Origin of the sequence: Dactylosporangium siamense (genome assembly GCF_016862795.1) — a bacterium.
Classification (GTDB): domain Bacteria; phylum Actinomycetota; class Actinomycetes; order Mycobacteriales; family Micromonosporaceae; genus Dactylosporangium; species Dactylosporangium siamense.
Map to the genome: position 1 here is coordinate 1 of NZ_BONQ01000038.1, position 89,791 is coordinate 89,791.

General features: G+C 71.7%; 68 protein-coding genes. 33 read left to right on the forward strand and 35 right to left on the reverse strand.

Annotated elements, in window-relative coordinates; genetic code table 11:
- Nucleotides 1-239: 239 nt before the first annotated feature.
- Genes ligA through Dsi01nite_RS12895 form a run of 6 tightly spaced genes read right to left on the reverse strand, consistent with a single transcriptional unit; the run spans nt 240 to nt 7,117 of the window.
- On the reverse strand, nt 240-2,357 hold the full coding sequence (gene ligA / locus Dsi01nite_RS12870) for an NAD-dependent DNA ligase LigA (protein WP_203846346.1): 2,118 nt from the start codon (nt 2,355-2,357) through the stop codon (nt 240-242).
- Nucleotides 2,358-2,393: 36 nt separating this feature from the next.
- Nucleotides 2,394-3,344: a uroporphyrinogen decarboxylase/cobalamine-independent methonine synthase family protein gene (locus Dsi01nite_RS12875; RefSeq protein ID WP_203846347.1), complete on the reverse strand. Its 951-nt coding sequence runs from the start codon at nt 3,342-3,344 to the stop codon at nt 2,394-2,396.
- On the reverse strand, nt 3,341-4,411 hold the full coding sequence (mnmA, locus tag Dsi01nite_RS12880; protein ID WP_203846348.1) for a tRNA 2-thiouridine(34) synthase MnmA: 1,071 nt from the start codon (nt 4,409-4,411) through the stop codon (nt 3,341-3,343). Before mnmA ends, Dsi01nite_RS12875 begins: the two co-directional genes overlap by 4 nt.
- A 20-nt stretch (nt 4,412-4,431) precedes the next feature.
- On the reverse strand, nt 4,432-5,598 hold the full coding sequence (locus Dsi01nite_RS12885) for a cysteine desulfurase family protein (RefSeq protein WP_203846349.1): 1,167 nt from the start codon (nt 5,596-5,598) through the stop codon (nt 4,432-4,434).
- Between the two features lie 29 nt (nt 5,599-5,627).
- Entirely contained in the window at nt 5,628-6,299 is a 672-nt protein-coding gene (locus Dsi01nite_RS12890; RefSeq protein WP_239135862.1) for a class F sortase, read from the reverse strand.
- A complete protein-coding gene (locus Dsi01nite_RS12895) occupies nt 6,299-7,117 on the reverse strand; it encodes a DUF4397 domain-containing protein (protein WP_203846350.1) in 819 nt (272 codons plus the stop codon). The genes Dsi01nite_RS12890 and Dsi01nite_RS12895 overlap by 1 nt, the downstream gene beginning before the upstream one ends.
- A 172-nt stretch (nt 7,118-7,289) precedes the next feature.
- Here Dsi01nite_RS12895 and Dsi01nite_RS12900 point away from each other — a divergent pair, with 172 nt between their 5' ends.
- The gene (locus tag Dsi01nite_RS12900; RefSeq protein WP_203846351.1) at nt 7,290-7,910 is read left to right on the forward strand and encodes an RNA polymerase sigma factor; all 621 of its coding nucleotides are present in this window, start codon (nt 7,290-7,292) and stop codon (nt 7,908-7,910) included.
- Entirely contained in the window at nt 7,864-8,820 is a 957-nt protein-coding gene (locus tag Dsi01nite_RS12905) for an anti-sigma factor (protein ID WP_203846352.1), read from the forward strand. The genes Dsi01nite_RS12900 and Dsi01nite_RS12905 overlap by 47 nt, the downstream gene beginning before the upstream one ends.
- Nucleotides 8,821-8,888: 68 nt before the next feature.
- Here the strand turns inward: Dsi01nite_RS12905 and Dsi01nite_RS12910 are convergent, their stop codons facing one another.
- From Dsi01nite_RS12910 to Dsi01nite_RS12920, 3 genes are all read right to left on the reverse strand, one after another.
- On the reverse strand, nt 8,889-9,839 hold the full coding sequence (locus tag Dsi01nite_RS12910) for an electron transfer flavoprotein subunit alpha/FixB family protein (protein WP_203846353.1): 951 nt from the start codon (nt 9,837-9,839) through the stop codon (nt 8,889-8,891).
- Nucleotides 9,840-9,853: 14 nt separating this feature from the next.
- Nucleotides 9,854-10,633, reverse strand: a complete 780-nt coding sequence (locus Dsi01nite_RS12915; RefSeq protein WP_203846354.1) for an electron transfer flavoprotein subunit beta/FixA family protein — start codon at nt 10,631-10,633, stop codon at nt 9,854-9,856.
- Between the two features lie 361 nt (nt 10,634-10,994).
- Nucleotides 10,995-13,520, reverse strand: coding sequence for an ABC transporter permease (locus Dsi01nite_RS12920; RefSeq protein ID WP_203846355.1), 2,526 nt, complete (start codon nt 13,518-13,520; stop codon nt 10,995-10,997).
- A 39-nt stretch (nt 13,521-13,559) separates the two neighbouring features.
- Between Dsi01nite_RS12920 and Dsi01nite_RS12925 the strand changes: the two genes are divergently transcribed.
- From Dsi01nite_RS12925 to Dsi01nite_RS12935, 3 genes are read left to right on the forward strand one after another with little or no spacing between them, the layout of a single operon-like run.
- Nucleotides 13,560-13,925, forward strand: coding sequence for a YidH family protein (locus Dsi01nite_RS12925; RefSeq protein WP_203846356.1), 366 nt, complete (start codon nt 13,560-13,562; stop codon nt 13,923-13,925).
- Nucleotides 13,922-14,230 (forward strand): DUF202 domain-containing protein, encoded by a 309-nt coding sequence (locus Dsi01nite_RS12930; protein ID WP_203846357.1) that lies wholly within the window; start codon nt 13,922-13,924, stop codon nt 14,228-14,230. The genes Dsi01nite_RS12925 and Dsi01nite_RS12930 overlap by 4 nt, the downstream gene beginning before the upstream one ends.
- Before the next feature lie 27 nt (nt 14,231-14,257).
- Complete coding sequence (locus Dsi01nite_RS12935) at nt 14,258-14,620, forward strand: PLD nuclease N-terminal domain-containing protein (RefSeq protein ID WP_203846358.1); 363 nt, start codon at nt 14,258-14,260, stop codon at nt 14,618-14,620.
- Here Dsi01nite_RS12935 and Dsi01nite_RS12940 read toward each other — a convergent pair.
- A complete protein-coding gene (locus tag Dsi01nite_RS12940) occupies nt 14,617-15,522 on the reverse strand; it encodes a diacylglycerol/lipid kinase family protein (RefSeq protein ID WP_203846359.1) in 906 nt (301 codons plus the stop codon). The genes Dsi01nite_RS12935 and Dsi01nite_RS12940 overlap by 4 nt on opposite strands.
- Nucleotides 15,519-16,334, reverse strand: coding sequence for a DUF1206 domain-containing protein (locus tag Dsi01nite_RS12945; RefSeq protein ID WP_203846360.1), 816 nt, complete (start codon nt 16,332-16,334; stop codon nt 15,519-15,521). Before Dsi01nite_RS12945 ends, Dsi01nite_RS12940 begins: the two co-directional genes overlap by 4 nt.
- A gap of 37 nt (nt 16,335-16,371) precedes the next feature.
- On the opposite strand from Dsi01nite_RS12945, the gene Dsi01nite_RS12950 reads away from it, so the two are divergent.
- From Dsi01nite_RS12950 to Dsi01nite_RS12965, 4 genes are all read left to right on the forward strand, one after another.
- The gene (locus Dsi01nite_RS12950) at nt 16,372-17,802 is read left to right on the forward strand and encodes a phosphatase PAP2 family protein (RefSeq protein ID WP_203846361.1); all 1,431 of its coding nucleotides are present in this window, start codon (nt 16,372-16,374) and stop codon (nt 17,800-17,802) included.
- On the forward strand, nt 17,799-19,310 hold the full coding sequence (locus Dsi01nite_RS12955) for a phospholipase D family protein (protein WP_203846362.1): 1,512 nt from the start codon (nt 17,799-17,801) through the stop codon (nt 19,308-19,310). The genes Dsi01nite_RS12950 and Dsi01nite_RS12955 overlap by 4 nt, the downstream gene beginning before the upstream one ends.
- Before the next feature lie 51 nt (nt 19,311-19,361).
- Nucleotides 19,362-20,042 (forward strand): phosphonatase-like hydrolase, encoded by a 681-nt coding sequence (locus Dsi01nite_RS12960; protein WP_203846363.1) that lies wholly within the window; start codon nt 19,362-19,364, stop codon nt 20,040-20,042.
- Nucleotides 20,043-20,391: 349 nt separating this feature from the next.
- Nucleotides 20,392-20,538 (forward strand): hypothetical protein, encoded by a 147-nt coding sequence (locus tag Dsi01nite_RS12965; RefSeq protein WP_203846364.1) that lies wholly within the window; start codon nt 20,392-20,394, stop codon nt 20,536-20,538.
- On the opposite strand, the gene Dsi01nite_RS12970 is transcribed toward Dsi01nite_RS12965, so the two are convergent.
- The 4 genes from Dsi01nite_RS12970 to Dsi01nite_RS12985 form a co-directional block, all read right to left on the reverse strand.
- Complete coding sequence (locus Dsi01nite_RS12970; protein ID WP_203846365.1) at nt 20,511-22,133, reverse strand: acetolactate synthase; 1,623 nt, start codon at nt 22,131-22,133, stop codon at nt 20,511-20,513. The two genes, Dsi01nite_RS12965 and Dsi01nite_RS12970, sit on opposite strands and share 28 nt — an antisense overlap.
- Before the next feature lie 65 nt (nt 22,134-22,198).
- Complete coding sequence (locus Dsi01nite_RS12975; protein WP_203846366.1) at nt 22,199-24,430, reverse strand: Hsp70 family protein; 2,232 nt, start codon at nt 24,428-24,430, stop codon at nt 22,199-22,201.
- A gap of 33 nt (nt 24,431-24,463) precedes the next feature.
- Complete coding sequence (locus Dsi01nite_RS12980; RefSeq protein WP_203846367.1) at nt 24,464-26,440, reverse strand: Hsp70 family protein; 1,977 nt, start codon at nt 26,438-26,440, stop codon at nt 24,464-24,466.
- A gap of 17 nt (nt 26,441-26,457) precedes the next feature.
- The gene (locus Dsi01nite_RS12985) at nt 26,458-26,928 is read right to left on the reverse strand and encodes a DUF6232 family protein (protein WP_203846368.1); all 471 of its coding nucleotides are present in this window, start codon (nt 26,926-26,928) and stop codon (nt 26,458-26,460) included.
- Between the two features lie 62 nt (nt 26,929-26,990).
- Here Dsi01nite_RS12985 and Dsi01nite_RS12990 point away from each other — a divergent pair, with 62 nt between their 5' ends.
- On the forward strand, nt 26,991-27,764 hold the full coding sequence (locus Dsi01nite_RS12990) for an enoyl-CoA hydratase/isomerase family protein (protein WP_239135863.1): 774 nt from the start codon (nt 26,991-26,993) through the stop codon (nt 27,762-27,764).
- 15 nt (nt 27,765-27,779) lie between these two features.
- Here Dsi01nite_RS12990 and Dsi01nite_RS12995 read toward each other — a convergent pair whose 3' ends face one another.
- Entirely contained in the window at nt 27,780-28,610 is an 831-nt protein-coding gene (locus tag Dsi01nite_RS12995; protein WP_203846369.1) for an ABC transporter ATP-binding protein, read from the reverse strand.
- Nucleotides 28,611-28,641: 31 nt separating this feature from the next.
- On the opposite strand from Dsi01nite_RS12995, the gene Dsi01nite_RS13000 reads away from it, so the two are divergent.
- On the forward strand, nt 28,642-29,703 hold the full coding sequence (locus Dsi01nite_RS13000) for an ATP-binding cassette domain-containing protein (protein WP_203846370.1): 1,062 nt from the start codon (nt 28,642-28,644) through the stop codon (nt 29,701-29,703).
- A complete protein-coding gene (locus Dsi01nite_RS13005; RefSeq protein ID WP_203846371.1) occupies nt 29,700-30,698 on the forward strand; it encodes an ABC transporter permease subunit in 999 nt (332 codons plus the stop codon). The genes Dsi01nite_RS13000 and Dsi01nite_RS13005 overlap by 4 nt, the downstream gene beginning before the upstream one ends.
- A 72-nt stretch (nt 30,699-30,770) precedes the next feature.
- On the opposite strand, the gene Dsi01nite_RS13010 is transcribed toward Dsi01nite_RS13005, so the two are convergent.
- Nucleotides 30,771-31,943, reverse strand: a complete 1,173-nt coding sequence (locus Dsi01nite_RS13010) for an ROK family transcriptional regulator (protein ID WP_203846372.1) — start codon at nt 31,941-31,943, stop codon at nt 30,771-30,773.
- A gap of 175 nt (nt 31,944-32,118) precedes the next feature.
- On the opposite strand from Dsi01nite_RS13010, the gene Dsi01nite_RS13015 reads away from it, so the two are divergent.
- A complete protein-coding gene (locus tag Dsi01nite_RS13015; RefSeq protein WP_203846373.1) occupies nt 32,119-33,582 on the forward strand; it encodes a glycoside hydrolase family 3 protein in 1,464 nt (487 codons plus the stop codon).
- Nucleotides 33,583-33,656: 74 nt separating this feature from the next.
- Here the strand turns inward: Dsi01nite_RS13015 and Dsi01nite_RS13020 are convergent, their stop codons facing one another.
- A complete protein-coding gene (locus tag Dsi01nite_RS13020) occupies nt 33,657-38,516 on the reverse strand; it encodes an NAD-glutamate dehydrogenase (RefSeq protein ID WP_203846374.1) in 4,860 nt (1,619 codons plus the stop codon).
- Nucleotides 38,517-38,743: 227 nt separating this feature from the next.
- Here Dsi01nite_RS13020 and Dsi01nite_RS13025 point away from each other — a divergent pair, with 227 nt between their 5' ends.
- Nucleotides 38,744-40,612, forward strand: a complete 1,869-nt coding sequence (locus Dsi01nite_RS13025) for a penicillin-binding transpeptidase domain-containing protein (protein WP_239135864.1) — start codon at nt 38,744-38,746, stop codon at nt 40,610-40,612.
- Nucleotides 40,613-40,657: 45 nt separating this feature from the next.
- Here Dsi01nite_RS13025 and Dsi01nite_RS58880 read toward each other — a convergent pair whose 3' ends face one another.
- From Dsi01nite_RS58880 to Dsi01nite_RS13085, 12 genes are all read right to left on the reverse strand, one after another.
- Nucleotides 40,658-42,973 (reverse strand): arginase family protein, encoded by a 2,316-nt coding sequence (locus Dsi01nite_RS58880; protein ID WP_203846376.1) that lies wholly within the window; start codon nt 42,971-42,973, stop codon nt 40,658-40,660.
- A gap of 11 nt (nt 42,974-42,984) precedes the next feature.
- A complete protein-coding gene (locus Dsi01nite_RS13035) occupies nt 42,985-43,866 on the reverse strand; it encodes a tetratricopeptide repeat protein (RefSeq protein WP_203846377.1) in 882 nt (293 codons plus the stop codon).
- 4 nt (nt 43,867-43,870) lie between these two features.
- A complete protein-coding gene (locus Dsi01nite_RS13040; protein WP_203846378.1) occupies nt 43,871-44,743 on the reverse strand; it encodes an ABC transporter ATP-binding protein in 873 nt (290 codons plus the stop codon).
- Between the two features lie 13 nt (nt 44,744-44,756).
- Nucleotides 44,757-47,771, reverse strand: a complete 3,015-nt coding sequence (locus Dsi01nite_RS13045) for an FtsX-like permease family protein (protein WP_203846379.1) — start codon at nt 47,769-47,771, stop codon at nt 44,757-44,759.
- Entirely contained in the window at nt 47,768-50,734 is a 2,967-nt protein-coding gene (locus Dsi01nite_RS13050; protein WP_203846380.1) for an FtsX-like permease family protein, read from the reverse strand. The genes Dsi01nite_RS13045 and Dsi01nite_RS13050 overlap by 4 nt, the downstream gene beginning before the upstream one ends.
- 84 nt (nt 50,735-50,818) lie before the next feature.
- Nucleotides 50,819-52,492 (reverse strand): coenzyme B12-dependent isobutyryl-CoA mutase large subunit, encoded by a 1,674-nt coding sequence (icmA, locus tag Dsi01nite_RS13055; RefSeq protein WP_203846381.1) that lies wholly within the window; start codon nt 52,490-52,492, stop codon nt 50,819-50,821.
- 122 nt (nt 52,493-52,614) lie between these two features.
- Entirely contained in the window at nt 52,615-53,295 is a 681-nt protein-coding gene (locus Dsi01nite_RS13060) for an Asp23/Gls24 family envelope stress response protein (RefSeq protein ID WP_239135865.1), read from the reverse strand.
- A gap of 66 nt (nt 53,296-53,361) precedes the next feature.
- The gene (locus Dsi01nite_RS13065) at nt 53,362-54,012 is read right to left on the reverse strand and encodes an ATP-binding cassette domain-containing protein (protein WP_203846382.1); all 651 of its coding nucleotides are present in this window, start codon (nt 54,010-54,012) and stop codon (nt 53,362-53,364) included.
- Nucleotides 54,009-54,878, reverse strand: coding sequence for an ABC transporter ATP-binding protein (locus Dsi01nite_RS13070; protein ID WP_203846383.1), 870 nt, complete (start codon nt 54,876-54,878; stop codon nt 54,009-54,011). Before Dsi01nite_RS13070 ends, Dsi01nite_RS13065 begins: the two co-directional genes overlap by 4 nt.
- Nucleotides 54,875-57,904, reverse strand: coding sequence for an FtsX-like permease family protein (locus Dsi01nite_RS13075; protein WP_203846384.1), 3,030 nt, complete (start codon nt 57,902-57,904; stop codon nt 54,875-54,877). Before Dsi01nite_RS13075 ends, Dsi01nite_RS13070 begins: the two co-directional genes overlap by 4 nt.
- Before the next feature lie 45 nt (nt 57,905-57,949).
- Entirely contained in the window at nt 57,950-58,930 is a 981-nt protein-coding gene (gene meaB, locus Dsi01nite_RS13080) for a methylmalonyl Co-A mutase-associated GTPase MeaB (protein ID WP_203846385.1), read from the reverse strand.
- Between the two features lie 19 nt (nt 58,931-58,949).
- Nucleotides 58,950-60,137: an acetyl-CoA C-acetyltransferase gene (locus Dsi01nite_RS13085; protein WP_203846386.1), complete on the reverse strand. Its 1,188-nt coding sequence runs from the start codon at nt 60,135-60,137 to the stop codon at nt 58,950-58,952.
- Between the two features lie 73 nt (nt 60,138-60,210).
- On the opposite strand from Dsi01nite_RS13085, the gene mce reads away from it, so the two are divergent.
- From mce to Dsi01nite_RS13110, 5 genes are all read left to right on the forward strand, one after another.
- Entirely contained in the window at nt 60,211-60,687 is a 477-nt protein-coding gene (gene mce / locus Dsi01nite_RS13090) for a methylmalonyl-CoA epimerase (protein WP_203846387.1), read from the forward strand.
- A gap of 157 nt (nt 60,688-60,844) precedes the next feature.
- Nucleotides 60,845-62,194 (forward strand): crotonyl-CoA carboxylase/reductase, encoded by a 1,350-nt coding sequence (ccrA, locus tag Dsi01nite_RS13095; protein ID WP_203846388.1) that lies wholly within the window; start codon nt 60,845-60,847, stop codon nt 62,192-62,194.
- Between the two features lie 286 nt (nt 62,195-62,480).
- A complete protein-coding gene (locus tag Dsi01nite_RS13100; RefSeq protein ID WP_203846389.1) occupies nt 62,481-63,728 on the forward strand; it encodes a coiled-coil domain-containing protein in 1,248 nt (415 codons plus the stop codon).
- Nucleotides 63,729-63,849: 121 nt separating this feature from the next.
- The gene (locus tag Dsi01nite_RS13105) at nt 63,850-65,961 is read left to right on the forward strand and encodes a hypothetical protein (RefSeq protein ID WP_203846390.1); all 2,112 of its coding nucleotides are present in this window, start codon (nt 63,850-63,852) and stop codon (nt 65,959-65,961) included.
- Between the two features lie 113 nt (nt 65,962-66,074).
- Nucleotides 66,075-67,430, forward strand: a complete 1,356-nt coding sequence (locus Dsi01nite_RS13110) for a right-handed parallel beta-helix repeat-containing protein (RefSeq protein WP_203846391.1) — start codon at nt 66,075-66,077, stop codon at nt 67,428-67,430.
- Here Dsi01nite_RS13110 and Dsi01nite_RS13115 read toward each other — a convergent pair.
- The 3 genes from Dsi01nite_RS13115 to Dsi01nite_RS13125 are packed head-to-tail and all read right to left on the reverse strand — an operon-like array spanning nt 67,427 to nt 70,104.
- Entirely contained in the window at nt 67,427-68,056 is a 630-nt protein-coding gene (locus Dsi01nite_RS13115; RefSeq protein ID WP_203846392.1) for a PIG-L deacetylase family protein, read from the reverse strand. The genes Dsi01nite_RS13110 and Dsi01nite_RS13115 overlap by 4 nt on opposite strands.
- Complete coding sequence (locus Dsi01nite_RS13120; RefSeq protein WP_203846393.1) at nt 68,053-68,865, reverse strand: sugar phosphate nucleotidyltransferase; 813 nt, start codon at nt 68,863-68,865, stop codon at nt 68,053-68,055. Before Dsi01nite_RS13120 ends, Dsi01nite_RS13115 begins: the two co-directional genes overlap by 4 nt.
- A gap of 6 nt (nt 68,866-68,871) precedes the next feature.
- Nucleotides 68,872-70,104, reverse strand: a complete 1,233-nt coding sequence (locus Dsi01nite_RS13125; protein WP_203846394.1) for a class I SAM-dependent methyltransferase — start codon at nt 70,102-70,104, stop codon at nt 68,872-68,874.
- A gap of 216 nt (nt 70,105-70,320) precedes the next feature.
- On the opposite strand from Dsi01nite_RS13125, the gene Dsi01nite_RS13130 reads away from it, so the two are divergent.
- From Dsi01nite_RS13130 to Dsi01nite_RS13195, 14 genes are all read left to right on the forward strand, one after another.
- A complete protein-coding gene (locus tag Dsi01nite_RS13130) occupies nt 70,321-71,349 on the forward strand; it encodes an NAD-dependent epimerase/dehydratase family protein (RefSeq protein ID WP_203846395.1) in 1,029 nt (342 codons plus the stop codon).
- Nucleotides 71,346-72,530: a class I SAM-dependent methyltransferase gene (locus tag Dsi01nite_RS13135; protein WP_203846396.1), complete on the forward strand. Its 1,185-nt coding sequence runs from the start codon at nt 71,346-71,348 to the stop codon at nt 72,528-72,530. Before Dsi01nite_RS13130 ends, Dsi01nite_RS13135 begins: the two co-directional genes overlap by 4 nt.
- Nucleotides 72,531-73,493 (forward strand): glycosyltransferase family 2 protein, encoded by a 963-nt coding sequence (locus Dsi01nite_RS13140; protein WP_275423359.1) that lies wholly within the window; start codon nt 72,531-72,533, stop codon nt 73,491-73,493. It begins immediately after the preceding gene.
- Between the two features lie 8 nt (nt 73,494-73,501).
- A complete protein-coding gene (locus Dsi01nite_RS13145) occupies nt 73,502-75,130 on the forward strand; it encodes a lipopolysaccharide biosynthesis protein (protein ID WP_203846398.1) in 1,629 nt (542 codons plus the stop codon).
- 8 nt (nt 75,131-75,138) lie between these two features.
- Nucleotides 75,139-76,449, forward strand: coding sequence for a glutamate-1-semialdehyde 2,1-aminomutase (locus Dsi01nite_RS13150; RefSeq protein WP_203846399.1), 1,311 nt, complete (start codon nt 75,139-75,141; stop codon nt 76,447-76,449).
- Between the two features lie 11 nt (nt 76,450-76,460).
- Nucleotides 76,461-77,723 carry a hypothetical protein gene (locus Dsi01nite_RS13155; protein WP_203846400.1) on the forward strand — a complete coding sequence of 421 codons (1,263 nt, stop codon included), beginning with the start codon at nt 76,461-76,463 and terminating at the stop codon, nt 77,721-77,723.
- A 417-nt stretch (nt 77,724-78,140) separates the two neighbouring features.
- The gene (locus Dsi01nite_RS13160) at nt 78,141-79,148 is read left to right on the forward strand and encodes a Gfo/Idh/MocA family protein (RefSeq protein ID WP_203846401.1); all 1,008 of its coding nucleotides are present in this window, start codon (nt 78,141-78,143) and stop codon (nt 79,146-79,148) included.
- A 45-nt stretch (nt 79,149-79,193) separates the two neighbouring features.
- Nucleotides 79,194-80,333, forward strand: a complete 1,140-nt coding sequence (locus Dsi01nite_RS13165) for a DegT/DnrJ/EryC1/StrS family aminotransferase (protein WP_203846402.1) — start codon at nt 79,194-79,196, stop codon at nt 80,331-80,333.
- Between the two features lie 57 nt (nt 80,334-80,390).
- Complete coding sequence (locus tag Dsi01nite_RS13170) at nt 80,391-81,269, forward strand: sugar transferase (RefSeq protein ID WP_203846403.1); 879 nt, start codon at nt 80,391-80,393, stop codon at nt 81,267-81,269.
- Nucleotides 81,270-81,309: 40 nt separating this feature from the next.
- Nucleotides 81,310-82,581 carry a glycosyltransferase family 4 protein gene (locus Dsi01nite_RS13175; RefSeq protein WP_203846404.1) on the forward strand — a complete coding sequence of 424 codons (1,272 nt, stop codon included), beginning with the start codon at nt 81,310-81,312 and terminating at the stop codon, nt 82,579-82,581.
- A 54-nt stretch (nt 82,582-82,635) separates the two neighbouring features.
- Nucleotides 82,636-83,631, forward strand: a complete 996-nt coding sequence (locus tag Dsi01nite_RS13180; protein ID WP_203846405.1) for a hypothetical protein — start codon at nt 82,636-82,638, stop codon at nt 83,629-83,631.
- Nucleotides 83,628-85,115, forward strand: coding sequence for an O-antigen ligase family protein (locus tag Dsi01nite_RS13185; RefSeq protein WP_203846406.1), 1,488 nt, complete (start codon nt 83,628-83,630; stop codon nt 85,113-85,115). Before Dsi01nite_RS13180 ends, Dsi01nite_RS13185 begins: the two co-directional genes overlap by 4 nt.
- Nucleotides 85,116-85,129: 14 nt before the next feature.
- Nucleotides 85,130-85,951 (forward strand): glycosyltransferase family 2 protein, encoded by an 822-nt coding sequence (locus Dsi01nite_RS13190; protein WP_203846407.1) that lies wholly within the window; start codon nt 85,130-85,132, stop codon nt 85,949-85,951.
- Nucleotides 85,948-86,919, forward strand: coding sequence for a glycosyltransferase family 2 protein (locus Dsi01nite_RS13195; RefSeq protein ID WP_203846408.1), 972 nt, complete (start codon nt 85,948-85,950; stop codon nt 86,917-86,919). Before Dsi01nite_RS13190 ends, Dsi01nite_RS13195 begins: the two co-directional genes overlap by 4 nt.
- 30 nt (nt 86,920-86,949) lie before the next feature.
- Here Dsi01nite_RS13195 and Dsi01nite_RS13200 read toward each other — a convergent pair whose 3' ends face one another.
- Nucleotides 86,950-87,279, reverse strand: a complete 330-nt coding sequence (locus tag Dsi01nite_RS13200) for an Rv1322 family protein (protein ID WP_203846409.1) — start codon at nt 87,277-87,279, stop codon at nt 86,950-86,952.
- A gap of 19 nt (nt 87,280-87,298) precedes the next feature.
- Nucleotides 87,299-89,083: a 3-hydroxyacyl-CoA dehydrogenase family protein gene (locus tag Dsi01nite_RS13205; RefSeq protein ID WP_203846410.1), complete on the reverse strand. Its 1,785-nt coding sequence runs from the start codon at nt 89,081-89,083 to the stop codon at nt 87,299-87,301.
- Nucleotides 89,084-89,791 lie beyond the last annotated feature (708 nt).

Here is an 89,791-nt window from a genome sequence, read left to right on the forward strand (position 1 = left end):
CGAGGGCACGGACCGGAACCACGCCACCCTGTCGCGCGGCCCGCCAGGGCCGTGCGGAACCACCGAGGCCCCGAGGACCGACACCAGCGAGGCTCCAAGCGAATGACCCTCACCAGGACCTCAACAGGCAGCTACCAACAGGTTCTTCGGGAAGAACGCACCACAGCACCGGAAAGCAGCGAGCCATCCGGACATGCAACCCCCCCCCAGGCCTGACGACCCAGCGGACCAGGAAACAGCTACACGGGCAGCTCGGCGTCGGAGGCCTGGTCAGCCGGCTGGTCTGTGGGCTGGGCAAGGGCACGGGCCGCGTCCGGTCCCTCGGTGAGCAGCACCTCGAAGGCGGACTCGTCGAGGATCGGGACCTTCAAGGTGGCGGCCTTGTCGGCCTTGGAGCCCGGGGACTCGCCGACGACCACGAAGTGGGTCTTCTTCGACACGGAGCCGGAGACCTTGCCGCCGCGGGAGGTGACGGCCTCGGCGGCCTGGTCGCGGGAGAAGCGGTCGAGGGAGCCGGTGACCACGACGGTGATGCCGTCGAGGAGGCGGGGGCCGGAGGCGATCTGGTCCTCGACCATGCGGACGCCGGCGGCGGTCCAGCGCTCGACGATCTCGCGGTGCCAGTCGACGGTGAACCAGTCGTGGGCGGCGCGGGCGATGGTGGGGCCGACGCCCTCGACGGCGGCGAGCTCCTCGGGGGTGGCGGTGGAGATGGTGGCCATCGAGCCGATGGAGTTGGCCAGGGCCTGGGCAGCGGTCGGCCCGACGTGGCGGATGGAGAGGGCGACGATGACCCGCCAGAGGGGGCGCTCCTTGACCTCCTGGAGGTTGGCGAGCAGCTGGTGGGCGGTGCTGCTGAGCGAGCCGTCCTTGTTGACGAAGAAGGGGGCCTTGGCGAGCTTGTCGGCGTCGATGTCGAAGAGGTCGGCCTCGTTGACGATGACGGACTCGAGCAGGGCGGCGGCGGACTTCCAGCCGAGGGCCTCGATGTCCAGGGCGTTGCGGCCGGCGAGGGCGAACAGCCGCTCGCGGAGCTGGGCCGGGCAGGCGCGGGCATTGGGGCAGCGGATGTCCTTGTCGCTCTCCTTCTCCGGGGCGAGCGGCGTGCCGCAGGACGGGCATTGCGTCGGCATGACGAAGGCGACCTCGGTGCCGTCGCGGCGGTCCACGACCGGGCCGAGCACCTCGGGGATGACGTCGCCGGCGCGGCGGATGACGACGGTGTCGCCGATGAGGACGCCCTTGCGGACCACCTCGTGCGCGTTGTGGAGCGTGGCGTTCGCGACGCTGACGCCGCCGACGAAGACCGGCTCCATCACGGCGAAGGGGGTGACGCGGCCGGTGCGGCCCACGTTGACCTCGATGCCGATGAGCTTGGTCATCGCCTCCTCGGGCGGATACTTGAAGGCGATCGCCCAGCGGGGTGCCTTGCTGGTGGAGCCGAGGCGGCGCTGGATGGACATCTGGTCGACCTTGACGACGACGCCGTCGATCTCGTGCTCGATGGTGTGGCGGCGCTTGCCGTAGTCGGCGATGTAGGAGCGCACGCCGGCGAGGTCGTCGAAGACCTGCCAGCGGGGTGAGGTCGGCAGCCCCCAGGCATGCATCAGCTCATAGGCCTCGGACTGGCTCGCGGGGTTGAAGCCCTCGCGGGCGCCGAAGCCGTGCACGAGCATGCGCATCGGGCGGGACGCGGTGACGCGCGGGTCCTTCTGGCGCAGGCTGCCGCTGGCCGCGTTGCGCGGATTGGCGAACGGGCTCTCGCCGGCGGCGACCTGGGCGGCGTTGACCTCGGCGAAGCCCTCGAGGGTGAAGAACACCTCGCCGCGGACCTCGAGCAGGTCCGGCACCTCGGTGCCGGCGAGACGATTCGGGATGTCGGCGATGGTGCGCACGTTGAGCGTGACGTCCTCGCCGGTGCGGCCGTCGCCGCGGGTGGCCGCGCGCACGAGGTGGCCACGCTCATAGGTGAGGTTGATGGCGAGGCCGTCGATCTTCAGCTCGCACAGGTAGCGCGGCTGGCTGCCGGCGTCGCGCTCGGTGCGCTGGATCCAGGCGTCGAGCTCGTCGTCGTCGAGGGCGTTGTCGAGGCTCTGCATGCGCTCGGCGTGCTGCACGGCCGCGAAGTCGGTGGAGAACGTGCCGCCCACGCGCTGGCTCGGCGAGTCCGGGGTGACGAGCGCCGGGAACTCGGCCTCGATCGCCTCCAGCTCGCGCATCAGCCGGTCGTAGACCGAGTCGTCGACGGCGGGCGACTGCAGGATGTAATACCGATACTGATGCTCGTCCAGCTCGCGGGACAGCTCCGTGTGCCGCTCACGCGCTTCGAGGGTGGGCTCGGTCCCTGCGTCGCTCATGCCACGAACTTACCGCCCGGGTACGACAAAAAATCCCTACAGATGGTCCGTGAGCCGGCGCCCGGCGTCGCGCACGGACCGCAGGACGGCAAGAGGCGGCACCGAGATGCCGCACGGCGGCGTGACGACCACCTGCACCGGCAGCGCGCTGAGCGGGAACCCGAGCTTGCGCCACAGACCCCGGACGGCATCCGCCGGAGACGGCCCGGACACCCCGGCGAACAGACCCGCACCCTCATCGAGGAACTCGCCCAAAGCGTCCAAGTCTGAAATGAGCGACAGATCCAAGGCAACCGCCATGGCGCCCGCCGTGCGCAGCAGAGAAAGCGGCACGTCAGCCGCGCAGCAGTGCACCACCACCGGCACATCAGCCGCCGAGATCACCGACGCCAGCGACGAGCGGGCCAACGACGGATCCACGGAACGCAGCGTGGCGTACCCACTCTCCGACGGCACCCGCCCCGCCAGCACCGCGGGCAGTGACGGCTCGTCGATCTGGAGCAGGATCGTCGCCTGCGGCAGCCGCGCCCGCACCGACGCGACGTGCAGGGCCACCCCATCGGCGAGGGAAGCGGCAAGATCGCGGGTTGCCCCGGGATCACGCAGGACGGCCCCGCCGATCGGCAGTTGCAGCGACGCGGCAAGCGTCCACGGCCCCGGCACCTGGATCTTGAACAGGCCGCCGAACTCCGACGCCTGCGCCGTCATCGTGTCGAGGTCGCGCTCCAGGTAGTCGAGCCCCACCCGCAGGTCGTGTCCGGGGCGGGAGGCGACGCGCCAGCGGCCCGCGTAAAGCTCGACGGGCAGCTCGGTCAGCAGCGCGCCGCCCCGGCCGATCATGTCGGCGCCGGGTCCCCGGTCCGGCAGCTCCGGCAGGTGCGGCAGGTCGGGCAGCTCGCCGAGCACGATCCGCTGGGCTTCGGCGATGTCGGTGCCGGGCATGGACCCGATCCCGGTGGCGGACCCCGCCGGCCAGGGAAATGTCATGAAGTTTCCGAAATGGTGGCAGAACCGAGCACGATGTCCCCGTCAGGTGAGGGCTGATAGCAGACCATGGCCTGCCCGGTCGCGACCCCGCGCGCCGGCGACGCCAGCGAGGCCACCAACGACGAACCGTCGAACGCCACCGACGCCGGGAACACGGAGCCGTGGGCCCGCAGCTGGACGGAACACTCGACCGAAAAGTCCGAAGAATGCCAGATAGGCCGTGTCCCGACGACCGTGGACACCTCCAGCGCCGAGGCAGGCCCGACCGTCACCGTGTTCGTCGAAGGAGTGATCGACAGCACGTAGCGAGGGTTGCGATCCGGCGCCGAGATCCGCAGGTCCAGTCCTCGCCGCTGGCCCACGGTGTAGGCATATGCCCCCGCGTGCTGCCCGACGACCGCCCCCGTGGTCGCCTCGACGATGTCGCCGGGCTGGGAGCCCAGCCGATCGGCGAGGAACTTGCGGGTGTCGCCGTCGGCGATGAAGCAGATGTCGTGGCTGTCCGGCTTGTCCGCCACCGCGAGCCCACGCGAGGCAGCCTCCGCGCGCACAAGCGCCTTCGTCGAGTCACCCAGCGGGAACATCGCCCGGGACAGCTGCGCGGCGGTCAGGACCGCCAGGACGTAGGACTGGTCCTTGCCGTAGTCGACGCTGCGGCGCAGCAGCCCGTCGGCGCCGAGCCGGGCGTGGTGGCCGGTGACGACGGCGTCGAAGCCGAGGGCGACGGCGCGGTCCAGCACCGCCTCGAACTTGATCTTCTCGTTGCACCGCAGGCACGGGTTCGGCGTGCGGCCGGCCGCGTACTCGGCGACGAAGTCGTCGACCACCGACTCGTGGAACTGCTCGGCCATGTCCCACACGTAGAACGGGATGCCGATCACGTCGGCGGCGCGCCGCGCGTCGCGGGCGTCCTCCAGGGTGCAGCAGCCCCGGGCGCCGCTGCGATACGTCTGCGGGTTGCGGGCCAGGGCGAGGTGGACCCCGGTCACGTCGTGACCGGCCTCCGCCGCCCGGGCGGCCGCCACCGCCGAGTCGACCCCTCCGGACATCGCCGCCAGCACTCTCACACCAGAAGCCTAGCCAAGCGTCAACGCGATTTGACCGCGCCCGCCCGCCGCGCCCGCTCCACGGCGCCGGGCAGCGCCGCCACGAGCGCGTCGACATCGGAGACGGTCGACGTGTGCCCGAGCGTGAAACGCAGCGACGAGCGCGCCTCGGCGTCGCCGGCACCCATCGCGATCAGCACGTGCGAGGGCTGCGCCACCCCCGCCGAACAGGCCGAACCGGTCGAGCAGGCGATGCCCTGCGCGTCGAGCAGGAGCAGCAGCGCGTCACCCTCGCAGCCGGGGAACGAGAAGTGCGCGTTGCCGGGCAGCCGGCCCGTGGGATCGCCGTTGAGGATCGCGCCGGGCACCGCGGCGTGGACCCGGGCGACCAGGTCGTCGCGCAGCCGGCCGATCCGCTCGGCGGTCTCGCGCTGGGTCTTGACCGACAGCTCGACCGCCACGGCGAGGGCCACGATGCCGGGCACGTCGAGGGTCCCGGACCGCACGTCGCGCTCCTGGCCACCGCCGTGCAGCAGCGGCGTGCACTCGACCTCCCGGCCGAGCAGGAGGGCGCCGACGCCGATCGGGCCGCCGATCTTGTGCCCGCTGACGGTGAGCGCGGCGGCGCCGCTGGCCGCGAAGTCGACCGGGACCTGCCCGACGGCCTGCACCGCGTCGGTGTGGAACGGCACCCCCGCCGAGGCCGCGAGCGCCGCCAGCTCGGGCACCGGCTGCAGCGTGCCGACCTCGTTGTTGGCCCACATCACGGTGGCGACCGCCACATCGTCGCCGGACACGGCCTCCGCGAAGTCGGCGGCGGAGACCCGGCCCGACCGGGAGACCGGCAGCCACGTCACCGCCGCGCCCTCGTGCCGCTCCAGCCAGGTGACCGCGTCGAGCACCGCATGGTGCTCGACGGAGCTGGCCACGACCCGGTTGCGCCGCGGGTCGGCGGCCCGCCGGGCCCAGAAGATGCCCTTGGTGGCGAGGTTGTCGCTCTCGGTGCCACCGCCGGTGAAGATGACCTCGGACGGTCGGGCGGTGAGGGCATCGGCGATCTGCTCGCGCGACTCCTCCACCCGGCGGCGGGCCTGGCGGCCGGGAGCGTGCAGCGACGAGGCGTTGCCGACTGCACGGGCCGCGGCGACGAAGGCGTCGAGCGCCTCCGGGAGCATCGGCGTGGTGGCGGCATGGTCGAGGTACGACATCGGGCCCAAGCCTAACGGCCGCCCGCTCCTTACCGCGCTGCCGGTTGCGCGGTGATCACCACGTTGTCACGGTAGTGGCGGGTGCGCGCGTCGAATGGGCCACCGCACGTGATCAGTGTCAGCCGCACCACGCCGTCCCGGGCGAAGTACCGCTCCAGCGGAACAGCGGTTTTGGCGAACACCTCCCTGGCCACGACGGTGAACACGCGCACCGAACCGTCACTGCCCGTCACCTTCAGCACATCCCCGGGCGCCAATTCGCGCAGTCTGAAAAATGCCCCCTTGCCCTGCTCCGCGCTGTCGACATGCCCGGCGATCACGATCGAGCCCGCGGTCGCCTCCAGGCCGGGGCCGAAGCGATACCAGCCGACCTCGTCGACGCTCGGCGGGACCGCGAAGTCACCCGTCGCGGCGTCGATGCCGACCGCGTCGACCCGTGCGGCCAGCTTCAGCTTGCCGATCTCCAGCCGCGCCGGCGCGACGACGGCGGCCCCGCTCGGCAACGCCCCGCCCTGCACCGGCACCCCGCCGCTCGCCGGTGCGGCAGGGCTCGCGAGCGCCGACACGGTCGCACCGCCGACGCTCGGCGCCGGCTCACCGGAGCACCCCGGAAGGGCAAGAAGCAGCAGGGCCGCCATCGGTACGGCCTCGGCCAGGCGCGCCCCGGTACGGAGCGCGCCTTCCCCGGTGGGACGGTGCATCAGGCGCGGACCCTGCGCCGCAGGACCACGCCGGCTCCGACGGCGGCGATCAGCGCGGCCGTCGCCAGGGCGTACCAGCCCCACGGAGTGCGCTGCTCGAGCAGGCCTCCGGTGCCACTGGGCACGCCACCCGGCGTCGAGTGCAGTCCTTCGATCTTCTGTGCCACGACCCCCAGCGTCTTGCCCTCGGCCGAGCCGACCGCGTAGACGATGGTCGAGGTGCCCTCGGCGAGGGTCAGGCTCGCCGCGGGGATCGCCACGGTGGTGGTGCCGGCCAGGACGACGTCGGCGCTGACGGTGCCGGCGGCGATGTCGGCCTTCGCCTCGTTGGGGTTGGTGAGGTTCTTGAACACGGGCTGTCCGCCGGCCCGCACGTCGACCGCGGGCGCCGCCGCCGTGTGCCGGACGACCAGGCGGGCCTTGCCGGCGGCGACCTTGCTCACGTCGTTGACGAACGGGGTGAGGGTCGGCTTGCCGTCGGCGGTCAGGTGGGCGACCAGCGTGATGTTCGCGTCCGCCGGGACCGCGGCCTGGTCGACCTTGATGATCGGGCTGCTCACCGGGTCACCCGGCTTCACGATCACGATGTCGTACTTGCCGGCCGGCAGGTCCAGCGGGCCGGCGACGGTGGAGGGCTGGAAGTTGTTCAGCGTCTTGGCGCCGTTGACGTAGACGTCGACCGGCTGGCCGGGGATGCCGTGCACGACCGAGACCTTCGAGGGCCCGGCCGCGTGCGCGGGGGCCGTGGCCAGGGCACCGGCGCCGACCGTGGCGGCGGCCACGACGGCGAGCCCGGCGAGCGTCCTGCGAATGCGCATCTGGGGTGCTCCTTGTCTGGATGGAGTGACGGCCAGGGTTTCGCGGTGCGCCGCCGGGCCGGATGCGGTGAGTGGAAATGGCCACGAAGTGCATCCAGCGGACCCGTCCGCGCCGAACACGTATGCGGAAGTCCTCCCTTGAGATGCGATAGCTTCAGGACGTGCCTGTGCGATGGCGGCAACCACGGTGAGCTCGGCGAGCGTCGATGACACCACCGACGGCGACGACGGCTTCACGAGCCTGTTCCGGGCCGGTGACGAGCGTGCGCTGCGGCAGGCGTACGAGCGCTACGGGCCGGCCGTGTTCCATCTCGCCGCCCGGGGCCTGGCGAGCACGACCGACGCCGAGGACGTCACCCAGGCCACCTTCGTCGCGGCCTGGCTCGGCCGGGAGGGCTTCGACCCCGCCCGCGGCTCGATGCTCGGCTGGCTGCTCGGGATCGCCCGGCGCAAGGTCGTCGACCAGATCCGCGCCACCGCCCGCGACGACCGGATCGCCGACTCGGTGCGGCGGCTCGCGCCCGTGGGCGAGGTCGAGGCGCCACCGGACCGGGTGGTCGACCGGCTCGTCGTCGCCGACGAGATGGCCCAGCTGCCCGGCGAGCAGCGGCGGGTGCTGGAGCTGGCGTTCTACGACGACCTGACCCATCCGCAGATCGCGGCGGTGACGGGCCTGCCCCTGGGCACGGTGAAGAGTCACCTGCGGCGCGGCATGGCGAGACTACGCAGTCGATGGGAGGTGGACGGTGTCACATTTGGAGCCCGAGCGGCTGGTGCTTCTGGCGCTCGGTGAGGGGACCCTCGACCAGCACGAGACCGGCCACCTCGACACGTGCGGGCAGTGCCGCACCGAGATGGACGAGCTGCGCGGCGTGGCCGGCCTGGGCCGGCAGACGCAGCGGCTGCGGGAGCTGCCGCCACCACCGGAGCACGTGTGGCAGCGGATCCGCGCGGAGCTGGCGGCCAGCGACCGTGCCACGCCCCCGCCCGCGGTGACCCTGCACACCGACCCACCGCCGGCGATCCCGACCGGCGGGCAGCCGCGGTCCGGCGTGCCCGGAGCGCTGTCCGACGGCAGGACCGAACACCACGCGCTGATCAATGCGGCCCCGGTCGGCGGATCGGGCGCTCCGGGCCCGGCCAACGGCCAGGCCGGTCCGGTGCCCGGCGGCGACGAGGTCGGGCGGCTGCGGGCCGCCCGGCGTTCGGCCGGGCGGCGGGCGCCCGGCTGGCGCGCCACCGCCGGCATCGCCGCGGCCGCCGCGATCGTGGCGGCGGTCGTCGCCGCGGCCGGCACGGCCCTGGCCCTGCGGGACGAGCCGGCGGCCGCCCCGGTCGCGGCCTGCCCCGCCGGCGCGCCGAGGGTGTCCCTCGAGGCGCTGCCGGGCGCGCCCGCGGGCGCCGGCGGGTTCGCCTGCCTGGTGACCGTGGACGGCGAGCGGAAGCTGGTCGTGCACGCGGAGGGCATGCCGGCCCAGGCCGACGGGGACTACGAGGCCTGGCTGCTGGACTCGACCAGCCTGCAGGGTCCCGGCCTGCGGATGCAGGCGCTCGGCCCGATGGGCGCCAAGGCTGACCAGCAGCTGAACGTGCCCGGCAACCTGGACCTGCACAAGTTCAACATCGTCGACATCTCCGCGGAGCCGCACGACGGCGACGCGACCCACTCCGGCAAGAGCCTGCTGCGCGGCACGCTGCCGTAGACAGCAATGATCCGGAAGACCTTGCACACAGGGGTACACAAGGTCTTCCGGATCATGAGCAGGGCGCGCTACTTGCGCTTGCGGATCTCCTCGGCGGCCTGCGGGACGACCTTGAACAGGTCGCCGACCACGCCGAAGTCGGCCAGTTCGAAGATCGGCGCCTCGGCGTCCTTGTTGACCGCGATGATCGTCTTCGACGTCTGCATGCCGGCCCGGTGCTGGATGGCGCCGGAGATGCCGAGCGCCACGTACAGCTGCGGGGACACCGTCTTGCCGGTCTGCCCGACCTGGAACTGGTGCGGGTAGAAGCCCGAGTCGACGGCCGCGCGGGACGCGCCGACGGCACCGCCGAGCAGGTCGGCCAGCTCCTCGACCAGCTTGAAGTTGTCGGCGCTGCCGACGCCGCGTCCGCCGGAGACGACGATCGAGGCCTCCGCCAGCTCGGGCCGGGCACCCTTCGCCTCGACCTTGCGCTCGACGACCTTGGCCAGCTTGTCCTTGTCGGTCAGGGCGACCTCGACCTGCTCGACCGACGGGGTGGCCGGCGCCGGGGTGGGCGTGAGCGAGTTGGGCCGGACCGTGACGATCGGCAGGCCCTTGCTGACCTTCGACTTCACGATGGTCGAGCCGGCGAAGACGACCTGCGTGCCGACCCCGTCGGCGTCCAGGGCGACGACGTCGGTGAGCAGCCCGTTGTCGAGCTTGACGGCGACCCGGCCGGCGATCTCCTTGCCCTCCTGGCTCGAGGCGAGGAGGACCGCGGCGGGCGACACGCGCTGGATCAGCGCCGCCAGGACGGTGGCCTTGCCGGCCACCAGGTAGCCGTCGAGGTCCTCGCCCTCGGCGGCGTAGATCTTCGAGGCGCCGAACTCACCGAGCTTGTCGGCGAGCGCCGCAGCCGACCCACCGAGCACGACGGCGGAGACGTCGCCGAGCGTCCGGGCCAGGGTCAGCATCTCGAGGGTGACCTTCTTGGCGACACCCTGGGAGGCCTCGACGACGACCAGTACTTCAGCCATGGTTTCGAACTCCCTTAGACGAACTTCTCGGAGGCCAGGTATTCGACGAGCTTGCTGCCGCCGTCGTCACCCGCGTCGATCTTGTTGCCGGCCTGGCGCGGCGGGCGCTTGCTGTGCTCGACCACGGTGCTGGTCGCGCCGTCGAAGCCGACCTCGCCCGCGGCGATGCCCAGGTCGCCCAGCGACAGGGTCTGCAGCGGCTTCTTCTTGGCGGCCATGATGCCCTTGAACGACGGGTAGCGCGGGTCGTTGATCGTGTCCCAGACGCTGACCAGGGCCGGGGTCGAGGCGGTGACGACCTCGTAGCCCTCGTCGGTCTGCCGCTCGATGGTCAGCGAGGTGCCGTCGACGGTGAGCTTGCGGGCGCCGGTGAGCGCCGCGATGCCGAGCCGCTCGGCGATCATGTGCGGCAGCACCTGCACCCGGCCGTCGGTCGACTCCGCACCGCAGATGACGAGGTCGGCGCCCTGCTGGGCGATGGCGGCCGCGAGGACCTTCGAGGTGGCGACGGCGCACGAGCCGTGCAGCGCGTCGTCGACCACGTGGACGGCGGAGTCCGGGCCCATGGAGAGGGCCTTGCGGATCGACTCGGTGGCGCGGTCGGGGCCGACGGTCAGGATGACCACCTCGCCGCCGTGCGCCTCCTGGAGGCGGAGCGCCTCCTCGATCGCGTATTCGTCCATCTCGTTGATCACATTGCTGGCCGACGCGCGGTCGACGGTGTTGTCGTCACTGCGCAGGTTGCGGTCCGCGCCGGAGTCCGGCACCTGCTTGACGAGTACGACGATTTTCATCGCGGTCCGAGGTCCTCCTGCTTGACAGTCGCCGCGTCATCGCGGCCCACTTGCGCCCCACGTTACGGCTCAACTCCGGCGGTAACAGGTTTGCCTCCCGGATGTTACTCGACAGTAGGTTGAGAAGAGCGGTGAAAACTGTCACCCGACGGCTCACCCTGAACCCGGGGGTGGGGGAAATGTCACAGAACACCGGACTCATCGAGCCCGCGCGACCGCTCTCGGCGGCGGTTGCCCAGCACGCTGCGGAAAAGGTCACACACCGCCGCTGCGAGGAACCGGACGGGCACCTGTGCACCTGTGGCCGCCCGCGCGAGCACTGCGTCACCGAGACCATCCGCGAGCTCTGGCAGATGCCCGTCTAGTCGTCGGCCATGACGGCCGCGACCTCGGTGCGGGCGGCGCGGCGGGCCGGCAGCACGGCGGCGACCGCACCGGCGACGGCGGCGATGACGACGTAGAGCAGCAGCTGGCCGTACGGGACGACCGGGTGCCCGTGGCCGAACTGGCGGATCAGGCCGACCGAGGCGGACACGCCGACGAGCACGCCGAAGCCGACGCCGACCACGGCGCCGACGAAGGCCATCAGCATCGCCTCGAGGATCAGCATGCCGCGCAGCTGGCCGCGCGACAGCCCGAGGGCCCGCAGCAGCGCCGACTCCCGGGTGCGCTCCAGCACCGACAGGGCCAGGGTGTTGGCGATGCCGGTCAGGCCGATCACGATCGACATGCCCAGCAGCGCGGAGAACACGCCGAGCTGCTCGTCGAGGGAGCCGGTGATCCGGGCCCGCCACTCCGCCTGGCTGCTGATCTGGGTGAGCGGGGCCTGGACCAGCGCCGCGTCGACCGCGGCCCGGGAGTCCGCCGGCGCCACCCCCTCCGCCGCCTTGACCAGCACCTGGTCGGGGTCGCCGGGGCCGAACACGGTGGCGTAGTCGGCCCAGTCCAGCAGCGCCTGGCCGTCGGTCGGGGCGTCGTCGTAGAGCGCGGCGACGGTCAGCGTCAGCGTGCGCACCCGCACCTCGGAGCCGACCCGGGCGCCGATCTCGTCGGCGAAGAACCGGTTGAGCGCGACCGCGCCGGGCTTGAGCGCGCCCGCGGAGCCCGCGGTGATCTCGGGGCGCAGCACGGTGTCGAGCGCGCCCGGCTCCATCGACCAGATCTCCGCCTGCCGGCCGTCGACCTCGCCGCCGCGGCTGCGGGCGGCCGCGACCGCGGCCAGCTCGCGGTGGGAGCGCAGGGTCGCGGTCACGGCCAGGGGCACCTTCCGGCTCTGCCCACCGGGGGTGTAGACGCCGCTGATGATGTAGTCGACCGCGAAGTTCTCGTCGAGCTCCTGCTCGGCCTGGGCCCGCGCGGTCGCCAGCAGGACGCTGAAGACGCTCATCAGCGCCAGGCCGACCATGAGGGCGCTGGTGGTGGCCGCGACCCGCTTGGGGTTGCGCAGCGCGTTGGTGACCGCGAGCCGGCCGGCGGCGCCGAACAGCCTCGCCGGCAGCCAGCCCGCCCAGGCGGTCAGCCGCGACACGATCAGCGGCGCCCCGATCACGATGCCGGTGAAGACCGCGATCGCGCCGAGGAAGACGATCGGCACGCCGGTGAACCCGGGCACCGTGGTCCCGTACAGCATGAGCAGCCCACCGGCCGCGGCCGGCACCGCCGCGAGGGCGACCCGCAGCAGCCGGCGCCCGGGTGCGACCTCGGACAGTGCGGTCGTGCGCAGCGCGGCGATCGGCGGGATCCGGCTCGCGGTGGCCGCCGGCAGCAGCGACGCGATCACCGTGAACAGGGTGCCGGCGAAGACGCCGACCAGGATCGTGGTGGGCGTGACGATCAGCCGGTCGACCCGGACACCGCTGCCGACGGTGTTGCGGCCGATCAGCAGGCCCTCGCCGACGACGGTGCTGACCAGCAGGCCGCCGAGGGAGGCGACGACGCCGACGACGACCGCCTCCAGGATCACCGAGCCGAACAGCTGGCCCTTGGACGCCCCGACGCAGCGCAGCAGCGCCAGCTCCCGGATCCGCTGGGCGACCAGGATCGCGAACGTGTTGTAGATGACGAAGACCGACACCGCGAGCGCGATCAGCCCGAAGCCGAAGATCACGATCAGGAAGCCGTCGACGTACTTGGCGGCGGCCTGTGCGTACTCCTCGCGCAGCTGCGCACCCGTGGTCACCCAGGCGCGGCTGCCGAGGGCCGACTCGATGCGGCCGGCCAGCTCCTGCTGCGACACGCCCGGCTGCCCGGACACGACGACCTGGGCGTAGCCGTCGGCGCCGGTGAGCGTCCGCATGTCCCCGGGCGTGAGCGCGGCCACGGTGAAGCCCGCGAAGCGCTTGTTGGCGCCCAGGTCCATGATGCCGACGAGGGTCAGCGCGACCGGCTTCTGGTCGAGGCCGACCACCGAGACCTGCTGGCCGACGGTGAAGCCGTAGATCTCGGCGGTGGTGTCGTCGACCGCGATCTCGCCGGCCCGCTGCGGCTGACGGCCGGTGCCGATGTCGTACATCGACAGGTGATCGTCGCCCGGCGTGGACAGCGCCCAGCCGATCCGGCCCAGGTAGGAGATCAGCCGGCCCTTGCCGTCGAGCATGGGCAGCCGCTCGGCCATCCGGCCGTCGGCGTGCGTCACGCCGGGCACGGCCTTGATCTCCTCGACGATGCCGGGGTCGAACCGCTGCCCGGACTCGCTGAAGCCGGACGATCCGACGGAGACGTCGACGTTCTTCGCGGCCCGGGCAAGGTCGTCGTAGAAGGCGGCCTTGGCCGTATCGCCATAGACCAGGGTGCCGGCAAGGAAACCGACACCGATCATGATGGCAGTCGCGGTCAGCAGCAACCGGAGTTTGTGAGCACGCAGCCCGGCGAGAGTTGTTCGCAGCATCGGCCGCGACTGTACCTAGGGAGTCTGACAATGGTGTCGATGTGGGCAATCATCCGACGCTGGTTCGACCCGCGGGAGGTGCGGTCCGTCGGGACGACCCCCGACTACCGCTTCTCCCTGGCCAACGAACGCACGTTCCTGGCCTGGCTGCGCACCGCCCTGGCGCTGGTCGGCGGCGGGCTCGCGATCGCGCAGTTCCTGCCCGGGCACCGGCTGCGGGTCGTGATCGCGGTGTCGTTGTTCGCCCTCGGCGGCCTGGTCGCGATCCGCGCGATCGACCACTGGGCCCGCAGCGAACGGGCGATGCGGCTGGGTGAGGCGCTGCCGCCGTCGCGCTTCCCCGGCATCCTGGCCCTGATCGTCGCGGCCGGCGCGGTGGCCCTGCTGGTGGCGACGTTCCTGTGAGCCCACCGGCTACCGATGACGGTCCACCGGGCGCGCAGCTGGAGCGCACCATGCTGTCGTGGCGGCGCACGACCGTGTCGTTCACCGCGGTGGCGCTGCTGCTGGCGAGGCTCGCCGTGATCGAGGCGCCCCGGCCGCTCGCCCTTGTCGCCGTCGCGGCCGTCGGTCTCACCTGGGCCGGAGCAATTCACCTGATCAGGATGAGAATCCGCGGCCTCACCCTGCCGGTGGGCCGCACGCTGCCGCTCGTCGTCACTCTCACCCTGCTGTACTGCGCGACGGGCACCCTGTTGCTGGTGTCATAGGGCGCTTCGCTGCGTCATGATGGCGCCATGGGACGTGCACTGCCCTTTCTCATCGTGCTGGTCGCGACGCTGGTGGCGTTGATCGACTGCCTGTCCACGGACCGCGACGACGTCCGGGGGCTACCGAAGGCCGTCTGGTGTCTCGTCATCCTGCTGCTGCCCGTCGTCGGCGTCATCGCCTGGTTCTTCGCGGGCCGTCCGCTCGCGACCGAGGAGCCCGCCGGGGTCGCCTCGGCCGGCGGCACGCGCCGCCGGCAGACCAAGCCGGTCGCCCCCGACGACGACCCCGACTTCCTGCGTGGCATCGACACAAGCCGCTCCCGCGACGACGCCGAGCTGCTGCGCCGCTGGGAGGAGGACCTCAAGCGGCGGGAGGACGAGGGCCCCTAGGGTCGCGGCACGCAGAGCAGGAGGGCCCCGGGGGAGATCCGGGCCACGAGCATCCGGGCCGGCGCGACGACGTCGCCGTCGAGCTCGCGGGCCTGTTCGCGGTCGCTGTGCACCTCGACCCTCCTCGCCCGGAAGGTCTCCAGCTGCCGGCTGCCGCCGCGGCGCATGATCACGCCCCAGCCGAGCCGCACCCAGTCGGTGAGGTCGCGGGGCGTCAGGACCGCCACGTCCAGCCAGCCGTCGTCGGGTTCGGCGCCCGGCAGCAGCGGGATCCCGCCCTGCAGGCGGCCCACGTTGGCGACGAGCACGCTGCGGGCGCGGCGGCGCAGCCAGCGGCCGCCGTCCAGGCGGATCCGCATCGGGACGCGCTTGCGGCGCAACCGGCGGGCGCCCGCCGCGACGTAGGCCAGCCAGCCGAACCGGCGCTTCGCGGTGTCCGGGGTGGCGTCGAGCATCTCCGCGTCGAATCCCATCCCGGCCATGACGGTGAACGTGCCCGGATGCCCTGTGGCGGTGTCGGCGCCGTCGACGATGCCGACGTCGATGCGGCGCCGGTCGCCCCGGACCGCCACGTCGACGGCCGCCCGCACGTCGCGGGTGACCCCGAGGTTGGTCGCCAGGAGGTTGCCGGTGCCGGACGGGACCAGGGCGAGCGCGACGTCGGTGCCGGCAAGCACGGAAGCGACGGCCATGACCGTGCCGTCGCCGCCGCAGGTGAACACCACGTCCACCCCCGCCTCGACCGCCTGGACCGCCATGCCGCAGCCGGGATCCTCGGGGGTGGTCGTCAACCAGAGCGGCTCGGGCCAGCCGGCCTCGGCGAGCAGCCCGCAGAGCTCCTCGCGCCGCTCGTCGAGGTCGACGACCTTGGCCGGATTGACGATGACGGCACTGGTGGTCATGTGCCGACCTTGCGGTACTTGGCCTGGAAGAAGCAGTAGACGCCGAACGCGGCCACCCCGAGTGCCACCGCGAGCAGCAGGAACTTGCCGAACGGCTGGGCGACCAGCGTGTGCAGCGCCGCGTCCAGGCCACGGGACTTGCCGGGGTCGTTGGTGACGGCCGCCTGCAGCAGCAGGATCCCGACGATGCCGAAGGCGACCCCCTTGGCGATGTAGCCGACCTGCCCGGCGCGGATCGCGGACTTGCGGGTCTTGGGCGTTGCCGTGCCGAAGTTCAGCTTGCGTTCGAACTTGCGCTTCCAGCCGTACCACAGCATCCCGACGCCGAACGCGATGACACCCAGTCCGGTCAGCCCGATGAGCCACTCGCCGGCGGGCTTGGACATGAGATCGGCGGTGAACTGCTGCTGCTGGTCGGCGCTGGAGGACGGCGCGCCGGTGACGACCTTGCCGGCGGTCCAGGCGAGCGCGGCGTAGATCACCACGCGGGCGGCGGAGGCGACCCGCTCCCAGATCCGCTCCTTGCCCCGCACGTCGCGGTGCCCCCAGATCGCGAGCGCCAGCTGCCACACGGCGAGCGCGACCAGGCAGATCAGCACGAACCAGAGCAGCACCTTGCCGAAGGGCTGCTCCGCGAGCTTCTGGAAGGCACCGGACTGGTCGCCCTCCTGGCCGCCCTCGCCGAAGGCGATCTGCGCCGCCACCCAGGCGAGCGCGAGGTGCAGCAGCCCGTATCCGATGAACCCGACCTTGGTGAGATTCTTGAACAACTCGCTCTGCGTGGCACGGCGTGCGGTATTGGCGGCGGTCATGTTTCTCGTTTTCCCCCGACTGGGCATGCTGGCAAACGTGAGGACCTCCAGAAGCGCCCTTTGGCGCATGGCCGGCTTCGGCGGCACCGCGCTGCTGTTCACCCTCTTGATCATTGCGGTACGGGTGCGCTGGGTGCCGATGGAATCCGTGGACCACGGCATCGCCGAGTGGCTCAACCAGGCCGTCGCGCCGAGTGACTTCCTGGTGACGCTGATGGGTGGCATCAGCCGGCTCGGCAGCTTCGGCGTCATGGCCTGGCTGGTCGTGATCGGCGCCACGCTGGTGCTGATCCGCAAGCAGTACCGGCTCGCCGGGTTCCTGGTCGCGACCACCGTGGGCGGGCTCATCCTGGACCCCACCCTCAAGCTGGCCGTCGGCCGGCTGCGCCCGGTCGTCGACCAGCCCGTCGCGCAGGGCGGCGGCAACAGCTTCCCCAGCGGCCACTCCCTCAACTCGCTCATCTGCTACACCGCGCTGCTGCTGGTGTTCCTGCCGGCACTGCGGCCCCGCTGGCGCAGGGTGGCGGTGATCGTGGTCGGCGCGCTGGTCGCGCTGATCGGGTTCAGCCGGCTGGCGCTGGGCGTGCACTTCCTGTCCGACGTGATCGGCGGCTGGTCGCTCGGCGTCGCCTGGATCGGACTGTGCGCGACCGCGTTCGAGCTGCTGCGGTATCACGAGGGCCGGCGCGTGACCGAACCCCTCGAGGAGGGCCTGGAGCCCGAGGCCGCCGAGGACCTGCGTCCCACGGAGCCGCACGAGCACCGCACCGGCGTCGGCTGGGCGGTGGCGGGCGGGGTGATCGCCTGGGTATTCACGTTCGGCGCGCTCGTCGTGATCGGGTTGCCGCTCGCCCGGTACCACGACGGCAACGGCAACGTCCTGTGGGACTCCACGGTCCCGCACTGGTTCGCCGCCCACCGCAGCGACGCGCTCGGCCACCTGAGCATCGTCGGCAGCGAGGTCGGCAACACCCACGCGATCCTCGCGATCGGCCTCGTCATCGGCGCCGTCTCCCTCGCCGCCGTGCGCCGCTGGCGCCCGGTGATCTTCCTGCTCGTGGTCATGTTCGGCGAGCTGACCCTGTTTCTGGCCAGCGCCGCGATCGTCGACCGGGCCCGCCCCGACGTGGAGAACATGGACGGGCCGATGCCGACGTCGAGCTTCCCCTCCGGCCACGTCGCCGCCACGATCCTCATCTGGGCGACCGCCGCCGTGCTGGTCTGGCCGCGGACCCGGGCCTGGTGGCGGTGGGTGCTGCCGGTCCTCGCGGTCGCGATGCCGCTGTGGGTGGCGGTGTCGCGGATGTACCGCGGGATGCACCATCCCACCGACATCCTCGGCAGCGTGGTGCTGTCGGCCCTGTGGCTGTACGCGGTGTACTGGCTGGTCAAACCCAACGCCGACGTATCTCTTGAGGAACTTCCCCCGCCCGCCGGTGAGCTTCAGGACATGGGTGTCGCACGATGAGACAGGACTGGTTCCTCACGGAGGAGGAGCGGGGCAACCCGCACACCAGGATCACGGCGTGGACCGACGGCAACGCCGTGCGGCCGCTGGTCGACGGCAAGGAGTACTTCGCCGAGCTGTACACCGCGATCGAGCGGATGGAACGCGGTGACCTGCTGCTGTTCACCGACTGGCGCGGCGACGCGAGCCAGCGGGTCAGCAAGAACGGCCCGTCGATCGGGGACGTGCTGTGCGACGCGGCTCGCCGCGGGGTCCGCGTCAAGGGCCTCATCTGGCGCTCGCACTGGAACGCGCTGCAGTTCAGCGCGGCCGAGAACCGGCGCTTCGCCAGGAAGATCGAGGCCGCCGGCGGCGAGTGCCTGCGCGACATGCGGGTCCGCGTCGGCGGGTCGCACCACCAGAAGCTGGTCGTGCTGCGCCACCCCGGCCGCCCAACGCTGGACCGGGCGTATGTCGGCGGCATCGACCTCTGCCACGGCCGCCGCGACACCACCGCACACGAGGGCGACCCGCAGGCGGTGGAGATCACGCCGAAGTACGGCAAGCGGCCACCCTGGCACGACGTGCAGCTGGAGCTGCGCGGGCCGGTGGTCGGCCAGGTCGAGGCCACGTTCCGGGAGCGCTGGGAGGACCCGTCGGTGCTGTCCCGAAACCCGCTGCACTGGTTTCAGGGCAAGGTCGAGGACGAGAACCTGGACCCCGACCGGCTCCCGCCGCAGCAGCCCGACCCCGCTCCGGCCGGCGAGCTGAGCGTGCAGCTGCTGCGGACGTACCCCTACCGCCGTGGCGGCTACCCGTTCGCCCCGGACGGCGAGTTCAGCGTCGCGCGCGGCTACGGCAAGGCGGTCCGCCGGGCCCGGCGGCTGATCTACCTGGAGGACCAGTACCTCTGGTCGCCGAAGGTCGCCAGCTGCTTCGCCGACGCGCTGCGGGAGCACCCCGACGTGCACCTGGTCGCCGTCGTGCCACGCCATCCCGACCGGCCCGGCACGTTCGGCAGCATGCCGCAGCTGTACGGCCGGTCCCGCGCACTCGCCATGCTCCGCGAGGCGGGCGGCGACCGGCTGCACGTCTTCAGCCCGGAGAACGCTCTTGGCACTCCCATCTACGTGCACGCCAAGGTCTGCGTCGTCGACGACACCTGGGCCACGACCGGCTCCGACAACGTGTCGCTGCGCTCGTGGACCCACGACTCGGAGCTCACCTGCGCGATCCTCGACCCCTCGGGCGCCTACCCCCGCGCCCTGCGCGAACGGCTCTGCCGGGAGCACCTCGAGCTCGACGAACTGCCCGAGGGCCCGATCGAGGAGATCTTCGACGCGTCCGCCAAGGCGCTGCAGGCCTGGCACGACAGCGGCCGGATCGGCCCCCGCCCGCCCGGCCGGCTCCTGCCCTACCGCCCGCCCCGGGTACCCCGCCGCACCGCGACCTGGGCCCGTGTGGTCTACAACACCATTCACGACCCCGACGGCAGGCCACGGCGGCTGCGCCGGGCGGGTGCCTTCTGAGTGTTTTGTGCCGTTCACCAACCCGCCTTGTCGGCGTGGTCGGATAGGGCGATGACAGCGTGGCAGCTCGCCTGCATCGACATGGCGGGGACGACGGTGCGGGACGACGGCCTGGTCGAGCAGGCCTTCACGGTCGCCTTCGCGGGCGAGGGCGTGGCGCCCGGCACCCCGCAGCACGACCGGATGCTCGCCGTCGTGCGCAAGACGATGGGACAGAGCCGCATCGAGGTCTTCCGGCTGCTGCTCGACGGCGATGAGCGCCGCGCCCAGGCCGCCAACGACACCTTCGAGGAGGCGTACGGCCTGCTCGTCGACGAGGGCGCGGTGCTGCCCATCCCGGGCGCCCTGGAGGCGATCAAGACGCTGCGGACCGCCGGCATCAAGGTGGCCCTGACGACCGGGTTCGCCCGCGCCACCCAGGAGGCGATCATGGACGCCCTCGGCTGGTGGGGCCAGGTCGACCTGGTCCTCTCCCCCGCCGACGCCGGCCGTGGCCGCCCCTTCCCGGACTTCATGCTGGTCGCCGCGCTGAAACTCGGCGTCGAGGACGTGCGCCGCATGGTCGTCGTCGGTGACACGCCGCTGGACCTGATCGCCGGCCAGCGCGCCGGGGCCGGCCTCCTCGTCGGCGTCCTCACCGGCGCGGGCGACCGCCAGGCCCTCCAGGCGTCGGGCGCCCACGAGGTGATCGGCTCGATCGGCTCGCTCCCCCGCCTCCTGGGCCTGGAGTAGCCACCCCCTGCCGCCGTTGCGTCCGCCGCGTCGACGACCAAGCGACCGCCCGGTGCCTTCGATCCAGCCGGCGCCTTCGATCCAGCCGGCGCCTTCGATCAAGCGGCCTAGATCGTGAGGGCCGGGTGCGAACCCGGCCCGCGCCCTGATGCGGGTGATGTGTTCGACGTGCTTGGCGCCGGCGACGGTGTGACGCCACCGGACCACGCCCTCGACGGCACTGGGACCGTGCGGGATCGGACGGAGCGAGCCACGCATGGACAGCGTGCGATCGTCCTGCGGGTGGATCGCCCGCTGTCCATTTCCCGAAGCGCACCAACCTGGCATTGACCAACGCGCGTGCGGTCCGGTGGCGTCGGGGAGCGGCGGCACGCGGGGTCAGGAGCGCATGGTCGCCGGGGTGGTGGCGCACGACCTGCTCAACCCGCTGACCACCATCGACGGCTGGCGGTGCCGACGCGGGTGCGGCTACGCCAGGTTCGACGAGCGCGGGTAGGCGTCCTCGGGGTCGGTGAGCACGTTGACCAGGTAGGGCACGCCCGAGGCGAACGCCCGGTCGAACGCGCCCGCGAGGTCGCCCGGCTTCTCGACCGTCTCGCCGGCGCCGCCGAGTGCCTTGACGACGTCGTCGTAGCGCAGGCCCGGCTGGAGGTCGGCGGCGACGTCGTAGCCGTAGATGTTGCGCATCGGGTGCTTCTCCAGGCCCCAGATGCCGTTGTTGCCGACCACGATCACGACCGGCAGCTGCTGGCGGACCAGCGACTCGACGTCCATCAGCGAGAAGCCGGCGGCGCCGTCGCCCATCAGGACGCAGATCTGGCGGTCCGGATACGTCACCCGCGCGCCCATCGCATAGCCCATGCCGGTGCCGAGGCAGCCATACGGGCCCGGGTCCAGCCACGTCCCGGGCTGCGACGGCTCGAGGTACTTGCCGGCATAGGAGACGAAGTCGCCACCGTCGCCGATGGTGACGGCGTCCTCGGCGAGGACCTTGCGCAGCTCGCCATAGACACGGCTCGGCTTGATCGGGTCGGTGTCGGCCTCCAGGGCCTGCTGCTCCCGGGCCCGGCCGGCGTCCTCCGCGGCCCGCAGCGCCTCGATCCACTCCTCGTGGTCGGCGACGAGGCCGGTGTACGACGCGAACGCCGCCAGGATCGCCCGCAGGTCACCCGACGGCGCGGCGGCCGGTGTGACGTGCCCGGCCCGCTGCGACGGGGCGTCGGTGACGTGCACGACCTGGGCGCCGCCGAAGTCGCCGAAGCCGAGCCGGAAGTCCAGCGGGGTGCCGACGACGGCGATCACGTCCGCGCCGCCGAACGCCGCCTTGCGGGCCCGGGAGAACGCGAGCGCGTGCGACGGCGGCAGCGTGCCGCGGCCCATGCCGTTGGCGAACACCGGCACCCGCAGCGCCTCGGCCGCCTCCCGCAGCGCGGCGGTGGCGTGCCCGGCCCACACGTCGGAGCCGGCGACGATCACGGGCCGCTGGGCGGCGGCGAGCAGCCGGACCGCCCGCGCGACCTCGTCCGGGTCCGCCTCCTCGTGCGGCACTGCCGGCGCCGGTGCCGCGTCGACGCCGTCGGCCTGCGAGAACACCACTTCCAGCGGCAGGTCGACGAAGACCGGGCCGCGGTGCGGGGTGAGCGCGGCGAGGGCCGCCGCCTGCATCCTGGAATACACCTCGTCGGTGGCGAAGATGGTCTCCGCGTGCTTGGTGACCGCGCGGACGATCGGCAGGTGGTCCATCTCCTGCAGGCTGCCCGAGCCCCAGCGGAACTGCGGCGCCCGCCCGCCGATCACGACCACCGGAGCGCCGTTGAACGAGGCGCTGGTCAGGCCGGACACGCCGTTGGTGACGCCGGGGCCGGCGGTCAGGACAGCCAGTCCGGGACGGCGCTGCAGCTTGGCGACGGCCTCCGCGGCGAAGACCGCGGACTGCTCGTGCCGCACGTCGACGATCCGCACGCCGTTCTTGTGGGCGGCGTCATACAGCGGGAAGACATGGGCCCCGGAGAGCGTGAACAGCTCCTCGACCCCGAACCCCCGCAGCGCCGCGAGCGCCAGGTCCCCGCCGTGCCCGTCGATCTGCGTCATGCACCCTCCTCGATCAGCTCCGACCGACGCGAATGTTACTCACTTTCACCCACTCGCGGCGCCTTTCACCGCGGTTTCGAGTCGAACCACGTGCTGGGCGCCGGAGGCCAATGATCGGCGGTGAGATAGAAGGAGACATATCCGGCGGCGACCGGGGTCGCGATCAGCAGCACGAGCACCAGCAGGGTGAGCATCACGCGGGCGAACGGCCCCCGCCGCCTGGTCCCGCCACCCGGCCGCCGCTCGTCGCCCCGCTGCGTGGGACGGCCCTGCCCGGGACCACCCTGCGCGGGCTGCTGATACGTGGGGCGCTGCTGGGCGCCGCCCTGGCGGACCGGGCTGCCGAACTCGTCATAGCGGGTCGCCGGCTCCACGGGCGGCGCCGGGCTGACCGGCACCCCACCGCTCGACCTGAAGATCTGCCCGGCCGCCCGGTTCGGCGGCGCGGAGACCGGCGGCCCCCCGTAGTTCGCCGGCGGACCCGACATCGGCTGGTTGTAGTTGGCCGGCGGCCCGGACATCGGCTGGTTGTAGTTCGGCGGCGCCGACGACGGCTGGCTGTAGTTCGCCGGCGGGGCCGACGAAGGCTGGTTGTAGTTCGGCGGCGCCGACGACGGCTGGTTGAAGTTCGCCGGCGGCACCGACACCGGCGGGCCGTAGTTCACCGGCTGACCGGTGGCCGGCACGCCATAGCCACCCTGCTGGCTCGTCGCCTGGCTCCCGGCGTAGTTCCCCGGCGGCGCCGACGCCGGATAGGCCGGATATCCACCGCCGACAGGAGGCGACGAGACCGGCGGCGCCGACATCGGCACCCCCGACATCGGCGCGGCACTCGCGGCCGACTCCGTGGCGAACGTCCCCGCCTCCGGCCACAACGGCGCGTCCGCCCCGCCCTGCCCCGCCCCGGGCTGCTGCCCCACCCCAGGCCGCCCGACCCCAGGCTGTTGCCCCACGACAGGCTGCGCCGCTCCGCCCTGCTGCCCCACTCCGCCCTGTTGCCCCACGACAGGCTGCTGCGCCACTCCGCCCTGCTGTCCCACGACAGGCTGCTGCGCCATTCCGCCCTGCTGCGCCGCGGCGGGCTGCTGCGCCGCGCCGAACTGCCCGGCACCGGGCTGCGGGCCGCCCGACGTCGGCGCCGGTGGCTGCCAGTCGAAGCCCGGCACCCGCGGGATCACCCCCGTCGCCGGCCCGGGAGCAGGAGCCGCCGTCGCCGGGATCTCCGTCGACCCGGTCAGCATGCTGCCCTCGGCGACCACCAGCTCGGGCTGCTCGATCACCACCGGGGCGGTGCCCAGCGCACGGTGCAGCAGCGTGCCGACCAGCGGCATCCGGCTGGACCCGCCGACCAGGAACACGCCGGCGATGCTGCCCTCGCTCAGCTGCGCCCACCGCATGACGCCCTGCGTGACGCGGACCGTCTGCTCCAGCAGCGGCCGCGCGAGCCGCTCCAGCTCGTCGCGGGTGAGGTGCACGTCGATGTTGAGCAGCGGCACCGTCAGGTCCGACGCCGGCTGGCGGGACAGGCGCTCCTTGGCCACCCGGGCGTCGTCGAACAGCAGCCGCCGGGCCCGCCGGTCCTCGATCGTCTGCGGGCTCATCAGCCGCTGCCACTCCTGCGGTGCCTGCGGCTCGCAGATCGCGCCGATGTGCGCCACGATCGCGTTGTCGAGGTCGACGCCGCCGATGTCGTCGCGGCCGTCGACGGCCAGGACCTCGAAACCGTCCCTGGTGCGGGCGACCACGCTGGCGTCGAAGGTGCCGGCACCGAAGTCGTGGACCACCACGACGGAGCCGACCGGCACGTCCTTGCCCAGCACCTGGGTGAAGTAGGCGGCGGCCGCGACGGGCTCCGGCACCAGCCGGACCCGGCCCAGGCCGGCGGCGGCCGCGGCGTCGGCGACGGAGAGCCGCCGGGTCGCGCCCCACGACGCCGGGAACGTCACGGTCACCTCGGACGCCACGTCGCCGACGGTGCGGGTCCACTCGTCGCGGACCCGCCGCAGGACGGTGGCGACCAGGTCGTTGACCGGGATCTCCCGGTCGCCGAGCAGGACCGTGCCGTCGTCGATGCGGCGCTTCGGGTTGGGCTCGAAGCGGGCCGGCTCCAGCCGGGCGCTGTGCACGGCGTCCCGGCCGACGATGACGGTGCCGCCGGGCTCGGCATAGACGGCGGATGGCAGCAGCGGAGAGCCGTCGAACAGCAGCGCGCGGGACCGTCCGTCCGGCCACCGCACCACGGCGACGGTGTTGGAGGTGCCGAAGTCGACACCGAGCCGAATCCCTGGCGTTGGCATGCCCCGAAGTCTAGGCGCCGGGTACGACCATTCTCACGCCTCGACGCCTCCGGTCGCGTTGCCGACTGACGGGGACGCCGGCGGCCGGCCCAGCGGCCGGACCCAGGCCCGCGCGCTGGGCAGCAGGAGCAGCAGCGCGGCCCCGAGGTAGACCACCGTGACCGCGAACCAGGCCGGCTGCCCCGAGTCCGAGACGGCGAACACCCCACCGGCGGCGAGGAGTCCGCACAGCGCCATCGGATACCACAGGTGGCCGTTGCTGCCCCGCCGCAGCCGCCGGGCGCCGTGCGTGAACAGCACCGTGAGCGCGATGGCGGCGATCGTGACGTAGAGCCCGATATTCCAGTTCGCGTCCGACATCCGCAGTTCGGACTGCGGCAGCTTGGAGACCACGAGCACCACCGCGGCGATGGCGGCGTAGATGGCGGAGAGCACGCCGAACAGTTTCAGGAAGCCCGCCGGCCAGCGGATCGCACCGGGCGCGAACCGGCGCATCGGCGGCGGCACGGGTGGCATGACGTATTGCGGCACGTAGACGACCGCCGGGGGAGGCGGCTGGTAGAAGACCGGCCGTGGTGGCGGATACGCCCTCGGCGGTGGCTGCATCGGTGGCGGCATCCGGCGAACCGGCGGCGCGGGGCTGAACGGCACCGGGCTGACCGGCACCGCCCCCGGCGACACCGGCGCCTGCCCACCGGAAACCGGCGCGATCCCACCGGAAACAGGTGTAATTCCACCGGAAACAGGCGCGACCCCGCCCGAAACAGGTGCGATCCCATCGGCGAGCGAAACCGGCGAACCCGGCTCCGCGGACACCGGAATCACGGCGCTCCCGGCGGTGACCGGCCAGCCACCACTCACCGCCACACCAGCGGGTGGGACGCCGGGCCGTGCGCTGCCCCGTACACCACCCGGAGGCTGACGGGACGCGGGCACGACCGCGCCCGACGGTTTGTCGACCCGTGCGCCGACGAGCACGCTGCCCTCGGCGACCACCATCTCCGGCTGCTCGATCGTCACCGGCGCCTTGCCGAACGCGCGGTGCAACTCGGTCGCGACGAGCGGGATCTGGCTCGCCCCGCCGACCAGGAAGATCCCGGCGACCTGCTCGGCCGTGACCCGCGACAACCGGACCGTCTCGGTCAGCACCCGCACGGAGCGCTCCACCAGCGGGCGGGCCGCCGCGTCGAACTCCTCCCGGGTGAGCTGCACGTCGACGTCCAGCAGCGGGACCAGGACGGTGACGGCGGAGGTGCGGGAGAGCCGCTCCTTGGCCTCGCGGACCTCGTCCCGCAGCGCCCGGGCGGCGCGCGCCTCCTCGACCGTCGAGGGGGCGATCAGCCGCTGCCAGCGCTCCGGCGGCAGGGTCCGGCCGATCATCGCCAGGACGACCTCGTCGAAGTCGAGGCCGCCGAGATCGTCCCGGCCGTCGACGGCGAGGACCTCGAAACCCTCCCTGGTGCGGGCCACGACGCTGCCGTCGAACGTGCCGGCGCCCAGGTCGTACACCACCACGGCGGAGCCGACCGGCACCAGGTGGCGCAGCACCCGCACGAAGTAGGTCGCGGCCGCCACCGGCTCCGGCACCAGGGTCGCGTCGGGGAGCTCGGCCGCCCGCACCGCCGCCGCGAGGGCCTTGCGCCGGGTCGAGGCCCAGTTGGCCGGGTGGGTGACGGTGATCGTGGCGGGTGGTCCGCCGGCGGTCCGGACGAACTCGGCGCGCACCCGCTGGAAGACGGCGACGAGCAGGTCGTGGACCGGCACCTCCTGATCGCCGAGGAACACCTGCCCGTCGTCGATGCGGCGCTTCGGGTTGGGCTCGAAGCTGGCCGGCGCGCGGCGGGCGCTGTGCACGGCGTCGCGGCCGACGACGACCTCGCCGCCCTCGAAGAACGTCGCGGACGGCAGCAGCGGCGTGCCGTCGAAGAGCAGGGGGCGGGCCCGGCCGTCGGGCCACCGCGCCACGGCGACGGTGTGCGACGTGCCGAAGTCCACGCCCAGGGCCACCATGCCCGGAATCCTAAGGGTTAGGCGGACTGCTCGACCGCCCGCTGTAAGGCTCGGTAGATCTGCCCGAACTTCGGCGAGTCGGTGGTCGAGTAGATCATCGAGTCGCCGGAACGGGTCCGGACCCAGATCTCGTGCACGCCCTTGCCGTGGTCGTGCGCCCGGTCGAGCAGGTCGAGCAGGCCTTCGACGCTGAACGCGACGATCCCGCCGATCACGATGATGCCGAGGATCCCGCCGGCGACGTACATCGTGGAGTCCGGCCCGTCGAAGTCGATCCGCCGCGCGGCCATGCCCGCCGCGATGAGCAACCCGATGATCAGCAGGATCGCGCCGCCGCGGGTGGCGAGCATGTAGACGCCGCGCACCAGCCGGCCGGATCGACTGTGCCAGATGTAGCTGAGGGTCTCCAGCGGATACCACGTGTCATCGACGCGCACACCGTCGGAGCTGATGTGCACCACGTGGTCGCGGTAGTACGTGGTTGCCATGGCATCTCAGACGGTACGCCGGAATACGCTGCGGGCAACGACAACGACGTTGAGGAGACACTGTGGGCGACAGCAGGCTGGTCCGGCTGGAGATCGAAGACGGTATCGGCACGATCCGGCTGGACCGTCCGCCGGTCAACGCGCTGAACATCCAGATCCAGGAGGAGCTGCGCGAGGCGGCCGCCGCCGCGACGGCGGACCCTGATGTGCGGGTCGTCATCCTGTACGGGGGAGACAAGGTCTTCGCGGCCGGCGCCGACATCAAGGAGATGGCCGGCATGGGCTACTCCCAGATGGCCGCCAGGGCCACCGCGCTCACCGGCGCGTTCGACGCCGTGGCCCGCATCCCGAAGCCGGTCGTCGCGGCGATCAACGGGTACGCGCTCGGCGGCGGCTGCGAGCTCGCACTGACCGCCGACTGGCGCGTCGCGGCCGAGGACGCGACCCTGGGCCAGCCGGAGATCACTCTCGGCATCATCCCCGGCGCGGGCGGCACGCAGCGGCTGGCGCGGCTCGTCGGGCCGGCCCGGGCCAAGGATCTGATCATGTCCGGACGGTTCGTCAAGGCCCCCGAGGCGCTGTCGATCGGCCTGGTCGACAAGGTTGTCCCGCCGTCGGAGGTGTACGCGGCCGCGAAGGCTCTCGTCGAGCCGTACGTGCATGGCCCGGCACACGCGCTGCGCGCCGCGAAGCTCGCCGTCGACGGCGGCCTCGACATGGACCTCGCCTCCGGCCTGGCGTGGGAGAGCCAGCTGTTCGCGGCACTGTTCGCCACGGAGGACAAGACCGAGGGCATGGCCGCGTTCGTGGAGAAGCGCAAGCCGAACTTCAGTTGACGCTTTGGAGGGTCGCTATCGCGCCTGCGCGTGGTAGCGACCGTCCACGATCGACAGCCGTAGCGGCAGTCCGAACGCCTTGGACAGGTTCTCCGCCGTCACGGTGTCCCTGAGCAGGCCCTGCGCCACGATGCCCCCGTCGCGCATCAGCAGCGCGTGGGTGAACTCCGGCGGGATCTCCTCGACGTGGTGCGTGACGAGCACGATCGCCGGCGAGTCGGGGTCGGCGGCCAGCTCCGACAGCCGGCGGACCAGGTCCTCGCGGGCGCCGAGGTCCAGCCCCGCGGTCGGCTCGTCGAGCAGCAGCAGCTCCGGGTCGACCATCAGGGACCGGGCGATCTGGACCCGCTTGCGCTCCCCCTCGGACAGGGTGCCGTAGAGCCGGTCGGCGAGCGCGCCGACGCCGAACTGCTCCAGCAGCGCCTGCGCCCGGGACTCGTCCATCCGGTCGTAGCGCTCGGTGAAGCGCCCCACGACCGCCCACGAGGCGGTGACGACGACGTCACGGACCGTCTCGTCGGCCGGCAGCTGCAGGCCAGCGGACGAGAAGCCGAGCCGGGTCTTGAGCTCGTTGATGTTGGTACGGCCGAGCCGCTCCCCCAGCACGGTCACCGTGCCGCGGGTCGGATACAGCCTGGCCCCGGCGAGGTTGAGCAGCGTGGTCTTGCCGGCGCCGTTGGGGCCGAGCACCACCCAGCGCTCGTCGAGCTCGACCTGCCAGCTCACCGATCGGATGAGGTCGGACCGGTTGCGGGTCACCGTCGCTTTGTCGACCGCGATGACAAGGTCATCAGACACGGCCCAATCCAACCACGTCCCTGCGCTGGCACGGGCCCGGCCCCCCATTCCATGGACAAAAGCCGTATCGTGCGCGGGGATGAGTGCCGTACTGGAAATCGCCGGTCTGGTGAAGACCTACCAGACGCTGTTCGGCAAGCCGCGCGTCGCACTGGACCACCTCGACATGGAGGTCCACCAGGGGCAGATCCACGGGTTCCTCGGGCCCAACGGATCCGGCAAGAGCACGACGCTCAAGACCCTGCTCGGCCTGTTGCGCGCCGACTCGGGGCACATGCGCATCCTCGGCCAGCCGGTCCCGAGGGCGCTGCCGCAGGTCGTGTCGCGGGTCGGCGCGATCGTCGAGGCGCCGGCGTTCTTCGGCAACTTCACCGGCCACAAGACGCTCCTGCTGCTCGCCAGGGCGGGCGGCGTGCCGAAGCAGCGCGTCGACGTGGTGCTGGACCAGGTCGGCCTCGCCAACCGCGCCGAGGACCTGGTCAAGACCTACTCCCTCGGTATGAAGCAGCGCCTCGCGGTGGCCTCGGCCCTGCTGAAGGACCCCGAGCTGCTGATCCTCGACGAGCCGAGCAACGGCCTCGACCCGGCCGGCATCCGCGAGATGCGCGACCTGCTCCGCGAGCAGGCCGACCGCGGCGCGACCGTGGTCATCTCCAGCCACATCCTCGCCGAGATCCAGCAGATCTGCGACTCGGTCACGATCATCTCCCGGGGCCGCCGGGTCGCCGCCGGGCCGGTGTCGGAGGTGCTCGCCGCCAACGACCGAGGCACCTACCGGGTCCGCGTCGACGACCTGCGGCGGGCCGCGCAGATCCTCGCCGACGCCGGCGCGCAGATCACGGTCTCCGGCGACCAGATCGTCGTGCACGACCTCGCCGATCCGGCCTGGATCTCCCGCGCCCTCGGCCTGCACGACCTGTGGGTGCGCGAACTGGCACCCGTCGCGCAGCTGGAGGACGCGTTCCTCACCCTGACCGGCGGCGGCCCGCGGCGCGGGCAGTTCCGGCCGGTCGACAACTCGGAGTGGCCGCATCCGTCGCATGACGCGCCGCCTTTGCACGACGCGCCTGCTTTTCATGACGGGCCCCAGCGGTCCACCGAGATCACCGGCCAGATCATCGAGAACGGACGGCAGGCATGACCGCGCTGCTGCGGGCCGAGTGGACCCGCCTGTTCAGCCGCCGGGTCACGCTGGTGACCCTCGTGCTCATCGCGACCCTGCTCGCGTTCCTGACGTTCGGCTTCACGCTGACCCGCAGCGACCCGACGGCCGAGGAGGTCCGCGTCGCCGGCCAGCGCGCCGAGGCGGCCGCGATCCTCTACGACCGTAACGTCGCGCTGTGCGAGGCCGTGCAGAGCGGCACGCAGTCCGCGCCGGCCGGCGTGGACTTCCCGCGCGGCTGCGACTACGGCGCCCGCCCCACCGCCGACTCGCTGCTCGAGTTCGGCTTCTCGTTCGCCCGCCAGTGGCCGCAGCTGTTCACGACCGCGGCGATCGTGCTCACGGTCGCCGGTTTCGTGCTCGGCGCGTCGTTCGTGGGCGTGGAGTGGAGCTCCGGCGGCATGCTCAACCTGCTCCTCTGGGCGCCCCGCCGCTGGGCGGTGCTGGCCGGCAAACTGATCGCCGTCTGCGCCGGGATCGCCCTGGTGTCGGTGGTGTACCTGGCCGCCTGGACCGGCGCGTTCGTGGCCGTCGACGCCCTCGGTGACTCGGTCAGCGTCATGACGTTCGGGGACTGGGCCTCGCTGGTGATCACCGCGGTCCGCGTGGCCCTGCTGGCGATGGCCGGCACCGCCCTGGGCTTCGCGATCGCCTCGATGGGCCGGCACACGTCGACCGCGCTCGGGGTCGGGATCGCCTACCTGCTCATCTACGAGCTGGGCGGCATCATCCTCTTCCAGCTGATCGGCGGCACCGACTACTCGGCGAGGTACCGGCTGTCCAGCTGGGTTTCGGCGTGGATGAACAAGTCGTACGCGTTCGAGAGCAACCCGGCGTACTGCGACGACAAGGGCTGCGTCCCGGCCGCCACCACGCAGCTGGGCAGCTGGCCGCAGGCCGGTGTGGTCATCGCGCTGGTGGTGGCGGTCCTGCTGGCGGGCGCGTTCGCGACGATGCGGCGGCGCGACACCTGACCTCCCTTTCCATGATCCGGAAGATCTCGTGTACCCAGGGGGTGCACAGGATCTTCCGGATCATGGCGTGCGTCAGGCCGTGTCGCCGAACACCTCTTCGCGGACGGCGTCGAGGCCGGTGAGGATCGCGCCGTTGAGCACCGGCTCGCTGGAGACCTCGGTGGCCACGACCCGTGGCGACACCACGGCGATCGCGGCGACCTCGTGCTGCACCCGCTGCGCCAGGTCGGCGCCGCCGGCCTGGCCGATCTCACCGGCCAGGACGACCAGCTCCGGGTCGAGCACCAGCCCGACCGACGCCACCCCGAGGGAGATCCGGCGGGCCAGCTCGTCCAGGAAGGGGCTGCCGGCCGTGCCGGCGGCGATGGCCGCCCTGATCGCCTCGCCGGCGCCCGCGGCCTTGAACCCGTGGGACCTGGCGACCGTCTTGACCGCCGCCGCGTCGGTGAGCATCCGGAAGCCGCTCTTCGCCCGGCGCGACGCGTCGCGGCTCACCTGCGTGCCCGCCACCGGCAGGTAGCCGATCTCGCCGGCCGCGCCGACGCTGCCACGGTGCAGCCGGCCGCCGAGGACGACGGCGGTGCCGACGCCACGGTCCAGCCAGACCAGCACGAAGTCCTTCGCGCCGAGCGCGGCGCCGCTGTGCTGCTCGGCGATGGCGGCGAGGTTCACGTCGTTCTCGAAGGCGACGGGGCGCCCGAGGTCCTCGCGCAGCGCCGTGAGCAGCCCCCGGTGCCAGCGCGGCAGGTCCCAGGCAAACGTGATCTCGCCGCTCTTCGGGTCGACCAGGCCCGGCGTGCCGAGCACGATCCTGCGGATGCGGTCGATCGGCGCGCCCGCCTCGCCGGCCGCCTCGACGACGGCGGCGTGCACGACCTTGACCGGGTCGTCGCCCTCGCCGATCGACACGTCGGTGCGACCGACGATCCTGCCCGTGATGTCCGCCACGCCGGCCACGACGTGCTGCGGGCCGGCCTCGACGCCGACGACGTAGGCGGTCGAGGGGACCACGGCATACATCTGGGCGTTGGGTCCGCGGCCGCCGGCCTGCTCGCCGACGCGTGCCACGAGCCCCCGCTCCTCGAGGCGTTCGACCAGCTGGGACGCGGTGACCTTGGACAGCCCGGTCAGCTCGCCGAGCTGCGCGCGGGTCAGTGGACCCTTGCTGAGCAGCAGCTCGAGCGCGGCGCGGTCGTTGAGCGCGCGCAGCAACCTAGGGGTGCCGGGAAGACGAGCAGAACTCATGGTGACGAACACCCCTAGTATTTAAGAAACTTTCCTATTAGATTGCCTCGGGCAACGTATACCGGAAAGCGTACGGTCACACCACCCATACGACCTACGCACAACTGGTCAAGATGCTCCTACGATCGTGGATAGCGCAACAGTCTCGCACTGCTCGCGCTGAGGGGGGACTACCGTGTCGAACGATCCAGGACTCCGCCGGCTGGCGCTGGGCACGCTGCTCGGCGCATTCCCGGGTGCACAGGCCCCGGCCTGGGCCGTCGACCTGGTCGCCGAGGGGATGGCCGGACACCTGCTGTTCGGCTACAACATCGTGGACCGTGACCAGGTCGCCGCGCTCACCGCCGGCCTGCACGCCGCCCGCGACGGCGTCCTCATCGCCATCGACGAGGAGGGCGGCGACGTCACCCGCCTGGCACACCGGCTCGGCAGCCCGTATCCGGGCAACGCCGCCCTCGGCGCGCTCGGCGATCCGGCGATCACCCGCCGGGTGTACCGCACCATCGGCGCCGAGCTCGACCAGCTGGGGCTCAACCTCAACCTGGCACCCACGGTCGACGTCAACACCGCCGACGACAACCCGATCATCGGCACCCGCAGCTTCGGCGCCGACCCGCACCTCGTCGCCGCGCACACCGCCGCCGCCGTGCTCGGCCTGCAGAGCGCCCGGGTGGCCGCCTGCGCCAAGCACTTCCCCGGCCACGGCGCCACGCTCGCCGACTCGCACCTCGAGCTGCCGACGGTCGACATCTCCCTCGACGAGCTCCGCGGCCGCGAGCTGCCACCCTTCGTCGCCGCCGTCGAGGCGGGCGCCAAGTCGATCATGAGTGCGCACATCCGCGTACCCACCCTGACCGGCGACGCTCCGGCAACCTTCAGCAAGGCCGTCCTCGTCGACCTGCTCCGGACCGAGCTCGGCTTCACCGGCGTCGTCGTCACCGACGCCCTGGAGATGCTCGGCGCCGCCCGCTACGCCGGCAGCACCCAGGCCGGTGCCGTCCTCGCCCTCGCCGCCGGCGCCGACCTGCTGTGCATCGGCGCCGACGTCGATCTCGAACTGACCCTGGCGTGCGTCGACGAGATCGTCACCGCCGTCCAGGACGGCCGCCTGCCGCTCGCCCGGCTGGAGGAGGCCGTCGCCCGCGTCCAGGCCCTGTCCGACTGGACCCGCCAGGGCGACCGCACCGACCGGGAGGAGCCCGGGCTCGGGTACCCGGCCGCGCTGAGCGCCGTGCGCGTCGAGGGCTCCGTCGACCGCCCGCTCAGCAGCGCCGATGCCCCGCTGATCGTCCAGCTGGAATCGGAGTCGTCGATCGCCGCCGGCCGTGTCCCGTGGGGCCTCGGCCCGCACGTCAACGGCACCGAGCAGATCCGCGTGGTGGCCGAGCAGGCCGCCCCGGACGAGCTGCGCGCCCAGGCCGGCACCCGCCCGATCGTCGTCGTGGGCCGCAACGTCCACCGCCTGCCCGGCGCCCGCACCCTGGTCGACGCCCTGGCCGCGACCCACCCGGTCACCGTCGTCGAGATGGGCTGGCCGTCCTCCTGGCGCCCCACGGGCGCCCGCGCCTTCATCACCACCTGGGGCGCCAGCCACGCCAACGGCCGCGCCGCCGCCGAAACCCTGGGCCTGGCCGCCTAACCCCTTCCATGCTCCGTGATCCGGAAGACCTCGTGCACCCCTGGGTACACGAGGTCTTCCGGATCACGGAAGGGTCAGGCGGCGGAGGCTCGGACCAGGGTGCGGATCTGGCGGAGGAGGACGGAGAGCGCGGCGAGGTCGCCGGGGGACTCGCCGAACTCGCCGATGGCGTTGCGGGTGCGGGCGATCGACGTGGCGTTGCTCTGCTCCCACTCGTCGACGCGGGCCTCGGCGTCGTCGGAGGGGGCGGTGCCGTTGAGCACCTCGGCGGTCAGGGCCGCGAGCGCCGCATACAGGTCGTAGCGCAGCGCCATGCGGGCCAGGGTCTGCCAGCGGTCCTCGCGGGGCAGGTCGGAGATCTTCGACAGCAGGTCGTCGATGCGGAAGCGCTCCGACAGCACGTAGTAGACCGTGGCGACCTCGTTGACGTCGCGGCCGGTCTGGGAGGCGACCTCGACGATGTCGAGCAGGCCGAAGCCATACATGATGCGGGTGGTGAGCTCGGCCAGCTCGTCCGGAAGGCCAAGCTCGCGCAGCTGGACGGCGTTGGCGTGCAGGGCCTCGCGCTCGCGGCCCCGGAAGAGGGTGTCGAGCTCGCCGAGCAGGCGCGAGATGCCGGGGCGCAGCCGGGCGATCTCGCCGGGCACGTCGATCGGCAGGCGGCGGTTGGAGACCAGCCAGCGCACCGCACGGTCGAGGAGGCGGCGGATCTCCAGGTAGACCTCGGTCTGCGACTCGGTCGGGATCTGGTTGTCCAGGACCTCGACGGCGGTGCGCAGCGCGTTGAGCCCATACACCTCGCGGATGACGACGGAGGCGCGCAGGACGTCGGCCGAGCCGGCGCCGGTCTCCTCCGACGCGCGGTGGAAGAACGACGTGCCGCCCCGGTTGACGGCCTCGTTGACCACGGCCGTGGTGACGATCTCGCGGCGCAGCGGGTGCTCGGCCATCGCCTCGACGAACCGATCGCGCAGCGCGGTCGGGAAGTAGGCGACGAGCACCTCGTTGGTCCACTCCTCGTCGGGCAGGCCGGAGTCGAGGATCTCGTGCTCGAGGACGATCTTCACGTAGGACAACATGACCGCGAACTCGGGTGAGGTCAGGCCGACGCCGAGCGCGGCGCGGGAGTCGAGCTCCTCGTCGGTCGGCAGCCCTTCCAGGGCCCGGTCGATCTGCCCGCGCTTCTCGAGATCGGCGATGAGCCGCTTGTGCACCGGCAGCAGCGACCGGGACTGGGCGCGGGCGTTGCCCAGCGCGGTGGCCTGGTCGTAGTTGTCGCGCAGGACCAGGTCGCCGACCTCGTCGGTCATCTGGGCCAGCAGCGGGTTGCGGTCGGCCTGGTCGAGCTGACCGGCGGCGACGGCCCGGTCGAGCAGGATCTTGATGTTGACCTCGTGGTCGGAGCAGTCGACGCCGGCGGAGTTGTCGATGAAGTCGGTGGCGATGTGGCCGCCGCCGAGCGCGAACTCGATCCGGCCGCGCTGGGTCAGGCCGAGGTTGCCGCCCTCGCCGACGACCTTGACGCGCAGCTCCCGCCCGTTGACCCGCAGATAGTCGTTGGCCTTGTCGCCGACGTCGGCGTGCGACTCGCTGGTGGCCTTCACGTAGGTGCCGATGCCACCGTTCCAGAACAGGTCGACGGGGGCCGCGAGGATCGCGTGCATCAGCTCGTTGGGCGTCAGCGAGATCACCGACGACGGGATGCCCAGCGCCGCCTTCGCCTCCGACGTGAGCGGGATCGACTTCGCCGTCCGTGGGTAGACCCCGCCACCGGTCGAGATGATCGACTTGTCGTAGTCGTCCCAGGACGAGCGCGGCAGGTCGAACAGCCGCCGCCGCTCCTCGAACGACGCCGCCCGGTCCGGCGTGGGGTCGATGAAGATGTGCCGGTGGTCGAAGGCCGCGACCAGCAGGATGTGCCGAGAGAGCAGCATCCCGTTGCCGAAGACGTCGCCGGACATGTCGCCGACGCCGACGACGGTGAAGTCGGTGGTCTGCGTGTCGACGCCCAGCTCGCGGAAGTGCCGCTTCACCGACTCCCAGGCGCCCTTGGCGGTGATGCCCATCTTCTTGTGGTCGTAGCCGGCCGAGCCGCCCGAGGCGAACGCGTCGCCGAGCCAGAACCCATACCTCACCGAGATCTCGTTGGCGATGTCCGAGAACGTGGCGGTGCCCTTGTCCGCGGCGACGACGAGATACGGGTCGTCGGGGTCGTGCCGGACCACGTCGGCGGGGGCCACGACCTTGCCGCCGTCGAGGTTGTCGGTGACGTCGAGCAGGGCGGAGATGAACAGCTGGTAGCAGGCGACGGCCTCGTCACGGTCGCCCGGCACCTGCTTGAGCACGAAGCCGCCCTTGGCGCCGGTCGGCACGATCACCGCGTTCTTCACCATCTGGGCCTTGACCAGGCCGAGGATCTCGGTGCGGAAGTCCTCGCGCCGGTCGGACCAGCGCAGCCCGCCCCGGGCGACCGCGCCGAAGCGCAGGTGCACACCCTCGAACCGCGGCGAATACACGAAGATCTCGAACTTCGGCCGCGGCGCCGGCAGGTCGGGGATCGACTGCGGGTCGAGCTTGAACGCCGTGTAGGACTTCGGTCGCCCGGCCTCGCCCCGCTGGAAGAACGACGTCCGCAGCGTCGCCTGGATCAGCATCAGGAACGAGCGCAGGATCCGGTCCTGGTCGAGGCTGGTCACCTCGTCGAGGTCGGCGTGGATGGCCGTGACCAGCTCCTTGGTCTGCACCGCCCGGCTGTCCTCGGACAGCTGCAGCCGCGGGTCGAACCGGGCCGCGAACAGCGCGACGAGCTTGGAGGCGATCGCCGGATACTGCAGCAGCGTCGACTCCATGTAGTCCTGCGAGAACACCGTGCCGGCCTGGCGCAGGTACTTCGCATAGGCCCGGAGCACGACCACCTCACGCCAGGTGAGGCCGGCCTTGATGACCAGGGTGTTGAACCCGTCGACCTCGGCCTCGCCGCGCCAGGTGGCGGAGAACGCGTTCTCCAGGTGCGGCCGGACCTCGGCGATCGCCCGCGAGTCGGCGGGCAGCTGCAGGCCGAAGTCGTAGAGGTAGATCGTGCCGTCGACGCGGTGCATCTCATACGGCCGCTCGTCGGTGACCCGCACGCCGAGGGAGTGCAGCACCGGCAGGACGGCGGAGAGGATCATCGGCTCGCCGTAGCGATACACCTTGAACCGGATGTCCGACTCGTCCTGGCGGCGCCGGTAGACGTGCATGACGAGCTGGCCGGGCTCGTCGAGCAGCTCCAGCTTCGCGACGTCCTTCACCGCCTCATACGGCGTGTGCTCGTCCTTGTAGGTCTCCGAGATCGCGCCGCCATAGCGCTGGTACAGCAGCTTCGCCTGGTGCTCGTCGTCGAGCTTGCGCTCCAGGACGAGGCGGAAGTCGTCGTCCCAGAGGCGGGTGGCCTCGGCGAGCCGCTCGGTCAGGTCGTCGACGTCGACGTCGCCGGGCGGGTTGCCGGGCTCGGTGCGCACGATGAAGTGGACCCGCGCGAACTTCGACTCGCTGACCCGGGTCGTGTAGTCGACGCCGATGCCGTTGAGCTCCGCGAGGAGGATCTGCTGGATGCGCAGCCGGTTGGCGGTGGTGAACCGGTCCCGGGGCAGGTAGACCAGGCACGAGATGAAACGGCCGTAGGCGTCGCGGCGCAGGAACAGCCGCAGCTGCCGCCGCCCGGCCAGGCGCAGCACGCTCATCGCGGAGCGGTACAGCTCGTCGGTGGTGATCTGGAACAGCTCGTCGCGCGGATAGGTCTCCAGGGTCTCCATCAGGTCCTTGCCGGAGTGGGAGCGCGGCGAGAGGCCCGAACGCTCCACCACCTCGGCGACCTTGCGCTTGACCACCGGCAGGTCCCGCACGCTGGTGCGGTAGGCCGCGGACGAGAACAGCCCCAGGAAGCGCTTCTCGCCGGTCACGTTGCCGTCGGCGTCGAACTGCTTGAAGCCGATGTAGTCCAGGTAGGCCGAGCGGTGCACGGTGGCCCTGGAGTTGGCCTTGGTGATGATCAGCAGCCGCTTCTCGAGGGCCTTGGCATACGCCTCGGCGGTCATCGAGCTCAACATCCGCGGATGCGGCTGGTCGGCGCGCAGGATGCCCAGGCCGGTGCCGAGGACGGCCTGCAGCAGGTCGTCGCCGTTGTCGCCCTTGATCAGCTTGTATTGCCGGAAGCCCAGGAACGTGAAGTGGTCGTCGGCGAGCCACCGCAGCAGCTCGACGGAGTCGGTGATGTCCTTGTCCGGCACTGGCAGCTGCGCGCTGCCCAGCTCGTCGGCGAGCGCGAGCGCCTGGGTGCGCATCTTCGGCCAGTCCTCGACCGCTTCGCGCACGTCGTTGAGCACGCGGGCCAGGTCCGTGCGGACCGTCTCCAGGTCCTGCTCGTCGCGGATGCGGTCGATCTCGATGCGGATCCAGCTCTCGACGATGTCGCCGGGGGCGGCGTCCTCGGGCTCGAGGCCGACCCGGACCCCCTCCAGGGCGCCCAGCGGCTGGCGGCGCACCACGACGAGCGGGTGGACGAGCAGGTTGACGTCGAGATTGCGCGCCGACAGGGCACTGGTCACGGAGTCGACCAGGAACGGCATGTCGTCGGTGACGATCTCCAGAGATGTGCCGCCGGTCACACTGAGCCCCAACCGGAGCTTCAGCTCCCCCGGGACCCGCTGGCCGGCGAGCTCCAGGTGCGACGCCGTGGCCGCGACCATCTTCGACACCTGGCAGCTGGCCAGCTCCTCGTCGGGAACGAGTCGCCAGTAGTGCGCGACCAACTCGGGATCGACGTCCTGCGCGGCGGCCAGGACCACCGCTTCGGCGACGAGGTGCTCAGCGTTGGGCACTGGCTGCGTTAACTCGTCGTCCTCGATCGCTGGCTCGGCGACCGCAGTGCGCACCGTTGCCGTGGGCCGGTTCATCGGTCTGTTCTCCCCTCACCCACGACGCTGTGGGTTGTCCCGCACAGCCTAAGACGTACCCCCGACATTTCTGATCGGCGCATACCCCGGCAACCGGTTCAGCAGCGTCGGTTACCCGATCGACCAGTACGCCCCTATACCAATTGTCCAACTTTTCCGATCTTGGGGCGTGCGGATCGTGGCTTTCATGACGCAGAATCGCCCCCATGGCCGTTTCATTTCGTCGCATGATCGCCCTCCTCGCCGGGCTGACGCTGCTGGGCGCCCTCCCGGCCTGCTCCAGCAAGCCACCGGACGACGCGCTGAAGACGTTCCTCGCCGCGTGGGAGCAGGGCAACATCGCCGGGATGAAGTTCGTGGGCACGGACGGCAAAGCGCTCAGCGGCGACGCGGCGCAGAAGCTGTGGACCACGGTCGCCGGCGACCTCGCCGCGACGCCGCCCAAACTGGCCATCAAGGGCTCGCCGGCCGTCAAGAAGGACGAGGCCAGCGCCGTGGTGACGGTCAAGTGGCCGGTCTTCGGGTCGACCTGGGAGTACGACACCACGGTCAGCGCGAAGCGCGTCGACAAGCAGTGGACCGTCGTCTGGGGCGCCAAGACCATCAACCCGACCCTGGAGGCCACGGACAAGATCGCGGTGCGCAAGTCGGCGGGTCCCCGCGGCAGCATTCTCGACGGCGCCGGCCAGCCGATCGTGAGCAGCAAGCCAGTGGTCATCGTCGGCATCCAGCCACGCTCGGTCACCGACATCAACATCGTGACGAAGAACCTCGGCGACGCGTTCGCCGCGGCGAAGGTCCAGGTCGACCTGTCCGGCCTGCCGAACAAGGTGAAGGCCGCGAAGCCCGACGCGTTCGTCGAGGTCGTGACGCTCCGCAAGGAGGTCTACGACACGATCGCCAACAAGCTCAACTCGACGCCCGGCGTCGTCACCCGCAACTCGACGCAGACGCTCGGTCCCTCGGCCCAGTTCGCCCGGGCCCTGATCGGCACGTCCGGCGAGGTGACCAAGGAGATCATGGACAAGAACCCCGGCAAGTACAAGGTCGGCGACGTCGTCGGCCTGTCCGGGCTGCAGCAGCGCTACGACACGGACCTGCAGGGCAAGCCGGGCGTCTCCGTCGTGGTGCCGATGCCCACCGGCACCCCGGACAAGAAGCTCTTCAGCACCGAGGCGGCACCGGGCGCGGCGATCAAGCTCACCCTCGACGTCAACATCCAGAACGCGGCCGAGGCGGCCCTCGCCCTCGACACCCGCCGTTCCGCCCTCGTCGCGATCCGCGTCAGCGACAACTCGATCGTCGCGGTCGCCAACGGCCCCGGCGCGGCCGGCAACAACTTCGCGCTGGTCGGGCAGACCCCGCCCGGCTCGACGTTCAAGGCGATCACCGCGCTCGGCGTGCTCGACAAGGGCACCACCGGCGAGACCGTGGTCCCCTGCCCGAAGAACCTCACCGTCGACGGCCGCACGTTCAAGAACTCCCACGACATGGAGCTCGGCAACGTCCCGCTCCGGGTCGACTTCGCGAAGTCGTGCAACACCGCGTTCGCGTCCCTCGCCCCGCAGCTCGCCCCGGACGGCCTCGCGAAGACCGCGCAGAGCGTCGGCATCGGCATCCCGTGGGACCTCGGCGTCGACGTCTTCACCGGCAAGGTCTCCGCGAACGGCTCCAAGTCCGAGCAGGCCGCGGCCGCGTTCGGGCAGGGCACCACGCTCTCCTCGCCGGTCGCGCTCGCCGGCGCCGCCGCCGCCATCGCCCGCGGTCAGTGGAAGCAGCCGCAGCTCGTGCTCGACCCCGCCCCGAAGAGCCCGGCGGCCGACGGCCCGCAGCTCAACCAGGCCTCCCTGGACGCGTTGCGGCAGATGATGCGCGAGGTCGTCACCGCCGGCACCGCCGACCAGCTCAAGAACCTCCCCGGCGACCTGCGGGGCAAGACCGGCACCGCCGAATACGACAACGACCCGGCGCACACCCACTCCTGGTTCATGGGGTACCGCGGCGACATCGCCTTCTGCGTCTTCGTCGAGAACGGCGGCGCCAGCACCGCGGCGGCCGTCCCGATCGCCGGGAAGTTCTTCCAGACCATCGGCTGACCCACAGCACGCGGCCCCACTCGCCAGCGGCGGGTGGGGCCGTGCTCATCGCTGCTTCGGTGTTCGCTCTTCGTCCGGTGTACGCGCGGCAGGCACCACATCCGTCAACGGCGACTCGGGCGGCTCCACAGGCTCACGGGGGGTCCGGCTCTGCGCCGGCACGAACGGCACGGCACCCTCCCGGTCCTGGCCGGGCGCGTCGTCCGCCGAGGCCGCGCGGCGGGCGAGGCGACCCGAGGCCGGCGGTCCGGAGGTCGGCGCGAGCGTCAACGCCAGCCGGGGCGCGCGGCGGCTCTTGCGCCCGGCCCGCCCGAACGGCAGCGCCCCGCCACCCTCCTCGGCGGCCGGCTCGGCGGCGGTGCCCTGGTCGGTGGGCCGGTCCAGGCCGGTGGACGGCTCACTCACCGCGTCCGGCCCGCCGACGGTGACCCAGCCGTCGTCCGCGGCGGGCGCCACGTCGTCGAGGTCGATCGGCTTGCGGGTGGTGATACCGATCACAGCCCCGCGGCTGTACGCGGGAAGCCGGGGCGTCTCGGCCTGCCCCGCCCGACCGGTGCCCCGGTCCGCGGCGAGGTCGACCACCGCGCCGGTCCGCGTGTCGACCCAGGCGACGGGCGGCAGCTCCAGGTCATGATCCTCGGCGGCCTCGCCCGGCACGCCGGCGGAGGCATCGACCAACGACCCGGCGAGATCGGGGAACGCCGCCGGGTCATCCACCGGGTCATCCACCGGCTCGTCCTGCGGCTCACCCGGACGGCCGGCCATCGAGCCGTCAGCACCGCCGTCCGACAGGTCGGCAGGAAGACCGGCCGCAGCCTCGGCGGGAAGGCCCGCCGCGTCGGCAGGAAGGCCCGCCGCGTCGGCGGGAAGGCCCGCCGCGTCGGCGGGAAGCTCGTCCGGATCGGTGGGAAGCTCGTCCGGATCGGCGGGCTCACCCTGCGAGGCGGCATCGGAGCCGGCCGCCGGATCGGTGACCTGGCCGGCCGGTTCGTCGCCGGCCGGACCAGCGGCCCATTCGGCGTCGGCACCGTCAGCGGGGTCACCGGTCGGGTGATCGACGGCATCGCCGGACGCCACGGCAGTCGCCTCGTCCGCCGGCCCGTCAGCCTCCTCGTCGGCCGGCTCGAACACCGGCGCGAAACCAAGCTCCGACACCGGCACGGGCTCCGACACCGGCGACGAGGCAGGCTCCGACACCGGCACGGGCTCCGACACCGGCGCGACGGCAGGCTCGGACACCGGCGCAACAACAAGCACCGGCACCGGCACCGGCACTTCCGGCACGGGCACCGGCGCGACGGCAGGCACCGGCACGGGCTCGGACACCGGCATGGGCGTAAACCCCGGCGCACCGGCGGCCGGGGCGTGCAGCGGAGGCGCACCGGCGGGCGGGGCATGCAGCGGCGGGGCGGACACCACCGGGGTGAGGTCGGCGGCGGCCAGGGCGGAGGACGTCACGAGGGGCTCGAGGCCGGCGACGAGGACGTCGGTGACCTCCCGGGCGTACTGCCCGTCGGGGTCGTAGTCGGGGTCGAAGACGGTGACCTGGACACCCACGCAGCGAGGGTCGGACACCAGCCCGCTGAGCAGGATCTCCAGCTCCCGGTAGGCGATCCCGCCCACGTCGGGGGCGTCGACCGCCGGCATGACCGCCGGGTCGAGCACGTCGACGTCGACGTGGACCCAGAAGCCGGCGCAGTCGCGCAGCTGGTCGCGGGCCCACTGCGCGGAGCGGGCCGCGCCGTGGGAGCGCAGCTCCGGCACCGCGCGGGCGACGATGCCGGCCGCCTGCAGGTCGAGGCGGTATTCGTCGTGGGTGCGGATGCCGAGCAGGACGACGTCGACGTCGCGGAAGTAGGGCCGGCGCTGCTCGATCGAGGCGAGATTGCTCTGGCCGCGGCCGGTGGCCAGGGCCAGGGCCTCCCCGCCGGCGGCCCCGACATAGGACGCGTTGCCCTCGTGACGGAAGTCGGAATGCGCGTCGACGTAGACCAGGCCGACCCGGCCGGCGAGGTCGGCGGAGTACCGCCGCATCGCCAGGCCGGCGCCGAGCAGGATCGAGCAGTCGCCGCCGAGGACGACCGGGAAGTCGCCGGCGGCGAGGACGGCGCCGATCCGGTCGGCCAGCCGGCGGATGAACACCGCGATCTCGTCGGCCTGGGCGACGCCGTCGCCGGGCTGCCAGCCGGCCGGGTCGTAACGCGGCGGGGTGATGCACCCCGCGTCGCGGGCGCCCAGCCGGGCCAGCAGGCCGCTGTCGCGCAGGGCGCCGGGAGCTTTCGCGCAGCCGGGGACCGAGGTTGCGGTCGGTGGCCGCAACCCCAGGTTGCTCGGTGCGTCGACGACGGCGATCCGGCGCATCCCGCCCCGGCTCAGAAGAGCGCGCTCGCCAGCGCCCGGCGGGCCTTGGCGACCGCGGGGTCGTCGGGCCCCGCGACGGTGAACAGCGAGACGAGGTGCTTGCGCACCGTCTCGCGTTCGTCGCCGGGGGTGCGGCGGACAAGGTCGATGAGGCGCTTGTAGGCGAGGTCGGCCTGGCCGGTCAGCACCTCGATGTCGGCGGCGAGCAGCTGGGAGGCGAGATCGTCCCCGGCCGCCGCCAGGACGGCCGCGGCGTCCAGCCCGGAGGTCCGGCGCAGCAGGGCGACCTGGGCGAGGCCGGACTCGGCGATCGGGTCCGCCGGCGTGTCGGCCAGGATCTGCTTGTATGCCACCTCGGCACCGTCGAGGTCGCCGTCCATCAGGGCGTCGTCGGCGGACAGCAGGCGCGGGTCGTCGCCGTGCTGGACCTCGACGCCGGCGGCCTTGAGGACCGCGTCGATCCACTGGCGCAGGTGGGTCTCGGGCAGCATCTGGTTGAACGCGTCGACGGGCTGCCCGCCGACGATCGCGACGACGAACGGGATGCCCTGGATGCGGAACATCTGGGCCAGCCGCGGGTTGGCCTCGATGTCGACGCGGCCGAGCAGCCAGGTGCCCTCACCGTCGCCGGCGAGCTTCTCCAGCAGTGGCGAGAACTGCTGGTGCGGCTGGCTGCCCTCGACGTAGAAGTCCAGGACGACCGGGGTGGTGACCGAACGCTGCAGGACGGCGTCCTGGAAGTTGGTCTCGGTGGCATCGAACACGAACGCGGAGCTCGGCGCGGCGGCAGGCTGAGCAGATCGCTGCGCCGCGGCCTGATTGCTCCGGGCCAGGGCGCCGAGGTCCACCGCCCCGCGGGTGAAGATCGACTGGGTCTGCCTTGGGTCGCTCATGGAGCTAGTTTTGCACGTGCCCCAAGTGGTCCGCCGCAAGTGACCGGTCGGATCCACCCGCCACCAGTGTGACGGCGCCGTCGATGTGCTCCACGGTGAAGAGGGTGCCGGGCGGGAAGTCGCCGAGGACCTCGGGCGGCAGCTGGACCGTGCCGTCGCCGGCGACCACGGCGAAGTCCTGGCCGTCGCGGCCCTCGGCGCCGACGCGGCCGTCGCGGATGGTCACGGCGCGGCCGAGGCGGGTGCCGACGTCGCCGTCGTGGGTGACGACGACGATCGTGGTGTTGCGCTCCTGGTTGACCGTCTCGAGGGCCTCGAGGACCTCGTCGCGGCCGGCGGTGTCGAGCTGGCTGGTCGGCTCGTCGACGAGCAGCAGGCCGGGCCCGGCGGCGATGCCGACGGCGAGCGCGGCGCGCTGGCGGGCGCCGGGCGCGAGCTCCTCGATCCGGGAGCGGCCGAGGCCGGGCAGGCCCACCAGGTCCAGGATGCGGTCCGGGTCGTCGAGCTTGATGCCCTCGGTGCGGGCGGCGCGCCGCTGGGCCAGCCAGATGTTGCGGTGCAGCGTCGCGTAGGGCAGCAGGTTGCGGGCGGCGCCCTGCAGCACCACGCCGATCTCGGTGCCGCGGAGCCGGGCGATCTCACCGTCGGACAGCTTGCCCATGTCGTAGGTGCCGATGTTGACCCGGCCGGCCGACGGGCGCATGAGCCCGGCGAGCAGCGCGATCAGCGTCGACTTGCCGGAGCCGGACGGCCCGACCAGGGCCAGGGTCTCCCCCGGCCCGATCGACAGGTCGACACCGGCGAGGGCCACGACGTCGCCCGCCTCGGCCCGGTAGATGTGCACGACCCGCCGGCAGGCCACCGCCAACCCGTTCATGAGCAGTCCCCTTTTATCGCTGTCTGGTCGCGGCACGGAGTCGGGCACCGGCGAGGAGGGCCACGCCGGCGAGGGTCAGCACGGCCGCCGCCCAGGCGACGGCCACCGGGAGCGGCGACGGCCAGATCGGCACCGGGAAGGTGTCGGGGTCGTCGGTGAACACCGGAAGATGTTCGCGCACCAGGAGCCAGCTTGCCAGAGCGGCGAACGGCCCGATGACCGCCGCGGTGCCGACCAGCGCCAGGTAGCCGTTGGCGGACGCGTCCCGGCGGGCCACGCCCTGCGCCCGCAGGGCCCGCAGCTCGCCGCCGCGGCGCTGCCGGTCCAGGGCGGTGACGAGCCACATCGCGCCACCGGCGAGCAGGACGGCGAGGCTGGCCGCGAGCTCGTGGAAGCGCAGCGCGACCGCCGGCCCCTGCTCGTCGAGGGCCGCCCGCAGCGGGCCGATCCGCTGGTCGGACATGACGCGCAGGCCCTGCGCCTCGACCCGGGCGAGGATGTCGGCGGGAGCCTTCGCGTTGAGCCAGATCTGCGGGCTGATCGTGTCCGCGCCGCCGGAGGAGAGCCGCTCGGCGTAGTCGAGGTCGACGATGCCGCCCTTGGACCCCATGCGGGGGACCTGGTCGACCTCGCCGGCCGTCTTGACGACGATCCTGGACCCGTCGAAGCCCGCCATGTGATCGCCCATGCCGGCGGCCCGTGCCATGACGACCGGCATCGGCACCGGCGCGTCCGTCGGCATGAGCGTGAACGCGACGTCGGCGCCCTTGTACCCGGACACGTCCATGCGCAGCCCGCCGTCGGCGGAGGTGAGCTCGGGCACCATCAGCACGGGACCGGGGGTCTCCGGGACCCGCCACTGCTCGCCGTCGCTGAAGTCGGTGATGGTCTCGCCCCGCTGGGCCATGGAGTGCAGGGTGATCGTGGCGTCGAAGCCGCGGTCCTCCGGCTGCCTGATCCGCAGCGCGGCGAGGCGGCACTTGTTCACGCACATCGGGAGGTTCCTGATGTACGTGCGGCGGCCCAGCTGCGGCGCGCCGAAGTCGACCTCGCCCGCGGCCGACCCGTCCAGCGGGATCACGACCATGACGAACCTGACCCGGAACGCGTCGACGAGCTTGTTGACGGTGATGTCGAGGGTCACGTCCTTGTTGTCCACGATGATGCTGTCGCGGGGGACGTCGGGGCGCAGCAGGGCGGCGGCCTCGGCGGCGGTGAGCCGGGAGTCGTTCCACAGCGCGACCTTGGCGAGGCGTTCGCTGTCGACGCCGAGCACCCGCGGGACCGCCGGGTCCTCCGACTTCGGCAGCATCGCCGTGGCCATGGCGAAGTCGCCGGCAGGATCCAGCGCCCGGACCTTGCTGAGCAGCTCGGTGCGGCTGACCGGCTCGACGGTGAGGATCCGGTCGGCGCCGAGCTCGACCCGGATCCGCAGGTCACGGTTGTCGTCGGAGGCGGTCGCCGCGGTCGCCGCGAAGCAGGCGAGGGCGATCGCGACCACGAACAGGGCGAGGGTGCGCTGGCTGCCCGGGCGGCGGGCCATCGCATACGCGGCGAGCGTCGGCCCGATCCGGCCACGGCGCAGGGCCCGCCGGCCGTTGCGTTCGGCGAGGGGCAGCACGCCGCGGGCGGCGAGCAGGCCGAACGCGATGACCACCAGCGACGGTCCGAAGATCGCGAAGCCGGTGAGCCCGCCGTCGCCCTCCCGCAGTTGCAGCACCGCGACGACGGCGAGGACCACCACGGCCACCTCGAACACCGGCGCGCCCCAGCGGGACAGCCGGCTGGGCACGTTGCGGAGCAGGTCGATGGTCTTCTTGGCGAGCTCGGCCCGCTGGGCGAGGACCGCCGCGGCCACGGCACCGGCGACGGCGACGGCGGCCCACAGGTTGGCGCCCTCCGACAGCGGCACGTCGCCGCTGGAGCCCAGCAGCAGCCAGGCGGCGAGCCGGACGAGGTAGTGGCCGAGGACGAAGCCGGCGGCGGCGCCGAGGAGGATCGGCACGATGCTCTCGCCCGCGGCGAGCCACCAGCGGCGCGGGAAGGTGACCCCGCGCAGGGACATCAGGCCGAGCTCGAGCCGGCGTTCGGCGGTCGCCGAGGCGACCGCGACGAACAGCACGAACCAGCACAGCAGCACGAGCGGCACCGCGCCGACCGGCACGACCTGGGCGACCAGGCTCCGGTCGTGCTCGATGCGGCTCAGCAGGTGCGGTAGGTCCGCCTTGACCGTCGGCGACCCGGACAGGCCGGCGAGCTGGGCCCGGCCGCTCTCGATGGCGGCGTTGACCGCGACCAGGCTGTCGCCGGTGATCGCGGCGTGGTCGATGACGACGTCGAGGGCCTGCCGCTCGGTCAGGCGCTCGATCGACTCCAGCGAGAGCCGGTTGGCGAGGACCGGGGCGGTGACGCGCCGGGCGGACGGCCGGTCGTCGAAGTAGCCGAAGTCCGCCCAGTACTGCTCGGTCGCGTCGATCGGCTCGTACGCGCCGACGACCGACATCGTCGTGGGCTTGCCGAGCGGCACCCACTCCTGGCCCTCGGCGTCGAACGTGCCCCAGTCGACGCCCAGGACGGCGCCCACCTTGATCTTGAGCTGGTCGAGCGTGGGCTTGCTGAGGATGATCTCGCTCTGGCTGATGAAGCAGCGGCCCTCGACGACCCGGACGTGCGCGCACGCGTCGTCGCGGTACACGAACCGCGGCGCGATCGCTTCGACGCCCTCCACGGGGCTCTGCACGTAGGCGTTGGTCTCGGCGCTGAAGACGGTCGAGAAGCCGGGGAAGACGAAGACCTTCGGGGCGAGGTCCTCGAAGGCCCGGTCGCCGGCCTTCGTCTCGCGGCGGGCCTGCACGACCAGCTCGTTGACGGGCGCGGCGGCGACCTCGCTCGCCACCACGGCACGGTCGGCGGTGGTGATGTAGACGGGCGCGCTCACCGCGGCCGCCATGGCGAGCATGGCCAGGACGAACGCGGTGACGGCCTGCCCGGGCCGGGCCCGGATCATCGACAGCACGAGCCCGATCATGGCGTCTTCCATCCATCGGCGAAGTAGGGCAGGACATCGCCGATGTAGGCGCGGATGAGCACGACGAGCAGCAGCCCGACGAGGATCGAGACGCCGACGAGGATGAGGTACCCCTCGACGGCCACCCGTTGCACGACGCGGGCGGGCGCGCCCTGGATCCGCAGCGCGTTGAGCTCCGCCGCCCTGGGCCGGCGCTCGACGGCGGCGACCACCGTGGCGGCGCCGATCGCGAGCGCGACCCCGATGACCGCCGACAGCAGCATGAACTGCAGCGTCAGCGGCGGCCCGAAGGACGCGTAGCGGGCCGCGACGGTGTCGATGGACTCCTCGCCCTGCACGATCAGCCCCTGCTGCCGCAGCCGGTCGACGATGTCGCGCGGCGCGCCGGGTGCGAGCCAGACCTGCAGCGACTCGCCCGCGCCGAAGTCGGCGCCGAGCCGGTCGGCGTATTCGAGGTCGACGAGCACGCCCTGGTCACCGAGGCGGGGCAGACGGGTCGCCGTGCCCACGATGCGCTCGGAGATCGACGCCGAGCCGTAGGTGACCCGCTGATCGCCGGCGATGCGCTGCTGCAGCCGCTTGGCCCGGATCGTGGCGATCGGCGCGGGCGTGTCGATCGGGTAGACGCCGGCGTCGGACGCCGGGCCGGGCCGCAGCGGTGCGACCCGCAGCAGCAACCCGGCCGCGGTCGGCGTGACGATGAGGTTGGGTGGCGCCGGGGAGACGGCGAGGCGCCATCGGGTCCGGTCGGCCAGGGCGTCGGCGCCGAGGACCGGCGATCCGGCTGACAACCCGCGGACGGTGACGTCGATGCCGGGGCGCGCGGCGAAGAACACCTTCTGGTCGAGGGTGCTCTGGGTGATCGCCAGGGAGCTCAGCCGGCACCCGGGCGCCGTGGTGCAGGCGGGCACCTGGGCCTTGAGCACCGCGGCGCCGGCCACGAGCGGACCGACGCGGGCCACCAGCCGGTCGCCCTTGGGGTCGGCGAGCACCGCCTCGAAGAACAGCGTCCGGCCCGACTCGGGCGCGGTCATCACCACGTCCAGGTCGAACGTCAGCTCGCCGCCGGTGACCATGACCGGGGCCGGCGCCCCGGGGTGCAGCGCGGCGGCGGCCTGCTCGGCGGTCATCCCGTACTCAGGGCGCCAGGTGGCCACGGCGGGCAGGCGCGGGCTGTCCACGAGCAGGACCCGGTCCTGGCCGGAGCGCAGCGACTGCACGGCCGCCATCGCCTGCTTGCCGGACGGATCGGCGGCACGGACCGCGTTGAGCAGGGCGAGCCGGTTCTCGGCGCGGACGGTGAGCACCCGGTCGGCGCCGACCTCCAGCTCGGCCCGCGCGCGCCCGGCGTGCTGCCCGGCATTCCAGGTGAGGAACGACGTGCCGAGCAGCGCGACCGTCACGATCATGAGCGCGGCGAGCCGGTGCACACCGGGGCGACGGGCCAGGTAGATGGCGGTGAGCGCACGGGCCGGGCGGCCGTGCCGCAGCGCGCCCTCGACCAGCCGGCCGGCCACCGCCGTGATCGCCCGGGACGCGACCAGCGCGAAGGCCAGCGCGGCGAGGCCGGGTGCCAGCAGGGCGAGCCCCGCCGCGTCGCCGGAGGCGCGGTGCTTCACCTGGTACACCGCGATCCCCGCGATGATCACCAGCACCAGGTCGAACAGGTCCCGCCACGCCCGGGCCTTGCCCGGGGACTGCCGCAGCAGCTCGGCGACCGTCGCGCCCAACGAGCGCCGCTCGGCGAGCAGCGCGGCCAGCAGCGCGCCGACCACGGCGACGACCACCGCGCCGACGGACAGCGTCGCGGCCTGCGAGACGACCGCGGGGTCGTCGATCGCGCCGGTGACCGCGGTCGCCACCAGATACCCCAGCGGCAGCCCGAGCACCGCCCCGACCAGCATCGGCACCGCGCTCTGGCCGCCGACGAGCGCCCAGGTGCGGCCGCGGGTCGCGCCGCGCAGCTTGACCAGGCCGACGTCCGGGCGGCGTTCGTCGCCGGTGTACTTCACCGCCAGGTACAGCGCGAACCAGCACAGCAGGAGCAGCTGGAACGCGCCCACGGGGACACCGAGGCTGAGCAGCCGCCGGTCCCGCTCGACCCGCTCCACGGTGGAGTAGATGCTGGTGTACATGGTGAGCCGGTTGTTGGCCGCCTTGACCGTCGCCGCGTCGAGGAACGCGCGGACCTCCGACGGGGTGTTGTCCACGAAAAGCTTCGGCTCGGCGACCATGTCGACGACGAAGCGCAGCTTCTCGGGCTTCATCTGGTCGAAGACGGCCGGGCCGGCGAGGATCGCGTCGTCGACCGGCTCGGTGATCTCCGGCGGCGCGCCGGTGGGCAGGTCGACCGCGATGAGCTGGGGGTTGCTGCTCCAGAACGGGTCGACCGGGTCGACCGGCCGGTAGATCCCGACGACGGTGAGCTGGGCCGACCCGAGGACGTTGGTCGCCTCGTAGGAGACCGTGTCGCCGGGTTTGGCGCCCAGCCAGTGGGCGGTGCGGTAGCTGAGCATCACCTCGTTCGCGGCGGTGGCGCAGCGCCCCTCGATCGTGGCGTGCTCGCACGCGCCGGTGCGCAGCATCAGCGGGGAGTCGGTCTCGCGCCGCACGCCGACCGCGCTGCCGTTGTTCTGCGGCGCGGCGGCCAGCAGCGAGCCGACGAGGTAGGCCCCCGTGTAGGTGGTGAACCCGCCCAGCTCCACGACCGACTGGGTGAGCAGGGCGTTGGCCTCCAGGTGCGCCGCGACGGAGCCACCCTCGATCGCACCCTCGCCGACCGTCTCGAGGGCCCGCTCCTGGATCGGCGCGGACTCCACATGGCGGGTGGCGATGCGTTCGGTGGACGCCAGGACGTACCAGGGCGCGGCGGCCGCGGCGGCCGCGGCGAGCGTGCTCAGCAGCAGCAACGTCATCGCCTGCGTCCGCCGGGCCCGCAGCGCTGCGAGCACGAGTGCCAGCAAGGCCCCTCCCCCGTGGTCAAGGTCGTTCGTAGGAAGACCAACCGGGGAGGGGACCGGTTGCATCTCGATTCGGTAACCGCGTCCTTAGAACCGCGCCGGCTCGCGGTAGATGCCCCATTCGTCCTTCAACGCGCCGCAGATCTCGCCGAGGGTCGCCTCGGCGCGGCACGCGTCCAGCATCGCCGGGATCATGTTGCCGCCCGTGCGCGCGACCGCCACCATCTCGGCGATCCGCTGCTCCACCAGGGCCTTGTCGCGTCCGGCCCGGCGGGCGCCGAGCAGCTTGTTCTGCTCGATCTCGACCTCGTGCGAGACCCGCATGATGTCCAGCTCCCGGGTCAGCGAGCCGGTGTGCACGTTGACGCCGACGACCCGCTTGTCGCCCTTCTCGACGGCCTGCTGGTAGACGAAGGCGCTGTCGGCGATCTCCGACATGAACCAGCCGTCCTCGATGCCGCGCAGGATGCCGGCGGTGATGGTGCCGTCGCCGCCCAGATCGCGGATCCGCTGGAAGATGGCCTCGGCCTCGGCCTCGATGCGGTCGGTGAGGTCCTCGACATACCAGGAGCCACCGAGCGGATCGGCGACGTTGGTGATGCCCGTCTCCTCCATCAGCACCTGCTGGGTCCGCAGGGCGATCTCGGCGGCCTCGTCGGTGGGCAGCGCCAGGGTCTCGTCCAGGGCGTTGGTGTGCAGCGACTGGGTGCCGCCGAGGACCGCGCTGAGCGCCTCGACCGCGGTGCGGACCACGTTGTTGTAGGGCTGCTGCGCGGTGAGCGACACCCCGGCGGTCTGCGTGTGGAACTTGAGCCAGAGCGCCTTCTCGCTGGTGGCGCCGTACACGTCGCGCAGCCAGCGGGCCCAGATCCGGCGTGCGGCGCGGAACTTCGCGATCTCCTCGAAGAAGTCGATGTGCGCGTCGAAGAAGAAGCTGAGACCGGGCGCGAACGCGTTGACGTCCAGGCCCCGCGACTGGCCGAGCTCCACGTAGCCGAAGCCGTCGGCGAGCGTGTACGCCAGCTCCTGCGCGGCGGTCGAGCCGGCCTCACGGATGTGGTAGCCGGAGACGGACAGCGGCTTGTAGCGCGGGATCTCCTTGCCGCAGAACTCCATCAGGTCGCCGATGAGGCGCAGGTGCGGCTCGGGCGGGAAGAGCCACTCCTTCTGCGCGATGTACTCCTTGAAGATGTCCGTCTGCAGGGTGCCGTCCAGCACCCGCAGGTCGGCGCCCTGGCGCTCGGCCGCCACCAGATACATGCAGAACACCGGGACGGCCGGCCCGGAGATGGTCATGCTGGTGGTGACGTCCGCGAGGGGGATGCCGTCGAACAGCACGTCCATGTCGGCGGCCGAGTCGATGGCGACGCCGCAGTGGCCGACCTCGCCGAGCGACTGCGGCTCGTCGGAGTCGCGGCCCATCAGGGTCGGCATGTCGAAGGCGACGGACAGGCCGCCGCCGCCCGCGCCGAGCAGCATCTTGTAGCGGGCGTTGGTCTGCTGGGCGTTGCCGAAGCCGGAGAACTGCCGGATCGTCCAGGTGCGGCCGCGATACCCGGTCGGGTGCAGCCCCCGCGTGTAGGGGAACTCACCGGGCCAGCCGATGCGCTCGAAGCCCGGCACGTCGGCACCCTCGGGCGGGCCGTAGACCGGGTCGACCGGGGTCCCGGACAGGGTGGTGAAGTCGGCGTCGCGCTTGCGGGCGTCGTCGTAGCGACGCTGCCAGCGGGCGCGGCCATCGGCGATGTCGTGGGCGTCCATCGGGTGTCGGCGCTCCTCGAAAAGCTCGGTGTGATCGGGGTGTCCGTCTCACCGTCGATGGTATGCGCTTCCTGAACGATCGCTCAGGAGGGTGGGTGAACTCCCACCCTCCGTCCCATGACTTATGCCGCCGACGCCTCGACGGACTCGGGCAGCTTGTCGCTGACGTGCACGTCGTCCACGACGATGTCCACCGAGGTGACCTCGAGGCCCAGCAGGTTCTCGACCGCGCCGATGACGTTGGCGCGGACCTTCTCGGCCACGGAGTACAGCACGAAGCCGTACTCGATCACGAGCGTGACCCGCACGGCGGCGGAGGTGCCCTCGAGCCGGACGCTCACGCCGCGGTTGCCCTGCTCGCGCTCGTCGTCGCCGAGGCCGATCCGGTCCCGGACGGAGGCGAAGACGCGGGCGACGTCGCCGCCCAGGTCGTAGACACCGGGCACCTCGCGGGCGGCGATGCCGGCGATCTTCTCGACCACCTCGTCGGCGATGGTGGTGGTGCCCCGCTCGGCGGCGAGCTCGGCGTTGTTGCGCAGCCGGTCGACGACCTGCGAGGCGATCCGCCCGGACGCGGCGGCGGTCGTCGAGGCGAACTCCCCGACCCGGTCGGCCGTGGTCGAGGCGAACTCGCCGACCCGCTCGGCGGTGTCGGAGGCGAACGCGCTGACCCGCTCGCCGGTGGTGGCGGTGCCCGCCACGGAGCCCGGGGCGGCCGGCTCGATCGAGAGTGCGTCGCCGGTCATGTCCGGGTCGTCCACGTCGGTGCGCTGCGCGGGGAGGCCCGCGGTCACGTCGGTCATCTCTGTACTCCCCTAGGTCGGTGGCCGAGCGCGAGCGTACTCGCGCCCGGCCAACGCTGGGAGAACCTAACGGACCAGTTGGGCGATCCCGTCGGAGAGGTGCAGCTCGCGGTCGCAGGCGGCGGCCGCCTCCGGGTCGTGGGTGGCGAAGACGACCGCCGCGCCGCGGCGGGCCTCCTCCTGCAGGAGCTCCATGACCTTCTGCCGGTTGGTGGAGTCCAGCTCGCTGGTCACCTCGTCGGCGAGCACCACGGCGCCGTGCAGGGCCAGCCCGCGGGCGATCGCGGTGCGCTGCTGCTGACCGCCGGAGAGCTCCTCGACCAGCTGGTCGGCCTGGCCGGCGAGGCCGAGCCGCTCCAGCGACGACACGGTCGCCCGGCGGGCGTCGGCCGGGGCCGACCCGCCGGCGATCATCGCCACCTGGATGTTCTCCTGCGCGGTGAGGATCGCGGCGAGCCCGTTGTCCTGCGGGATCAGCACGACCTTCTCGGCCACCGCGTGGTCGCGGTCGCGCAGCGGCGTGCTGTCCACGGCCACGGTCCCGGCCGCCGGCTTCAGCAGCCCCGCCATCGCCCACAGCAGCGTCGTCTTGCCGGCCCCGGACGGGCCGGTGACGGCGAGGATCTGCCCTGGGGAGACGATCACGGACACGTCGCGCAGCACCGGATGGTCCCGCTCGTACGCCACCGTGACGCTGTCGACCGTCAACGTCTTCACTGCATGTCCTCCAACATCTGTGACGACAACCCGGACCCGGCCGGCACCAGCAGCACCGTGCCGTCGGGCTGCGGCTCGACCCCGACCAGCGAACCGGGCGGCAGCAGGCGCAGCGCCTCCTGCGGCAGGTGCACCGTACCGTCGCGACCGACCACCGCGTAGTCCTCTCCGCGGCGGCCTTCGGCGCCGACCCGGCCGTCCCGGATGGTGACGGTGCGACCCATCCGGTGGCCGACGTCCGGGTCGTGCGTCACGACGACCACCGTCGTGCCGGCCCGGCGGACCGCGTCCAGGGCGTGGAGCACCTCGTCGCGGGCGTGCGTGTCGAGCTGGCTGGTCGGCTCGTCGGCGAGCAGCAGTCCCGGCCGGGCGGCCAGCCCGACGGCGAGCGCCAACCGTTGACGCTCACCAGGAGAGAGTCGCTGCGGCCGCTGCCGGTTGCGTCCCCGTCCGTTCAGACCGACGGTGGCCAGCACCTCACGTGGGTCCGGCAGCTGCCGGCGCCGCCCGCCGGGGATGCCGCGCTGGGCGAAGCGCACGTTCTGCTCCGCGGTCAGGTAGGGCAGCAGGTTGCGCGAGGCACCCTGCAGCACCACCCCGACGTCGGTGGCGCGCAGCTGCTGCAGCTCGGCCGCGGTGGCCCGGGCCAGGTCATGCGTGCCCACGCTGACCCGGCCCGCCGACGGCGGCAGGAGGCCGGCGAGCAGCGACAGCAGCGTCGACTTGCCCGACCCGGACGGGCCGAGCAGGGCGACCGACTCGCCCGGGGAGATGTCGAGGTCGACCCCCGACAGGGCCACGACGTCGTAGCCCTCCAGGCGGTAGATGTACACCAGCCCCCGGCACGTCACCGCAAGCCCGCTCACTGTGCACCGTCCCGCAGTCGTTCCGGCGTGGCGCGGCCCATCAGGCGGAGCACCATCAGCACCACCGCCAGAAGACCGCCCACGATGACGGCGACCGCCACGGGCAACGCGCCCATGCCGAGCCGCAGGGTGAAGGGCTCGGCGACCCCGACCGTGACGAGCGGGATGCCGGGCAGCATCACCATCGCGCCCACCAGCCCGGCGGCGAGACCGACGACGAGCGGCAGGCCGAGCAGCGCCCGGTACTCCCGGAACACCGCCCGGCGCAGCTGCCCGGCGCGCACCCCGGCCACCCGCAGCGCGGCGAGCTCGTAGAGGCGGGCCCGGACCCCGACGTACGCGGTGAGCAGCACCACGCCGATCGCGAGGAGGATCGCCGCGCCACCGGCGAGCAGGTAGAGCCACAGCCCGAGGGCCGGTGCGCGGCGGGCCAGCTGCGCGAGCTGCCCGTCGATGGTCTCGGTGCGCAGCACCTGCACCCCGGCCGCGGCGAGCCGCCGGTCGAGGTCCGCGGGTGCGGCGGAGGAGGCCCACACCTCGTAGCGCAGGGTGGCGTTGTCGGCGAGGCTGGCGCCGCGCTCGGCCATCCGGGTGGCGTAGTCGAGGTCGAAGAGCACCCCGCGACGGCCGGCCCGGGGCAGCTCCGTGGCGTGCGCCGCGACCGTGAACGGCTGCGGCTGGTCGGAGAACCCGGGCAGTTTGAACGTCGCCGCGGCCGCGTCGTCGGTGGGCGCGCCACCGGCGAGGACCGCGGGCAGCGCCTCGGGCGTGTCGACGTGCTCCACGACGGCGTCGGCGGGGTCGCTGCCGGCGACGTCGACGCCGAGCGCCGCGCCGGACCGGACGGTGACCTGCGCGCCGCCGGTGGACAGGCGCGGCCGCCAGCGGCCGGCGAGGTCGAAGCCCGCCGTGAGGGGCGCGCCGTCGGTGCTCAGGCCGCGGACGGCGACGCTGACCGCGAAGGGTTCGCTGCCGCCGGCGGCCCGCCCGATGGCCAGGCCGACGAGCCGGCAGCCGGTCGCGCAGCCGGTGAGGGCCGCGTGGTAGGACTTCGTGCCCTTCCCCAGGCCGCCGAGCGGCACCGTGCGGGGCGGCTGCCCGGGCGCGGCGACGATCGCGGCGACCCGCAGCGCCGGTTTGGCCGGCAGCGCGTCGACGGAGATCTCGGCGGCGAGGTCCTTGCCCACCCGCAGCGGCGCGGCGACGTTCGGGTGCAGCCGCGCGGCCAGGTCGCCGACCTCGGCCCGGGAGTGCCCGCGCCAGACGGCGACGTCCGCGAACCGGCCGGACTGCACCCCGATCAGCTCGACCGGGACGTTGTCGAAGCGCTGGCTGGCCCGCACGACGGCCATGGCGTGACCGCCGGGGTCGGCCTTGTCGACCGCGGCCTCCAGCGCGGCGGGGTGGTCGGCGGCGACGGTGAGGACCCGCTGCGCGCCGACGGTGTCGTCGGCGGCGTCGCGGCGGGCCTGCGCGGCGGCGTCCCACGCGGTCGCGGCGAACGTCAGCAGCGCCACCGCGACCGTGACCACGACGACCAGCCGCTGACCGCCGGGACGGCGGGACAGCTGCGCGGCGGACAGCAGCGGCACGATCCGGCCGCGGCGGCGGGCGATCCGCAGCCGGGCCTGCGACCACAGGCCGAGCAGCCGGGCCGCGGCGATGCCGAGGACGACGGCGAGCAGCGGCGGCGCCAGCAGTGCCAGGGGTGAGCCGCGGTCGTTCACGGCGGCGGCGAGGCTGGCCGCGGCGAGCGCCACGACGACGCCGTCCGCGACGCCGGCCCGCCAGCCACCCCGCTCGGGGACGCGCCGCAACAGACCCAGGACCGGCCGGGCCAGGGTCTGCCGGCCGGCCAGGAGGGCGGCGGCCAGGCCCGCGACCAGGGCCAGGCCCGCGGCGGCGAACACCGGCCAGCGCACCTCGACCCGGACGCCGTCGGCGAGCAGCGCCCCGGCGGCGGCCTGCACGAGCAGCAGGCCGGCGGCGATCCCGACGGGCACCGCGGCGGCGGTCAGCAGCAGCACCTCACCCAGGCCGAACCTGGCGGCCCGCCCGGCCGGATAGCCACGAAGCTTCGCCAGCGCGATTTCCGGCGCCCGTTCCTCGGTCAGCGACGCGACGAGCAAAAAGAGCACAAACCAACACAAAAGCAGCAATGGTACGGCGATGACCGGCGCTGTCCGTCCGATGCTGGACTGGTCGGTGTCGATGTCGCGAAGGACCGCCGGGAGGGTGGTGGTCACCTCGAGCTCCTCGCCCCGCAGCCGGTCACCCAGGATCTGGATGCCGTCGCGGAGCCCGGCGACGTCGTCGAGCCTGATCCGGTCCGCCCGCAGCGGGTATTCCAGCCGGGTCGTCAGGGTCGCCGCGCGGTCCAGGCGCAGGTCGTCCTCGGTCATCGAGAACACGGCGTCGACCGTGGAATCGCTGGCGCTGAAGTAGGAGGTGCGGCCCCAGTACGCGGCGTCGCCGTCCTTCGGGGTGTAGACGCCCCGGATCGTGAAGGTCTTGTCATGCCCGCCGGTCGCCGGCCCCATGCGGACGGTGAGCCGGTCGCCGACCTTCAGGTTCTGGGCCGTGGCGGTGCGCCGGCTGACCGCGATCTCGCCCGGGTTGTCCGGGCAGTCGCCGTCGATCGTGAGGTGATAGCAGGCGTTGTCGCGGTACGCGAGCCGGCCGCTCACGTCACCCACCGCGATCTCGGTGTCGATGGCCGCGACCGGCAGGTCGAGCCGGTCGGCGAGCAGCTGGTCCTTGGCGAGCGCGGTGTTCATGGCCAGCCGGATCTCGGCGAGGTCCTTGAACGCGGCGCTGTCTGCGGTGCCCTTTGCCCCGACGGTCAGCCCGGTCGCGTCGGTGGACGCGGCGGACAGGCCATCGGTGAGCACGGACTGCTGCGCGGCACGGCTGTACGCGGGTGCGAGCACGGCCGCCGTGGTCGCCGTCACGGCGAGGAGGAAGACCACGAACGACCGGCCGGCCCGGTATCTGATGCCACGCAGCATGACGGTCCAGGCCGTCAAGATGTGCCCCCTGTGCTGGTCGAGCTGAAGGTTGACCCGCAGACCTTAGCGGCCGTTCGGCGCTTCGGTCATGGTCACCAGCTCTCCTGCCGCGGTGTGCGGATCCAGGTCACCGTCCGCGACCTGCCGCGCCAGGTCCGCCAGCACCGCACCGTCCCTGAGGGCTTCCATCCGGGCACGCAGCGTGCCCAGGGCGATCGCCTCGATCTCGGCGGCGGCCCGGCGCTCCCGCCGTTTCCGGAGCTCGCCGGTGTCCTGCAGGTGCTCCCGGTGCTCCGTGATCGCCGCCACGATCTCCTCGACGCCCTCGGCCCTGGCCGCGACGGCGCGCAGCACCTTGGGCCGCCACTGGCCGGGGGCCCGCTCGCCGAGGCCGATCATGCCCTGGATGTCGCGGTACGTGGCGTCGGCGCCGTCCCGGTCGGCCTTGTTGACCACGAAGATGTCGGCGATCTCCAGCACCCCGGCCTTGGCCGCCTGGATCGAGTCGCCCATGCCGGGGGCGAGCAGCACGAGGGTGGTGTCGGCGAGCCCGGCGATCTCGACCTCGGCTTGGCCGACGCCGACCGTCTCCACGACCACCGGGTCGCAGCCGGCGCCGTCGAGCACCCGCACCGCCTGCGGGGTCGCCGCCGACAGCCCGCCGAGGTGGCCCCGGCTGGACATCGAGCGGATGTAGACGCCGGGGTCGGTGGCGTGGTCCTGCATCCGGACCCGGTCGCCGAGGATCGCCCCGCCGGTGAACGGGCTGGACGGGTCGACGGCGAGCACACCGACCCGCTTCTGCTGCTTCCGGAAGATCCGGACCAGCTCGTTGGTGGTGGTCGACTTGCCCACGCCGGGCGAGCCGGTCAGCCCGATGACGTGGGCGTCGCCGGCGAACGGCGCGAGGGCCGCCGCGACCTGCGGCAGCACCTCGTCACCGTCCTCGACCAGCGACACCAGGCGCGCGACGGCGCGGGGGTCACCCTCCCGCGCCCTCGTGACCAGCTCTGGAACGTCCCGCGATCGGCGGATACCTGTCATGTGTTGAATGATCGCCGCTTCAGGACTTCGGCACCCGGAGCAGCAGCGCGTCACCCTGGCCGCCGCCGCCGCACAGCGCCGCGGCACCGAGGCCGCCGCCGCGGCGGCGCAGCTCCAGCGCGAGCGTCAGGGCCAGCCTGGCGCCGGACATGCCGATCGGGTGGCCGAGCGCGATGGCGCCGCCGTTGACGTTGACGATCGCGGGGTCGATGCCCAGGTCGGCGGTCGACTGCACGCCCACCGCGGCGAACGCCTCGTTGATCTCCACGAGATCAAGGTCGGCGGTGGACAGGCCGGCCTTGCCCAGGGCGTGCTTGATCGCGCTGGACGGCTGGCTGGTCAGCGAGTTGTCGGGGCCGGCGACGTTGCCGTGCGCGCCGATCTCGGCCAGCCAGGTCAGCCCGAGCTCCTCCGCCTTGGCCCTGCTCATGACGACGACCGCGCAGGCCCCGTCGGAGATCGGCGAGGACGTCGCGGCGGTGATGGTGCCGTCCTTGCTGAACGCGGGCCGCAGCTTGGCCAGGGTCTCGACCGTGGTCTCCGGCCGGATCTGCTCGTCGTCGGTGACCAGCAGCGGGTCACCCTTGCGCTGCGGGATCTCCACCGCGACGATCTCCTCGGCGAAGCGCCCGTCCTTCTGCGCGGCGGCGGCCTTCTGGTGGCTGGCCGCGCCGAACGCGTCCTGCGCCTCGCGGGTGATCCCGAGCCGGGCGACGTGCCGCTCGGTCGACTCGCCCATCGACACCTGGTCGTAGGCGTCGGTCAGGCCGTCCAGGGCCATGTGGTCCCTGATGACGACGTCGCCGTACTTGTAGCCCTGCCGCTGCCCGACCAGCAGGTGCGGGGCGTTGGTCATCGACTCCATGCCGCCGGCGACCACGATGTCGAACTCGCCGGCCCGGATGAGCTGGTCGGCCAGGGCGATCGCGTCGAGGCCGGAGAGGCAGACCTTGTTGACGGTCAGCGCCGGCACCGACATCGGGATGCCGGCGTCGATGGCGGCCTGGCGGGCGGGGATCTGGCCGGCGCCGGCGGTCAGCACCTGACCCATGATCACGTACTGCACCTGCTCGGGCGCGACGCCCGAGCGCTCGAGCGCCGCCTTGATGGCGACACCGCCGAGCTTGGTGGCGGGAAAGTCCTTGAGCGCACCGAGCAGTCGCCCCATCGGCGTGCGGGCGCCGTTGACGATCACCGATTGAGTCATCGGGAGGCCTTCCGAGAGATGGTTCACATCGCACCGTCGCGACTGAACGATTACTAGGGTTCAGACTATCGCCATGACCTCCTCCGACCCGCAGTTGGATATCTCACCCGTCGGCATCCTGCGCATCGACCACGTCGGTATCGCGGTCGCGGATCTCGACGTGGCGATCGAGTTCTATGCCCGCGTCTTCGGCATGCGCGTCGTGCATGAGGAGACGAATGAGGAGCAGGGTGTGCGCGAGGCGATGCTGTCGGTCGGGCCGGCCGACGACGGCGGTCGCCTGCAGCTGCTCGCCCCACTGAGCCCGGCCTCGACCATCGCGAAGTTCCTGGACCGCAGCGGTCCGGGCCTCCAGCAGCTCGCGTACACGGTGACCGACATCGATGCCACGAGCGCCGAGCTGCGCTCCCGCGGCGTGCGGCTGCTCTACGACGAACCGCGCCGCGGCACGTCGGATTCGCGCATCAATTTCGTGCACCCGAAAGACGCCGGAGGCGTACTCGTGGAGCTGGTGGAGCCGTCCCGAGCAGCTTCGAGCAACCACTCCTGAACCGCCCAGTGGACTTCTTCACAGGCCGGTTCCTGATTTAGCTACCGTTCAGTAACGTCCGGGTCAGGGCATCGAGATGTGTTGCCGATCCCCATAGGCACCCCGCTTTCCGGGGTCCCACCCTTGATGCCTTCATCCCTGACGTTAGGAGCCACCGGTGCAGCAGATCCTCGACGCGATCATGCAGGCGGAAGGTGCCGCGGACCCGGCGGCCGAGCTGCGCGCCGTGGCCGGCCTGCCGGTGCCCTCGTCGTATCGCGGCGTGGTCGTGCGCGCCGACGAGACCGACATGTTCGACGGCCTCGCCACCCGCGACAAGGACCCCCGCAAGTCCCTGCACGTGCAGGAGGTCCCCACCCCCGAGGTCGGCCCCGGCGAGGCGCTGATCGCGGTCATGGGCAGCGCGGTCAACTACAACACCGTCTGGACCTCGATCTTCGAGCCGGTCTCGACGTTCGGCTTCCTGCAGCGGTACGGCCGGCTCAACGACCTGTCGAAGCGCCACGACCTGCCCTATCACGTGGTCGGCTCGGACGCCGCCGGCGTGGTGCTCAAGGTCGGCCCGGGCGTGAGCAAGTGGAAGCCGGGCGACGAGGTGGTCGCGCACTGCCTGAGCGTCGAGCTCGAGGACGCCACCGGCCACGACGACACGATGCTCGACCCGCAGCAGCGGATCTGGGGCTTCGAGACCAACTTCGGCGGCCTCGCCGAGCTGGCCCTGGTCAAGGCCAACCAGCTCATGCCGAAGCCCACCCACCTGTCCTGGGAGGAGGCGGCCTGCCCCGGGCTGGTCAACTCCACCGCCTACCGGCAGCTGGTCTCCCACCACGGCGCGCAGATGAAGCAGGGTGACACCGTCCTCATCTGGGGCGCGTCCGGCGGCCTCGGCTCCTACGCCACGCAGTTCGCCCTCAATGGCGGCGCGACCCCGATCTGCGTGGTGTCCAGCCCGCAGAAGGCCGACCTGTGCCGGGCCATGGGCGCCGAACTGGTGATCGACCGCTCGTCGTACACCTTCTGGAAGGACGAGCACACCCAGGACACCGCGGAGTGGCGCCGGTTCGGCGCCGAGATCCGCGCCCTGACCGGCGGCGACGACCCGGACATCGTGTTCGAGCACCCCGGCCGCGAGACCTTCGGCGTGAGCGTCTACGTCGCCAAGCGCGGCGGCACGATCGTCACCTGCGCCTCGACCTCAGGGTTCATGCACCAGTACGACAACCGGTACCTCTGGATGAACCTCAAGCGCATCGTCGGCAGCCACTTCGCCAACTACCGCGAGGCATGGGAGGCGAACCGGCTCATCGCGCTCGGGCGGATCCATCCGACGCTGTCGCGCGCGTATCCACTGGACCAGACCGGCCAGGCCGCGCACGACGTGCACCGCAACGCGCACCAGGGCAAGGTCGGCGTGCTCTGCCTGGCACCCACCGAGGGCCTCGGCGTCCGCGACCCCGAGCTGCGCGCCCGGCACGAGCCGGCGATCAACCGCTTCCGGAACCAGTAACCGCGTTCCAGAGACTCCGCGACGGGACGGTCACAACGATGTGGCCTCCCGCCGCGGTTTATTTTGCCCGGAACCGGCAGAACGCCCACGTCACCCGGGGTGAAACCGGTCTCCACCGGCTCACCGTTCGGTGACCTTGAAGTGGCCGGACGGCTAGTCGACACGCCGACAAAGCGTGACAAAAACGTGGCGTGTCCTGCCACGGTGAAGTTGACCTTGTGACCATCTCGGATGAGTGCCGCTGCACCCTTGCGAAAGCCCCCCCGTGGTCTGCAAGTATGTGCCAATGCCCCAGCAGCAGTCCTCGGTTGACTTCTTTCAGAACGGCTCGGATCACGAAGAGCTGAGTGTCGTCCTGCGCGGTTACGACCGTGCGCAGGTCGACGCCAAGCTGCAGCGGATCAACGCGCAGCTCCAGCAGGCCAACCAGGCTCGCGAAGAGGCCGAGGGTCGCCTCGCCGAGTCCCAGCGGCGCATCCGTCAGACCGAGCAGCGGCTCGGCACGATGGAGCAGAAGCTGAGCGACACGAACAAGCAGCTGGAGGAGAACAACCGGCCGACGCTGTCGGGGCTGGGCACCCGGGTCGAGCAGATCCTGCGGCTCGCCGAGGAGCAGGCCAACGACCACCGGGGCGAGGCCAAGCGGGAGTCCGAGGGCATCAACTCCGCCGCCCGGCTCGAGGCTCGCGAGATCACCGACAAGGCGCGGGCCGAGTCCGCCGCCATGAAGGCGACCGCTGAGCGCGAAGCCGGCAACCTGCGCACCGCCGCCGAGCGCGAGGCCGCCGAGGTCCGGGTCCAGGCCCGGCGCGAGGCCGACACGCTGCGCGCCGACGCGGAGCGCGAGACCAAGCAGCTGCGCACGGCCACGGCGCACGAGGTGGCCGAGCTGAAGGCGACCGTCGAGCGCGAGGTGGCGACGCTGCGGGCCACCGCCGAGCGGGAGATCACCCAGCTGCGCGCCAAGGCCGCCCGCGAGGCGGAGGAGAAGCGCGCCGAGGCGACCAAGCTGCTCACCGACGCCCGGGACAAGCGCGACAAGGACCTGCAGTCCCTGGCGCTGGAGATCGCCGAGCGGCAGGAGAAGGCCGAGCGCGACGAGTCCGCCCGCCACGCCTCCGCGGTCGCCGCGACCCAGAAGCTGGTCGGCGAGGCCGAGAGCCGCGCCCGGGCCGCCGAGGACCGGGCCAAGGAGATCGAGCAGCGGGCCGAGGCCCGCCGGGTCGAGTCCGAGCGCAGCGCCGCCGAGACCCTCGAGAAGGCCAAGAACCTGTCGGAGAAGACGGTCAACGAGGCCCGCGCCGAGGCCCACCGTCAGCTCAGCGAGGCTCGCGCCGAGGCCGAGGAGACCACTCAGCGGGCCCGGCGCGAGGTCGAGGACCTCACCCGCCAGAAGGACGCGGTCACCTCGCAGCTCGGTCAGATGCTCTCCGGCCTCGCCGGGATCATGCCGTCGGTCCAGCCGCCGCAGCAGGGCGGCCCGGCCGACGCCAAGAAGGCCAAGTCCGGAGACGGCGACAAGGTCTCCGCCTGACGCTCGCGGGGCGCGGTGATCAGACCGCTTCTCGATCATTCACGGGGAGTTCGATCGCACGTCCCGTCATGCGCGGTGGGTAATTGCGCGTGGCGGGACGTTGCGTGTGAGGATGGGTGTTATGTCAGACGGCGACCTCTTCGACACGGGCCCGGGCGGCGTCTCTTCAGAGCCCGACTTCGAGACCGCACTGCGTGGCTACAACCGCGGCCAGGTCGACAAGTACTGGACGCAGTCAGAGAACGAGATCCATGCCCTGAAGCTGGAGAACGAAGAGGTCTGGGGTCAGGTCCAGGCGCTCGCGTCACAGGTTCAGGACCTGCAGATGGAGCTCGCCGACCTGCGCCGGCGCGGTCCTGTGGGCGACGTCTCGTTCCGGCACCTGGGCGCCCGGGTCGAGCAGATCCTCGGCCTCGCCGAGGACCAGGCCGAGTCGATCCGCGCCAATGCCGTCCAGGACATCTCCGGCCTGCGCGCCGAGGCCGAGCGACTGCTCTCCGACGCCCGCGGCCGCGCCGCCAAGGCCAACGAGGACTTCGAGCTCGCCCTCGGCGCCCGCCGTGCGGAGGAGGAGCGCTCGGTCACGGAGCGTCGCGCCGCCCTGGAGGCGGAGACCCGGGCGATCGAGGAGCGGGCCGCCGCAGGACGCGCCGAGGCCGAGCGGATCGTCGCGCACGCACACGCCGAGGCGCAGCGCATCACGGCCGGCGTCACCGCCCAGCTCGAGCAGGCCCGCCTCCAGGCGGAGCAGGAGCTGCAGGCGCTGCGGGCCGGCGCCGAGCAGCACTCGACGCAGGTCCGCGCCCAGGCCGACCAGCACGCCGCCGCCGCGCAGCAGCACGCGACGGCCCTCACGACCCAGGCGCAGCAGGAGGCCGCCGCGCTCCTCGCGCAGGCGCAGGAGCAGGCCGCCACCCTGACCGGCCAGGCCCAGGCTCAGGCCGACGCCGTCACCGCCCAGGCCCAGGCCCAGGCAGCGGCGGTCACCGCGCAGGCCCGGCAGGAGGCCGAGTCGGTCACCGCGCAGGCCCAGCAGGCCGCCGCGGCCGTCGCGACCAAGGCGGAGGAGGCCGCGGCCACCGTCGCCGCGCAGGCCGAGCAGCACGCCGCCACCGTCACCGCCCAGGCGCGGGAGACGGCCGCAACCGTCGCCGCGCAGGCGGAGCAGGCCGCGACCGCCGTCACCGAGCAGGCCGCCGCGCAGGCGAAGGCCATCGCCGACACGGCGGTGTCGAAGGCCGAGGCCGCGGCCGCCGAGGCGCACGCCGCCGCCACCGACGCCCACCAGAAGCGCACCGACGAGGCGGCCCGGAAGGCCGGCACCGAGGCCGCCGCCGCCCGCGCCGCGATCGAGCAGGAGCTGGCCGACCTGCGCGTCGCCCACGACGCCGAGCTCGCCGAGCTGCGTGCCACGGCGGAGCGGGAGCTGGCCGAGGCCGGCACCGCGGCGAAGGCCGAGGCCGATCAGCTCCGCGCCACCGCGCAGCGCGAGGCGGACGCGGTGCGGTCCGAGGCCGCCGCCGCTGCGACCGCCGCCGAGGCCGACGCCACGAAGGCCACCGCCGACGCCACCGCCGACGCCACCGCCGACGCCACCAGGGCCGCCGAGGCCTCCGCGCAGGTCACGAAGGCCACCGCCGAGGTCGCGGCCGTCACGGCGAAGCTCACCGAGGCGGAGGCCCGGCTGGCCGAGGTCCAAACGCAGGAGGCCACCCTCCGCGAGCGGCTCAAGGACGCCACCACGGCCGAGGCCCGCCTGGCCGAGCTGCGCGAGCAGGAGGCGGCGCTGACCGAGCGGCTCGCCGCGACCACCACCGCCCAGGACGGCCAGGAGCAGCGGGAGCGGGACGTCACCGCGACCGAGGCGCGCCTCGCCGAGCTGCGCGAGCAGGAGACGGACCTGACCACGCAGGTCGCGGCCGCCGAGGCGCGCCTGGCCGAGCTGCGGCAGCAGACCGTCGACGCCGAGGCGCTGAGCGAGAAGGTCGCCGCGGCCGAGGAGCGGCTGCGCCAGGCCGAGGAGCAGGCCGAGACGGCGCAGCAGCGGGCCCAGGAGATCGACGAGCTCGCGACCGCCGCCGGGACCGAGGCCGCCGAGCGTGCCGCGCAGACCGTCGCGGAGGCCGAGCAGGCCGCCGAGACCATCCGGGAGACCGCCCGCCGGGACACGGAGGCCGCGCCGGCGGCGAGCACGACCAACGGCAACGGCAAGGTGAAGGTCTCCGCGGAGTAGTCGAAAGTCCCTGTGCGCCGGGTGCAGAAAGCCGACACTCGGGTTGAGGACGTGGTGACGGATCACGTATCGTCCGCGGGTCTGCGCGGCGAGTCACGTACAGGGGGATCAGTGTGAGCAGCACGGAGCAGGTGCAACGAGACCGCCCCGGACGCCACACCGCTCCCCCGGCTTCGCCACGCCGGATCAGCGGTCGCATCATCGCGATCGGCGTGGCGGCCGTGCTCGTGGTGGGCGCCGGCATCTTCGCCGTCGTGCAGCTCACGGACGGCGGCGCACAGAGCCAGCCGGGCACCGCCGACGAGAAGGCCACCGTCATCAACACCGACGGCGCGGTCGTCGACGGGCAGCAGCTGACCACGGCGCTGCACATCAAGGCGAACAACGTCAAGGTGATCAACTCGACCGTGCGGCACAAGGGCACGGTGGCGATCCGGGTGTTCCCCGGCGTCACCGGCACCGTCGTGCAGAACACCGAGGTGTTCTGCGAGGCCAAGGGCATGGTCGGCGTCGGCAACGGCGGTTACACCGCGACGAAGGTGAAGGTCCACGGCTGCGGCACCGGCTTCCAGCACTACGCCGGCGCACCGGCGGTGGTCACGGACTCGACGGTCGACGACCAGCCGTACAAGGTGAGCTACGCCTTCTCGGAATCCGGCAAGAAGCACCCGACGGCCGGCGCCGGTCTCGTCGCGGGCCCGGTCAAGGCCACGAAGCCCTGGCCCGGCCCCGACAACACGGGGGTGCCGGCCGGGACGGAGCTCACCCCGTACACGGGGAGCTACGTGATCACGGAGCCCGACACGGTCATCGACGGGAAGATCCTCACCGACTGCGTCGAGATCAAGGCGAAGAACGTCACGATCAAGCGGTCGAAGATCAACTGCAAGAACGAGGGCGGGATGATCATCCGGGTCTTCGACGAGCTCGTGACCGACGCGAGCGTGCTCATCGAGGACAGCGAGATCACCGGTGACGGCGAGGGGCTCGGCATCGGCTTCGGCCACTACACGCTGCGCCGCGTCAACATGCACACCCTCAACGAGGGCCCCCGGGTCTCCGACGGCGCGGTGGTCGAGGACAGCTGGATTCACGGCCTGGTCTTCACCGACGAGAAGGACCACCAGGACGTCCTGCAGACGACCGGCGGCACCGGCATGATCGTGCGGCACAACACCCTCGAGGCGTTCAACCCGACGACCAACGACCCGTTCAACGCGGGCTTCCAGCTCGGCTCGGAGACCGTGGACCTGATCGACCTGCTCGTCGAGGACAACCTGTTCACCGGCGGCAACTACACGGTGAACCTGCGGCCGGACACCAAGGCGAACAAGGTCGTCTTCCGCAACAACGTGTTCGTGCAGAACAGCCGCTACGGGCCGGCCTCCAACGAGGACCTCCCAGGCGTCACCTGGGAGGCCAGCAACGTGTACCTCGACGGCGGCAAGCCCGTCACGCACGGGCCCTAGAAGGTCACCACGGACTTGGTCACGGTGTACGCCTCGGCGTAATGGGACCGGCACTCCATGCCGCGGATCCGGGCCAGACCGAGGAACACCTCGTCGTCCCACCAGTCGCGGGCCTTCTGCGACGGGAAGTGCTGGTGCAGCAGCGCGACCTTGCGCCGGCCCTGTTCGGCCGTGAGCGGCACGTAGGTGGTGCGGCGGGACAGGTCGCCGTCCCATTTCGGGATCTCGTAGTGCATGACGAGGGAGTCCCGGAACGCGGTCGAGGCGAGTGAGCCGAGCAGCCGGTGGTCCTGGTGCGCGTCGTCGGTCGACGGCGCGAGGACCAGGTCCGGGGTGCCGAGGCGGGCCGCCGCCTCGACGATCTCCTTGGTCGCGTTCCAGTGCGCCGGCAACCGCCCGTCGGGCAGGTCGTGCAGGTGGAACGTGACCGTGCCCTGCGACAGGAACGCTGTCGCGGCCGCGCGTGCCTCGGCCTGGCGGTCCGGTACCCCGGTCGCCAGGACGTAGTCGACGCGCACCCCCGCGGGCAGGGACAGCAGCAGCCCGCCGGCGGCGATCTCGATGTCGTCCGGGTGGGCACCCAGGGCGACAACGGACCGCACGCCGGCCAGCGAGAACTCGATCATGCGCGCTGCGTCGGGACCAGGGACGGGCGGCGGGTCGAGTCCCACAGCATCCACGGGCAGTTGCCGTGGTTGTAGGCCTCCTCCATCTCCGCGCGGTCCTTGAACGTGTCGACCGCGCGCCAGAACCCGTCGTACTGCTGGGCGAGCAGCTTCCGATCCGGGATGAGCCGGTCGAAGGCGTGCGGCACCATGTCCTCGCCGTCGCGCAGGACGTCGAAGATCTCCGGCCGCATGATGAAGTAGCCGCCGTTCTCCCAGGTCATCAGGTCGCGGAAGTCCCGGACCCGCGACACCGACCCGTCCTCGGACATCTCCAGGATGTGGTGCGTGGAGACCGGCGGCACGGCGAGCATGCTGACCGCCGCGGCGGACTCCCGGAAACGCTCCACCATCTCCGGCAGCGGCGCGTCGGTCAGCGTGTCGGCGTAGTTGGCCAGGAACATCGGCTCGTCCTCGACGTACTTGCGCACGCGCATGAGCCGCTCACCGATCGTGGCCTTGAGGCCGGTGTCGATGAAGGTGATGTTCCAGTCGGTGATGTCGGTCGAGAAGAGCTGCACGTCGCCGTTGCCGCCGACGAGGGTGAAGTCGTTGGACAGCGTCTCGTCGTAGTGCAGGAAGTAGTCCTTGACGACGGCCGCGCCGTAGCCGAGGGCGAGGACGAAGTCGGTGTGTCCGAAGTGGGCGTAGTAGCGCATGACGTGCCACAGCAGCGGACGGTCGCCGATCATCGCCATCGGCTTGGGCACGTTGCTGGTGCCCTCGCGCATCCGCATGCCGAGACCACCGCAGAACAGGACGACCTTCACAACAAACTACTCCTCGACGTCGAGTGCCGGGATCGGGTAGACCAGCTTGCCGCCCCACTCACGCACGTAGGACAGCTGCGCGCTGATCTCGGTGCGCAGGTTCCACGGCAGGACCAGGACGTAGTCGGGCCGGTCGGCGGCGATGCGCTCCGGCGCGTGGATCGGGATGTGGGTGCCCGGCAGGAACATGCCCTGCTTGTGCGGCGACCGGTCGACCGTGTATTCGAGCAGGTCCTCGCGGATGCCGCAGTGGTTGAGCAGCGTGTTGCCCTTGCCCGGGGCGCCGTAGCCGACGACCCGCTTGCCCTCGGAGCGCGCCTTCATGAGGAAGTCGAGCAGGTCGCGCTTGATGGTGAAGACCTCGTCGGCGAAGCCCTGGTGCCCCTCGAACGTGTGCAGGCCGGCCGTGGCCTCGGCGTCGAGCACGGCCTTGACGGCCACCGAGGGTTCACCCGCGGTCTCACTCCGCTGGGCGTGCACGCGCAGCGACCCGCCGTGGGTGCCGAGCTCCTCCACGTCGACGACGGTCAGCCCGCCCTTGGCGAGCGCCCGCGACGCGGTGAGCAGCGACAGGTACTGGTAGTGCTCGTGGTAGATCGTGTCGAACTGCCGGCGCTCGATCAGGCGGAGCAGGTGCGGGAACTCCAGCGTGACCAATCCGTCCGGTTTGACCAAGTTCGCCAATCCCTGACTGAAGCCGATAATGTCCGGAATGTGGGCATAAACGTTATTTGCCGCGACCAGATCTGCACGACCGTATTGTGCCGCGACCGATTCGCCGGTTTCCGGCCCGAGAAAGCAGACCTCGGTGCGGATCCCCTTTTCGCGGGCCACCGCCGCGACATTTCCGGCTGGCTCAACGCCGATCACGGGAATACCCGCGGCCACAAAGTGCTGCAGAAGGTACCCGTCATTACTGGCCACTTCGGCGACCAGGCTCTCGGCCGTAAGGTTGAGCTTCTCGATCATCGCGACCGAGTACTGCCGGGCGTGCTCCACCCAGGATGATGAATAGGAGGAGAAGTAGAGGTAGTCGGAAAAGATCTCCTCACCCGCGACGTACGCCGGGAGCTGCACCAACAGACACTCAGCGCAGGTGCGCACGTGCAGCGGGTAGAACGTTTCCGGAGCGTCGACCCGGTCCGCGGGCACGTAGCTCTCACACAAAGGTGACATACCAAGGTCGACGAAGGTCTCAGTCAGCTCGGCGCCACAGAGCCGGCACGAGACAACGGGCATGCGTCCCCCCAAAATAATCGTTGGCGCTAGGCTCCCAGCTATACCGCGGGAGCATGATGTGGACGCGTCAGCCTAAGGCAGAATCCAAGCCAAGAAGCTAGCGGTCACAGATGACTGCGGTTCAACGTCAGAGTAAGAAGTCCGACACACCACCGAGGGCACTTTCGGTCCCTCTTAGACTCGCCTTCCACCCGCCGAGCGTTCGGGAGCTTTGCCATGCGCGTACTCGTCACTGGTCACGACGGATATATCGGCAGCGTGCTGGTGCCGATACTCCGCCAGGCCGGGCACGAGGTGGTCGGTCTGGACACGGGGTTGTTCGCGGACTGCGTGCTCGGGCCGGCGCCGGAGGAGGTCAAGACGCTGCGCGTCGACCTTCGCGACGTCGAGCCATCCCACGTCACCGGGTTCGACGCGGTCATGCACCTCGCGGCGCTGTGCAACGACCCGCTGGGCAACCTCAACCCGGACCTGACGTATGACGTCAACCACCGCTCCACGATCCGCCTGGCGAAGGCCGCGAAGGCGGCCGGGGTGCAGCGGTTCCTCTTCTCGTCGTCCTGCTCGCTCTACGGCAAGGGCGCCGACGACACCCCGCTGGACGAGACGGCCGGCTTCCAGCCGGTGACGCCCTACGGCGAGTCGAAGATCCTCTCGGAGCAGGGCCTGCTGGAGCTCGCCGACGACGACTTCTCGCCGGTGTTCCTGCGCAACTCCACCGCCTACGGGTTCTCCCCCCGGCTGCGCGGCGACCTGGTCGTCAACGACCTCGCCGCGCACGCGCTGCTCACCGGGCAGGTCCGGCTGCTGTCCGACGGCAAGGCGTGGCGGCCCCTGGTGCACATCGAGGACATCTCCGCCGCGTTCCTGGCGTTGCTGGAGGTCGACCGGGACCGGGTGCACGCCAAGGCCTACAACATCGGCAAGAGCACCGAGAACTACCTGATCCGCGACGTGGCGACGCTCGTGTCGGAGGTGGTCCCGGGCAGCGAGGTCACCTTCGCCGAGGGCGCCGGCACGGACCTGCGCAACTACCGGGTCACCTGCGACCTGATCGCGGCCGAGGTCCCCGAGTTCCAGCCGAAGTGGACCGTCAAGCTCGGCGTCGAGCAGCTGATCGAGCAGTACCAGCGGCACGGCCTGACCATCGAGCAGTTCGGCAGCGAGACCCACCAGCGGATCAAGCGGATCAAGGCGCTGATGGCGGCCGGCAAGCTCGACAACAACCTGCGGTGGGTGGCATGAGCGCCGACCGTCTCTGCGACGCCTGCGGCGAGGAGCGGCTGGTCCCGTTCGCCGACCTCGGTGACATCCCGGTCCTGTGCGGGGTGCACTGGGAGGCGCACGGCGACGCCGTCGCGTCACCCGTCGGCAAGATGGAGCTGGCGCACTGCCCGCGCTGCGCCTATGTGCGCAACATCGCATTCGAGCAGGACAAGCTCGTCTACGACACGACGATGGACACCAACCTGCACTTCTCCCCCGCCTTCCAGCGGTTCTCCGCGGACCTGGTGCAGAGCCTCAGCGAGCGGTACGACCTGAGCGGCAAGCTCGTGCTCGACATCGGCTGCGGCCAGGGCGAGTTCCTCAAGGAGCTCACCCACGTCGGCGGCGCCACGGGCGTGGGCTACGACGCGATGTACGCGGGCGAGATCGGCACCAACGGCGCGACCACGTTCCACAGCGGGCTCGCCCCACGCGGCAAGGGCCTGCCGGCGTACGACTTCTTCACCTCGCGGCACTGGTTCGAGCACCTCGACGACCCCCACGAGTTCCTGGTCGACCTGCGGGAGCAGGCGAAGGGTCGCGAGGTCTTCGGCTACGTCGAGGTCCCCGACGCGGTGTACGACCTCGCGACCGCCGGCTGGGAGGTCATCTACCCGCACGTGTCCTACTTCGACGCGTACTCCCTCGCCAGCATCTTCGGCCGGGCGGGCTGGACGGTCGAGTCGACGGGGACGCTGTTCTCGGGGATGTTCCGCTACATCGAGGTGTCGGCCAACCGGCCCCGCGCCGGCGGTCACGTCGCGCACACCGGCGAGCTGCCGTCGATGCGGGCCCGGGACAAGCAGCTCGCGGCGATCGCCGGCTTCGCGGAGCGGCACCACGCCGAGCGGGAGCGCTGGCGCACCACGATCGCGCAGCTCAACACCGACGGCGCCCGGCCGGTGCTGTGGGGCGCGGGCTCGCGCGGTGTGCAGTTCCTGACCCTCGCCGACCGCGAGCTGGGCCTGCACGGCGTCGTCGACCTCAACCCGCGCAAGTGGGGCCGGTTCCTGCCGGTCACCGGGCACCGGGTGGACCCGCCGTCGACGCTGACCACGCTGCAGCCGAAGGCCGTGGTGATCACCAACCCGGCGTACAAGGAAGAGATCGCCAAGTCCCTCGCCGACCTCGGCGTGACCGCAGAGATTCTGGTGGCCTAAATGCCCAGGGTGTCCATCGGCATGACGACGTACAACGTCGAGAAGTACCTGCCCCTGGCGATCGAGTCGATGCTGGCCCAGGACTACCCGGACTTCGAGATCGTCGTGTGCGACAACCTGTCGACCGACGGCACCTGGGAGATCCTGGAGCGCTACGCCGCCAAGGACCAGCGGGTCCGGGTGTACCGCAACCCGGAGAACCTCGGCGAGGCCGGCAACTTCCGGCGGGTCGTGCAGCTGGCCCGCGGCGAGCTGTTCCGGCTCGCCGCGCACGACGACCTCGCCGCGCCGACGCTGATCAGCCGGTGCGTGGAGGCGCTCGACGCGCACCCCGAGGCGATCCTGGCCTTCCCGCAGACGGTGCTGATCGACAGCGACGGCAACGAGATCGGCCCGTGGGACGACGCCATGGACACGTCCACGCTGCGCTCGCGCGGCCGGGTCAGCTGGTATGCGCGGAAGTGGAACCTGTGCAACGAGGTCTTCGGCGTGATCCGCACCGACGTGCTGCGCAAGACCCGGCTGCTCGGGCCGTTCCTGTCCAGCGACGTGCGGATGCTGCACGAGCTGGCGCTGCGCGGCGAGTTCGTGCAGGTGCCGCAGCGGCTGTTCTTCCGCCGGATGCACGCGACCAACACGTTCGGCGCCCAGCGCGACACCGACGAGGTGCTCGAGTGGCTGGAGCCGGGTGCGGCCAAGGGCAAGACCCGCAAGCGCAAGCCCGCCTCGGACCAGAGCCACCACACCAGGATGACCTGGGAGATCACCAAGGCGCTGATGAGCAACGAGCTGCCGGTGACCGAGCGGGCGGTGGCCACCGGCGCGTTCCTGACCTCCTGGGGCACCCGCCGCGGCCGGGCCAAGCTGGGCCGGATCCGCCGCTCGATCACCCGCACCCCGATCGCCCCGCCGCCGTGGGAACAGCCGCAGCAGCAGCCGACTGACCAGCAGCCGCAGGCCTAGGAGTCCGCATGAGTCAGAGCGTCGACCGTACCGTCGATCCGCTCGACCGCACCGTCGACCTTGACAGCACCGTGGAGATCAGCGCGCTGACCTCGGCCGGTGTACCCGCCGGCGGGTACACCGTCCCGGCGCCGGAGGAGGACGCCGAGGAGGCGCCGCGCAAGCGGCTCAAGTCCGCGATCTTCTGGTCGTACGCGCTGACCGCGGGCCGCCTGGGCACCACGACCATCGTCACGTTCGTGCTGGCGAAAATGCTGGGCCCGCACGCGCTGGGCGTCGTCACGACCGCGCTCCTGTTCGTGATGATCACGCAGATGCTGCTCCAGCAGACCCTGCTCACCACGATCATCCAGCGGGAGAAGCTCGACCCCGACCACCTCGACGCCGGGTTCTGGCTGGTCATCGGCGGCAGCCTCGCGCTGACCGGGATCGCCGCCGGCCTGGCACCGCTGTGGGCGTCGTTCAACGACCAGCCGCAGCTCACGAGGCTCTGCATCGCGCTGACCCCGATGATCCTGCTGCAGGGCCTGACCGTGGTGCCCGAGGCGATCCTGCGCCGGAAGATGACCTTCCGGCCGCTCGCCATCCGCACGCTCGTCGCGACCGCGGTCGGCGGCGTGGTCGGCATCGCCATGGCGTTCGCCGGCTACCAGGCCTGGGCCCTCGTCGCGCAACAACTGGTGACCGGCGCCGTCGGGGCGGCCGTGCTGTGGACCGTCACCGACTGGCGCCCCCGCTGGCGGCTGCCGCGCCAGGCGGCCAAGGACCTGTGGGGCTTCTCGTCGCAGACCGCGCTCGGCGGCGTCGGCGTGTTCCTCGCGATCCGCATGGACGTGCTGGTGATCGGTAAGTTCTTCGGCGCGAACGCGACCGGCCTCTACCGCATCGCGCAGCGCCTGCCCGACATGCTGACCGAGGTGACCAGCCGGTCGCTGCAGCAGGTGTCGCTGCCGGAGCTGGCCCGGCTGCAGAAGAAACCGGTGGAGCTGGGCGACCGCCTCGCCAAGATGCTGCACGTGTCCGCCGTGACGGGGCTGCCGGCGCTGGGCATCCTCGCCGCCACCGCGAAGCCGCTCGTCGCGCTGCTCGGCCCCGAATGGTCGCCGGCCGGGACCGCCATGCAGCTGCTGTGCATCGTCGGCATCGTCAACGTGTACGGGGTGCTGCTCGGCCCGGCCCTGCAGGCGGTCGGGCGCCCCGGCATCAACACCGCGCTGTCCTGGGTCCAGCTCGCGGTCGGCGTCACCACCTTCTACTTCATCGGGCAGTGGCTCAACGGCTCCCAGGACGACCGGGCGCAGGTCGCCGCGATCGCGATCGGCATGGCCGCGGTCGAGCTGTCGATCACGATCCTGATGATGTACATCACCTTCGCGCGGGTGCTGAAGGTCAGTTCCTGGCAGATCCTCGGTCCGACCATCCCGGCGTTCCTCGCCGGCTCGGCGGGCTTCCTCATCCCCTTCTTCATCGACCGGTTCGGCCTGATCAGCGGGCCGTGGCTGCTGAAGTTCGTGGTTTACGGCGTGCTGGCCACGGGCATCTCCGGCGGTCTGCTGCTCGCCCTGGACACCCGGACCCGGGGGATGGTCATGCGGAAGGTTCAACCCTTGCTGGAAAAGAAGTTCGGAACGAAGTAGGAGCGGTCTTGCTGTTCGACGAATCCAACCGCCTGCGCCCCCTCGCGCACGCGGTGATCCCCGGTGGTGCGCACACCTACGCGAAGGGCGACGACCAGTTCCCCGAGGAGTCGCCGGGCTTCATCGTCCGGGGCAGCGGGTGCCACGTCTGGGACGCCGACGGCAACGAGTTCGTCGAGTACGGGATGGGGCTGCGCTCGGTCACGCTCGGCCACGGGTACGCACCGGTCGTCGAGGCCGCGGCCCGGCAGATGGCGCAGGGGTTGAACTTCAGCCGCCCGGCGACGATCGAGCTGACCGCCGCGGAGCGGTTGCGGACCGCGCTCGGCGTGCCCGACCGGATGGTGAAGTTCGCGAAGAACGGCTCCGACGTCACGAGCGCCGCGGTGAAGCTGGCCCGCGCGTTCACCGGGCGGGACCTCATCGCGATCTGCGCCGACCACCCGTTCTTCTCCACCGACGACTGGTTCATCGGCACGACCGGCATGCCCGGCGGCATCCCCGGCGCGATCCGTGACCTGACCGTCCGGTACCGCTACAACGACCTGGCGAGCGTCGAGGCGCTGGTCGCCGAGCACCCCGGGAAGATCGCCTGCCTCGTGCAGGAGGTCGAGACGACCGAGCCGCCCGCGCCGGGCTTCCTCGCCGGCCTGCGGGCGCTGTGCGACCGGCACGGCATCGTGCTGATCATCGACGAGATCATCACCGGGTTCCGCTGGCACCTGCGCGGCGCGTCGCACGTGCACGGCGTCCAGGCGGACCTGACCAGCTACGGCAAGGCGCTCGGCAACGGCTTCGCGGTCGCCGCGCTCGTCGGCCGGGCCGACATCATGGCGCTCGGCGGCCTGCGGACGGATCAGGAGCGGGTCTTCCTGCTGTCCACCACGTACGGTGCCGACACGCACACCCTGGCCGCGACGATGGCGGTCCTCGACGTGTACGAGCGGGAGCCGGTCATCGAGCACCTGCACCGGCAGGGGCGGCGGCTCGCCGAGGGGGTCACGGCGGCCGCCGCGGCGCACGGGCTCCAGGACTTCGTCGGCGTGGCGGGCCGCGACAGCAACCTCATCTACCTGACCAGGGACGCCGACGGCGAGCGGTCCCAGCCGTTCCGGACCCTGTTCCTGCAGGAGCTGATCCGCCGCGGCGTGATCGCCCCCTCGTTCGTGGTCAGCTACTCGCACACCGACGCCGACATCGACCGCACCATCGAGGCGGTCGACGGCGCCCTGGCCGTCTACGCGAAGGCGCTGAGCGACGGCGTCGAGGCGTACCTGGTCGGCCGCGCCGTGAAGCCCGTCTTCCGCCCTTACGTCTGAGGGGTACACCCGTGGTCGCCGTCGTCGAAGAACGGGAAGCAGCGGTCAAGGGCGGTATCCGCCCACCGGTGAAGGCAGTCCTCGTCGTGGGCGCCCTGGTCGCCGGGACGGCCGCCTCGATCCTGCGGCAGCCGGGGCCCGGCGCGCTGGACACGATCTGGGCCGAGGACGGCGAGATCTTCCTGACCCAGGCCGTGCGCGACGGCGCCGGGGCGTTCACCACCTCCTACGCTGGCTACTACCACCTCGTCGCCCGCCTCGTCGCCGGGGTCGCCGCGCTGCTGCCGCCCTCGCAGGCCGCGGCCGCGCTCGCCATCGGCGCGGCGTTCGTCACGACGGTCTTCGCGATCGCGGCGTATGCCCTCAGCGGGGAGTACATCTCCTCGACCGTGGGCCGGCTGGTCGTGTCGGTGCCGGTCGTGGCGCTGCCGATGGCGCAGGGCGACGTGCTGAACTCCCCCGCGAACCTGCACTGGACCGGGCTCTACGTGCTGTTCTGGTTCCTGCTGTGCCGGCCCACCTCGACGACCGGCAAGGTGCTCAGCTGCGCCGGGATCGTGCTCGTGGTCGGCAGCGACATCCTCACCGGCGTCTACCTGCCGCTCGTGGCGTTCGTCCTGTGGTTCCACCGGGACCGGTACGCCGTGGTGAAGGCGGTCGCGTTCGCGGTGCCCTTCGCGGTGCAGGTGCTCGGCCTGCTGACCGGGGCGAGCGAGCGGGAGGGCCTGGCGCCGGACCCGGTGCGGGCGGTGACCGGCTTCGTGCTGCGCGCGGTGCCCACGGCCCTGTTCGGCGAGCGGTGGGTCGGCCAGTCGATCAGCACCCGCGGCCTGCTCTTCGGTGCGCTCGCGTGGCTGCTCATCGGCGCCGTGCTGATCCTGGCGCTGCGCAAGGTCGTGCGTCCACGCTGGACACTGGTGATCGCGGCCGGCGCGCACAGCGCGCTGGTCTACCTCGCGCCGGTCGCGCTGAGCGGCATCGCCACCCCCCGCTACAACGTGGCGCCGGCACTGCTGCTGCTGGTGACCCTCGTCGCACTGCTCAACGACGTGATCGGCGTGCGGGTCCTCGCGGCGCTGCTGCTGGTGGTCTGCGCGGTGAACTTCCGGGTGGACAACGCCCGAGCGGACGGGCCGGACTGGCACACCGGGTTACAAAGGGCTGAGACGGCCTGCGCGGCCGATCCAGCCGGCACCGCGACGGTCGAGGTGACCCCGCTCGCGGCACCCGGATGGCACGTTGCGCTGCCGTGTGACTATGTCGACAGAAAATGACCCCGTAGCAATGCGGGCATCGTCGGACAAGCAATTATCAGGCGAACTATGATCCACTCCAGAGTTAAAGCCTGAATTTCCTCGACCGTTCGGCCAGGCTTGCCTGGCGGAACGACGGAGGTCGTTGCACCACGGAACGAGATTCATGTTTAGCAGCCCGCAGGTACGCTGAGCTGCGCAACAGGAGATCACTTCTGTCCGTTTCGCAACATTAGTACCATATTTGTATTTCGTGTTTTTTGTTGTCATTGAACGCGCGAAGCGGCATTTCATGTTCCGTTAAAAGAGGCATGTAAAGAATGCGACACGGCGAGATTGCCAGTGCCCACTTGCCTCCTACACGCGTTATCCGCCAGTGTCGCTAGGCGACTGCCAAGGGGGCGCCGCGATGATTATTCTCCGGGAGCAGGGTCGGTCATGAAGGTTGGCGTCATCGGCTGTGGTTACTGGGGAGCGAAGCACGTCAGGGTGCTCTCATCGCTCCCCGAGGTGTCACTGGTCGTCGCTATCGACGCACAGACGGAGCGGATCGAGCCGTTGCGCCGGATGTATCCGAGCGCGCTCTGCGTCACCAGCCTCGACGAGGTGATCGACCTCATCGACGCCGCGATCATCGCCACACCCCCGCGCTCGCACGCCCCGCTCGCCAAGCGGCTGCTCGCCGCCGGCAAGCACGTCATGGTCGAGAAGCCGATGACCGCCTCGACCGAGGAGGCCCGCGAGCTCATCGCGATGGCCGACGAGGCCGGGCTGACCCTCGCCACCGGGCACACCTTCGAGCACAACGCGGTGGTCAAGCACCTGCGCGACATGGTCGCCGCCGAGGAGCTCGGCAAGATCTACTACATCGACACCGCGCGGCTGAACCTCGGCCTCTACCAGCCCGACGTCAACGTCGTCTGGGACCTGGCGCCGCACGACATCTCGATCATCAACATGGTGCTGGACAGCACGCCGACCGCGGTGAGCGCCTGGGGCGCCAGCCACGCCGGCACGCCCTTCGAGGACGTCGCCTACTTGCGGCTGGAGTACGGCGCGATCGGCGCCACCGCGAACATCCACGTCAGCTGGCTCGACCCGTCGAAGGTGCGCCGCGTGACGGTGGTCGGCAGCCAGCGCATGGCGGTCTACGACGACATGCTCGACGAGGGCCGGCTGCGCATCTACGACAAGGGCGTCCAGGGCGCCCCGCTGGACGGCACCGTGCCGATGTCGTACCGCTACGGCGGCATCACCGCGCCGCACATCCCGATGACCGAGCCCCTCGGCGAGGTCGACCGCGACTTCGTCCAGTCGGCGCTGTCCGGCCGCACCCCGCAGGTCGACGGCCGCCGTGGCCTCGCCGTCGTGGAGGTGCTCGAGGCCGCGGCCGAGTCGATGGCCACCGGCCGCACGGTCGAGATCTCCCAGCCCGCCAACGTCTGACCCGTCCTCTCCTCGAACGACCCGAAACGAAAGGACCCCACGTCCGTGCGCATCCCGTTCAATGACCTCGCCACACCGCACGCGTCGATCGTCGAGGACGTCGTCGCGGAGGTGCGCGCGCTGGCCGGCAACTCCCGCTTCATCGGCGGGCCGGCCGTCGAGGCCTTCGAGCAGGACTTCGCGGCGTACTGCCGCACCACGCACGCCGTGGGGGTCGCCAACGGCACGGACGCGATCGAGCTGACGCTGCGGGCGCTCGGTATCGGCGGCGGCGACGAGGTCCTGGTGCCGGCCAACACGTTCATCGCGACCGCCTCCGCCGTCGCGGCGACCGGCGCCACCCCCGTCTTCGTCGACGTGGACCCCGTGAGCCTCCTGGTCACGCCTGCCTCGCTGGAGGCCGGCAAGACCGAGCGGACCGCCGCGGTGATCCCGGTGCACCTCTACGGGCACATGGTGCCGCCGGCCGACGTGCTGCCGTTCGCGGCCAGGCACGGGCTCGCCGTGATCGAGGATTCCGCGCAGGCACATGGCGCCAACGCGCCGGCTGCCGCCCAGAATGAGGCTCTGGATGAGAAGGTGCGGGCCGGGTCCTACGGCGTCGCTGGAACCTTTAGTTTTTATCCGGGCAAGAACCTCGGCGCCTGGGGCGACGGCGGAGCGGTGGTGACCGACGACGCGCAGCTCGCCTCGCGGATCCGGTCACTGGCCAACCACGGCCGGTCCGAGGGGACCGATCACTACGAACACCGCTACATCGGGCGCAACAGCCGGCTCGACGCGTTGCAGGCGACCGTCCTGCGCCGCAAGCTGGCCGACCTGGACTCAGCCACCGGGCAGCGCCGGCGCGTCGCGTCGGTGTACGCGGAGGCACTCGCCGCGCACGGCATCCCACTGGTGGCACCGCTGCCCGGGGTGGACAGCGCATGGCACCTGCTCGTCGCGCGGGTGCCGGGACGCGAGGCGGTCCGGCGCCTGCTGGACGAGGCCGGCATCGGCACCGGGGTCCACTACCCGGTTCCTTGCCACCGGCAACACGCATACGCTACCGACCAGACCGTCAGCCTTCCGGCGGCCGAGCAGGCCGCCGCCGAGATCCTCTCCCTTCCCTTCTTCCCCCACCTGCGGGACGAAGAGGTCGCCTACGTCGCGGACCACCTCGCCAAGGCGATCGCCGCGCTCTGATTTCCGTCAGCTCGCTCGTTCGTTGTCGCACCAACGCACAGTGAGGAGGTGTCGCTGTTGACCGCATCACAGGCCGTCGACGCTGCACTGAACACCACGCCGTCCTCGGCTGACTCGGCTGAGGACGCGTCCGATGACGCCACCGTCGTGATCTCGTCCCTGCCCCAGCCGGACACCGCGCCCATCGGCGGCGAGCTCGAGATCCCCGACGACGCCACCGTCGAGATCCCGATGCCGCAGCGGGTCCTGCGCAAGGTCGGCAGCGGCTGGGGCCTGATCCAGGGGCACCGCGAAGGCCGCTCGCTCATCCCGAAGCGGTCGCTGCGGCAGCTCGCGGAGGGTCTCGTCGCCCTGGCGATCCTCGCCGCACTGTCGCCGGTGCTGCTCGTGGTCGCGCTCGCGGTCAAGTGGACCAGCGAGGGACCGATGCTGTTCCGGCAGGAGCGCCTCGGTCTGCACCGCAGCACGTTCAAGATCATCAAGTTCCGCACGATGAGCAACAAGAACAGCGACGCGCAGCACCGCGAGTTCGTCAAGAAGATGCTCACCTCCGACGACGACGTCGACGGCGGCGAGCAGGGCGTCTACAAGCTGGTCAACGACCCGCGGATCACGCCCATCGGCGGCTTCCTGCGGCGCACCAGCATCGACGAGCTGCCCCAGCTGTGGAACGTCGTGCGCGGCGAGATGTCCCTCGTCGGCCCGCGGCCGGTCCTCGCCTGGGAGGCGGACCTGTTCCCGCCGGAGGCGGAGCGGCGCTTCGCCTGCCGGCCCGGCATGACCGGCCTGTGGCAGGTGTCCGGCCGCAGCACCCTGGACTTCAAGGCCGCCCTCGAGCTCGACGTCGTATACGTCGAGAAGAAGTCGGTCTGGTATGACATCTCGATCCTCTGGCGCACGGTCGGAGTGGTCTTCAACCGATCGGTGGCACGGTGAGCAATCCAGTCGCCGCTCGTCGTAAGGGCAGGGTGGCTCAGTGAAGGATCCGCGACTCCACGTCGTGATCGCGGTGGCGAATCTGCCGGTCGAGCGGGACCGGCGGGTCATCCGCGAGGTCAAGGCCCTGGAGGCGGCGGGCTACCGGGTCACGGTGATCTGCCCCCGGGGCGTCTCGAAGATCACGCAGGTGCCGGGCACCGTCGACGCGAAGGTCCGCTCGTACAAGATGTACGAGTCCTCCGGCGGCGCGGTCTCCTTCGCCGTCGAGTTCGCCTGGTCGTTCGTGTGCATCGGCTGGCACCTGATGGCCGCGGTGATCCGCGACAAGGCCGTCGCCGCCCAGGTCTGCAACCCGCCGGACGTCTTCTTCCCGCTCGCGCTGCTGATGCGGATGCTGGGCCGGCCGTGGGTCTTCGACCACCACGACCTGTCCCCCGAGGTGTACCAGGCCCGCGGCGGCCGCCCCGGCTCGCTGCTGGACAAGGTGCTGCTGCGCTTCGAGAAGTGGTCGCAGCGCGCCGCCTCGGCGGTCGTGTCCACCAACGAGTCCTACCGCGAGCTCGCGATCAGCCGTGGCGGCTGCGACCCCTCCCGGGTGGTGGTGGTCCGCAACGGGCCGTCGGCGTCCGAGGTCAAGCCGGTCGCCTCCGCTCCCGCCGAGATCGACGACCACACCATCGTCTACCTGGGCGTCCTCGGCGCGCAGGACGGCGTCGACAACGCGATCCTGGCCGCCGAGCGGCTGGTCGACCTGCGCGGCCGGCTCGGCTGGCGCCTCGTCGTCGCCGGTGACGGCGAGTGCCTGGAGAGCCTCAAGGCGCTGACCGTGGAGCGCAAGCTCGAGGACGTCGTGGAGTTCACCGGCTGGCTCGGCGTCGAGGAGATCGACCGGCTGCTGCGCACCGCTTCCGTCGGATTACAGCCAGATCCTCGCAGCGCGCACGCCGAGGTGTCGACAATGGCCAAGACCGTCGAATACCTCGCCCGGGGACTGCCGGTCGTCGGTGTGGACATGCGGGAGACCCGGCGCAGCGCCGGTGACGCCGGGGTCTACGTCGAGCACGGCACCCCCGAGGAGTTCGCCGGCGCCCTGCACCGACTGCTGGACGACCCGGTGGCACGTGCGTCGATGCGCAACGTCGCGCTCGCGCGGTTCCGCAACACCTTGGCCTGGGAACACCAGGCGGCGGCTTATGTCCGGCTATGGGACGAGTTGCTGTCCACCCGCCGTGAGAGGTACAAAGCGGGGTCGGCGATCATTCGACAAGCCGCACCCGCAGACGTCAGTCAGGCAGAGCAACGACAGTGATGCGCGCAAATGAATACCGCCCGACCGGCGACCGCGCTTGTGTGAGGGGATGACGTGGACCTCTGGGATCTCGCCAAGCTGATGGGTCGACGCTGGTATCTCATGGCGCCGATGATCATCTTGACCCTGGCCGCGACCAGCTGGGCGCTGCTCACCATCAAGCCCGACTACACCTCGACCGGTCAGATCATGCTGATCCCGCCGGCCGACCGCACCCCGTTGACACCTGCCGAGCTGCAGTCGACCAACACCTGGGTCGAGGTCGGCGAGGACATCATGGCCAAGGCCCTGTCGATCTCGCTGAACACCAACCAGACCCACAAGGAGATCGAGGGCGAGGGCTTCTCCTCGAGCTTCGAGGTCGCCGCCGAGGACCGCTCCAGCATCCTCACCGTGACCGCGACCGCGACCACCGCCGCCGCCGCACAGGCGACCGTGCAGCGCCTGCAGAAGCAGATCACCCGCGAGGTCGACGAGATGCAGGCGCGCTACAAGCCCAAGGCGGGCCGCGCGATCAGCACCCAGGTCCTCGACGCCGGCGACACCATCGAGGTCGTCTCCTCGAAGGTCAAGCGCGCCGCCGTCGTCATCATCGGCGTCGGGTTGCTGCTCACCGCCGCGGTGACCATCGTCGGTGACAACATCCTGCGCCGCCGGGCCCGCGCCCAGGCACTGCGCCGCCAGCAGGCCGGCGACCTCGAGTCCGGCGACGACGCCGACGTCATAGCCGACACCGACCGGTCGCCCGGCGGTCGCGTCAACGGGACGGGCAAGGCGGCCAACGGCAGCGAAGTCGTCGCGAAGCAGGACGAGACGGCCGTGATCACCGTCGGCCGGATCAAGAGCACCGTGGCGAGCAACAACGGCAACGCCAATGCCAACGCCGCCGGGCCCGGCCTCACGGTGGCGTACCGGCAGGCCGAGGTAGCCCCGGACGACGACCGGCGCGGGGTCGAGCCCGACGACGCGACGATCATCCTGCCGCTGGGCAACACGCCGTGGGCCGGCCGGGAGGGTCGCGACAAGGACGCTGAGGCGCGCAACCGTTGACCTCCAGCACCGTGGCGGGCGAGAGCCGCACGCGTAGCCAGGCGCCACCCGCTGCGGTGGCGCCGGATGACCTGCGGATCTTCAAGCGCAAGCCGAAGCGGAAACGGGTCCAGGGTTACCGCCCGTCGCCCGACCTGCTGCCGGTCCTGATCGACGAGCGCACCTACGCCTCGCGCCGGCGGCGCAGCCACATCGACGCCGCGTCGCTGCTCGTCCTGGTCGTGATCCTGATCCAGCTGCTGCCGTCCCGACTGGTCGTGCCGGACCTGACCTCGGTCGGCCGGCCCGGCCTGCTGATCGGCCTGCTGCTGGCCGTCTGGTGGATGCTGTCCAAGCTGCACCCGCGCCTGGCCATGATCGGCCCGCAGCCGATGCGGTGGGCGTTCGTGGTCTACGCGCTCACGCTGCTGCTGTCCTACGCGGCCGGTCAGTTCCGTGGCCTGCCCGTGCTGGAGGCCAACTCCGCCGACCGGGCCCTGCTCGGCGCCCTGGCGTTCATGGGCATCGTCTTCATGACCGCCGACGGCGTGCCGACCCGCGAGCGCCTCGACGACGTGCAGCGGGTCCTGGTCTACTGCACCGGGATCAACGCCCTGCTGGGCATCCTGCAGTTCGTCACCAAGAAGGACCTCACGCAGAACATCGTCATCCCCGGCCTGACCCTGCAGGGCGAGCTGGTCGGCCTCGCCGACCGCGGCGGCGGCGGCCTCATCCGGGTCGCCGGCACCACGGGGCACTTCATCGAGTTCAGCGTGGTCATGGCGTTCGCGGTGCCGCTGGGCATCCACTACGCCCGCTACGCCAAGACGAAGCTCGAGCGCCGGATCTTCCTCGTCGCGACGCTGCTGATCGCCGGATCGATCCCCCTCGCGCTGTCCCGCACCGGCATCCTCGCCGTCGGCATCGCCCTGCTGTGCATGTGGCCGGCGTGGAGCTGGCGCTTCCGCTTCAACGTCGTGGTCATCAGCCTGGGCCTGCTGGGCGTGCTGTCCGTGGTCCGGCCCGGCCTGCTGGGCACGCTGCGGTCCCTGTTCAGCAACGCCGAGGACGACCCGAGCATCAAGGGCCGCACCGACGACTACGCCATCGTCTTCCAGTACGCCTCCGAACGGCCCTGGCTGGGCCGTGGCACCGGCACGTTCATTCCCGAGCTGTACCGCTACCTGGACAACCAGTGGCTGATGACGCTCATGAACAACGGCTACCTCGGCATCGCCGGGATGGTGGTGCTGCACTTCTCCGGCGTGTTCCTCGCGATCATCGCGTTCCGCCGGGCGGAGAATGAGGTCGACCGTCACCTGTGCGCGGCCATCTCGGCCGTCCCGCTCATCGCGGCCCTCACCGGCCTCACGTTCGACTCGTTCTCGTTCAGCACCTTCGTGGTCGTGCTCGCCCTGCAGCTCGGCGCCGCCGGCGCGATGTGGCGCTTCACGCACCCGGCCCGCACCACCCGCGGCGCCGCCGTCGGCGCTCTCCAACGCTGAATCTGGAGTTTTCGGTGATCTCAGTCGTCATCGCCGCCCACAACGAGGCGGCGGTCATCGGACGCTGCCTCGACGGCATCCTCGCCCCCGACATCGACATCACCGTGGTCGCCAACGGGTGCAGTGACGACACGGCCGCGATCGCCGCGAGCCGCCCCGGCGTCCGCGTCATCGACCGCCCCGAGCCGGGCAAGTCGGGCGCCTTGAACGCCGGCGACGCGGTCGCCACCGGCTTCCCCCGCATCTACCTGGACGCCGACATCCCGCTGACCGCCGCCGATCTGCGGGTCTTGGCGGCCTTTTTGTCCGAGACGCCCGGCCTGCTCGCCGCCACCGCGCGCCGGGCCCTGGACACCCGCCGGCGCCCGCTGCTGGTGAAGGCGCACAGCGCGATCAACGGCCGGCTCCCCGCGTACCGCGACGCGCTCTACGGCCGTGGCGTCATCGCACTGTCCGCCTCCGGCCGGGCGAGGTTCGACACCTTCCCCGAGGTGGTCGCCGACGACCTGTTCCTCGACGGCCTCTTCGGCCCCGGCGAGAAGGCCGAGACGCCCGCGGTCGTCGCCGTCGTCGAGACGCCCCGCCGCACTTCGGATCTCGTGAAGCGTTTGGCCAGGGTACGGGCGGGTAACGCGGCTCTGCGCGCCGCGGGTGCCGCCCGTCCGGCGGCGCGCTCCTCGTGGTTGCGCGACGTGGTCGTCCCGAGGCCCTGGCTTCTGCCGGCGGCGGTGGGCTACGTTGCGCTCACCGTTGCCGCGTCGCGCGCCGCCCGCCGCCGCGACGTCGGATGGGGCCACGACACGTCCACCCGCGGAGCAGTCGGAGCACAACAGTGAGCCTTGATCCAGTCGTCAGCGTCGTCCTCGTCTCGTACAACACCCGCGAGCTGACGCTCAAGAACCTCGCGGGCCTGCAGGCGGCCACCGCCGTGCCGATCGAGATCATCGTGGTCGACAACGCCTCGACCGACAACTCGGCGGCGGCGATCGGCCACGCCTACCCCGAGGTGCGCGTCCTGCGCCAGCCGGAGAACCTCGGCTTCGGCAACGCGGTCAACCTCGGCGCCGCACGCGCCACCGGCCGCTGGATCCTGCTGATCAACCCGGACACCGAGCCGGTCGGCGACGTGATCCGCACCCTGGTCGAGTTCGCCGGCAGCCACCCCGAGAACCGCATCTACACCGGCCGGACGCTGCGCGCCGACCACACCGACGACGGCCACTCCGTGCACGCGCTGCCCAGCCTGTGGGGCTACACCTGCTTCGCCACCGGCCTGTCGTCGCTGCGCCGGCAGTCGGCGCTGTTCAACCCCGACGAGCTGCCCGGCCTCGACCGGGCCATCGGCGGCGAGGTGCCGGCCGTGTCCGGTTGCCTGCTGCTCATCGACCGGCCCCTCTGGCAGCAGCTGGGCGGCTTCACCCCGGACTACTTCATGTACAGCGAGGACATCGACCTCAGCGCCCGCGCCCGCGACCTGGGCGCCCGCCCGGTCCTCGTCCCGGAGGCGCAGCTGCTGCACGTCGGCGGCGCCGCCTCCAGCACGGTCAACAAGCGGATCATGGTGCTGCGGGGCAAGACCACGTTCGTCCGCCTGCGCTGGTCGCCCGGCCGGGCGAAGGTTGCCCGGCTGCTCATTTCCGCCGGGGTACTGCTCCGCGCCGCCGGCGGGGCGAGCTGGCGCGAGGTATGGCGCCAGCGGGCGACGTGGCTGGCCGGCTGGCCCGCGCCGGGCGGCGCCGCGGTCATCCCCGCGCAGGCCGTGCCGTCCGAACCGGCGGCCACCCGGTCGGGTTCTCAGCCGTAGGTCGGGTTTCTCAGCCGTAGGTCGGGTTTCTCAGCCGTACCGTGGGGCGCTGCGGCTGCGCTGGATGTTCGGCGTGCGCCGCTCGCGGGCGCGCCAGCAGCCGGTGTGCCAGTGCCGGCGGTCGGCGAGGTCGCCACGGCCGTCGGCCGGCCAGGACACCAGGTGCGGCACACCCGGGGCGATCTCCTGGTCACAGCCGGGGCAGCGGTACGCCTTCGTCGCGGCGCTGGCCGGAATGTTGCGGACCTGCCACTCGCCGTCACTCCACGTCTGCACTCCTTCGACGCCGCGCTTGACCCGTTCGAGATCGATCGGCTCGGGCGCGGCGTCGCGGCGGACGTGATTGCGACGTGGGCTCACACTTCCAGCGTACCGATGATCACCGCTTGGAGTAGTCGCGGAACCCGCGGCCCACTTTCCGGCCCAGGTAGCCGGCGGTCACCAGGTGCTCCAACAGCGGCGCGGGGGCGAAGCCGGGCTCGCGCAGCTCCAGGTACAACTCCCGCTGGATGGCGAGCGAGACGTCCAAGCCGACCACGTCGAGCAGCTCGAACGGCCCCATCGGGTAGCCACAGCCGAGCTTCATCGCGTAGTCGATGTCGTCCGCGGTCGAGTACGACGCCTCGACCATCTTCACCGCGTCGTTGAGATACGGGAACAGCAGCGCGTTGACCACGAACCCGGACCGGTCGGCGCACACCACCGCGTGCTTGGCGAGGGCCCGGCACACCTCGGTCGCGGTGTTCACGGTCGCGTCCGACGTCCGGATCGTGCGGACCACCTCGACCAGCCCCATCACCGGCGCCGGGTTGAAGAAGTGCAGCCCGATCACGTCCGCGGGGCGCTCGGTCGCGACCGCGCACTCGATCACCGGCAGGCTCGACGTCGTCGTGGCGAGCACGACCCCCGGCTTGCAGATCTCGTCGAGCGAGGCGAACAGCGCCTTCTTCACCGACAGCTCCTCGACCACCGCCTCGACCACCAGGTCGACGTCATTCAGGTGGTCGATCGTCGCGGACCACGTGACCCGCCCGATCGCGGCGTCCCGGTCCCGCTCGGTGAGCTTGCCCCGCACCACGCCCTTGTTGAGGCTGGTCTTGAGCCGCTCGCACACCTGCGCGGACTTCTCCGCGCCCCGGGTCACGGACACGACCTCGAACCCGGCCTTCGCGAACACCTCGATGATGCCCGTCGCCATCGTGCCGGAGCCGACCACGCCCACCTTCGCGATGTGCGTCGGCCTGCCGCTGTCGTTGCTGGTCGCCGGCGTGAGCTCGTCGGCCACGACGACCGGCGACCCCGGCTTCTCGTACGTGTAGAACCCCCGCCCCGACTTCCGCCCGAGCAGCCCGGCCGTCACCATCTGCTTGATCAGCGGCACCGGCGCGTGCCTGCGGTCCCGGCCGCCGCGCCGGTACATGGTGTCGAGGATCTCGTACGCCGTGTCGAGCCCGATCAGATCCATCAGCGCGAGCGGCCCCATCGGCAGCCCGCACCCGAGCTTCATGGCCGCGTCGATGTCCTCGCGGGTCGCGTAGCGCGCCTCGACCATGGAGACGGCCTGGTTGAGATACCCGAACAGCAGCGCGTTGGCGATGAACCCGGCCCGGTCCGTGATCGTCACGTCCACCTTGCCGAGCCGCTCGCACAGCGCCTCGATGTCGGTGACCACGTCCTGCGACGTCACCACCGTGCGCACCACCTCGACCAGCTTCATGATCGGCGCCGGGTTGAAGAAGTGCATGCCGATGACCTGGTTCGGCCTGGTCGTGGCCACCGAGATCTCCGTGACCGACAGGCTGGAGGTGTTGGTCGCGAGAATCGCCTCGGGCTTGCAGACCCGATCCAGCTCGGCGAAGATCCGCTGCTTGAGGTCCAGGTGCTCGGGCACCGCCTCGATCACCAGGTCCACCTCGTGCAACGCGTCCAACCCCACCGCGAACGTGACCCGCCCGAGCAGCGCGTCCCGGTCGCCGGCGGACAGCTTGCCCTTGGCGACGGCCCGGTCGAGCGACCCGCGCATCGTCACCTCACCCCGGTGCAGCGCCACATCACTGATCTCGACCGCGGTGACGGCCACCCCGCTGCGGGCGAAGACCTCGACGATGCCGGCGCCCATGGTGCCCAGCCCGACCACACCCACGGAACCAAACTCGCGCCCCATCGCACGACCTCCCTAACGACCGCTCAGGTTACTGGCGAGTCTCCCATGCCACCCCCACCCAGCGCCCTGTGGGATTTCTGGCTGTGCTGGCCGGGGGCTGCGCCACCCCGCAGCCCCTCATGCTCGCTGCGCTCACACAGCCGCGCGTTCCGCGTTGGCTGGGATCGCGTATACGCGCCCATCCCGTGGCCGGCCGCCCGCGGTCCACCTGCCACCACATCCGCCCCACGATCCGTGCCCGTTTGCAGGGCTCCCCGACGGGCGGGCCACCATGATCGAAGGTGCGCACCGGTCGCCCCGATGACCACGGAGCGCCTTCGATCATCGCTCCATGATCGAAGGCGCGGGTCGGGACGGAAGGGCGGAGCGGGCGAACGAAGATCGCCGCCCGAACCGCGCGAAGCGATGGCAACAGCGACCGGGCCACAGCGATCGGTAGCAGCGACCGAGCAGTGCGTCATGTTCGGGGTGCGGGGCCGAGTCGAACACCGTCCGGTGCGGGACCGTTGTCGTGATCACGGGCATTTCGATGGCACCTGGGCCTGGCGAAGTTCCAGCGTGAGCGCAGCGATGAACCATGAACGAACCTCGACCGAAGCTGGACGGATCGGGCTGTCGCTGCCCGCTGACCGGCGAGGGCGGCAATCGGCAGTGGCCGGCACCCGGCAACCCGGCGAGCTGCCACGAGCCGACGCCTCCGGCGGCAGA

Excerpts from the sequence above, each read along its gene's own strand:
- Dsi01nite_RS13035 (WP_203846377.1), bottom strand. The coding sequence starts at position 43,866 with ATGAGCGACCCAAGGCAGACCCAGTCGATCTTCACCCGCGGGGCGGTG.
- Dsi01nite_RS13100 (WP_203846389.1), top strand. The coding sequence starts at position 62,481 with ATGCCCCAGCAGCAGTCCTCGGTTGACTTCTTTCAGAACGGCTCGGAT.
- Dsi01nite_RS12915 (WP_203846354.1), bottom strand. The coding sequence starts at position 10,633 with ATGAAAATCGTCGTACTCGTCAAGCAGGTGCCGGACTCCGGCGCGGAC.
- icmA (WP_203846381.1), bottom strand. The coding sequence starts at position 52,492 with ATGGACGCCCACGACATCGCCGATGGCCGCGCCCGCTGGCAGCGTCGC.
- Dsi01nite_RS13040 (WP_203846378.1), bottom strand. The coding sequence starts at position 44,743 with ATGAACGGGTTGGCGGTGGCCTGCCGGCGGGTCGTGCACATCTACCGG.
- Dsi01nite_RS12875 (WP_203846347.1), bottom strand. The coding sequence starts at position 3,344 with ATGACATTTCCCTGGCCGGCGGGGTCCGCCACCGGGATCGGGTCCATG.
- Dsi01nite_RS58880 (WP_203846376.1), bottom strand. The coding sequence starts at position 42,973 with ATGCGCCGGATCGCCGTCGTCGACGCACCGAGCAACCTGGGGTTGCGG.
- Dsi01nite_RS13045 (WP_203846379.1), bottom strand. The coding sequence starts at position 47,771 with ATGATCGGGCTCGTGCTGTCGATGATCCGGGCCCGGCCCGGGCAGGCC.
- Dsi01nite_RS13115 (WP_203846392.1), bottom strand. The coding sequence starts at position 68,056 with ATGATCGAGTTCTCGCTGGCCGGCGTGCGGTCCGTTGTCGCCCTGGGT.
- Dsi01nite_RS12925 (WP_203846356.1), top strand. The coding sequence starts at position 13,560 with ATGTGGGCAATCATCCGACGCTGGTTCGACCCGCGGGAGGTGCGGTCC.
- Dsi01nite_RS13085 (WP_203846386.1), bottom strand. The coding sequence starts at position 60,137 with ATGACTCAATCGGTGATCGTCAACGGCGCCCGCACGCCGATGGGGCGA.
- Dsi01nite_RS12985 (WP_203846368.1), bottom strand. The coding sequence starts at position 26,928 with ATGGCAACCACGTACTACCGCGACCACGTGGTGCACATCAGCTCCGAC.
- Dsi01nite_RS12975 (WP_203846366.1), bottom strand. The coding sequence starts at position 24,430 with ATGCCAACGCCAGGGATTCGGCTCGGTGTCGACTTCGGCACCTCCAAC.
- Dsi01nite_RS13145 (WP_203846398.1), top strand. The coding sequence starts at position 73,502 with ATGAGTCAGAGCGTCGACCGTACCGTCGATCCGCTCGACCGCACCGTC.
- mce (WP_203846387.1), top strand. The coding sequence starts at position 60,211 with ATGACCTCCTCCGACCCGCAGTTGGATATCTCACCCGTCGGCATCCTG.
- Dsi01nite_RS12995 (WP_203846369.1), bottom strand. The coding sequence starts at position 28,610 with ATGGGGGGCCGGGCCCGTGCCAGCGCAGGGACGTGGTTGGATTGGGCC.
- Dsi01nite_RS12935 (WP_203846358.1), top strand. The coding sequence starts at position 14,258 with ATGGGACGTGCACTGCCCTTTCTCATCGTGCTGGTCGCGACGCTGGTG.
- meaB (WP_203846385.1), bottom strand. The coding sequence starts at position 58,930 with ATGACAGGTATCCGCCGATCGCGGGACGTTCCAGAGCTGGTCACGAGG.
- Dsi01nite_RS12960 (WP_203846363.1), top strand. The coding sequence starts at position 19,362 with ATGACAGCGTGGCAGCTCGCCTGCATCGACATGGCGGGGACGACGGTG.
- Dsi01nite_RS13105 (WP_203846390.1), top strand. The coding sequence starts at position 63,850 with ATGTCAGACGGCGACCTCTTCGACACGGGCCCGGGCGGCGTCTCTTCA.
- Dsi01nite_RS13130 (WP_203846395.1), top strand. The coding sequence starts at position 70,321 with ATGCGCGTACTCGTCACTGGTCACGACGGATATATCGGCAGCGTGCTG.
- Dsi01nite_RS12955 (WP_203846362.1), top strand. The coding sequence starts at position 17,799 with ATGAGACAGGACTGGTTCCTCACGGAGGAGGAGCGGGGCAACCCGCAC.
- Dsi01nite_RS13010 (WP_203846372.1), bottom strand. The coding sequence starts at position 31,943 with ATGAGTTCTGCTCGTCTTCCCGGCACCCCTAGGTTGCTGCGCGCGCTC.
- Dsi01nite_RS12910 (WP_203846353.1), bottom strand. The coding sequence starts at position 9,839 with ATGGCTGAAGTACTGGTCGTCGTCGAGGCCTCCCAGGGTGTCGCCAAG.
- Dsi01nite_RS13025 (WP_239135864.1), top strand. The coding sequence starts at position 38,744 with ATGATCGCCCTCCTCGCCGGGCTGACGCTGCTGGGCGCCCTCCCGGCC.
- Dsi01nite_RS13020 (WP_203846374.1), bottom strand. The coding sequence starts at position 38,516 with ATGAACCGGCCCACGGCAACGGTGCGCACTGCGGTCGCCGAGCCAGCG.
- Dsi01nite_RS12895 (WP_203846350.1), bottom strand. The coding sequence starts at position 7,117 with ATGCGCATTCGCAGGACGCTCGCCGGGCTCGCCGTCGTGGCCGCCGCC.
- ligA (WP_203846346.1), bottom strand. The coding sequence starts at position 2,357 with ATGAGCGACGCAGGGACCGAGCCCACCCTCGAAGCGCGTGAGCGGCAC.
- Dsi01nite_RS13160 (WP_203846401.1), top strand. The coding sequence starts at position 78,141 with ATGAAGGTTGGCGTCATCGGCTGTGGTTACTGGGGAGCGAAGCACGTC.
- Dsi01nite_RS12890 (WP_239135862.1), bottom strand. The coding sequence starts at position 6,299 with ATGCACCGTCCCACCGGGGAAGGCGCGCTCCGTACCGGGGCGCGCCTG.
- Dsi01nite_RS12940 (WP_203846359.1), bottom strand. The coding sequence starts at position 15,522 with ATGACCACCAGTGCCGTCATCGTCAATCCGGCCAAGGTCGTCGACCTC.
- Dsi01nite_RS13205 (WP_203846410.1), bottom strand. The coding sequence starts at position 89,083 with ATGGGGCGCGAGTTTGGTTCCGTGGGTGTGGTCGGGCTGGGCACCATG.
- Dsi01nite_RS12980 (WP_203846367.1), bottom strand. The coding sequence starts at position 26,440 with ATGGTGGCCCTGGGCGTGGACTTCGGCACGTCGCACACCGTCGCCGTG.
- Dsi01nite_RS13005 (WP_203846371.1), top strand. The coding sequence starts at position 29,700 with ATGACCGCGCTGCTGCGGGCCGAGTGGACCCGCCTGTTCAGCCGCCGG.
- Dsi01nite_RS12970 (WP_203846365.1), bottom strand. The coding sequence starts at position 22,133 with ATGACGCAGATCGACGGGCACGGCGGGGACCTGGCGCTCGCGGCGCTG.
- Dsi01nite_RS13135 (WP_203846396.1), top strand. The coding sequence starts at position 71,346 with ATGAGCGCCGACCGTCTCTGCGACGCCTGCGGCGAGGAGCGGCTGGTC.
- Dsi01nite_RS12945 (WP_203846360.1), bottom strand. The coding sequence starts at position 16,334 with ATGACCGCCGCCAATACCGCACGCCGTGCCACGCAGAGCGAGTTGTTC.
- Dsi01nite_RS12885 (WP_203846349.1), bottom strand. The coding sequence starts at position 5,598 with ATGTCGTACCTCGACCATGCCGCCACCACGCCGATGCTCCCGGAGGCG.
- Dsi01nite_RS13000 (WP_203846370.1), top strand. The coding sequence starts at position 28,642 with ATGAGTGCCGTACTGGAAATCGCCGGTCTGGTGAAGACCTACCAGACG.
- Dsi01nite_RS13140 (WP_275423359.1), top strand. The coding sequence starts at position 72,531 with ATGCCCAGGGTGTCCATCGGCATGACGACGTACAACGTCGAGAAGTAC.
- Dsi01nite_RS13125 (WP_203846394.1), bottom strand. The coding sequence starts at position 70,104 with ATGCCCGTTGTCTCGTGCCGGCTCTGTGGCGCCGAGCTGACTGAGACC.
- Dsi01nite_RS12900 (WP_203846351.1), top strand. The coding sequence starts at position 7,290 with ATGGCGGCAACCACGGTGAGCTCGGCGAGCGTCGATGACACCACCGAC.
- Dsi01nite_RS13060 (WP_239135865.1), bottom strand. The coding sequence starts at position 53,295 with ATGACCGACGTGACCGCGGGCCTCCCCGCGCAGCGCACCGACGTGGAC.
- Dsi01nite_RS12920 (WP_203846355.1), bottom strand. The coding sequence starts at position 13,520 with ATGCTGCGAACAACTCTCGCCGGGCTGCGTGCTCACAAACTCCGGTTG.